Source organism: Halomonas sp. AOP7-E1-9, assembly GCF_052376035.1.
Classification (GTDB): Bacteria; Pseudomonadota; Gammaproteobacteria; order Pseudomonadales; family Halomonadaceae; genus Vreelandella; species Vreelandella citrativorans.
In genome coordinates, this window is the sequence record NZ_JBQSVC010000001.1 from 287,027 (window position 1) to 368,405 (window position 81,379).

At 52.9% G+C, this 81,379-nt stretch carries 60 protein-coding genes and 1 tRNA gene (1 of these 61 only partly in view); 20 read left to right on the forward strand and 41 right to left on the reverse strand.

All coding sequences use genetic code 11. The features are described from left to right. The 3 genes in view from ACT3R4_RS01365 to ACT3R4_RS01375 are tightly spaced (at most 30 nt apart) and all read right to left on the reverse strand, a layout consistent with a single transcriptional unit that may run on beyond the window. Nucleotides 1–989: the 5' portion of a Zn-dependent oxidoreductase gene (locus tag ACT3R4_RS01365; RefSeq protein WP_193053860.1), read on the reverse strand. 34 nt of this gene lie to the left of the window's left edge; the window shows 989 of its 1,023 coding nt (coding positions 1–989); it begins with the start codon at nucleotides 987–989; the stop codon falls past the left edge of the window. Nucleotides 990–1,019: 30 nt separating this feature from the next. Beyond that, entirely contained in the window at nucleotides 1,020–2,231 is a 1,212-nt protein-coding gene (manD, locus tag ACT3R4_RS01370) for a D-mannonate dehydratase ManD (protein WP_192526269.1), read from the reverse strand. Continuing rightward, nucleotides 2,228–2,974: a GntR family transcriptional regulator gene (locus ACT3R4_RS01375; RefSeq protein ID WP_193056258.1), complete on the reverse strand. Its 747-nt coding sequence runs from the start codon at nucleotides 2,972–2,974 to the stop codon at nucleotides 2,228–2,230. The genes manD and ACT3R4_RS01375 overlap by 4 nt, the downstream gene beginning before the upstream one ends. Nucleotides 2,975–3,088: 114 nt before the next feature. Here ACT3R4_RS01375 and ACT3R4_RS01380 point away from each other — a divergent pair, with 114 nt between their 5' ends. From ACT3R4_RS01380 to ACT3R4_RS01395, 4 genes are all read left to right on the forward strand, one after another. Continuing rightward, complete coding sequence (locus ACT3R4_RS01380; protein WP_193056257.1) at nucleotides 3,089–4,264, forward strand: alpha-hydroxy acid oxidase; 1,176 nt, start codon at nucleotides 3,089–3,091, stop codon at nucleotides 4,262–4,264. Nucleotides 4,265–4,637: 373 nt separating this feature from the next. After that, on the forward strand, nucleotides 4,638–4,967 hold the full coding sequence (locus tag ACT3R4_RS01385) for a four-helix bundle copper-binding protein (RefSeq protein ID WP_192528543.1): 330 nt from the start codon (nucleotides 4,638–4,640) through the stop codon (nucleotides 4,965–4,967). A 267-nt stretch (nucleotides 4,968–5,234) separates the two neighbouring features. Then, on the forward strand, nucleotides 5,235–5,849 hold the full coding sequence (locus ACT3R4_RS01390) for a transporter substrate-binding domain-containing protein (protein ID WP_226911978.1): 615 nt from the start codon (nucleotides 5,235–5,237) through the stop codon (nucleotides 5,847–5,849). After that, complete coding sequence (locus ACT3R4_RS01395) at nucleotides 5,846–6,823, forward strand: cation diffusion facilitator family transporter (RefSeq protein ID WP_193056255.1); 978 nt, start codon at nucleotides 5,846–5,848, stop codon at nucleotides 6,821–6,823. The genes ACT3R4_RS01390 and ACT3R4_RS01395 overlap by 4 nt, the downstream gene beginning before the upstream one ends. A gap of 148 nt (nucleotides 6,824–6,971) precedes the next feature. Here the strand turns inward: ACT3R4_RS01395 and hmpA are convergent, their stop codons facing one another. From hmpA to ACT3R4_RS01430, 7 genes are all read right to left on the reverse strand, one after another. Continuing rightward, a complete protein-coding gene (gene hmpA, locus ACT3R4_RS01400) occupies nucleotides 6,972–8,141 on the reverse strand; it encodes an NO-inducible flavohemoprotein (RefSeq protein WP_193056254.1) in 1,170 nt (389 codons plus the stop codon). 207 nt (nucleotides 8,142–8,348) lie between these two features. Then, nucleotides 8,349–8,840 carry a CreA family protein gene (locus ACT3R4_RS01405; protein ID WP_193056253.1) on the reverse strand — a complete coding sequence of 164 codons (492 nt, stop codon included), beginning with the start codon at nucleotides 8,838–8,840 and terminating at the stop codon, nucleotides 8,349–8,351. Between the two features lie 129 nt (nucleotides 8,841–8,969). Then, on the reverse strand, nucleotides 8,970–9,209 hold the full coding sequence (locus tag ACT3R4_RS01410; RefSeq protein ID WP_193056252.1) for a DUF333 domain-containing protein: 240 nt from the start codon (nucleotides 9,207–9,209) through the stop codon (nucleotides 8,970–8,972). Between the two features lie 121 nt (nucleotides 9,210–9,330). After that, complete coding sequence (locus tag ACT3R4_RS01415) at nucleotides 9,331–10,236, reverse strand: hydroxymethylglutaryl-CoA lyase (protein ID WP_193056251.1); 906 nt, start codon at nucleotides 10,234–10,236, stop codon at nucleotides 9,331–9,333. A 9-nt stretch (nucleotides 10,237–10,245) separates the two neighbouring features. Next, nucleotides 10,246–11,505, reverse strand: a complete 1,260-nt coding sequence (locus ACT3R4_RS01420; RefSeq protein ID WP_193056250.1) for a hydroxymethylglutaryl-CoA reductase, degradative — start codon at nucleotides 11,503–11,505, stop codon at nucleotides 10,246–10,248. Between the two features lie 99 nt (nucleotides 11,506–11,604). After that, nucleotides 11,605–12,957, reverse strand: coding sequence for a tripartite tricarboxylate transporter permease (locus tag ACT3R4_RS01425; protein WP_192528551.1), 1,353 nt, complete (start codon nucleotides 12,955–12,957; stop codon nucleotides 11,605–11,607). A 2-nt stretch (nucleotides 12,958–12,959) separates the two neighbouring features. Then, the gene (locus tag ACT3R4_RS01430) at nucleotides 12,960–13,193 is read right to left on the reverse strand and encodes a hypothetical protein (RefSeq protein ID WP_172116214.1); all 234 of its coding nucleotides are present in this window, start codon (nucleotides 13,191–13,193) and stop codon (nucleotides 12,960–12,962) included. Nucleotides 13,194–13,371: 178 nt separating this feature from the next. Between ACT3R4_RS01430 and ACT3R4_RS01435 the strand changes: the two genes are divergently transcribed. Continuing rightward, complete coding sequence (locus ACT3R4_RS01435) at nucleotides 13,372–14,736, forward strand: aminotransferase-like domain-containing protein (protein ID WP_193053871.1); 1,365 nt, start codon at nucleotides 13,372–13,374, stop codon at nucleotides 14,734–14,736. A 4-nt stretch (nucleotides 14,737–14,740) separates the two neighbouring features. On the opposite strand, the gene ACT3R4_RS01440 is transcribed toward ACT3R4_RS01435, so the two are convergent. Both ACT3R4_RS01440 and ACT3R4_RS01445 read right to left on the reverse strand, forming a co-directional pair. Continuing rightward, nucleotides 14,741–14,817, reverse strand: a tRNA-Arg gene (locus ACT3R4_RS01440). Nucleotides 14,818–14,884: 67 nt separating this feature from the next. Beyond that, nucleotides 14,885–15,832 (reverse strand): AEC family transporter, encoded by a 948-nt coding sequence (locus tag ACT3R4_RS01445; RefSeq protein WP_172116200.1) that lies wholly within the window; start codon nucleotides 15,830–15,832, stop codon nucleotides 14,885–14,887. Nucleotides 15,833–16,442: 610 nt separating this feature from the next. On the opposite strand from ACT3R4_RS01445, the gene ACT3R4_RS01450 reads away from it, so the two are divergent. The 15 genes from ACT3R4_RS01450 to ACT3R4_RS01520 all read left to right on the forward strand — a co-directional run bounded on the left by ACT3R4_RS01450 (nucleotide 16,443) and on the right by ACT3R4_RS01520 (nucleotide 37,749). Next, complete coding sequence (locus ACT3R4_RS01450) at nucleotides 16,443–18,446, forward strand: capsule polysaccharide biogenesis protein (protein WP_441676986.1); 2,004 nt, start codon at nucleotides 16,443–16,445, stop codon at nucleotides 18,444–18,446. 1 nt (nucleotide 18,447) lies between these two features. Continuing rightward, a complete protein-coding gene (locus ACT3R4_RS01455) occupies nucleotides 18,448–19,683 on the forward strand; it encodes a capsule polysaccharide biogenesis protein (protein ID WP_441676985.1) in 1,236 nt (411 codons plus the stop codon). After that, complete coding sequence (locus tag ACT3R4_RS01460; RefSeq protein WP_441676984.1) at nucleotides 19,680–20,489, forward strand: SDR family NAD(P)-dependent oxidoreductase; 810 nt, start codon at nucleotides 19,680–19,682, stop codon at nucleotides 20,487–20,489. Before ACT3R4_RS01455 ends, ACT3R4_RS01460 begins: the two co-directional genes overlap by 4 nt. A 1-nt stretch (nucleotide 20,490) precedes the next feature. Beyond that, nucleotides 20,491–22,122, forward strand: coding sequence for an LTA synthase family protein (locus ACT3R4_RS01465; protein ID WP_441676983.1), 1,632 nt, complete (start codon nucleotides 20,491–20,493; stop codon nucleotides 22,120–22,122). Then, nucleotides 22,119–29,486 (forward strand): type I polyketide synthase, encoded by a 7,368-nt coding sequence (locus ACT3R4_RS01470; protein WP_441676982.1) that lies wholly within the window; start codon nucleotides 22,119–22,121, stop codon nucleotides 29,484–29,486. The genes ACT3R4_RS01465 and ACT3R4_RS01470 overlap by 4 nt, the downstream gene beginning before the upstream one ends. Beyond that, entirely contained in the window at nucleotides 29,483–30,835 is a 1,353-nt protein-coding gene (locus tag ACT3R4_RS01475) for an aminotransferase class I/II-fold pyridoxal phosphate-dependent enzyme (RefSeq protein WP_441676981.1), read from the forward strand. Before ACT3R4_RS01470 ends, ACT3R4_RS01475 begins: the two co-directional genes overlap by 4 nt. Before the next feature lie 3 nt (nucleotides 30,836–30,838). After that, nucleotides 30,839–31,384, forward strand: a complete 546-nt coding sequence (rfaH, locus tag ACT3R4_RS01480) for a transcription/translation regulatory transformer protein RfaH (protein WP_441676980.1) — start codon at nucleotides 30,839–30,841, stop codon at nucleotides 31,382–31,384. 140 nt (nucleotides 31,385–31,524) lie between these two features. Beyond that, nucleotides 31,525–33,132 (forward strand): gamma-glutamyltransferase family protein, encoded by a 1,608-nt coding sequence (locus tag ACT3R4_RS01485; RefSeq protein WP_441676979.1) that lies wholly within the window; start codon nucleotides 31,525–31,527, stop codon nucleotides 33,130–33,132. A 129-nt stretch (nucleotides 33,133–33,261) separates the two neighbouring features. Then, a complete protein-coding gene (locus ACT3R4_RS01490; protein ID WP_496201192.1) occupies nucleotides 33,262–33,489 on the forward strand; it encodes a hypothetical protein in 228 nt (75 codons plus the stop codon). A gap of 87 nt (nucleotides 33,490–33,576) precedes the next feature. Next, complete coding sequence (locus ACT3R4_RS01495) at nucleotides 33,577–33,849, forward strand: hypothetical protein (RefSeq protein WP_441676978.1); 273 nt, start codon at nucleotides 33,577–33,579, stop codon at nucleotides 33,847–33,849. Between the two features lie 171 nt (nucleotides 33,850–34,020). Next, on the forward strand, nucleotides 34,021–34,386 hold the full coding sequence (locus ACT3R4_RS01500) for a hypothetical protein (protein ID WP_444621968.1): 366 nt from the start codon (nucleotides 34,021–34,023) through the stop codon (nucleotides 34,384–34,386). 43 nt (nucleotides 34,387–34,429) lie between these two features. Further along, a complete protein-coding gene (locus ACT3R4_RS01505) occupies nucleotides 34,430–34,822 on the forward strand; it encodes a hypothetical protein (protein ID WP_444665589.1) in 393 nt (130 codons plus the stop codon). 320 nt (nucleotides 34,823–35,142) lie between these two features. Further along, entirely contained in the window at nucleotides 35,143–36,495 is a 1,353-nt protein-coding gene (gdhA, locus tag ACT3R4_RS01510; protein WP_193056240.1) for an NADP-specific glutamate dehydrogenase, read from the forward strand. Between the two features lie 151 nt (nucleotides 36,496–36,646). After that, nucleotides 36,647–37,060: a nucleoside diphosphate kinase regulator gene (gene rnk / locus ACT3R4_RS01515; protein ID WP_193053109.1), complete on the forward strand. Its 414-nt coding sequence runs from the start codon at nucleotides 36,647–36,649 to the stop codon at nucleotides 37,058–37,060. A gap of 179 nt (nucleotides 37,061–37,239) precedes the next feature. Beyond that, nucleotides 37,240–37,749, forward strand: a complete 510-nt coding sequence (locus tag ACT3R4_RS01520; protein ID WP_441680232.1) for an REP-associated tyrosine transposase — start codon at nucleotides 37,240–37,242, stop codon at nucleotides 37,747–37,749. A 452-nt stretch (nucleotides 37,750–38,201) separates the two neighbouring features. Here the strand turns inward: ACT3R4_RS01520 and cysQ are convergent, their stop codons facing one another. The 29 genes from cysQ to ACT3R4_RS01665 form a co-directional block, all read right to left on the reverse strand. Beyond that, nucleotides 38,202–38,963: a 3'(2'),5'-bisphosphate nucleotidase CysQ gene (gene cysQ / locus ACT3R4_RS01525; RefSeq protein ID WP_193054196.1), complete on the reverse strand. Its 762-nt coding sequence runs from the start codon at nucleotides 38,961–38,963 to the stop codon at nucleotides 38,202–38,204. Between the two features lie 240 nt (nucleotides 38,964–39,203). Beyond that, complete coding sequence (locus ACT3R4_RS01530) at nucleotides 39,204–40,058, reverse strand: UTP--glucose-1-phosphate uridylyltransferase (protein WP_193054197.1); 855 nt, start codon at nucleotides 40,056–40,058, stop codon at nucleotides 39,204–39,206. Nucleotides 40,059–40,113: 55 nt separating this feature from the next. After that, nucleotides 40,114–41,685 (reverse strand): phosphoglucomutase (alpha-D-glucose-1,6-bisphosphate-dependent), encoded by a 1,572-nt coding sequence (gene pgm / locus ACT3R4_RS01535; RefSeq protein WP_441680234.1) that lies wholly within the window; start codon nucleotides 41,683–41,685, stop codon nucleotides 40,114–40,116. 606 nt (nucleotides 41,686–42,291) lie between these two features. Continuing rightward, on the reverse strand, nucleotides 42,292–43,458 hold the full coding sequence (locus tag ACT3R4_RS01540; RefSeq protein WP_441679569.1) for a nucleotide sugar dehydrogenase: 1,167 nt from the start codon (nucleotides 43,456–43,458) through the stop codon (nucleotides 42,292–42,294). Nucleotides 43,459–43,550: 92 nt separating this feature from the next. Then, on the reverse strand, nucleotides 43,551–44,609 hold the full coding sequence (locus ACT3R4_RS01545) for a glycosyltransferase (RefSeq protein WP_441679571.1): 1,059 nt from the start codon (nucleotides 44,607–44,609) through the stop codon (nucleotides 43,551–43,553). A 505-nt stretch (nucleotides 44,610–45,114) separates the two neighbouring features. After that, entirely contained in the window at nucleotides 45,115–47,370 is a 2,256-nt protein-coding gene (locus ACT3R4_RS01550) for a glycosyltransferase family 2 protein (RefSeq protein ID WP_441679573.1), read from the reverse strand. Between the two features lie 78 nt (nucleotides 47,371–47,448). Further along, a complete protein-coding gene (locus tag ACT3R4_RS01555; protein WP_441679575.1) occupies nucleotides 47,449–48,846 on the reverse strand; it encodes an alginate O-acetyltransferase AlgX-related protein in 1,398 nt (465 codons plus the stop codon). A gap of 17 nt (nucleotides 48,847–48,863) precedes the next feature. Beyond that, nucleotides 48,864–51,878 carry a glycosyltransferase gene (locus ACT3R4_RS01560; protein WP_441679577.1) on the reverse strand — a complete coding sequence of 1,005 codons (3,015 nt, stop codon included), beginning with the start codon at nucleotides 51,876–51,878 and terminating at the stop codon, nucleotides 48,864–48,866. Nucleotides 51,879–51,979: 101 nt separating this feature from the next. Further along, nucleotides 51,980–53,146 (reverse strand): nucleotide sugar dehydrogenase, encoded by a 1,167-nt coding sequence (locus tag ACT3R4_RS01565; protein ID WP_441679578.1) that lies wholly within the window; start codon nucleotides 53,144–53,146, stop codon nucleotides 51,980–51,982. Nucleotides 53,147–53,199: 53 nt separating this feature from the next. After that, the gene (locus tag ACT3R4_RS01570) at nucleotides 53,200–54,414 is read right to left on the reverse strand and encodes a glycosyltransferase (RefSeq protein WP_441679579.1); all 1,215 of its coding nucleotides are present in this window, start codon (nucleotides 54,412–54,414) and stop codon (nucleotides 53,200–53,202) included. A 9-nt stretch (nucleotides 54,415–54,423) separates the two neighbouring features. Then, nucleotides 54,424–56,502, reverse strand: a complete 2,079-nt coding sequence (locus ACT3R4_RS01575) for a glycosyltransferase (protein WP_441679581.1) — start codon at nucleotides 56,500–56,502, stop codon at nucleotides 54,424–54,426. Nucleotides 56,503–56,536: 34 nt separating this feature from the next. Next, nucleotides 56,537–57,982, reverse strand: a complete 1,446-nt coding sequence (locus ACT3R4_RS01580) for a hypothetical protein (protein WP_441679583.1) — start codon at nucleotides 57,980–57,982, stop codon at nucleotides 56,537–56,539. 57 nt (nucleotides 57,983–58,039) lie between these two features. Next, nucleotides 58,040–59,053: an NAD-dependent epimerase gene (locus tag ACT3R4_RS01585; RefSeq protein WP_441679585.1), complete on the reverse strand. Its 1,014-nt coding sequence runs from the start codon at nucleotides 59,051–59,053 to the stop codon at nucleotides 58,040–58,042. An 8-nt stretch (nucleotides 59,054–59,061) separates the two neighbouring features. Next, on the reverse strand, nucleotides 59,062–60,102 hold the full coding sequence (locus ACT3R4_RS01590; protein ID WP_441679587.1) for an alpha/beta fold hydrolase: 1,041 nt from the start codon (nucleotides 60,100–60,102) through the stop codon (nucleotides 59,062–59,064). 27 nt (nucleotides 60,103–60,129) lie between these two features. After that, complete coding sequence (locus ACT3R4_RS01595) at nucleotides 60,130–63,993, reverse strand: glycosyltransferase (RefSeq protein WP_441679589.1); 3,864 nt, start codon at nucleotides 63,991–63,993, stop codon at nucleotides 60,130–60,132. Nucleotides 63,994–64,004: 11 nt separating this feature from the next. Continuing rightward, nucleotides 64,005–65,087, reverse strand: coding sequence for an FkbM family methyltransferase (locus tag ACT3R4_RS01600; RefSeq protein ID WP_441679591.1), 1,083 nt, complete (start codon nucleotides 65,085–65,087; stop codon nucleotides 64,005–64,007). Nucleotides 65,088–65,109: 22 nt separating this feature from the next. After that, complete coding sequence (gene rfbC, locus ACT3R4_RS01605) at nucleotides 65,110–65,661, reverse strand: dTDP-4-dehydrorhamnose 3,5-epimerase (RefSeq protein WP_441679615.1); 552 nt, start codon at nucleotides 65,659–65,661, stop codon at nucleotides 65,110–65,112. 144 nt (nucleotides 65,662–65,805) lie between these two features. Beyond that, nucleotides 65,806–66,690 carry a glucose-1-phosphate thymidylyltransferase RfbA gene (gene rfbA, locus ACT3R4_RS01610; protein WP_441679593.1) on the reverse strand — a complete coding sequence of 295 codons (885 nt, stop codon included), beginning with the start codon at nucleotides 66,688–66,690 and terminating at the stop codon, nucleotides 65,806–65,808. A 30-nt stretch (nucleotides 66,691–66,720) separates the two neighbouring features. After that, a complete protein-coding gene (locus tag ACT3R4_RS01615) occupies nucleotides 66,721–67,626 on the reverse strand; it encodes a hypothetical protein (RefSeq protein ID WP_441679595.1) in 906 nt (301 codons plus the stop codon). Next, on the reverse strand, nucleotides 67,623–69,119 hold the full coding sequence (locus ACT3R4_RS01620) for a hypothetical protein (protein WP_441679596.1): 1,497 nt from the start codon (nucleotides 69,117–69,119) through the stop codon (nucleotides 67,623–67,625). Before ACT3R4_RS01620 ends, ACT3R4_RS01615 begins: the two co-directional genes overlap by 4 nt. 139 nt (nucleotides 69,120–69,258) lie before the next feature. Further along, the gene (gene rfbD / locus ACT3R4_RS01625; protein ID WP_441679598.1) at nucleotides 69,259–70,152 is read right to left on the reverse strand and encodes a dTDP-4-dehydrorhamnose reductase; all 894 of its coding nucleotides are present in this window, start codon (nucleotides 70,150–70,152) and stop codon (nucleotides 69,259–69,261) included. Nucleotides 70,153–70,494: 342 nt separating this feature from the next. Then, the gene (gene rfbB / locus ACT3R4_RS01630; RefSeq protein ID WP_441679600.1) at nucleotides 70,495–71,562 is read right to left on the reverse strand and encodes a dTDP-glucose 4,6-dehydratase; all 1,068 of its coding nucleotides are present in this window, start codon (nucleotides 71,560–71,562) and stop codon (nucleotides 70,495–70,497) included. 39 nt (nucleotides 71,563–71,601) lie between these two features. Next, complete coding sequence (locus ACT3R4_RS01635; protein WP_441679602.1) at nucleotides 71,602–72,441, reverse strand: ABC transporter ATP-binding protein; 840 nt, start codon at nucleotides 72,439–72,441, stop codon at nucleotides 71,602–71,604. A 259-nt stretch (nucleotides 72,442–72,700) separates the two neighbouring features. Beyond that, entirely contained in the window at nucleotides 72,701–74,086 is a 1,386-nt protein-coding gene (locus ACT3R4_RS01640; RefSeq protein WP_441679604.1) for an MBL fold metallo-hydrolase RNA specificity domain-containing protein, read from the reverse strand. Nucleotides 74,087–74,798: 712 nt separating this feature from the next. Continuing rightward, on the reverse strand, nucleotides 74,799–75,173 hold the full coding sequence (locus ACT3R4_RS01645) for a hypothetical protein (RefSeq protein WP_441679606.1): 375 nt from the start codon (nucleotides 75,171–75,173) through the stop codon (nucleotides 74,799–74,801). A 972-nt stretch (nucleotides 75,174–76,145) separates the two neighbouring features. Beyond that, on the reverse strand, nucleotides 76,146–77,246 hold the full coding sequence (locus ACT3R4_RS01650; protein WP_441679607.1) for a KpsE/RkpR family capsule polysaccharide export protein: 1,101 nt from the start codon (nucleotides 77,244–77,246) through the stop codon (nucleotides 76,146–76,148). A gap of 3 nt (nucleotides 77,247–77,249) precedes the next feature. Continuing rightward, nucleotides 77,250–78,059 (reverse strand): ABC transporter permease, encoded by an 810-nt coding sequence (locus ACT3R4_RS01655; protein WP_441679609.1) that lies wholly within the window; start codon nucleotides 78,057–78,059, stop codon nucleotides 77,250–77,252. 174 nt (nucleotides 78,060–78,233) lie between these two features. After that, a complete protein-coding gene (locus ACT3R4_RS01660) occupies nucleotides 78,234–79,979 on the reverse strand; it encodes a polysaccharide biosynthesis/export family protein (protein WP_441679611.1) in 1,746 nt (581 codons plus the stop codon). Next, nucleotides 79,979–80,389, reverse strand: coding sequence for an RT0821/Lpp0805 family surface protein (locus ACT3R4_RS01665; protein ID WP_441679613.1), 411 nt, complete (start codon nucleotides 80,387–80,389; stop codon nucleotides 79,979–79,981). The genes ACT3R4_RS01660 and ACT3R4_RS01665 overlap by 1 nt, the downstream gene beginning before the upstream one ends. Nucleotides 80,390–81,379 lie beyond the last annotated feature (990 nt).

The following is an 81,379-nucleotide window of genomic DNA, read 5'->3' on the forward strand; positions in this document are numbered from 1 at the left end:
TCTTCAGGACGGTGATCAAGCATATCGATAGCACCCGGCATATCGCTTAGCGGTAACCGATGGCTAACCAGCGCCAACGGGTCCAGCTTGCCACTTGCCATTAACGCTAGCACCTCCGGAAACTTACGATTATTAAGCCGTGAGCCGACCAGCGTCAGCTCTTTTTTGATCACTTCAAGCTGCACCAGATCGCTTGGCTGAACGCTGAACCCGAGCAGACCAATACGGCCCGCGGGCGATGCCAGCCGCAGCATCTGGGGAAGCAACGCCGGCACACATGCAGCGTCGGCAATCAGCGGTACGCCTTCACCCTGGGTTAGAGCCAGCACCTCTTTTTCGACATCCTGCTCACGGCTGTTGAGAACGTGCGTGGCGCCCAGCGCTTTAGCGGCCTCCAAGCGCTCATTGATAACATCGGTGACGATGATCTCTTCAATGCCCAAGGCCCGGGCCATCTGCAGGATCGTCATGCCGATCACGCCTGCGCCCAAAATCAGCAGCCGATCACCGGGGTGCGGCTGCATGCGGTCCAGCACGTTGGCGGCAATGGTGTAGGGCTCTACCAGGGCAGCGGCGTCCAGGCTGATATGCTCCGGCAGCTTGTGAACATTCGCTGCGGGCACCGCCACGAACTCTTCAAAACCGCCGTTACGGTGTACACCAATGACTTCAAGGGCGCCGCACACGTTGGGGCGGCCAATACGGCAGGGGTAGCAGGTGCCGCAACTAATAACCGGGTCAACGCAAACGCGATCACCCACCGAAACATCAGCTACGCCTTCGCCAACCGCGTCAATAACGCCCGCAAATTCGTGGCCCGTGATACGCGGAAAGCGCACAAAGGCGTTATCGCCGTGGATAATATGCATGTCCGAACCGCAGATACCGGCAAACGCTACGCGCACCCGTACTTCGCCTGCGGCGGCGGTGGGTACTTCAACATCGGCGACCTGGTAGTCATGGGGCGCCTTGACCTGAAATGCTTTCATGGATGCAAAACTCCTTACCCGTTCGTTAGGTCACCAATGCCAAAGAGTGCCGTCTTCCAACCGGTTAACCGGCAGGCTGGCACGCTTATAGGGATATTGCTTGGCAAGCTCTTCGTCGATATCCACGCCATGCCCAGGCGTTTCGCCCACGATAAAGTGGCCATCCTCAAAACGGTAATCGTGAGGAAACACCTCGTCAGTCGCGCTGGTATGCGGCATGTACTCCTGAATACCAAAGTTAGGCACCCAGGTATCAAAGTGAATAGCTGACCCCAAGCACACCGGAGAAAGATCGGTCGGCCCGTGGAAACCGGTACGCACGTGGTAAAGACCCGCTAAATCAGCAATACGGCGCACGTGAGTGATGCCACCAGCGTGAGTCAGCGTGGCACGAATATAGTCGATCCACTGGTTTTCGATCAGCGCTTTGGCATCATGAATACTATTGAATACCTCACCTACCGCTAGCGGTGTGGTGGTGTGCTGACGTATAAGACCAAACGCCTCCTGGTTTTCAGCCGGTACGCAGTCCTCAAGCCAGAAAAGATGATAAGGCTCAACTTCCTTGCCCAAGCGGGCTGCTTCAATGGGCGTTAGGCGGTGGTGAACATCGTGCAGAATATGCAGATCATCACCAAAGCGCTCGCGTACGGCAGCAAACAGTTTGGGCACATGGTTCAAGTACTTGCTGGTACTCCATACGTGCTCGGCGGGTAAATCGGCATCCGCAGGCTCGTAGGGTTCGCCGTCTTTTTTGGCAACGCCATAAATACTTGCGATGCCTGGCACACCAGCCTGCACGCGCACGGCTTTATAGCCTTCGTCTACATGGCGGGCGACCTCTTCAAGGCACGAATCGATATCGCGCCCGGTGGCGTGGCCATACACCATCACGCGGTCGCGGCTCTTGCCGCCCAGCAGTTGGTAAAGCGGCATACCCGCGAGTTTCGCTTTGATATCCCAAAGGGCCATGTCGACAGCGGCAATCGCGCTCATGGTAACCGGGCCACGGCGCCAGTAAGCACCACGATACAAGTAGTGCCAAATGTCTTCGATGCGCTGAGGATCACGGCCAATCAAGGCCGGGATTACATGCTCATCCAAATAGGCGACCACGGCCATTTCCCGACCGTTTAGCGTGGCATCTCCGATACCGTAGGTCCCCTGGTCGGTAACGATTTTCAAGGTAACGAAATTGCGCCCCGGCGAGGTGACAATGGTATAGGCGTGTTCGATTTTCATGGGGTTGCCTCCTCAATGAGGGATACCGTTTCCTGAGTATCGAACATCTCGGGAAACCGCTGTACTAAATCGGGAAGTGAAACAAAAATTTCACGCAAATGGCGCCGCATGGATTGCTCGGCAAGCGCTACGTCGCGGGCTTCAATCGCCGCCATAATATCGGCGTGCTGTTCAATCAAACGGGCAATCGGTGTGGTGTCAGGAACACTTAAGTAGCGTACACGGTCCAGTTGCGCCCTCACCTCTTTGATAACCTTCCAGGCGGCCTGTTGGCCAACGCCCAGCGACAGCGTTTTGTGAAAATGCTCATCAAGACGGTAGAAACGAATGGTGTCGTGCGGCTCAATACAGCGGCGCTGGCGCTCCAGCAAGTCGTGTAACTCGGTGAGCACTTCGTCGGGAAGCCCTTTGACCGTTGCCTGACGCACTACCGCTACCTCAACCGCCTCACGTACAAAGCGCGCTTCAAGCACTGCTCGCTGAGATATTCTGACCACATAAGTACCACGCTGTGGCCGGACTTCGACGAGCCCTGTTTCAGAAAGACGGATAAAGGCCTCGCGCACCGGCTGACGGCTGACCGAAAAAGCGTCCGCCACTTCTTTTTCAGATAGCGCTCGGCCAGGTTCCAACACCATTTGAATAATCGACTGGCGCAGTACCTGGTAAAGACGCTGACGCACCGACTCGGTCTCCGACGTCTCCTGCCATAGCGCTTGTAGCGTAGTGTTTGTATCACTCATCTGCCGCCGCCTGGGTAAAGGGGCATGACGCCCTTATCTGATACAACTAGTATGGTAGTATGGCGAGACAAACAAAAGCCTAAACGCCCTATACTTTGGTTGAAGGTAACGCACATGAAACGCCAGCTTTACACGGGTTCAAACTATAAGAAATCAATAAATATCAACGATCTTGAACGCATCGCCAAAAAAAGACTGCCGAACTTCGTGTTTGAATATGTGTATGGCGGAAGCGATGATGAACATACGCTGCATCATAATCGCACTGTGTTTGATCAATACCTGTTTGAACCCAGAACAATGACAAAGGTGGGTACGCGGGATTTAAGCACCACACTGTTTGACCGTTCTTACCAAATGCCAGTAGCGATTGGTCCAACAGGATTTAACGGCATGCTGACGCGTGATGGCGACCGAAAACTTGCCTGTGCCGCCCGCGATGCGAATATCCCGTTTGTGCTGAGCAATGTCTCTACCACCGCCATGGAAGATATCCAGGCCATTGAAGGCTTGACGGCGTGGATGCAGCTGTACTTCTATCGTGACCGAGCCTTCGTAAAATCGCTTATTAAGCGCTGCCAGGACGCCCGTTTTGAAGCCATTGTGATCACTACGGATAGCGCCATTTACGGCAACCGTGAGTGGGACGTGCGCAATTTCCGGCGGCCCATGAACCCCACCTTCGCCAACCTGGCACACATGATGACCAAGCCTCGCTGGATGCTGGATGTGTTGCTGCCCGGCCTACCTACCTTTAAAAACCTGGATGAGCTTCTGCCACCGGGAAAGCGTGGCGCCCAAGGCGCATCGCAAATTATCGGCTCGCAGTTGGACCCGTCGCTTAACTGGGAAGACATTGCCTGGTTACGTGAGACGTGGCCAGGCAAGATAATTCTCAAAGGAATTCTGGCGCCGGAAGAAGCCGAGCAGGCCGTAAAACTTGGCGTTGACGGTATCGTGCTTTCCAACCACGGTGGAAGGCAGCTCAATCACTCGCTCTCGCCCATGGATACCCTGGCCGACGTAAAAGCCTGCGTAGGGGAACGCTGCCATGTGTTTGTGGATAGCGGGTTTCGGCGCGGCACCGATATTATAAAAGCACTGGCATTAGGCGCAGACGCCGTTTGGCTTGGAAGAGCGACGCTTTACGGGCTTGCGGCGGGTGGCCAAGCGGGTGCAGCGCATGCTTTAAACCTGCTGAGAGGAGAAGTAGACAGAACGTTAGGCTTGTTGGGCCACACCAATATTGAGGATTTAACCTCAGCGTGCCTGGTCAAGCGACCACGTTGAATTACTTATGAAACCTCTGATTACCTATAACGCAATTGCGTATGCTCAGCGCTTGCAATTGCGTTTAAAAAACCAGGTTACTGACACAACAACATTAACGATCCATACATAAAAACCCTCTCTATTACGCTATTGCTTATCTTCTTTCATGCTGCATAAACCAAGCCAGAAACATTAAAAGAAAAAGAGCAACCTGTGCCACAGGGTTTAAAAAATATTAAAGATTCTCTTCTCCTACGCAAAATACCCACTTAGATCCTACTATCAAACAATGGCTAGCATCATCAACTACTTATTAAGCGTAAACGCCTTTTCCAGCTATTCTTCAAACTAAATTAGTGTAAAGGCGCATCTTCATAAAGGAGGTAATAACGTGAGTATACCGAAGTTTAAAGAGTGCATCGAAGCCTGTAATATATGTGCGGTCTATTGCGATAACTGCGCGGCCTCCTGCCTTCAAGAACCCAACATTGAGCACATGGCTGAATGTATTCGGTTAGATATTCAGTGTGCACAAATTTGCCGGTTGGCCGTCTCCTTTATGGCCCAGAATAGCGAATATGCTCAGGATGTCTGCCAGCTGTGTGCGGATATCTGTCAAAAGTGCGGTGATGAATGCGACCAACATGACGCAGAGCACTGCCAAGAGTGCGCCCAAGCATGTCATCTGTGCGCCAGCCTATGTGCATCAATGGTGGCATAAAAAGGCAGCGCTGCTAAACCCAGCCCTTCATTTGGAAAATAGCTGATTACGCCTAATGTATAAAGTGAGCAAGGCTTGAGCAACCCTATGCTCACTTTTTTGTAAACCTTATTAATGAGCGGTTATCTACATCCCCTTAACGGGAGCGGCTATACGATGCAAAGCAAGGATAGCTTTATATCATGCGTTTTTTGGACCCACATGCTGCTCATTTGTGCAGTTTTCGCTTTGGCAGGTTGCCGTTATCCAGCCAATATTGAACGCCCCATGACAGAGATGCAGGGCGGGGAGCTGAACGTTGGCCTGTCCGAGAACCCGCCTTGGGTCATACATACTGACCAAGGCCCGGCAGGGCTGGAAGTCGACATCATTCGTGCGCTTGCAGAAGATATGGATGCCACCGTTAACTGGCACTGGGATAGCGAAGGAAACCTGTTAGCGGCGCTCTCCCAATACCAGCTTGACCTGGTGGCCGGTGGGCTTACTCAGGATTCAAATGTGAGCGCCCTCGCCACCCCCACCAAGGCCTACTATGAGAGCCGCTATTCAGTCGGGGTACCCAGAAGCACTTCCTTACCCCGCCATCTTGAAGGTGTTGAGGTCGCCCTTCCTGCCGTTAATCATATCGCCCATGCGCTTAAGAAAGAGGGCGCGATTCCCCGCCCCACTTCCAATCTTGATGCACTAAACCAAGCGGTTGCCAACCCCTCCTGGTGGCTTCATGCGCATAACTATCAGGTTGGAGAGTGGGAAATCGCCACCGACCAGCATGTTATGGCGCTACCCAAAGGAGAAAATGCCTGGATGCTGGTCGTACAGCGCCATTTAAATAGCTACCCCGGTATTGAACAACGCCTTCAACAGCTGGAGGCTGAACAATGAAAATACGCAAGCTTTATCACCTGCCTCCGGAGAAACAGCAGGATCTCGACTACCTGATCCGCCTTGAATGGTGGAATTTAGCGTTTCGTCTTTCCATTGTAGCGGTACTGGGTTCGGTATTGGGCAACAGCCAGGCAATGAAAGTCGCATGGCTGGAAGACATGCTGTCGCTCATTCCGCCTATCGCTTTCTTGCTGGCCGTCCGGTTTCGCAATCGCCCGCCTAATAAGACCTACCCTTATGGGTATCAACGTGCCACGATCATTGCCTTTTTATGCACCGCCACTGCACTAAGCGCGATGGGCCTGTTTTTACTAGGAGACTCGTTGCTAAAGCTTGCCCACCAGGAGCACCCCAGTATCGGCGCCATCACGCTGTTTGGTGAGACGATATGGATGGGCTGGGTGATGGTTGGCGTGCTTATCTACAGTGTCATTCCACCGGTTATTATCGGGCGCTTACAGACCAAAGCCGCCGCCAAAGTGCATGAGAAAACCGTCTTTGCGGATGGCAAAATGAGTAAAGCTGACTGGATGACCGGGATGGCTGCCATTGTAGGCGTGCTGGGCGTAGGGGCCGGTTTTTGGTGGGCAGACGCAGTTGCTGCGGCCATTATTGCCTTGGATGTTACCAAGGATGGCATTACCAATTTAAAGGAGGCCGTAGGCGACCTGCTTGATCGCCGCCCTCATTTTACGTCTCGCGAAAAGCCGGAGCACATGGAAGAAGCACTTGAGGCCGAACTTTGCGCCATGCCTTGGGTAGCCGCCGCCTCGGTACGCTTACGTGAAGAAGGCCCCATCTTCAGCGGCGAGGCCTTTGTCACCCCGCATAGTAATGATGATTTGGCGCAGCATCTGAAAGAAGCCTCTCAGCACCTTAATAATTACGACTGGCGCATTTATGAAGTTGTCGTTACCGCATGGCCCAATGAAGAGCACATACCTTCCCCCGCCAATGCCACTCCTTCATAACTGCTTTTTCATGACCTTTTTTCATAATCCTGTTTTCATAACCCCTGTTCCTGAACCGCTTTGGCCTAGCGGATTAACGATGTTCTAAACTCAAGGCCGCCTCTTTCGCATTCACCCACGGCGAAGGAGGCGGTTCGATACTATTCGACTAAGCGATGTCTAACGCCTTCGCCGGGCCGAAGTGCTCGAAGTGGCGGTGTGACTCGGGCACACCCAAGCGAGTCAGGCTTTCATCCACCGCACTCATAAAGCCATGAGGCCCGACAAAGTAACAGCGCTCGCCGGACACGATATGTTTCGCCAAAAGCTCATCACTGATACGCCCCTGGTAGTCACCGCTGTCATCCTGCTCAAATACGGTGACGACGCTTAACTGCTCAGGATACGCGTGTGCCAACTCCTGTAGCGTGGTCGCAAAGGCACGGTGCTCAGCGTCTATCGCGGCATGCAGATAAGCAACCTTACGGCCTTGTTGCAGCGCCTCTTGAGCAATCGGCAGTAAGGGCGTTTGACCGATGCCGCCACTCACCAACAACAGGGGCTCATCGCCCGGTACGAGTGTCATTTCACCCGCTGGCGGCAGCAGCTCAATCGTATCGCCTACGTTTAGTTGGTCATGAAAATAGCGGCTGGCAAGCCCGTGAGGTTCACGCTTGATAGACAAGCGGTAAGAACGCCCATCCGGCATACCTGACAAGCTGTAATGCCGATGTACCGGCTCGCCATCAATCATAAGCTTCACGCCGATATACTGGCCGGGCGTATAGTTTGCGACTGGGCCGCCATCTTCAGGCACCAGGATGAACGAGCGAATAACGCTACTCTCCTGCTGTATTTTTTCAATACGAAAGCGCCGCGTGCTGCGCCAGCCGCCAAGGCGCTGCTCGAACTCCTGATAGCGCTGCTCTTCAAGCTCGATCAACAAAGCGGCAAGCTCTTGGTACAACGCCCCCCAGGCATCCGCCACTTCAGGCGTCACCGCATCGCCCAGCACCTCACCGATAGCCTCCATCAGGCATTCCCCAACAATCGGGTACTGGTGCGGCTGAATATCCAGCGAGATATGCTTATTAACCACGGTTTCCATAATGTGGCGCGCCGTTTCAGGATTCTGGCGAACCTGCACATACGCCAGAATGGAACCTGCCAGCGCTCGTGGCTGCCCGCCATTTTGCTGATGCGTTTGGTTGAAAAGTGACTTCACCTCAGGATAGCGCTCAAACATTAACGGATAAAAGCGCTGGGTAATCGTATCGAGATGCTCAGCCACAACGGGGGCTGTAGCAGCAATGATCTGTTCTTGTGCCGGTGTGAGCATGGCGGCCTCTTCCCTATAGCTTAAAGATTCATTTTAAATGCACCTTTAAAATATCAGATTTCAGCAAGCCATGGCATGAGCTGCGTCAATAAATCGCTCCTCATGGGGAAAAGAAAAATGCCAATGACCCTGACACCACCTATTGAACACAGAGTTTAGGCAATGCGCGCCCAGCGCCTTCCCTGCTATTAACAGAGCTACTTTTTATCAGCGCGTACCCGGCGTTAGATCGCCATAATGCACAGCGGTAACCGCATTTTTTGGCGAGCCATCCACCAGCTTTGTGCTATAGGTCAGATACACAAAGGTTTGTGTTTCAGTATCATGCATGCGCACTACGCGCATATTCTTGAAGAGCACCGAGCGGCGCTGGGTGAACACCACCTCTTGCGGATCTATCTCATCGGGATTAAAAACAATCGCGCCTGTTTGCCTGCAGGCCACGCTTGCTTCGCTAGCTTCTTCAGCAAGCCCAATCGCGCCTGAAATCCCACCAATCTGGGAGTAGGAAATATAACAGGAGATACCCTGCACTTTCGGGTCATCGAACCGCTCGACTTCAATGGTATTGTTGGGCCCCAGCATTCTGAACTCGGTGCGCACGCTACCAATATGCGCCTCCTGAGCCAATAACGAGGCAGGAAGCAGAGCAAGTAAACCCGCCAACGATGCACTGGCGATACGGTTAGACGACAACATGGGCAGTGTCCTTGAAGAAGCGACGAGGTAATAAGTAGGCGACGAGCATACCTGAGTGCGCCTATTCAGAGGAGCCGCATTAATCCTAATGCCGAAATGGGCCAACAAAGAGAACGCCCGCCTTGTGTATCAATCGTTTCTCAACCCTTCGGTTCGATACAGCATATTCACTTCAACAACGCGGCCTTCAACTAAATGGCAGTAATCACGTTGAGTACCACCAGATTCACGACTGCGCACTTCCCCACCCTCACGTTCGCAGTACTCAACGGCATAGCGGTGTGCTTCTTGTGCACCATCCGCCGTACCTTGCGTTGAACACCCAGCCAGTGCAATGGCTATCAAAGCCAACAGGCCATAACGAGCCATTCGCGCCTCCCTTTGCGTCAATGTGTTGAACAGCGTTCATTGGCGTCCAAGAACGCCTGCGCCTGGTTCACTATAGTCAATATTCTGGCTTTCCCGGGCCAAAGGAGAACAGCCAAGGCCGTTATACCGCTGCTGCCATCAAGGCGCTGCCCGCGCGTGACCGGTTAGGGGCGTTGATCGCTTGCGTGATCCAATCCCCTGTTCTTGCTAGCGCGTTTAAATTGATGCCTGACGCGATACCCAAACCTTCAAGCATATACACCACATCTTCGCTGGCCACATTGCCAGAAGCCCCTTTGGCATAGGGGCAGCCACCCAAACCGGCGACGGAGCTATCAATAACGCTTACGCCCTCTTCCAGCACCGCATAGAGATTAGCAAGTGCTTGACCGTAGGTATCATGAAAGTGAGCGGCCAGATTATTCACCGGGACTTGGGCGGCAACAGCCGCCAGCATACGCTTGGCTTTGGATGGCGTGCCGGTGCCAATCGTATCGCCCAGCGATACCTCATAACAGCCCATCTGGTATAGCGCCTTGGCCACCCGCGCCACCTGTAAAGGTTCGACTTCTCCCTCATAAGGGCAGCCAAGCACGCAGGAAACATACCCCCGCACGCGCAGCCCGGCCTGACGCGCACGGGCGACCACCGGCTCAAAGCGTTCGAGCGACTCGGCAATAGAGCAGTTTATGTTCTTGTGCGAGAAGGCTTCGCTCGCCGCACCAAATACAGCGACCTCTTCAACACCACACTCAATCGCCGCCTCCAGGCCTTTCAGGTTAGGCGTCAAGGCTGAATAGACGACGCCGGGGCGCCGCTCAACACCCTGCATTACCTCCCGGTGATCAGCCATCTGAGGCACCCAGCGAGGCGACACGAAGCTCGCCGCCTCGACATTAGTACAGCCCGCTTCTACCAGGCGCTGGATGAACGCAAGTTTCAGATGAGTCGGCACGCGCGCCTGTTCATTTTGCAAACCGTCGCGCGGGCCGACCTCGACCAGACGCACAGAGGATGGCAGGGTCATGTCTTCTCCTTATCCGTGACGCAACTGTTCAAGAAGCTGTTGGGCGATATCCACACGCACCTTACCGCCATCCACAAGCAGCGCCGCGATCCGGTCAACTTCCTCATTTTCGGCCCCGGCCATCACTGCGATATTCTTGGCGTGCAGCGCCATATGGCCTTTCTGAATACCTGTGGTTGCCAGCGCCTTCATGGCGGCAAAATTTTGCGCCAACCCTACTGCGACGATAATACGCGCCAAGCGATCCGCTGTTTTTACACCCAAAATATCCAGGCAATGCCGAGCACTGGGATGCGAGCGAGTAGCGCCGCCCACCAGGCCTACCGGCATGGGCATTTCCAGCGTACCGGTCAGGTTCCCTTCGCTATCAGCCTCCCAATGTGTCAAGGAACGGTAGCGCCCGGTACGCGCGGCGTAGGCATGCGCGCCCGCTTCCACCGCACGGGTATCGTTACCGGTTGCCAGCACGACAGCGCTTACCCCGTTCATGATGCCTTTGTTGTGGGTGGCTGCCCGGTAAGGGTCCTGATCAGCAAAGCGATACGCATTAAGCATGCCGTCACGTACCGACTCGCCACCAAGATCTTCGAGCTTCCAGGTAGCACGCGCTCGCGCAATGCGCCGATCTGCAAGGTTGGAAAGAATACGCAGGCAGCTGCGGCCACCACTCCACTCTGCCAGAGAAGGTGCGACGGCTTCCGCCATCGAGTTGACGGCATTAGCGCCCATGGCGTCACGCACATCCACCAGCAGATGCACGATCAGCATGTTGTCGAGCACGCGCACTTCCAGCTCGCGAAAACCGCCCCCGTGCTGCAGCAACACCGGGTCGGTAGCATCACAAATGCTTTTTACCTGCTCAAACTCGGAAAGTAGCCGGAGGCGCGCAAACTCAGGATTGGGCACATCCAGCAACTGCACCTGTGCAATCATGATGGGTTCTGACGTATCGGTATAAAACCCGCCCGAGGCGCGACACTGCCTGGCCGCATTACAGACGGCGGCGACCACGGAGGACTCCTCGGTCGCCATGGGCACCAGCTGTTCCTCGCCATCAATGACCAGATTGGTAGCAACCCCGATGGGTAGGTTCAGCGTACCGATGACATTCTCGATCATGGCATCGGCAGTGGCTGACGAAATATTGCCCGTATCGGAAAAATGCGCGCGAACCTCGCTGCCAAGTCCGGCTATTTCAATGACTTTATCAAGCCGCTCGCTGGGGGGAAGCTGATAAAAACCGGGAATGCGTGATGTGCTGTGTGCCATTGATAATGCCTCTGATCAATTGAGATTGAATAAGTAAATGTGCCTGAAGCAGGCGGTTTACCAGGACGCTGCATATGCTTCAGGCATGGACCAAACGTATTAAGCAAGCAGCCCTAAAATCCACGGTGCGGCATATAGCGTCATGAACTGCACACCGTAGTTGACGCCCCATCGGTTGAGCAGGCCCGCCATCAGTGCCAACACCATCACGCCCAAAATGCCCATTACGCCAGCATCCATATAGGCGAGCAGCATGACCAGCGAGAAGAACATCGCCAGAAACGCTTCGTGGGGAATGTGCTTGAAGACAAAGATGCAGATACGCCGCGCGTACCGAACCGCAATCGGGTAAGTAATCAGCAAAGCGACACCGGCGCCCAAAATGCTGGCGATGGTAATTTCAGAAAAACTCATCAAGTGGTGAGCGTTCTGCTCAAGCGTCAGCACCGGCGGTGCGTTGAAGAAGGCATTACCCGGACCAATCGCCATGGGGCTCATGGGAATGCCCAGCGCCGCCAGGGGAATCAAGATGCCCGCGATGTAAGAAGCATTGGTGACCGCATCCATTGAAGAGAGCGCTCGGCTGGCCTTATTGACCGTGCCCTTCACCCAGCTCGACATTACCTCGCCCAGAAAAATCGTGATGCCCACTGGGCTCATGAAGAACGTAACCGAGCCCAGTACGGAGCTTGCCGCGGCCGAGGCGGTTTCCTGGCGCGTCAGAATACGAAACGGATTAGGTAGCTGCCCTTTCTCGTCGTCACCGTAGATCTGGATCTGCTTGGGCTCAGACTCCACCATTTTATGGCGCTCACTGTTGACCGTAAGCTGCGCCAGATTAAACATCATCGGACCAATGGTGATGCCCAAAAAGAACGAAATGAAGACCGTCTGTCCTTCTGGAATGACGCCCATTCCCCAATACAGGTGCCGTAACCCCTGGATCAGAGCCGCCAACAGCACAATACTGATCAGACTGATGACTTTCTCCTTGCTCATCAGCGCCAGAAATACGGCACCGCCAAAGAAAATCTGGCTGGCGTACTGGCCAAGCACATCGGCTAGCGGCGTTAACAGAAAGGCGAGGAACAGGCTGATGGGTATCGCGACGAGTGTACCTATGACCGAACCGGAGGCCATTTTACGAATCGCCAGGGTGGCGTGCCCTTCCCGCTTTAGAATCAGCGCGTGCTCGACCATAGGGGCCGACATCACCCCGCCCGGTATACCGGCTACCGAAACGGGGATAGAGTCGGTCAGCTTCTTGGCAACGATTGCCGCCATAAAGAAAGCCAGCACCACGGGAAGCGGTATACCTGCGACCACCAGCGCCAAGATTACGGGAGCCAGTACGGCGGTTTCATCAGTACCCGGCGCAACGCCAATGGCGGTATAAACGACGACAGCAATAATAGCGGCCGCCAGCATTTGAAGTAATAAGACGGGATCCATTACTACGTCTCCTCACCGGTTTGCAGCTGCCGCTTAGGGCGAAACAGCAGCGCATTGATGAAGAACCCCAGAATAGCGCCGCTTAGCCCCAGAATAAGCGGAAGCGGAGGCTGCGCCGGGGCAAGCAGATAGCCGCCTAGTGTTAACGGCGTAGAAATACACAGTGACAGCAGGAGGTCTCTCCCACTCACCGTGTCATCCCACACATTGAGAAACCGGTTCTTTCGCTCAGCCATAGCGTGTCTCCTTGAATTTATTATGGATGTTTCTTTTTTAATGCCGCTCATGATGGGTAAACTTGCGGATTACTGACAGGTACAGTTAGCGAGATTGTACGAGGTACTGTACCTATCAAAAGAGAGGTACACTGATTTCACCGGGTTGGGTTTAGCCCGCTTTCGGGAGACACCTACCATGTCGAAATCCAGACACGTGGCTGACACCATCCTCAAGGCTATCGAAGAAGGCCGCCTGGCACCGGGTGCCAGGCTCGCCTCTATACGCGAAGCCGCCCGCCAGCATGGGGTTTCGAAAAACACGATTGTTGATGCCTATGATCAGCTGATTGCACTGGGCAGGTTGCGCGCCCGGCAAGGAGCCGGCTTTTTTGTTACGCAGCCACCCGCGCTTGAAGCGCTGGAAAAGACCCACGAGCTAAATGAAGCCGTTGATAGCGTCTCGCTTTTGAGAGAGCAGTTAGTAGGTAATTTTCAGGTGCGGGTAGGCGACGGCCGAGCACCCGCTAGCTGGATGGGCGGCGCGGCGCTTGCACGTCAGGCCAAGCGGCTAACGTCCATCGGCAACGATGATATCGAGTACGGTGCCCCACAAGGGTATCTCCCTCTGCGTGAAACGATTGCCAGGGTATTGGCCGGGCGCTCTATTCATGCTTCCCATGAACAGGTACTGCTGACCTTCGGCGCCAATCACGCTTTCGATCTTATTATTCGCCACCTGATCGCCCCAGGCGACCGAGTTCTGGTGGAAACGCCCGGCTATTACCCGTTATTTGGCAAGCTGCGCCTGGCCAAGGCGAAGCTGATTGGCGTTTCGCGTAGCCACGAAGGGTTGGACCTTGATGACCTTGAGCGCAAAATTATTCAATACCGCCCCAATGTTTTCTTTCTACAGCCCAATGCTCACAACCCGACGGGCTCTACCCTTTCACTCAACCAGCTGTACCGGCTACTGACACTCGCAGAGCGCTACAACCTGATACTGGTAGAAGACGACGCCTTTGCCGACCTGCTCCACCGAGGAAGCGCCCACTTGGCGGCACTGGATGACCTGAGTCGCGTGATTTACGTAGGCACGTTTTCCAAGACGCTTTCCACCGGCATTCGCTCGGGCTATTTAGCGGCAAACCCTGCGCTGGTTAATGCACTTACCGATATCAAAATGGTCACCGTCGTTAACAGCTCTACCTTCAGCGAGCGCCTAATTCACGACATGATTAACCACGGGCGTTACCGCCGCCACCTGGTACAGCTTCGCGAACGCATTACCAAGGCCAGCGCCAGTACCATTACCGCGTTGAAAGAGGTGGGGCTTGAGAATATAGAGGGGCCAGGGGAAGGTTATTACTTATGGGCGCGCCTGCCGAACAACATTGACGCAATGCAGCTAGCCAAAAAAGCCTCGGACGAAGGTATTTTCATCGCCCCTGGCAGCATCTTTTCACTACGCCCCAATGGGCCGGATGCATCGTCCATGCGTATGCATATTGCCTACGCTAATGATCATCGGTTTTTGGGGTTTCTTGAGCGTTGTTTGGGGTAGGATTTGGCGTCCCTGGCAGGAGTCGAACCTGCGACCTGCCGCTTAGGAGGCGGCTGCTCTATCCTACTGAGCTACAGAGACTTTGCTTGCAGAAGGGCCGCACAGTATAACGTGTTACAGATAACACTCCAACCCGCCTCTGCCCTTCTTACACCCATCCCAACAAACGCAGCGCAAAAATGCCCAGCGTTACCGAAATACTGGCCATTAAGGTGGTGATCGCAATGATGTTGGCGGCCAAGCCTGCGTTGCCGCCCATGGCTTTTACCATGACAAAGCTGGCGGCGGCGGTGGGGCTGGCAAAAAAGAGGAACAACAACCCCAACTGTTCGCCTTCAAAGCCTAACAGCCAGGCAGCTACGGTAGAGAGCACAGGCAAGATGGCCATCTTCATAATGCTGGAGCTCACCGCAATGTCGCTTTTATCTCGAATGCTGGACATCGAGAGCGTTGCGCCAATACAGATCAACGCCAACGGTAGCGTGAGCGACGCAAAATAATCCCCAGAGGTCATCACCCAACTGGGGAGCGAAATGGAAAAAGCGGTAAATGGCAAGGCCACGATCACTGAAATAATCAGCGGATTCGTCGCAATATGCTTGAGAATGCTGCGCCAGTTAGCGGCTTGTTCCGTTTGATACGCGGTCAGCACCACTACCGATAGCGCGTTGTACATAATAATGACCACTCCAACCAACAGGCTGCCCGTTGACAGCCCATAGTTGCCGTACATGCCCGCTGCCAGCGCCAGCCCAACGACACCGCAATTACCGCGAAAAGCTCCTTGAACATAAATCCCACGCTCGGCATAAGGAACGCGAAAGTGTGCCCATAGCCAACTCAACACAAACTGCCCAAGTGTGGCGACGGCAAAAAACACCATTAACGAGATATCCAGCGCAACGCTAATATCAGCTTTAATCAAACTTAAAAAGATCAAGGTGGGCAGCGTGGCTTTAAATACCAACGCAGACGCGGTGGTGACAAAAGTGCGATCAATCCATCCCAAGCGCTTTAGGCCAATCCCCAGAAAAACCATGGCAAACACGGGTAAGGTGATATCAAGTGTTTGAGTAAACAATTCAAGTAGGTTCACAGTGTTGCCTCAGCCAATTCAGCGTGCCCTTTCAGTTTGCGGTGGCGGGTAGTTTATCGAATGCATATCAAGAAAGGCAGACGCCGGACAGCGTAGCGTCGTGACATAATAACGTAATCAAAGAGTTCCTGAAGGGCTTGGTCGGTCGCTGCGTTACCACCACGCTGTTGCACCCTTTGCCTGAGTGGATAACCGACACCTGGCTGCCTGGCACAGTGCCGCAATGGTTTACGCTTGCCCCAGTGTACAGCTTGGCAGTAACACGCCAAATTCATCGCCCCCTTGGCGGGCAACGTGGTCGCTACACCGTACTTCCCACGCCACTAGTAAGGTAAATAACGTCCAATTACCCAATTGGCAAGCCAAACTTGAGCATACGTCTGGAGTATACTGCACGGCCCTAATATCTTGTTTCTATTACGCCACCCTATCAAAACAGCAGATTTTCTCACGCCGCATTAAATTACATTTAAACGATTATTCAGCTTCGTGACTATAAACACAAATTTCTTTAGTCCTGTAAGTACTTGCTGCGGCTAATTGATAAGCGGGCCTGTTTCACGTATGTTCGCTCGCCTAACTTTTTGTTCCGTTACGAATGACAATACCCATGGCAAATAAAACGGCAGGCTTTACCTCATCAGGTATCGGAAAAATTAGCGCACTGCCTGCCTTGCTGCCTGAATTTAGCCACTTTTCTTACTTACGGCCACTGCAAAAAAAACCTGACGTCGTTATTGGCTGGGGATTAAAGCCATCAAGCTTTCAGGCAAGGCGGTATGCCAAGCGCCACCAGCTGCCCTATATTGCCTTGGAAGACGGCTTTTTGCGCTCGCTTGGGCTGGGAGTAGCGGGCTATCAAGGGCATAGCCTGGTCGTTGATCACACCGGTATTTATTACGATGCTTCACGGCCTTCCGATTTAGAAAACTGGCTTAACAACGCTACTTTTACTACCGACGAAATCAACCAGGCAGAGCGGTGTGTTAAGCAGCTTGCTCGCTATCGTCTATCAAAGTACAACCACGCGCCAGATCCTGCTTCAAGCGGCTCGCCCCAAGAGAGAGTGCTAGTTGTTGATCAAACCGCAGGCGATGCCTCTATTGAGTTTGGGGGAGCGAATGCGGATAGTTTCGAGCAGATGCTGGCCGCAGCGCTTACCGACCACCCTACGGCTGAGATTCTGGTCAAGATTCACCCGGATGTTATCGCAGGCAAAAAACAGGGCCACCTGCTCAGCGCGCAAAACCACCCCCGCTGCCGCGTGATCAGTAAAGACATTAACCCTTGGGCATTATTTGATCAGGTTGAAACCGTGTATGTCGTGACCAGCCAGCTCGGTTTTGAAGCGTTGCTGGCTGGCAAGCGCGTTCACTGCTTTGGCCTACCCTTTTATGCAGGCTGGGGACTCACCGAAGACCGGCTAGCCTGCTCGCGACGACATACAAAACGCACGCTCTATGAAGTATTCGCGGCGGCTTATCTGCGTTATACACGCTATGCCAATCCGTATACGCTAAAACCTGCCACGCTAGAGGAGACAATTGCGCTGATTGCCGACCAAAAGCGCCAGCAGGAACGGCTACGCGGCAAGTGGGTAGCCTGTGGCTTCTCCTCTTGGAAGCGACGCTTTATTCATGACTTTTTAGGCGGTGCCGCACAGCTCAGGTACCAGAAAACGCTGCCTGAGGCGCCACCTTCGCAAAAGCTTTTAGTGTGGTCTAGCCGTATTGATCAAACCTTCGAGCAGCAGCACACCGCGCTGATGCCTCATGTGTGGCGGATTGAAGATGGTTTTATCCGTTCCGTAGGCCTGGGGGTTGATCTTACTCAACCGCTTTCACTGGTAATTGATGCTCAAGGGATTTATTACGATCCGAGCCGCCCCAGTGACCTAGAGTCGCTGCTTGAGCATGCCGATTTTAGCGATGATCTACTAGAGCGTGCCGGCCAACTACGAGAGCGTTTAGTGGCATTAAAGCTCTCCAAATATAACGTGCGCGGGCACGATACTCTTGAGCTGCCCAATAATCGACTGATAATACTCGTACCTGGCCAAGTTGAGAGTGATGCATCCATTGCCACTGGCTCGCCGCATATTCGTACCAACAGCGCGCTTTTACGTGAGGTGCGCCGTACTCACCCCCATGCGTTTATTATTTATAAGGCACATCCAGACGTGGTCAGCGGTGCTCGCATCGGAGCACTCGAACCCGATACTAAACACCTGTATGATCTGGATGCCAGCCATGTGGAAATCACCACACTACTTGAGCGCGTCGATGCGGTTCACACCATGAGTTCGCTGACAGGCTTTGAGGCGCTATTACGTCACCGCAAAGTACATACGTATGGTATGCCGTTTTACGCAGGCTGGGGATTAACACAGGATGCTATGCGCTGCCCGCGCCGCTCTCGCACCTTAACGCTGGAAGCATTGGTGGCAGGCACGCTAATTCTGTATCCATGCTACGTAGCTCCCTCGAGCCGTCAGCTTTGCAATGCGGAAACCGCCATTAGCCTTTTAGAGCAGGCACGCACACAGCAACCGACGCTGACATGGAAGCAGCGCCTCTACCGGCTTTACCGTAATTTATTGATTGGAAGACACTGAGTTGAAGTCAAAGCGCGCATTCTTATTCTTACAAGGGGTCTGCTCGCCCTTTTATCAACGTTTAGCACGTCGATTGACAGAGGACGGGCACCGCGTCGTAAAGGTTAACTTCAACGCTGGCGATATTGCTTACTGGCAACGTACCCACAGTGAAAACTACCTGTTTCGTGAATCATTAAGTGAACTGCCTGACTACATAGCATCGCTCTGGCAGCGCCATGCGATTACCGACCAGATCATGTTCGGCGACCGCCGCCCTATCCATCGGCCTGCGATAGAAAATGCCCCAGCGGCAGGGGTGCGTACCCACGTGTTTGAAGAGGGCTACTTTCGCCCATTTTGGGTAACGCTTGAGCGCGACGGGGTAAATGGTCACTCGCTCTTACCCCGCGACCCCACCTGGTTTTATGAAACGGGTAAGGCACTCCCCCAATTACCCCCACCGGTGCGTTTTAGATCATCATTCAAGATCCGCGCCATGCACGATGTCAGTTATCACTTGGCTGGGTTAGCCAACCCTTTGGTGGCACCGCACTACCGAAACCATGCCCCGATTACTGCGCCGATTGAATACGCAGGCTATATCAAACGCTTTGCTCTATTAAGGAAGTGGAAAAAGCAGGATGCCCAGCGCATAAAAACCTTGATTGAAAGCGCCAAGCCCTACTTTATGTTGCCGCTTCAGCTCAATACCGATGCCCAAATCCGTGATCACTCACCCTATGCCAATATGCAGGAAGTGATGGATCATGTGATGGGATCGTTTGCCGAGCATGCACCAAGCGATGCCCTTCTCTGTATCAAGAATCACCCGCTGGATATGGGGCTGGTCAATTACGTCAGAGTTATTGAACAGCTTGCCCAGTTTTACGGTTTGCAGGGGCGTATCGTCTACCTGGAGTCCGGCAACCTGGAGTTGCTGATTAAACATGCAGTGGGCACCGTGACGGTTAACAGTACTGTCGGCTTTGTTTCTTTGGAAAAACAGTGCCCTACGTTTGCGCTAAGCGACCCAATTTACAATCTTGCCGGACTTACCTATGAAGGTAACCTCGACGAGTTTTGGAATCGGCCGCCTCCACCAAGCCAAGCGCTTTTCACCTATTTTCGTAATACGGTGATGCATAGCGTCCAAGTAAACGGCGGTTTTTACTGCCAGCCAAGCATTGACCTTGCCGTTAACAATGCAGCGCACATACTGGAAGCCTGCCCATCGCCGTTGGAGAAACTACTTTGAGTGCCGCCCCAGACCTCACCACACCTGAGCGCTGCGTGCTGATCACGGGAGCAACCGGTGCCATAGGTGGTGCCTTGGCACGCGCCTATGCCGCTCCACGCACTCACCTGGTGCTCCACGGCAGGCAGCAAGACGTACTATCCAACCTGGCGGATACTTGCCGGGCGCTAGGCGCTCAGGTGACAACCAGCTCGGTTAACCTGGTCGATGAAGAAGCACTCAAGCAGTGGCTTCATACACTGCGTAAAGAACACCTGCCTGATATTGTGATCGCCACCGCTGGCAAGAACACCCATCCCCAAACAAACGGGGCATTAGAGCCTTGGGATGATGTTCAAGCGCTTCTGGATATCAATCTGAAAACCCCCATCGCCATGGCCCAGCATTTGGTACCCGCCATGCAAAAACGAGGTAGCGGGCAGTTAGTGTTGATTAGCTCGCTCGCCGCTTGGCACGGCCTGCCTACTACGCCCACGTACAGCGCCAGCAAAGCAGGGATTAAGGCTTATGGGGAAGGGTTACGCGGGCTACTGGCGCCTCATGGTGTGGGGGTAACGGTCGTAATGCCGGGCTATGTAACCTCGCCCATGTGCAATGCCATGCCAGGCCCCAAGCCTTTTGAATGGCCACCAGAGCGGGCTGCCAACGTGATTAAGCGGGGCATTGATGCGAACCGGGCTCGTATCAGCTTTCCGTTCCCACTCAATTTTGGTACCTGGTGGCTGGCTGTACTTCCGGCCGCTATTTCACAATGGTTAATCAAAAGCCTGGGCTTTAATCATACTGACCATTCGGGGAGCGATTGATATGACGACTTCGCTGCCCTTTGCGCTTTTTTGGCCATTGCTGGTTGGAGGAATGGGGACGATCATCTTCGAAGCCCTCCTTAACCCACGCCCTAAGCCACTTTGGCGGCGCGGCCTGGCGGCCAACAGCGTACATTTAGGCAGCTGGCTATTGCTGTTTGGCGCGTTTATTCTGGTGCTTCAGCGGCCCTGGTTTACGGTGGTTTTTATTCTGGCGCTTCAGCTGGTGCTCGTTCAATCCAGTAATACAAAATCTCGCACACTATGTGAGCCGTTCATCTGCCACGATTTTGAGTACTTTTGGGATGCCATCCTCCACCCCCGCCTTTATGTGCCCTTTTTTGGGACCGGCCTTGCCATAGCCGCCATTGGCGCGGGAGCCGCAGCCATCGGAGCGTTTCTGTACTGGGAACCTTCGCTCGTATCTCAGTGGGGCGGGCAACGCTTTATCACGCTCTGCGGCTTACTCATCGCAATAGGTGCGCCGCTTATCGCCTTGGGCTGGCGGGCACTCACTCCCACCACATTGAACCCGGTAGATGACATAAATCGTTTGGGATTATTTGCAAGCCTATGGGCCTATGGCATCGCCCTAATGCGCTCATCTCCTCCCGCGCCTGAACAATCCCCGTTTTATCTGTTAACCCAAAAGATTGAAGCCAGTCGCCTCACCGCAACCTCGAACGTACGTCCTAATGTCGTACTGGTGCAAAGCGAATCCTTTTTCGACCCACGCCCCTGGTACCCTGACATTAGTGACAGCTTATTAAAGAATTTTGATGCTACGCGCTTACAAGCGCAGCTGCATGGCGAGCTGAAGGTGCCCGCATGGGGTGCTAATACCGTGCGTACCGAATGTGCAGTACTTACCGGACTTTCACCGGCCGCGTGGGGCCCGCGCCAATTTAACCCCTATCGCACGCTGTCGCGCCACCCACTGCCAAGCCTGGCCAGTGCGTTTAAGGCAGCGGGGTACCGTACGGTATGCGTTCACCCCTACCCCGCCAGCTTTTATATGCGCCATAAAGTGATCCCCCCGTTAGGGTTCGACCAGTTTATCGATCTCACTGGTTTTGAGAGTAGCGACAAGCAAGGCCAGTACATCGGCGACCTGGCCGTTGCACGAAAGGTTGGACGCCTGCTTGAAGATAGCGATAATGGGCCTCTTTTTATATTTGTGATTACCATGGAAAACCATGGGCCGTTGCACCTGGAAGCACCTCACCAGGAAAGCCTTGCGGCTGCACTGCCCACAGCGCCTTGGCCGCTACCTGCACATTTACACGATTTAGCCGTGTACTTGCGCCATCTAGGCGAGGCCGACAAAATGTTGGCTAGCGTTAAAAGCACGCTGGATGAACATAAGCGGCCAGGATTGCTGGGCTGGTATGGTGATCATGTACCTATATTGCCCGAAGCGTATGAGCACTTCTCGTTACCGGCTGGCACGACGCCGTACATGATATGGTCGACGCAGACTAAAGAGTGGTCGAACGATTTTATGCCCGAACAGCATGACACGTGCGCGTTAACCGCCAGTGAACTTGGCGTCCAGCTATTTAAACAAGCGTTTGGACACGATATAAGTAGCGATGTGATCAAGGCAGAACCAGAACCTCAGGAGCAAGAATGACTAGACGCGTTGCCATTATCGGCGCCGCCCATCGTTTCCCCGGCACCACCCCTGAAACGTTCTGGCAGGACCTGCAAGCCGAAAAAGATCTGGTCACCCAAGTGGCCTCTGACCGCTGGAGCCATGAGGCTTTCTTGCACCCCGACAAGCGCCACCCTGGCACCAGCGTTACCTTTGCGGCAGGAAGCCTTGGCGACATCAGCGGGTTTGATGCCGAGTTTTTTGGTATTTCGCCCCGCGAAGCGGCCAATATGGACCCACAGCAGCGCATGCTGCTGGAGCTCGCGTGGGAAACCATCGAAAGCGCCGGCATCGTCCCCAGCAGCTTACGCGGCAGCCAGTGCGGCGTGTTCCTGGGGGTCGCCAGCCTTGACTACTCGTATCGCATGGCGGATGACATGGCGGCCATTGATGCGTCAACCGCGACGGGTAACACGTCAAGCATTGCTTCCAACCGTCTCTCTTACGTGTTTGACCTGCATGGCCCAAGCATGTCGCTGGATACCGCCTGTTCGTCATCCATGGTGGCGTTTCATCAAGCCTGCCAATCCATTCGCAGCGGTGAAACGACCATGGCGCTGGCGGGGGGTATCAGCCTTCACCTGCACCCTTATGGGTTCATTATATTCTCCAAGGCGAGCATGCTCTCGCCAACGGGCCGCTGCCAGGTGTTTGATGACTCAGGCGATGGCTACGTGCGCTCTGAAGGCGCGGGGCTTTTCCTGCTCAAGGATTACGACCAGGCGATTGCTGACGGCGACAATATTCTCGCGGTGGTCGCTGGCTCGGCGGTGAATACCGATGGCCATAAATCAGGTATTACGGTACCTAACCCCAGCGCACAGATTGACCTGATGCGCCGTGCCTATGAACAGGCAGGTATCAGCCCCGACGAAATCGACTATCTGGAAGCCCACGGCACGGGTACCGCCGTTGGCGACCCAATAGAAACCCGCGCCATAGGTGAAGCCTTGGGCAAGTATCGCCAGGCCCCCCTGCCGATTGGCTCTATAAAAAGTAACGTCGGCCACCTGGAAACGGCGTCAGGGGTCGCGGGGATTGCCAAAGCGCTTTATAGCCTGCAACACCGTGAAGTGCCTGCTACCATCGGCATTCGCAAGCTTAATTCACGCATCAAATTTGATGAATGGAACCTGCATGTCGTTACCAAAGCGCAGCCTCTTAAAAAAGAGGGCCGCTTGGTCATCGGGATTAACTCGTTTGGCTTTGGCGGCGCCAATGCCCACGTTATTTTAGAAAGTGCACCGGAAAAACCGGCAGCAGCTGGCCACACCTCCGCTCATGCATTGCCCATCCGGCTAAGTGCTAAAAGCCAGGACGCACTGACGGATAGCGCTCACTTATTAGCAGAGCATCTCATGGAAGGCAGTGACGCCTTCTACAATGTTGCCCATACACTGTTTAACCACCGTGAACAGCACACCTTTGGCGCACTTTGCTTTGCACAAACGCCAGAAGAAGCCGCAGCGGCGCTGAGCCAATTTGCCAAGGGCGAAGACACCCCGCATGTGATCACGCTGGAACGACTGCCCAATGCACGTGGCCCGGTATTTGTTTATGACGGCAATGGCTGCCAGTGGGAAACCATGGGCCGTGAACTGCTCAATACAGCCCCCGTGTTTGCCGACGCTATTGACCGCGTGGACAGCCTGTTTCAGCAGCACGGCGATTTCTCGCTACGTACTGAGCTTGAGGGGCAGAACGGAGAGAACCGCTTCGAGCTTACCGAAATCGCTCAGCCAGCCCTGTTTGCTCTACAGGTCGCGCTAACAGAATGGCTAAAAGCGCAGGGCATCATGCCTACCGCTGTGTTTGGGCATAGTGTCGGGGAAGTCGCTGCGGCTTGGGCTGCAGGCGCACTCAGTCTTGAAGACGCCGTCAAGGTCATTTATTTCCGCAGTTTTTATCAAGGAAAAACCCGTGGCAAGGGCGAAATGAGCGCCGTCGCCATGAGTGCCGAAGACATAGCGCCATGGCTTGCCAAGCCAGAATTTGACCAGGTTTGCCTCGCGGGTATTAACAGTCCTAAAGGCATCACGCTGGCAGGTAACCGTGATCAATTGGCCGAGCTTGAAGCCGCGTTAAGTGAACAAGGCACTTTCGCCAAACGCCTACCGCTGGACTACGCCTTCCATAGCCCTGCCATGGATAGCATCCAGCAGGGGGTTATTGATGCCCTGGCCGACATTACCCCTTGTAAAACACAGCTGCCCTACTACTCAACGGTTACCGGTGAACTTAGCCTGGGCACTGAGCTTGACGCCACGTATTGGTGGAAAAACATCCGCGAACCGGTCCTGTTTGATAACGCAGCCACCGCACTGATACAACAGGGTTATAACGTATTTGTAGAAGTTGGCGCGCATCCCATTTTGCGCCGCTACCTCAATGAAACACTACGCCAGCAAGAGCGTAAAGGGCTGGCAATTGGCACCATTGAGCGGCACAAGCCTGGTCTTGAACAACTGCTGCAAAGCGTTGGCCAGTTACTGTTGAGCGGGCTCTCATTTGATATGCGTCATGTGTTCCCCGTGGAAGGCCAACGCACCTTACTGCCCCGCTACCCATGGCAACGCACGCGGCACTGGGTCAACAGCACACAAGACAGCCAAGGACTACTGTCACGCTATTACCAGTCTCCTCTACTGGGCTACCCGCTGGCGCAGCAAGAGCACACCTGGGAAAGCCAGTTGGACATTAAACGTCAGCCTTGGCTTGCCGATCACGTGGTGGGTGAAGGCGCGGTGTTCCCCGGTGCCGGGTTTGTTGAGCTAACCCTGGCCGCCGCATTACAGCAAAAAGATACCCCACTTTTGGATATCGAAGAGCTGGAAATTCGTGCCCCCCTCCTGCTGGATGGACCTAATGGTCGTGCTCTGCGCTTAGCGCTCAATTCGGAAGATGGCCGCATCGCCATTCACTCCCGTGAACCAGCCAATGGTCACGAATGGCAGTTAAACGCGGTAGCGCGCAATATGCACGAAAGCCGTGGCTTTCTGCTCAACCGTCGGGCACCTAAACTGCCTTCGCGCGCACCGGACTACACGCTAACGGAACACCTGCAAATGGCCGAGCGCATCGGCCTGCACTATGGGCCTGCCTTCCAGGCAATTAGCCACGGATGGATCGAAGATAACGCCGTCATCGGCGCCATCGATTTATCCAGTAACGTGCAGGCACAGCTAGCGACGCTTCACCTTCATCCCGGCATTCTGGATAGCGCCTTCCAGATGTTTATCCCCTTGCTAGCGCAGCACAGTGAATTTGCCGCACAGCTTGCGTTTGTGCCCGTTCGGGTTGGTCGTATACAGGTCAACCTCGAAGCGGGTGTGCCGGTACTGGCTCGCGCCGTGATGGGCAAACGCGCGCCCCACTCGTTTACCGCAGATTTTGAACTGTACGATGCGAATGGAAACGCCGTGGCCGTGCTGAGCCAAACACGCTTCAAGGCGATTCGTTTGAACCGCGCGCATCATCAATCGTTTAGCTATCTGGATGTTGAGCTTACCCCAGCGCCGCTTGACGCCAAGCCACTGCCCTTGGCGGCCGACGCCCTAAACCGTTTGGCACAACTAAGCAGCCACTACGCGTCATATACCGGTCAACGCTACGCCCAGGAAGTCGCTCCGTTACTCGATAGCCTAAGCGAAGCATTTACCCAGCATGGCTATGCCATTGAAGGCGACGAGGAAGCACTGGCGCCCGAGGCTATCTGGCAACTGCTGGTGCAGGATTACCCCGACTATTTTGCACCGATTCATCTGGTGGGCCGCTTGGGCTTGCACCGTGATGCACTACTCAACGGCACGACATCGCTTGAGACACTGGGCATTACCACTGAGCTAATGGCAAGGCTAAACCGTGTACTGATCGGCGAATGCGGTTGGCAAGCGCTTGCCACTGAGCTTGGCAGCCTGATCGAAGCCTCACTTTCCCTATTGGGCCAAGACGAGCGCCTGCAGCTGCTTGAAGCGGGCCCCTGCGCGCCTGCGCTGGGCCAGCGTCTGCTGGAACAGCTAGCCAATGCAGGCCAGGCAGGCAAGCACCACTACCGAGTAATTACCACGCATGACAGCGCACGCCACCAGGCAGAACAGCTGCAAGAGCGCTATCCGCTTATTGATGTGCAGTCGTTGGATGATGCGCCACATACGTTAGCAAACGCAGAAAAAGCCCAGCTCGCCTTCATCAGCAGCGATGCCACCCAACCTGCTCGCACGCGCCAGCTGATTGAAGCTTTGCCTGCCCAGCTGGCCCCTGGCGCCCACCTTATGGTGATGGGCATAGCCCCCAGCCAGTGGCTAGACGACGTGCTGGCAACGCCAGGCATCGACCAAACGGCACTGGAACACAGCACACTAAGCGATTGGCTAAGTGCCCAAGGCTTTATGGTTTCAGCCCCCATCGAGCTTGAAGAGAGCTCGGCGGGCGCTTACCTGCTGCATGCCCAGCTGCCACTGGTATCCGTCACTTCTCAAGCGGATGAAAGCCTTGCCGACACGCCTTGCCAGTTAATCATCACCGACCCGACCAACGAGGCGCTTGCGGCGCGCTTGGCTAAAGCACTTACCGCACACCAGGCCAAGGTCCGGGTTGAGCAAAGCAACGACGCACCCGATACGCTATTGCAAAATGCACTCGGCGAATGGGGCGATGCTGCTCAAACGTTGAATGTGATTGACCTACGCGACTTGGGCGGTAGCGACACCAGCGTGCAAACCTTGCGTTGCTATCGTGCCCAGCAGTGGAGCCTGGCGCTGGAAGCGGCCAAACTCACCTCGGCAACGCTATGGCTTACCACTCAAGGTGTTAGCCTGCTTTGGCACACTCAACAAACACAGCAAACACAGCAAACACACGACAACGTACCCGATGATGCGGCACTTTGGGGCTTTGGCCGCTCGCTTGCCAATGAAGCCGTGGGGCATACGGCCAGCCTGCTGGATATCCCCCATGAGGTTAGTGATGCAGCGTTAAGTACATGGGCTGCATCGCTGACTATCGCGGACAACGAAAACGAAGTCGTCATCCATGCAGGCGGTGAACGCTTTGCCACCCGCTTGCGTACCTTGCCCGCACCAGCACCTCAACAAACCGTTAGCAAGCCTGCCCATCAAGCAATGACCCTCGGCTTTGCGCTACCCGGGCAGTTGCGCCAGCTACAGTGGCGCCCACGAGCGTTACCTGCGCTTAAGGCCGATGAGGTTGAGGTCAAGGTAAAAGCTACCGGGCTTAACTTCCGTGACGTGATGTACACGCTCGGCCTGCTTTCTGACGAAGCGATCGAGAACGGCTTTGCGGGGCCAACCTTGGGGCTTGAATTCTCTGGTGAAGTTATTGCCGTGGGCGACAACGTTACTCACGTAGCCCCAGGGCAAGCCATCGTCGGCTTTGGGCCAGCCAGTTTTAGTGACCGGTTGATTGCCAGTCAGCACGCGATAGCGCCTCTTCCAGAAGGCGTGAGTTACGCTGCCGCTGCCACCATCCCGACCACATTTTTTACCGTGTACTACGCGCTTAAACACTTGGCACGCCTGGAGCCAGGCGAAAAAGTCTTGATTCATGGTGCAGCCGGTGGTGTCGGTATTGCCGCGCTGCAAATTGCCCAATGGCTTGGCGCGGAAATTTACGCCACGGTGGGTTCGGAAGAGAAACGCGACTTTTTACGGCTAATGGGCGTGGAGCACCTTTATGATTCTCGCTCACTCACCTTTGCTGAAGAAATTCTTGAAGACACTCAGGGCGAAGGTGTCGATATCGTACTGAACTCACTTGCCGGGGAAGCCATCAACCAAAACCTGCGCGCTCTGCGTCCCTTTGGTCGATTCCTGGAGCTGGGTAAACGCGATTTCTACGAGAATACCCACATTGGCCTGCGCCCTTTCCGCAATAACTTAAGCTATTTCGGTATCGACTCCGATCAGCTAATGAAAGTGCAGCCTGCGCTGACTCAGCGGCTGTTCGGGGAAATGATGGCGCTGTTTAACGACGGCACCCTCAGCCCGCTACCGTTTACCGCGTTCAGCCACAGCCAGGTCATCGATGCTTTCCGCTATATGCAGCAAGCGCGCCAGATCGGCAAAGTCGTCGTTACCTATGAGCAGCCTATTGCGCCGCCCAGGAACGAAGCGCTAGGCCGTGAAACGCTGAGCCTATCAAACGATGGCAGCTACCTGGTGACCGGCGGCTTGGGCGGGTTCGGCCTTAAAACCGCCCAATGGCTGGTAAGCAAAGGCGCTCGCCAACTGATTCTGCTTAGCCGCAGCGGCCCGGCCAGCGAAGAAGCACAAGCTGCGCTTGCGGATTTTAATGCTCAGGGCGTACAGGTAATGGCCGCAGCCTGCGACATTACCAACCACGACGCACTGGCCAGCGTGTTAGCTCGCGCCAAGGATGAGCTGGGCCCGCTGCGCGGTATCGTGCATGCCGCCACGGTGATAGATGACAGCTTGATCCGTAACCTGGACGCCGAGCGCATTCAAAAGGTGCTAGCGCCCAAAATAGAGGGTGCTCGCCACCTGGATGCGCTAACGCGTAATGAGCAATTGGACTTCTTCATCCTCTACTCGTCAGCGACCACGCTATTTGGCAACCCAGGTCAGGCCAATTACGTGGCCGCCAACCATTGGCTCGAAGCGTTTGCCGCTAATCGCCGTGCCGCCGGTCTTCCTGCAACCTGTGTACGCTGGGGCGCCATTGAAGATGTCGGTTTCCTGGCGCGTAACACGCGCACGCGTGATGCGCTGCAAGAGCGTTTAGGCGGTTCTGCCCTTCGTTCAGATGATGCGCTGAACGTGCTTGAACAGATGCTGGTAACACCAGGGCCTAGCCTTGGCGTACTGGAGCTAGAGTGGGGGGCGCTCGCCCGCTTCTTGCCGACCGCCAATGCGCCGCGCTTTAACGAGATCGCCCGTGCCAGCGATGACGACAGCAGCAACGATGCCGATGACGATATCAGCGCTCTGCTTGCCGACCTTTCCCCGGAAGAGCTGCATAGTACGGTCACAGAGCTGCTTAGGGCAGAGCTTGCCAGCATCCTGTTAATTGAAGAGGAAAAAATTGATATTAATCGCTCGGTCTACGACATGGGCTTTGACTCGCTGATGGGGGTCGAGCTGATGACAGCAATCGAGAACCGCTTGGGTGTTCAGGTGCCGGTAATGATACTCAGCGAAGCCTCAACACTTAACAAGCTGGCGGGTGTGCTGATTCAAAAGCTCCATCAGCATGACGACGATGTTGAAGAAGCACCGCAAGATGCGTTAGCCTCTCTGGCCGCTCGCCACGGGGCAGGCGGGTTCACCGAGCCAGCATCAACATCATCGACAACCGAGACACCATGACCGCCAAGCGCTCTGATTTAAAACGGCAGCTGTTGGAACAAGCACGTAAACGTACTACGCCACGTACGACGCCACACGCAATGGCCAACGCTGCCAGCTCCTCACCGGGCAACGACTCAACCACCAGCCCGGTGCCCGAGCGCTTTACGCGGTTTGATGCCCACCCAGGCTACCAGCAGCTTGCCATGCTGCGTCAGGGTGCTGAACAGTTGGGGTTAAAAGACCCCTTCTTTAAGGTGCATGAAGGCATTGCCGGAGCAACCAGCATTATTCAGGGGCAACCGTGCATCAACTTCGCCAGCTACAACTACCTTGGCTATTCGGGTGACCCGCGCGTTAACCAAGCCGCTTGCGAGGCGGTGACGCGTTACGGCAGCTCCGTATCGGCCAGCCGAGTAGTTTCTGGTGAGCGCCCTATTCATCGGGAGCTGGAACACGCCATTGCCAAGGCGTATCAGGTCGATGATGCGGTCGCGTTTGTGAGCGGGCATGCCACTAACGTATCAACGCTTGGCTATCTGCTTGGGCCTAAAGACCTCGTGCTACATGACGAGTATATTCACAACAGCTCACTGGTTGGCGCGCAGCTTTCCGGCGCCAAACGCATGCCGTTTTCCCATAACGACCCCGATGCCCTGGATGCCTTGCTTAGCCGCCACCGTCACCAATTTGAACGTGTAATTGTCGTCATCGAAGGGCTTTACAGCATGGATGGCGACATTCCTGATCTGCCTCGCTTTATCGAGCTCAAAAAGCGGCACCAGGTATGGCTAATGGTTGATGAAGCACACTCCTTCGGCGTCATGGGTGATAACGGCTTAGGGCTTCATGAGTACTTTGCCATCGACCCACGTGACGTGGATATCTGGATGGGCACGATGAGCAAAACGCTCTCCGGCTGTGGCGGGTACATTGCGGGCACTAAAGCGCTGGTTGAAACGCTGCGCTACTTTGCGCCCGGTTTCTTGTACAGTGTGGGAATGCCTGCCCAGGTCGCCGCCCCCTCTCTCAAAGTGCTAGCGCTTATGCAGCAAGAGCCTGAACGGGTGGAAAAACTTCACTCGATCTCACGCTACTTCCTGCAGCAAGCCAAAAAACACGGCATGGATACCGGGCACAGCATCGGCGCAGCCGTTGTTCCCATCATTGTGGGCAGTTCACCGTTGGCAGCACACCTCTCCCACACGCTGCTTGAACATTACCACATCAATGTTCAGCCGATTCTTTACCCAGCAGTACCGGAAAAGAGCGCCCGGCTACGCTTTTTCCTTGCCTATGATCATACCCAGGCGCATATCGACCAAACCTTAGAAGCGCTCGCTAAACTGCTCGCCCAAGCACAGAGCTAACGTATGGAACCCAATGACGTAGAGCCAGCCTCTTCCGAGACCAGCATTGAAGAGCGCGCCCTGTCCAACTGGTACGTTATTCAGTGCAAAGGCAGCGAATCATTCCGCGCGGCCGAACACCTCACTAACCAGGGTTATGAGGTGTTTCATCCGGTACTGAACATACAACGCAGGCGCCAGGGCAAGCTTGCCACGGTGAGCGAACCGCTGTTTCCCTATTACCTGTTTATTCGTTTAGACCAGGTTGTCAGCAATTGGCGCCCCATTCGCTCTACCCGTGGTGTATTACGCCTGCTTACGTTTGGCAATACACCCATTAGCGTGCCCAATACACTGGTGGAGACGCTTCGCGCCCAACCTCACCGCTCAGAAGGGAGCCATACCTATTTCTGCGCGGGCGAAAAAGTCACCATTACTGACGGCCCCTTTAAAGACCTTGACGCTATATTCGAGCGCTGCAAGGGCGAAGAGCGCGCCATTGTGTTGCTGAATGTACTCCAGCGCCCGCAACACCTTAACGTGCCAATTGAACTGTTGCGTAAGCCATGAAAGGTGAGCACCCCCAACGGTTCGCTGCGGCCTGCTTCTCCTAATACGTAATCAAGGCTATCAGAAGACGTTCATAAGATTATCCTGCTAATGTTGAGCCCTACAGTGGCCTGCCTGGCATATCGCATAAGGATAATCCAATGAACCTCGACCCTCATTACTACCCGGCCGCCTCCCGACGCATGGTGACGTTGGGTAAGCGCGGCATGGTCGCCACCTCCCAAACGCTTGCCGCCCAAGTGGGTACCGATATTCTGCGTAATGGCGGCAACGCGATTGACGCGGCTATTGCGACAGCCGCCGCACTTACCGTGGTTGAGCCCACCTCCAACGGCATTGGCAGCGATGCATTTGCTCTGGTGTGGGTGAAGGATACATTACACGGTCTTAATGCCAGCGGCAGAGCCCCAGTGGGGATTAGCATTGACGCCGTGCGAGAGCTTGGCCTGGATGCGATGCCCGCCCACGGACTAACCCCAGTGACCGTACCCGGCGCCCCCGCTGCCTGGGCCACGCTTTCTGAGCGCTTTGGCACGCTTCCCCTTGCGACACTGCTGGCCCCGGCGATTACCCTGGCCGAAGAGGGCTTTGCAGTTTCTCCCGTGGTGAGCCAGCTATGGCAAAAAGCCTTCACCCGTTACAAGCAGTACAACCGCCCAGAGTTTGCCCCCTGGTTTGAACACTTTGCACCACACGGCCATGCCCCAAAAGCGGGCGACATTTGGCATTCACCCGACATGGCCAACACGCTACGCGCGATAGCTGAAAGCGGCGCCAAAGCGTTCTACGAAGGCGAGCTAGCCGATGCCATGGATAACTTTTCGCGCCAGCATGGTGGCTTTCTTCGCAAGGAAGACCTCGCGGCCTTTAGGCCTGAATGGGTCGACCCTATTAGCATTCGCTATCGCGGTCATGATATCTGGGAAATCCCGCCCAACGGCAGCGGTTTAATCGCGCTACAGGCACTCGGCATGCTGGAAGCACTGGGCGATGAGCCACGCGATGCGGTTGAAGCGCTGCATCGCCGCATCGAAGCGACCAAGCTGGGTTATGTGGATGGGCTGCGTTATATCACCGAGCGAGAAGACATGGTACCAAGCGTCGAACAGATGCTCTCACCGGCCTACTTGGCGCAGCGTAGCAAGCTGATCGGAAACGAAGCCATTGACCCCGTACACGGCAATCCACTTCTGGGCGGCACGGTATACCTCGCCACTGCGGATGACGAAGGCAATATGGTCTCGTTTATCCAAAGCAACTTTGAAGGCTTCGGTTCAGGTATTGTCGTGCCAGGCACCGGTATCAGCCTGCAAAACCGGGGCTGGTCATTCTCGCTTAACGAAGAAGACGCCAACGTATTGCACCCCGGCAAGCGCACCTACCACACCATTATCCCCGGCTTTATCACCAAGGATAATCAAGCGGTCGGCCCCTTCGGCGTTATGGGCGGTTACATGCAGCCTCAAGGCCACGTACAGGTAGTTACCAGCCTACTGGAAGACAGGCTCAACCCACAGGCAGCGCTGGATCTACCGCGCTGGAAATGGGTCGCAGGCAAAACCGTTGAGGTGGAACCCGGTTTCCCTGACCACCTCGCTCAAGCGCTAGAGCGACGCGGGCATCACATTGTCAGGACGAACGATGCGCTGACCTTTGGCCGCGGGCAAATTATCCTACGCAACGCCGCCACCGGCACATTCCAGGGCGGCACCGAACCCCGTACAGACGGCGCCGTCCTGCCCGTATAGCGCCGGTAAACGCCATTACCGCGCCCGATGGTTAAGGCCACGCCTCACCAACATGGCAATTGTAGCGCGTGGTAACGCAGGCGAGGAACGAGCCTACGGCACCCGCGAAAGGCGGCGCCAGCCGCCCGGATGTGCCGCCTTGGCCTGGAACCACACCCAACCCTAACCCCGGCAGCGCAGGGCGCTGCTTTGCGCCGGGCCGCCGCTGCGGGTGCGCTTCGCTTACACCGCACTACGGTTGCAGCACTCTGCATCGATATGCGCAGAATTGTAGCGCGCGGTAACGCGGGCGAGGAACGAGCCTGCGGCACCCGCGAAAGGCGGCGCCAGCCGCCCGGATGTGCCGCCTTGGCCTAGAGCCGCACCCAACCCTAACCCCGGCAGCGCAGGGCGCTGCTTTTGCGGGTGCGCTTCGCTTACACCGCACTACGGTTGAGCCTCACCATGAACCACCACCGCGATAACAAATGCCGCGCCCGATGGTTGAATCACGCCACATCAGCATGGCAAATCGTAGCGCGCGGTAACGCAGGCGAGGAACGAGCCTGCGGCACCCGCGAAAGGCGGCGCCAGCCGCCCTGGTGTGCCGCCCTGGCCTGGAACCGCACCCAACCCCGGCAGCGCAGGGCGCTGCTTTTGCGCCGGGCCGCCGCTGCGGGTGCGCTTCGCTTACACCGCACTACGGTTGAGCCTCACCATGAACCACCACCGCGATAACAAATGCCGCGCCCGATGGTTGAATCACGCCACAACAGCATGGCAATTGTAGCGCGCGGTAACGCAGGCGAGGAACGAGCCTACGGCACCCGCGAAAGGCGGCGCCAGCCGCCCGGGTGCGCCGCCCAGGCTTGAAAACCGCACCCAACCCCGGCAGCGCAGGGCGCTGCTTTGCGCCGGGCCGCCGCTGCGGGTGCGCTTCGCTTACACCGCACTACGGTTACAGCATTCCGCACTGATATGCGCAGAATTGTAGCGCGCGGTAACGCAGGCGAGGAACGAGCCTACGGCACCCGCGAAAGGCGGCGCCAGCCGCCCGGATGTGCCGCCCTGGCCTGGAACCGCACCCACCCCCCGGCAGCGCAGGGCGCTGCTTTGCGCCGGGCCGCCGCTGCGGGTGCGCTTCGCTTACACCGCACTACGGTTACAGCACTCTGCATTGATATACGCAGAATTGTAGCGCGCGGTAACGCAGGCGAGGAACGAGCCTACGGCACCCGCGAAAGGCGGCGCCAGCCGCCCGGATGTGCCGCCTAGGCTTGAAAACCACACCCTAACCCCGGCAGCGCGGTGCGCTGCTTTGCGCCGGGCCGCCGCTGCGGGTGCGCTTCGCTTACCGCGCACTACGGTTGAAGCACTCCGCATTGATATGCGCAGAATTGTAGCGCGCGGTAACGCAGGCGAGGAACGAGCCTGCGGCACCCGCGAAAGGCGGCGCCAGCCGCCCGGATGCGCCGCCTTGGCCCGGAGCCGCACCCAACACCAACCCCGGCAGCGCGGTGCGCTGCTTTTGCGCCGGGCCGCCGCTGCGGGTGCGCTTCGCTTACCGCGCCCGATGGTTGAATCACGCCACAACAGCATGGCAATTGTAGCGCGCGGTAACGCAGGCGAGGAACGAGCCTACGGCACCCGCGAAAGGCGGCGCCAGCCGCCCGGATGCGCCGCCTTGGCCTGGAGCCGCACCCAACCCTAACCCCGGCAGCGCGGAGCGCTGCTTTGCGCCGGGCCGCCGCTGCGGGTGCGCTTCGCTTACACCGCACTACGATTGAGCCTCACCAACATGGCGATGATGGCTGGCGATATGCACCGCATTACGTTTAAATACCGTTTAACTGACTTTGTTAACATTCTGCTTTTCTAAGCAAAACACTGCGACTTTGGTCTAAATTCCACTATTTTTTTACTCATTCCGAAACGACATAGGGTATGCAAGAAAGCGCATCCCTCGTTTAATGTCCCTCAAATAGCTGACCAGCTAACAACGTCTTTAGTAATTACACATGGTATTTTTTCATGCCCTACGTTCACGATACGCTGTCCCGTTTAAAGCTTAGCAGCCCTGCTCAGGTTGAATTTTATCAAGCGGCAGAAGAAGTATTAGAGTGTTTGCGCCCTCTGTTTGAGCGTCAGCCGCACTACCTGCAGCACAGCATTATTGAGCGTATGGTCGAACCAGAGCGCCAAATCATGTTCCGCGTTTGCTGGTTAGATGATGCTGGCTGCGTACAGGTCAACAAAGGCTATCGTATTCAGTTCAACTCAGCCCTTGGGCCCTACAAAGGCGGCTTACGCTTTCACCCAAGCGTTACGGCAGGCACCATCAAGTTTTTAGGGTTTGAGCAAATTTTCAAAAACGCCTTAACCGGGCTGCCTATCGGCGGCGGCAAAGGTGGCTCTGACTTCGACCCCAAGGGTAAGTCAGACAACGAAATCATGCGTTTTTGCCAAGCCTTCATGTCAGAGCTTTACCGCCACATCGGCCCTACCCGCGATGTACCGGCTGGCGACATTGGCGTTGGCGCGCGTGAAATTGGCTATATGTATGGGCAGTACAAACGTCTGACAGGTCGCTATGAAGGCGTATTAACCGGCAAAGGCCTAAACTGGGGCGGCTCGCTTGGTCGTAAAGAAGCCACCGGATACGGCGCTGTTTACTTCGCGCAAAACATGCTGGCGGCCCGCGGCGAGACCCTGGAAGGCAAAACCTGCCTGGTATCCGGCGCGGGGAACGTGTCCATTTATACCATTGAAAAACTGTATGAGCTGGGCGCCACCCCCATCACCTGTAGCGACTCACGCGGCACAGTCCACGATCCAAAGGGTATCGACCTTGGGCTTCTTAAGCAGCTTAAAGAAGTCAAACGGGTATCGCTTGAAGAGTACCTAAGCGAGCACCCTGACGCGCACTACATTAGCGCACGGGATTATCCGCAAGGTGGGCATGCGGTTTGGCACATTCAGGCAGACGCCGCTTTCCCCTGTGCCACCCAAAACGAGCTAACCGAGCTTGATGCCAAAACGCTTCTCGCCAATCAGGTTACCTGTGTGAGCGAAGGCGCCAACATGCCTTCGACCACCGAGGCTGTTGACTGCTTCCTGGCCGCTAAAATTGCCTATGGCCCAGGTAAAGCCGCTAATGCCGGCGGCGTGGCGACAAGCCAGCTGGAGATGGCGCAGAACAGCAGCATGGAGCAGTGGCCCTTGGAAAAAGTTGACCAAAAACTCAAAGAGATAATGGCCAATATTTTCCAACAGTGCGCCACCACGGCGGAAGAGTTTGGCGACCCCACCAACCTGGTACTGGGCGCTAATATTGCCGGGTTCAGAAAGGTGGCGGATGCCATGATTGAGCAAGGAGTAATGTAATCGCCTTCCTCTGCTAGATCGCTTACACTGGTCATGGCAAACAGTCCTCCCTTTTCAGGGAGGACTGTTTTTATTGACAGCTATAAAATCGTTTATTTACTGTTAAATAAAAGTATCCGATTGATTTCAATGCTTTCCAAGGAGAGTGACCATGGGACAACGTCCTCCCATTACTATTAACCGTCTTGATGCAGAGCGCTTGCAGCGCTTGATTGATAACGCTACGGATAAAGAGCTTGCCGTGGCCACACTGCTTGAGGAAGAGCTATCCCGCGGGGAAGTGATTGATCCCCAGGAAATCCCCGACAACGTGGTCAGCATGAACAGCCAAATCCGCTTCACTGACTTAACCCGTGGGCGCCAAATGGTGCGTACACTGGTTTACCCCCATGCACTCAGCACGGTTGAGGACGGCATTTCGGTAATGGCACCCATTGGCGCGGGCCTTATCGGCCTTAAAGTAGGCGATATTATTGATTGGCCTTTACCCAATAACTCCGAAGTCCGCCTGCGTATCGACGCCATCTTGTGGCAGCCCGAACGCGAACAGCAGCACCATCGTTAAACGCTCTTACCGCCTTTTGGCACCATCGCGGGCGCGCCAAAGCCCTGCCGCGCACTACATTCAAACCTTGTAATGTGGCGTTAGCGCACCCGCGAGCAAAATGCCCTCAAGATGACATACACCTCATAAGCCATTAACCTTACCTCGTAATATTTATAATATTTTAAAGGAAGGCAGTAATGGCAATTTATCGGCGAGCCTACGTGCCCGGAGGCAGCTATTTCTTTACGGTCGTGACCCATTCACGCCAGCCGCTACTCGCCGATCAACTCAATATTAATGCGCTTGGGAGAGCTTTTCGTCGAGTACGCGAGGAGCAACCTTTTGTGATGGAGGCGTTTGTACTTCTCCCTGATCACCTCCACTGCCTTTGGACCCTCCCGGAAGATGATTCTGATTACTCTTCTCGTTGGAGAGATATCAAAAAGTATGCATCGAAAGATTTCCTCCTTCCCTCTGGAAACCCAAACGCTTGGCAACGAGGTTTTTGGGAGCACGTTATTCGGGACGAAAACGACTGGCAGCAGCATATCGATTACATTCACTATAACCCGGTGAAACACGGCTGGAGCAGAGCACCTCGCGATTGGAAGTGGTCAAGCTTCCATCAATACGTAAAAAAAGGGTGGTACGAAAGCGACTGGGGTTCAGAACGCATTCCCGACGTTTCCAAAATGGACTGGGAATAACAGCCTGTAAGTAGTATCTATTGCAAGGGGTGGTGCCAGCCGCCCGGATGTGCCGCACCCAATCCCGGCAGCGCGGTGCGCTGCTTTTGCGGGTGCGCTTCGCTTACACCGCACTACATGAACCTCTCCGTACCAATATAGCAAATCGTAGCGCGTGGTAACGCAGGCGAGGAACGAGCCTGCGGCACCCGCGAAAGGCGGCGCCAGCCGCCCGGGCGTGCCTCCTTGGCCTACCCCGGCAGCGCGGTGCGCTGCTTTTGCGGGTGCGCTTCGCTTACCGCGCACTACATGAACCTCTCCGTATCAATATAGCAAACCGTAGCGCGCGGTAACGCAGGCGAGGAACGAGCCTGCGGCACCCGCGAAAGGCGGCGTCAGCCGCCCGGATGTGCCACCTTGGTCTGGAGCCGCACTGCCTATGCATCATTTACGTGGTGGCGGCGCTTTTCTCGCTAATGCCCCCAAACAACAAAATCCGGGTTGAGGGTTTCGTTGGGGTTGGCATAACAAAGCGGGGTGCCGTCCAGGGTTACTACTCGTCCACCCGCTTGTTCGACGACCGCTTGCGCGGCGGCGGTGTCCCATAGGCTGGTGGGGCCGAGGCGTGGATATACATCGGCACTGCCTTCGGCGATGATGCCAAATTTCAACGAGCTGCCCATGGGCCTTGTCTCGTGGGGGCCTAGCTGTTTTAACCAATCTTCCAAATAGGGGCTGGCATGGGAACGGCTCCCCATTACGCGCCACGGGGTACCTTCTTTTGGCCTACCGGAAACATGAATAGCGACTCGCTGCCCGTACTTATCAATCTTAAACGCCCCCACGCCGCTAGCTGCGATATACGCCACGTTAAATACCGGTGCCAGCACAACGCCCAATACAGGCTTGCCGTTCTCGATGAGGGCGATATTCACCGTGAACTCATCATTACGCTTTACAAACTCTTTCGTGCCATCCAACGGGTCCACCAGCCAGTAGCGCCCGCTGGCATCCGGCCCGGTGAACGTCTCGCCCCCTTCTTCGGAAAGAATGGGGATCCCCTCTGGAAGCGCTTTCAGCTTGTCTAAAATAATCTGGTTTGCCGCGTTATCGGCGGCGGTAACGGGGCTGTTATCCGCTTTAATCGCTACATCGAACGGTTGAGCGTAAACACGTAAAATAGCATCGCCCGCCTCACGAGCAATCGCACATACTTCTGTTAACAATTCATTCATACCGCCCCCTTGTCTGCTACATCGTTTTAACCCGCACCCTTGGCTTTGTACGAAAACTGCTTGCGCTCGACCATACGGCGTTAAAAATCAGCTCAAAATACTCATTTACCCATGTAAACTCCGTTTTTTCTCTGATTTTTGCCTGGTCTGGCCTTCGCTCAGCGACTTTTCGTACAAACCCTAAAACGTAAAAGCCGCCAAAAATGGCGGCTTACGATGCAAACATATATACGTGCTAACTTACAGGTTATAGCCCGCTTCACGGGCAAGCGTGTTATTCGCTTGCAGCCAGCCTTCAATATGGCCGCAATCGAAGGTGCGCCCTTTCATTCGGAACGCCTGGACCTGCTGACCTTCCTGCATTAAGCGATCAATGGCGTCAGTCAACTGAATTTCATTACCAGCGCCAGGCGGCTGGTCGCGTAAAAGCTCCATAACCCGATACGGCAGAATATACCGGCCAATGACCGACAACCGTGAAGGCGCGTCTTCGGGCTTGGGTTTCTCGACCACGCCGCGCATATCCGCGCTTTCACCGGCGCTGGGCTCATCACAGTCAACAATACCATAACGATAAACATCTTCCTGAGGCACGGCTTCCACCATAATTTGCGCGGCGCTGCTGGCGTCCCAAAGCGCCACCATACGCCCCAAATCACAGGTATTACTGCTTGGCTGGGGCTTTACCAACACATCCGGAAGGATAACCGCAAACGGCTCATCGTTACCCAGTAAATGCGCAGCACAAAAAACTGCATGCCCCAAGCCCTTAGCATTTGCCTGGCGCACGCTGGTAATTTTAAGCTCTGGCGGGGCAATGGCTGCAAGCGTTGCCAGCAATGCATCTTTCCCCTTACTGGCCAGTGCGTCCTCAAGCTCAACATGGGCATCAAAGTGGTCTTCAATCGCCGATTTACCTGAACGTGTCACCAGGATAATTTCATTAATACCAGCTGCCAATGCTTCCTCTATAACGTGCTGAATTAAGGGGCGATCCACAACAGGCACCATTTCCTTGGGGATGGCCTTACTAATGGGCAACAACCGCGTACCAAAACCGGCGACGGGAATAATCGCTTTGCGCACCTGGGTCATTACTGATTTCCTTGTTTCATTTCGTAACGGGCGCCACCTGCTGGCGGGTAACGCGCTATAAAATAGCCGAAAGCAACGCCCTGGCGCTTTCAATCAACTCATCCAAATGCTCAGGGCCTTTGAAGCTTTCAGCATATACCTTGTAGAGCGATTCTGTGCCGCTGGGGCGTGCAGCGAACCAGCCATTTTCGGTGGTCACCTTGATACCTCCAATGCTCGCCCCATTACCGGGCGCTGTCACCAGCACAGCGGTAATCGCCTCTCCTGCCAGTGTTTGTGCCGTCACACTGTCACTGTTCAGCTTTTTGAAAGCCGCTTTTTCTTCAGGCGTACAAGCGGTATCGACTCGCTTATAGCAAGGCTCGCCAAAGCGCTGAGTCAACTCGCGATAATAGGCACTAGGGGTTTTACCAGTGACAGCTAAGATCTCTGCTGCCAGCAAGCACAGCGCGATACCGTCTTTATCGGTTGACCACGCTGCCCCATCGCGGGTTAACAGGCTGGCGCCAGCACTTTCTTCGCCACCAAAGGCCAACCACCCTTTATGCAGGCCTTCGACAAACCACTTAAACCCAACCGGCACTTCATAAAGCTCGCGGTTATGAGACGCTACCACCCTATCGATCATGGAAGATGATACCAGCGTCTTACCAATTTTTAGCGACGCCGCCCACTCAGGCCGATGCGTCATCAGGTAATCAATACACACCGCTAAAAAGTGGTTAGGGTTCATCAAGCCATTGGCATCCACAATACCGTGGCGGTCGGCGTCCGGGTCGTTGCCAAAGGCGATATCGAAGCGGTCTTTCACCGTTAACAGATTCGCCATCGCCGCCGAGCTTGAACAATCCATACGGGTTTTACCGTCGTGGTCGGGCGGCATAAACGCAAAGGACGCATCCACCTGAGTATTGACTACCTCCAGTGTCAGCGCATAGTGCTTTGCAACCGCCTGCCATACGGGCAGCGCAGTGCCGCCCATCGGGTCGGCTCCCAAGCGCAGGCCTGCCCGCTGAATGGCCTTCATGTCGATAACGCTGTTCAGGCTTGCCACATAATGAGCGGTAAAATCGTACTCTTGCGCATGGGCAAGTGCTTCTTCTAGAGAAACAAGCGGCACATCGTCCAGTTCGCGCAGCAAGTACGCGTTGGCACGTAACTCAATCCACGATGTCACGTCGGTATCGGCCGGACCACCGTGGGCGGGGTTGTACTTAATACCACCATCTTCAGGCGGATTATGCGACGGCGTAATAATCAAACCGTCGGCCAACGCTGCGTTGGACGCGTTGTGTTGCAAAATGGCGTGGCTAACCAACGGCGTCGCGGTATAGCCGTGGCCTTTTTCAACCAATACCGGTACGTCGTTAGCCACCAATACCTGCAGTGCACACTCCCAGGCTGGCCTGGAAAGCGCGTGGGTATCGAAGCCTAGAAACAGCGGGCCCTGGTAGCCTGCCTCACGCCGAAAATCCACCACGGCTTGAGTAATAGCAACAATATGAGCAGCGTTAAAGGTACGCTCACCTGCGCGGCCACGGTGGCCAGAAGTACCAAAGGCGACGCGTTCTTTGGCAACATTGGCATCGGGCATTTCGTCAAAAAATGCATTTATAATCGCTTCCATACAAACATCTTCCTAATCAGCTTAATCGTTGCTCTGCCGAGCCTGCCAAACGTGACGGCCTGTTGCTGGTCACTGATATATTGTGAGGCGCTAGCCTGCGGCACCCGCGAGAGGCGGTGCCAGAGCCGCCCGTGCATGGGCACCCAACGTCAACCCCGGCAGCGCTGTGCGCTGCTTTTGCGCCGGGCCGCCGCTGCGGGTGCGCTTCGCTTACCGCGCACTACATGAACCACTCCGCACCGATATAGCAAATCGTAGCGCGTGGTAACGCGGGCGAGGAACGAGCCTGCGGCACCCGCGAGAGGCGGTGCCAGCCGCCTAGGCATGGCAACCAACTCCAACCCCGGGCAGCGCGGTGCGCTGCTTTTGCGGGTGCGCTTCGCTTACCGCGCACTACACTACTCCGCATCGATATAGCAAATCGTAGCGCGTGGTAACGCGGGCGAGGAACGAGCCTGCGGCACCCGCGAGAGGCGGCGCCAGCCGCCCGGATGTGCCACCTTGGCCTACCCCGGCAGCGCGGTGCGCTGCTTTGCGCCGGGCCGCCGCTACGGGTGCGCTTCGCTTACCGCACACTACGGTTGAACCACTCCGCATGATATACGCTTAATCGCTGCCAAACAGGTCGCGGGTATATACCTTGGCTTCAACATCCTGAAGCTCTGGCACCATACGATTTGCTAAAATAATATCGCACTTCTCTTTAAATGCCGCTAAATCACGCATAACGGTTGAACCGAAGAACTTATCTTCTTCTAATACCGGTTCATAAACGACTACTTCTATACCTTTCGCCTTAATACGCTTCATCACGCCCTGCATGGCACTGGCGCGGAAGTTATCCGACCCTGTTTTCATAATCAGACGATACACGCCAACCACAGAAGGGTTACGACGCAGTACCGACTCTGCAATAAAATCCTTGCGCGTACGGTTGGCATCTACAATGGCCTGAACCATGTTACTCGGCACATCGGCGTAGTTCGCTAGCAGTTGCTTGGTATCCTTGGGCAGGCAGTAACCGCCGTAGCCAAAGCTTGGGTTGTTGTAATGGCTACCTATACGCGGGTCCAAGCCAACGCCCTGAATAATCTGCTTGGTATTCAGCCCCTGGGATTCTGCGTAGCTGTCCAACTCATTAAAGTACGCTACCCGCATGGCGAGGTAAGTATTGGCAAACAACTTGATTGCTTCGGCTTCCGTGCTATTAGTCAGTAATACTTCAATATGTTCGGCCGCCGCCCCTTGCTTTAAAAGCGCAGCAAAGGTTTCACCACGCTCGGAACACTCGCCCACTATAATGCGGGAAGGATACAAGTTGTCATAAAGCGCCTTGCCTTCACGCAAAAACTCCGGGGAAAAAATAAGGTTTTGGGTATTAAAGCGCGCCGAGGCCCCCTTGGTGTAGCCCACGGGCACCGTGGACTTAATCACCATAACCGCCTGGGGGTTAATACGCATCACCTGCTCAATCACCGCTTCAACACTTTGCGTATTAAAATAATGGGTTTGCGGGTCGTAATCGGTAGGGGTAGCGATAATGACAAATTGCGCATCCGCATAGGCCTGCTCGGCATCCAGCGTGGCTGAAAAACGCAGATCGTCACGCTGCAAAAACGCCGTTATTTCAGCGTCTTCAATCGGAGAGTGGCGATTATTCAGCAACTCAACCTTTTCAGGCACAATATCCACCGCGACCACGTCGTGGTGTTGTGCCAACAGCATAGCGTTGGAAAGCCCCACATACCCCGTACCGGCAACGGCAATTTTCATTTTTAGTTACTTCCTAAAGCTGAATAAAAAACGCACGAGTTAGTTTATCAAAACCATTGGTCCTTTCCCCGGCAAGCAAGGACTAAACTCCGTCAGCTCAAACGCCCTTGTCGTAACCGCCAAAATGCTGCCGCTATTTGCGAATCACCCATAGCGAATGCATCCCGCGCTGCTTGAGCCGCCATCCTGGCGGTTTCTTCGGGATTATCAAGCAGCTGTATTAAACCTGCCTGCCACGCCTTAGGCGCGTCGTCCACCAGCAAACCATTCTCTCCATGGCGGACGATCTCAGTATAGGGATAGCGGTTTGAGTAAATACCCACGCCCCCCATCGCGGCAATATCCAAAAACTTGATGAACGACTTACCCTGGTTAAACGGTGTTTCCAAAAGAGGTGCTACGCCAATATGTAACCGACAGCTTGCCTGGTAGGACCGAAACGCCTGCCAGGGCAATGGGTCGGGTGTTTTAACGCGTGGCAAACCCGCCAGTTGGGCGGGCGTGTGTTTACCCAGCATTATTTCAAGTTGAGTATCTGACCTGCCCTGTTGAACCGCCGTTAATGCAGGCGCTAGATACAGCAGATCCGTAAGATGGGCACGCGTACCGTGAAAACCAATCTTCCACGGCATCGGTGCTGAAGGAGGTAGCCTAAAATGCTCAAGGTTCGGCAATGACGCAATCAATGGCGGTGTTAATACCGAAACGTGGCCATGCTGGGCAACAAAACGCTGCGCGAGCTGTTCGCTGCAAGCCACCACTTCATCGCTTAACATCAACAAACGTGGCTGAAGGTGAACAATGCGCGCCATACGCTGGCGATAAGCAGCAGGTAGCGTTGGGTCGTTGGCAGCAGCGGCAATATCGTCATCAATCAAATAGGCGATATAGCCAAAAGAATTGCGATGACGTTCCAACCAGCGTAACCAGCCAGGCGATAATGAGCGGCAAAGTAGCAGGTTCGCACCCGCGTAGCGCTTTAAAAACGTTCGCCCATGGACAAGTGCAGCGCCCAATGAGCGCGAAGCCGTTATCCGATTAACCGTTGCCCCTTGTTGGCGTAAAGCAGGCGCGGCTGATTCCAGAAAATAGATATCTTCCGTAGGTCTACCGCCATCGCTAAGCACCACCCAGCGTGCCTCACTGTTCACTGTTACGCCTCTTTTTCTCACCCTAATGGCTGTTGGGAGGTTTAGCTCCGGCAGCGCGGTTGCGCTACTTTGCGCCGGGCCGCCGCTGCGGGTGCGCTTCGCTTACGCACGATATGAACCACTTCACATCGATACAGCAAATCGTAGCGCGTGGTAACGCAAGCGAGGAACGAGCCTGCGGCACCCGCGAAAGGCGGCGCCAGCCGCCTATGCATTGGCAACCAATCCCGGCAGCGCGGTGCGTGCGCTACTTTGCGCCGGGCCGCCGCTGCGGGTGCGCTTCGCTTACGCACTATATGAACCACTTCACATCGATACAGCAAATCGTAGCGCGTGGTAACGCAGGCGAGGAACGAGCCTGCGGCACCCGCGAAAGGCGGCGCCAGCCGCCTATGCATTGGCAACCAACCCTGGCCGCGCGGTGCGCTGCTTTGCGCCGGGCCGTCGATGTACGCTGAACCCAGGCTAATTGTTCATCGCCTACTATTTCTCACTTACGATCTTGTTAACGTAACGAGAAATCTTCGTGGACTAGCGTTAGGTTAGGGTTATAGGCAGGGTCGCTGTCGAGCAGTTCGCCCCACGCGTTGCGCATATAGGCATACTCACTTAGCCATCTTGCGCGTTTCTCAGGCGTATCATCTGCACCGCGTGAGACCGACTCGTGATGATAGAGCGCCGCGTAGGGGGTCCAAAGATTGCGGTAACCCGCTTCTCGTACCTTAATGCATAAGTCAACGTCGTTGTAAGCCACAGCCAAGTCAGTCTCGTTCAGGCCATTCACTTCATCAAAGACTGACTTACGCACCAACAAACAGGCAGCGGTAACGGCTGAAAGATTTTGAGTTACCTTGAGCCGCCCCATATAACCGTCTTCGTCGCGCTGGAAGAAACGGTGCGCATGGCCAGCCAAGCCCCCTAACCCCAAAATTACCCCACCGTGCTGAACCGTATCATTAGGATAATAAAGTTTGGCGCCGACACAGCCAATTTCAGGGCGTGACACCTGTTCGACCATTTCGGTTAACCAGGTGCCTTCAATGGGTTCGATATCGTTGTTGATTAATCCAATGATGCTGCCTTTCGCGTTAGCAGCACCAAAGTTATTAATGGCCGAATAGTTAAACGAATGGTTCCAATGCAGCACCTTAACCCGTGAATCCCGAGCTTCCACATCTTTCAGGTAGGACAGCGTCTCAGCACAGCTACTCTGGTTATCAAGAATCAGGAGTTCAAAATGGGAATAGTCGGTACGCTCTAATATCGCGTTGACACAGGGGCGAAGAATATTCACACCATCGCGAGTGGGCACCAATAGAGTCACTAAAGGCTTGGGCTCAGGCATTGGCCAGCGTACTCGCTGAGTGCCGGGTAACAACCCTTCACTTACCTTGGCCCCCGCGCCCAACTGGTCAAGATGCTGCTGAACCAGCGAAACATAGGAGGCGCTAGCCGTTTCGGGCACTCCGTGATAGGCAACATGGGGAATATGCGCCAGCATGGCGTGCGTAAAATCGGCGCGGCGCATAACGCTTAGAACTTGCGAGTAGTCCAACCAATCTGCGTTAGCCGCGCCCCCTGCATCACTTTGTACGGTAAGCCTTGGCAAAAACGCACGCTTGTAACATACCGCCCGCCCTACATATGGCATGGAAAGCAGCATATCCGAATTGAACGCTGGCTTGAACTGCGGCGAATGACGTACGCCGTCCTCGTCCAAGCTGTCTTCATCGGCCACCAGCATCTGCGCTTGGGGGTTATCGTGGGCAATGCTGGCGGCATGGAACAGAGCATTATCTGCCAAACGGTCGCCAGGGCGTAGAAACCACACCCAAGGGTGCTCGCAATAGGTCAGTGCTTCCAAGCGCTGTGCTGCCACGCTTTGCGCTTCGCTCTCCTTTACTTCCAGAAAGGGAAGCTCGCGCATCCATTCCGCCAGCCAGCTATGCAATTGTTGATGAACAGCGGGGGTTATTAGCAGTAGCGCCTGACGGGGGAAAAGCGACTGTTCCGCCAAACTCGCCAAACTATGACTCAAGGCTTTCTTGAAGGCTTTAACATCGTTTGCCAAGGGGCTGACGCTTACCAGCAGCACGCTGCAGGCAAATTGGCGCCGCTCCTTGGCATCTTGCTCGTTTGGCCCACGGCGGCGCTCAACCTGGCGGATCCACTGCTGGTAATGGCGCCTTGTCGACATACTGATAAAGGTACTATCGTAATCTTCAAGGGCGATAGTCTGCCATTTTCGACTCTGTTTGCGCGCCTGCTGCTGCAAGCTCTGCTTTACTTCGGCCAATGGCAAGTCGCGGTAGTGCTGGTGCATGTTGGTCAACCGCTGAAACAAGCGGTTATAGGCAAACATGGGTGTCAACCACACAAACCTGAAATGGCTATAGGAAAAAATGCACTCCGTGCTGACCGGCGCCAGCGTCATGCGCCCAAGCCCAAACGGCACGTAAACCAACCGCTTGGTGATCTTGCCCATGCGTAGCGGGAAATCCACCGTGATGGATTGCCGCGCCGTTTCAAGCGTCAAGGTGGCAACGATGCCGCTCTTGTCACACTCACAGGCAATTTCAAGCATGTTCCAGCCAGCCACCGGCAATTGCCCACGCAACTGAAAAAGAGGCTGCGAGCCAAGTGACTGCCATTCACCGGGGCGAGCAGCGACCGATAGCTGCTGCAACGGAATAAATTGCTGGGGAGCACGATGATGAAGGCGCCACTTACTGGGCGCCTCATAGGGTTGGATTCTCTTCATTGTGTCAGCGGCGTACCCAGCTTTAAAAAAGCGGGTATCTTAACAGCCAGCAGCGTTTGCAACATCCCGGAAGACACCTTATGTAACCACCCAAGGAGAAAGACCCAGTGAGGAAATGACAGGGTTATGCGTTTCTACACCTATACGACGCTTGGCCACCATCATGACCTCCTCCTCAGAAAGACACGCTTTTTTTTCAGCGATCAACGCCTGCAACGAACAACTAGCACTGGGCACCTGCACCACAAAACGCGCATTCGTTTGAGCGACCAAAAATTCAGGCTGTACAGCCTTGACCACTTCAGGGTCAAGATTACCAGCACTATGCACAAACACTACACGCTTAAACAGCCGACTCACGTAGTTAAACATCGAATAGCTGGATGAAGAACCAAATATCAAGCAAGTACCCGGCATCAACGCCTTTCCATTGGCAAGCACTACCAGGCGTCCAAAGTTGGGCAGGCCATTATCAAAACAGCGGTATTGATGATAATTAAACGTGTGCAGCGAGCTGATACGGCAGGTTCGTTCGGGTTTTAGCTTACTGCCCAAATCACCGGTCAAGGAAAGTTCACCATACTCATCATCGACAAAGGTGTTCTCCACCGCCCGTTCATCAAGCCCAAGCGCCGCTGCCAGCACCTTGGACGCCGCCATGGCGCCCCGCTGCGTCCAATGCGTGTCGGTCTGAATAAATGCGTCATCACCTAGTGCCATTAATGCCTGCACGGGATAAACCAGCACCTGAGCTTCCGGCAACGCTAACAGTTGTTGAATGGGCCCACCTGCGCCTTCCGCGTAAGGGTGGTACCCAGGCCCCATCACGCTCTCCTTGGAAGGCGCCACCAGCACCGCCGACGCCGCTTTCTGCTTTTCAGCAAGCGCGTAAAAGGCACTTAGGTAACGCTGCCAGCCACTCAGCCCGCGTGGAGTGAGGCGTAATCGGCCGCGATACTGGTCCACACTTGCATTGGTATCGTTATTCAGAAATAGCCAACCTGCCTTGCCTTCCAGGACTTTCAGGGTTTCTGGCGCCTGAAGGGCTTCGGGTGGATTGATTTCAACTACCTGAAGCAGCCAACGCTGGTCTTCACACGCCAACCATAACGTAAACCGGGTAAGGCTTGGCGGTACCGTAAACCGAAAACCGCAGTAACGTTGCAGATGGTCTTCATCAGAAGCGCCCAGCACACGCTCGATTACATCCGCCCGCTCTATTTCAAGCGGGTGGCAAAGCTCATAAGCAGGCTCCCAAGCGGCCACGATGGTCAGCTTTTGCTGCCATTCGGCATGCTCGGTGTTCAGCAGTACCCAGCCTTGTACGACACGGCCAGATTCAGAAAACTGCGCGCTGCGCATATCTGAAGGATAATCCAACTCCCAGCGATGAACGGGCGCCACTTCCCTGGTAACAGCAGGGCGATCAAGCAGATACTGCTTCAACCATTTCTTCAATTCACGCTTAGTACCCAAAAGGTTCCTTCCTGGCCCTACAAGGGGCTCTTGAAAACAGCATTCACAACGTAGCTCTGCTCTAGTGCTGCCTTCAGCCCCTCGGCTCCAAATTCTGTGATGGCGCGCTGCCTGCCAGCAAGACCCATCTGCTGGCATAACGCAGGCGATTCGCTTAACTGCGCCAATCGCTCGGCGACCAGCGAAGGCGACGCAAAAGGCACCAGATAACCCGTTTCGCCCTCCTTGATGAGTTCAGGCAAGGCCCCCCACTCATAAGCAACCACCGGGCGAGCCGCGGCCATGGCTTCTAACACCGTGCGGCCAAAAGACTCCTGAAAGTGGGACAGGTTCACCACGGCATCCACTTCAGCCAGCGCCTGCTCAACGTGTTCAACGTAACCGGCATAGTGCAGATTGATAGGTGGTTTCTCGCCTACCTGGCGCGCCAGTAAGCGCTCAATGGCATCATTGTTTGGGCCAAAAAGGTAAAGCTGCACCGAAGGCGCCAACGGTTTCAGCGCAGCCGCTACCTGCTCGATATCGTCCAGCCCTTTCTTGGGCAGGTTACTGCTCAGCATACCTACCTTGAACTCACCACTTGGCAAACGCGCCGCTAGTGCCTGCAAAGGCGCCATATCAATGGTATTGGGCACAATATGAATGGGCGCTGCGTCATCGGTTTCCGGGCTGACGGTAAAGGCATCCGCTGCTGCTTGAGAATTGACAATGATCACATCGGCACAGCGGTGCGTGCGCGTAACGATCTCTTCCGGAGTCGCGCCCAGAGTTTCACATAGCGCCGGGTCGTGTGCGGGCAGCTCTCGGACATGAACAATAACGGGCATGCTTGCAAGCCTGGCGGCGTGCAAGGGTTCATCCAGAACCAGAGTATTGGCATGCACGGCCTGAATGGAAAACCGATCAATGACCCGGCTGATATGCTCAACCGTTGCCGTCACGGGCTCTCTACGATTTACCCACCAGCCATAAGGCACTACTGCCACGGCCTGGCTCTGCTCCAGCAAACGGGCTTCATAATCGGCGTTACCAGCCTCCGGCAGCAGAACCACCACGTTCCACCTGAGCGCTCCCATGGCACTGAGCACATCCAGCAGGCTGCGTTCAGCGCCAAACAGGGTTTCGCCTACCTGGTGAGCGCAAAGCAAGACACAAGGCCGCCCCGGAAACACCCGTTCGCCTGGCCAGATAGGCAAGGCATCACTGGTTGGGGCGTTTTCACTGGTGAGTTGAAGCAGGTAATGCTCCCACGGTTCAAGCCTTTGCTCAGCCAATGCCACTTGATTGACCCGCCGGTAACCCGAGGTTGAAAAGCCGGGGCCGGGGTCGCGCCCTTCTTTCGAACCGGTACTGCAAAAATGCGCGAACGGCTCGATCATGGCTGATTGAAGGTCGGCGTAACGCTGTAGATACCAGCCAGGGTCGAAAAGTGCAGAGGCGCGCAGGCGGTCCTCAACGGTGTTGATCACGGGCGCCTGGTCGCGCAGCATTTCGCGGGGGGCATAAAAAGGCCGCACGGCCGCCGCTCTGGGTAGATAAAGCGCTTCTGGCGTAGAGGCCTGGGCATGCCAGTGCCTTGCGGCCGCCATGTAGTGATAACGCATACCGCTGAACTGTGAGCTTAAATGTGAGGCCGTATGCTGGCTCAGTGATTCTGCGCGGGAGCGTCCAAAAGATAACGGTATATTTGGCAGTACTTCACTAACGCTTTCAGGCCCGTAAGCCGCCACAATGCGCTCACGGAACTCAGTGTCCGAATTCACCTTTACCTCATCCCAGAAGCCAAGCGTCTCGATAATCGCATGGCGCATCATAAGCGATGAGATATTTGGGTACACCCAGCCGTGTTCATCAAGCCGCCAGCGATGAAACAGCAACCCCGGCGTGGTGCGTGCCCAATAGGAAAGGGTTGCCTTCAGTGCGCTATTTGCGCGTAACGCTTCTACCTGATGATAGAGCTTTTCCGGGTGCGACCAATCATCACTATCGTGAACGGTGACGAACTCACCCGAGGCCTCTGCGGCACCGGTATTACGCGCCGCATAAGCGCCTTGATTGGTTGCATGCTGCACAAGCCTTAGCGATACATGCGCCGGGCAGCGCTCGCTATATTGCTGAACGACCGCTACCGAGTTATCGGTGCTGGCATCATCCACGGCCAGTATTTCAAGGCGTACCCCTTGCTGCGCGAACAAGCTCATCAAGGCCGTGCCTACCGTGGTTTCAGCGTTATAAACCGGCACAATGACAGATACCAGCGGTACGCTTTTCTGGGCACTGCTAGTTCCTTCCTGAACGGCCTGAATGGCGGCGCCAGTAGCGCTCAGGTTATCCAGAGTGAACGGCTGCTCGTCTGACTGCCTGGTTAGCGTCGCCAAGCCTTTTTGCGCGTAGATACGATTAATACGAGCAAACGGATTTGGCGCTCTGAACAGGAAAGACGTTTTAACCGACGCGGCATTGGCATGGGCCAGCGCCGCATCCACCGTGTCTGAATACTCGCGATCAAGGTAACGCAGTGCATCACTCAACAGTTGATTGAGGTATTGGCTATCAGGCTCTTCCGTTAAGGAGAAGCAGCACGCCTCTACCATCAACAAGGCGAGATTGGGGGTATTCAGCGGCTTCCCGCTTACCAGCATCTTGTTGGGAGCCAACTCAACGCGGACGCTCAACCAATCCTCTTGCCAACGAAACCAGCGCGCTAACGCCAACCGCCCGGCTACCCGCTCCTCTTCCGTAGCCTCGGCCTCTGCTACCAGCCAGTGCAACTTGGCTAACATGACCATGCTAGCGCCGCGCCAAAGCGCATGCTCCCATTCCAGGGCACGGTTTTGCCGCGGCAGGCGGTTCTCGAAACGGCCGTGCTGGCGATAATGCGTCCAAGGGTCCATTCCCTGCTGCGCTACGTCAGGGTACGCCGCCAGATACCACTCGGGGTCAAAGTTCGAAAGATCCGGATGCTGCTTACCATCCTTAGAAGGTCTGCTTACACCCAGCCCGCGCAAGAGCCGATTCACTAACGCCCACATAAACGTTCCAAGCTACTTGTACCAATTAAATCAGACATGAAAACCCATGAAGTACGTTACTTAGCGCTTGCAGCCGTTATTTCCATGGCGCCAAGAAATGCTCAATCACTACCGAACAGGTCGCGGGTGTATACCTTATCCACCACATCCTTTAGCTCATCGACCATGCGGTTGGTCAGAATGACATCGGCCTTGTGTTTGAAATGGGCCAGCTCACGCACTACCTCAGAGCGGTAAAAGGAGTCCGTTTCCAGCGCTGGTTCGTAAACGATCACTTCAACGCCTTTCGCTTTCAGGCGTTTCATCACCCCCTGCATGGCGCTGGCTCGAAAGTTGTCCGAGCCTGACTTCATGATCAAGCGGTATATACCCACCACATCAGGATTGCGCTTCAACACCGACTCAGCGATAAAATCCTTGCGGGTGCGGTTGGCGTCAACAATCGCCTGAATCATGTTGTTGGGTACATCTTCGTAATTGGCCAGCAGTTGCTTGGTATCCTTGGGCAGGCAGTAGCCACCGTAACCGAAGCTTGGGTTGTTGTAATGCTTGCCAATGCGCGGGTCCAACCCAACGCCTTCAATAATCTGCTTGGCATCCAACCCGTGGCTTTCTGCGTAAGTATCCAGCTCGTTGAAATAGGCGACCCGCATGGCCAGATAGGTATTGGCGAAAAGCTTGATCGCTTCAGCTTCGGTGCTATTGGTTAGCAGTACATCAATATCCTGTTTTAGCGCGCCCTGCTTTAACAACTCGGCAAACTGCGCTGCACGCTCTGAGCGCTCACCAACAATAATACGTGAGGGATAAAGATTATCATGCAAGGCTTTACCTTCGCGCAGAAACTCTGGCGAGAAGATCAGGTTACCGGTTTTAAAGCGCGCGGCGGCTTCCTGGGTGTAACCCACTGGCACGGTTGATTTAATGACCATCACCGCATCAGGGTTGATTTCCATTACTTTCTGAATAACGGCTTCGACACTGCGCGTATTGAAATAGTTAGTGTCGGGGTCGTAATCGGTAGGAGTAGCGATCACCACAAACTGCGCATCGCGGTACGCCGCTTCGGCATCCAGCGTGGCCGTGAAGTGGAGGTCTTCACGCGCTAAAAAAGTCGTGATCTCTGTATCTTCAATAGGTGAAACGCGCTTATTCAGCATTTCCACCTTTTCGGACACGATATCAACCGCGACCACTTCATGGTGCTGGGCCAGCAGCATGGCATTTGAAAGGCCCACATAACCGGTCCCGGCTACTGCAATTTTCATTCTTTTCTCTCCATTGAAAAGTATCTCATAAACCATTAACGCAATTTTAAAGCTTAGCTAACGCGAAAAATCTCCCATGCCCGGCAATAGGGAGAAAGGACTACCTTGCCATTTCTGAGCGGGGTCAAGAATACACCTGAGCCCGCGGGGGATATAGAAAAACCTTGGTGCTGATCCAGCAGGTTTAATGGTGCACGGCCATCACACAAGATGACTTCACCTGAAGCGTTCATATCAACAACTTTGCTTAACTTATCTATCACAAGCTGATTACTGGAAGGGTCATACCGGAGCCAATGCAATTGCGCATCCTTTTGAGGCTGACTGGCGTCAACATGCAAAAGGCAATTATCTCTGGCGGAGTAACAAAGCGCCGAACCATGAAAGGTGACCACGTATCCATTGTGCTTTTCGGCGTTCGCCAACCGCTCACCAACCGGCCCTGAGAAGCAAAGCGAATCATTTTGTCTGAAAAAATGAAATCTATCTTTTATTGCTTCCAGGTTTTCTTCATTAGCCAGTTTATTTTTCTTCTGCCCCTCCTTTTGATACATGTCGCTTTCTTCATGTATGGTTCTTACAAACATGGGGACATGGGATTTCATTATGACGGGAAAACGCTCATCAATGGTTCTATGATTACCCAGGGAGTAAGCAGATACCTTGAAAGGCTCTTTTCCCTGTTGATAAAACACATTGATGTAGGATAGACCCAACGCAATCATGGGGTACTTGATGCTTTTGAAGGCAACATACTTACCCTCTTCATAATAAGCATTAAACCCAACCGGGAACGATACCGCATGCTGGTCAAATTCTGGCGCTACGTAACGTAGCAGCTCGTCTTCAAACGTATCTGCCAGGGCGTCATCATCATCTAGCCTGACCGTGGCATAACATACGTCGCCATCAAAGCCTTTAAGCACCTTGATAAGCTCTGAATTCATTTTATGAATAACCGCTTCATCTCTTGAAACGGTCAGTATCTTAACGTTTTGCTTATTGCCCACTAACCGTTCAAGCTTGTTCCTGTTTTCATCAGGCAATTCATCCGATGTAAACACTAATACCGTTGTGCTAGCTTCGCTCATTTGACACAGCGATGGGAAAGTTACCTTCTCAAAGAGTTCTTCATGCAACTTTAATCGGCTGCTGGAAAAAAGGGTTTGCCTGTACTCTTCAAACTCCTGATCCTTTCCTATGATCCACGCGCTCTTGCTCTTGGTAAGAACACTATAGCGAATCATCACAAATATATGTTTATGCATAAGTAAAGCCTAAAAGTCAGCCCACTGCTTGAACCCAGCCATAACGGGCAAGTCATCAAGAGGATATTCGAGTAAATTCGTATCCGTTATTATATGCTGCTTGGCTTGTACTGTCTGACCCATCACGACAGGTTCTACTCTGCCCTGCTCCAACATTTCAAAGTAACGATTGCATAAAGGCGCTATCGCATTTTCAACGTTGGACCAGTGAAGCAAGGCTACGGTTTCATGGGCATTTTGCTCAATGAACCGCGCTACTTTTTCGCAGTCCGCCATGCGCGAAAAGTCACCGGCAATAACCGTATCAAAATGCAGCGTTGTCTCTGAGCTTTCAAACATGCTGCGCGGTGCCGTAAAAGGCCGCTTGCGATCGGCGCCTGACACATTGAGCTGGCCGCAAGACGACGTATGCCACCAGCGTGAGATTTCACGGTAGATGTGGCGTAAGCCATGGTAGACAGTACGAACATGTGTCGCTTTGCTACGCGTTAGCGAGGACTCTTCATCCAGGGCAAAGGCAAGGGGTGTGTCCGGGTGTATTTTCGCCAGCGACTTATTTCCATAATGCGCCTGCATTCGCCAGATAAACTCGGTATCGCCACCAATGCGAACGTGATCCCAGCCACCCAAGGTTTCCCACACTTCACGGCGGAACATGAAGGAGGATTGGCTCCAGTGAATCAAGCGCTTCATTGGCCGCCAATTTTGCGTAAAGGATAAATCCTGTTGTGCGCGGATCCAGTGCGCAGCGCAGCCCATTACTTCCGGGTGCGTTTCCAGGTAATGAACCTGAGTGGCAATTTTTTGAGGATGGGACCAATCATCGCTATCGTTCGTGGTAATCAGGCTGCCGGTCACAAAACCAAGGCCAAAATTACGCGCAGCATAAGCCCCGCCATTCTGAGGTGGCTGCACCGCTTTGATACGGCTATCTTCTTGCGCTAATGCTTGGAGCACTTCAAACGTGTTGTCTGGCGAGCAGTCATCGACTGCAATGATTTCGATATTTTCATAGGTTTGAGCCAGTAGTGACTCAATGGCAATGCGCACCTGCTCACCGGCATTGTAGATAGGCATCACCACCGACACCTTATGGGCCCCTTTAATATTAGTGCCAGGCAAGCCTTCTACATTGCCCATTGAAAGCGGCTTGGCCGGGTCTTTCAAACGGATGCCGGTAAAACCGTGCAGCGCAAACGCATGGTTAATCTTCTCGACCCGCTGGGCATCATTTTCCATTGCGTTGGCGATAGCAAAATACGCATCGGCATCATCAGGATTCGCCGCTAAATACTGTTCCAGGGTTTCGTGCGCTTGCTGCTTTTTGCCCAGGGCAAAGAGGCAAAAAGACTTGAGATACACCGTCTCTTTGCGCAGTTCACTCATCGAGGAGACTTGCTCCATACGAAGAACGCGGCTCAGCGCCTGCTCAAAATCACCACAAAAGAACTCCCACCGCGCAATATGCCAGAGTGCCGACCATCGCTGTGATTCGTTGGTCAACTCGTCTTCACACATGCGTATTAGTGCTTCCAGCGCCGTTTTGGAGTGCCCACTCCAAAGCTGAGTAGCCAAATCATTTGCACCTGCGTCCGTATTGGCACTCGCTTGAGGCTTTTGATATTGGCCTTTATACACATGATGCAGCAGCGGAGCCTCGTTCGGCTTCAACCCTGCTTGATGGTTCCGCTTATAAATATCGGTATTGAACCGCCGACACGGGTTCAAGCCAAGCCGCCAACCTACCGTCAAGTAGTGCAAAATTGCATCGGTGCCTTCGGGTACCCACTGCTGGTACTCCACCACATACCATTTCGCGTTAACCAGCCTTGAGCGCTTGGCCGCCTGATAATTCTTTTGGGTGATCACCCGTTTACCCTGAATGCTGATCCGGCGTAGCACTTTATCCACCGCACTACCGGTTTTCTGGCTACTCATCAGCGCTTCAGAAAGGTTTGCGTAGTAATGAACAAACGTGGGGTTGTTATCAATGGCGGTAAGGTAGGCATCAATCGCGCCGTTTGCATCGTTTTCACGAAGCAGCGCATTACCCTGGGCAAAAGAAGATGGTGGCGTTCGATTGTTCATGGCGGTTACTTAGGTAAGAAAAAAGAGTGAACGGCTAAGCGAGCAAAGCACATAGCTTGCCTTCTAACAGCCCTTGAAGCCGCCCCTGCCAATGCATTGCCTTCATCTGTGCACGAGGCATGGCTAGGCGTTGCGTAAGCATAGGCTGAACGGCACCAATACTTAAATGTTGTTCAAAGTAATGGCGGTTGAACCGGCGCTGGGGCGTTTCATCGCGCACTTCCAACTGCTGCTGCAGGGTAGCCGGAAAGTTTTCCAATGACACGGGAATCACCACGCCCGCATCCGCCAGCCACTGGGTGGCGGGCGTTACCCTGGCCAGCACGATCAACCCCATGGCCAATGCATCCATCAATTTGGCAGGTAATTGAAATTGCGCCACCATGGAATCAACTTCTTGCAGCAATACGCAGTAATCACCCATGGCTACAACATCAGGCAAGGTACTAAATGGCTGGTCTTCCAACCAGCGCATGTGAACGCCCTGCACAGCTTCAAGCGAGGCCTTTAACCGCTGGCTTGCCTTGGTGTTCGGGAAGCTACCTGCAATGACAAACCACACATCTTCCCGCCCCAGGCTGGCAAGGCCTTGGGCCGTTTCCAGAAGGCCCTTGTGCTCACGCGGGGTGCCCATGAACAGCACCACGCGGGCATGCTGTGGAATACCAAAGCGGGACCTTGCTGCCTGGCGTTTAGCGGGGTCAGGCACAAAGTGCTGTTCGTTACGTACATGGGGCAGCAATTCACCGCCATAACGCTGCTGAAGCGCCGGGTTGGAAACACTGGCCACGGGGAAGCGGCCTACCTCACCCACGCTTAGCTGGGTCCAGAACGGCTTGTGAAGAGACTCATCAATGGGCAGCAATGGCCGCAGTTCAAGCGCGGTAGGCAGGGTAATGGGTTCGGCGCCGCCGGCAAAAGCAAGCTCTTCATCGTCAATATCCCAGATAACCTCGGCCCCCCACACCAACTGGTAAAGCAACCCAAACACCAGATTGGGAAAGCGCGGTTTGCAAAGGTGCACAATATCAAACGGGTGCTGGGCAACAAAGTGCAGCGCCAGGCGCACAAAGTCAGCATCATTTTCTACACGTAATACATGGCACGGGATATCCCATTTCGCCATTGGCCCCCAAACCGCTTCACCACAGCGTGGGAACAGCGCCCCTACCACCTCTAACCCTGCCAATTGCCCACATGCTAATCTAGGCCGATAAGCATCCGCCATTGCCATTACACGCCCAGCGGGGTTATGCGACATGGACCAGCCACACACCGCCAAACGAGGAGCCATCCCTTTACGCTGTTGGCGGTAAGCAAGGCGGGCACGATCAAGATTGCCCTCAAATTGGCCATGCAGGTTATTCAGCTGTAAGGCACCGCCTAAATATTGATTGATAGCGGCTGCAGGCTGTTTATCAAACAGGGCTTGGTTGCCGGTCGCAAAATAAGCGGTATGCAGAGTATTTGTGGAGGACATATATTCCTTTATGAATTCTATATTCCTTAAGTAGCCGTTGCTGCAAGGCTATTTACATTATGGTGTTACATTATAAAATTCTTTATACCACTGCACAAAGTTAGCTACTCCCTCTTCAACCGGGGTAGCGGGCTGATAATCGAACTGCTCTATTAGTTCATCAACGTTCGCATAAGTGTCTGGCACATCGCCTGGCTGCATGGGTAGCAACTCTTTTTCTGCTTCTTTGCCCATTGCTTTTTCAATCGCGGCAATATAATCCATCAACTCTACAGGCTGATGGTTGCCAATATTGTAAACACGCCAAGGCGCACGGCTACTGGCAGCATCAGGTTCCTGGCCGCTCCAATCAGGGTTTGCTGTGGCGGGTTTATCCAAAACGCGAATAACGCCTTCCACAATATCATCAATATAGGTGAAATCACGGCGGTGTTTACCGTAATTGAACACCTTGATGGGCTCGTCAGCGGCAATGGCTTTGGTGAATTTAAACAAAGCCATATCAGGCCGCCCCCAAGGGCCATATACGGTGAAAAAGCGCAACCCTGTAGTGGGCAAACCATACAGATGGCTATAGGTATGAGCCATTAACTCATTCGATTTTTTACTGGCCGCATACAAACTCAAAGGATGATCAACATTATCATGCACTGAAAAAGGCATGTGCTCATTAGCACCATACACACTAGAGCTACTCGCATACACCAAATGCTCTACTTGATGATGGCGGCACCCTTCAAGAATATGCGCAAACCCCACAATATTACTGTCAATATAAGCCAGAGGATTCTCAATCGAATAGCGAACCCCTGCTTGCGCCGCTAAATTCACAACGCGTTGAGGCTCATATTCAGAGAACACACGCTCGATGCCCTCACGGTCCGCGAGATCCATGCGAATATGCGTGTAGTTCGGGTGATCAAGGTGCCTTGCCAAGCGGGCTTCTTTAAGAGCGGGGTCGTAATAGTCGTTATGATTATCTAGGCCTATTACAGTATCGCCACGTTCAAGTAGTCGCAAACATAATGCAGAGCCAATAAAACCTGCGGAACCAGTAATTAGAAAAGTCATACACTCACCTATTTCATTTGACCCTTTAAAATCTTATCAAGCATTCTATAATTTTCACTACTTGGGTCATACTCAATAGCTTTATCGATAATAGCTTTAGCCTCAACGTACAACCTCAAATTAAAATACACATATGAAAGTTGTCTAAACACTCTAGAAACAGGATGCTTATATAAACATTGATGACATATATGAAGAGCCTTATAGAATTCTTTTTCTCGAACAAGAAGCTTTGACGCTTTGACTGCCATATTGGGTTCCAATGCACCAACTTTAAACGCATACTCCTTAAGATACGCAGAAAATAAAAGATTGGATTTTCTTCTAGAAAGAATCTTAATCAAGTTAGTATAATATAGCTTAGAATTAGCCACTAGTTGCTTTCTGTTCTCATTGAAAACTCTTAAATCAAAATCACCTTTGATTATATTTAATATTGACTCTGACAAAAGACGTTTATCAAAATCACCAACAACATGGCCTGAAAAAGGAATACTTATTTTTGTCACATTACTTAAGTCACGCTCAGAGGCTATTTTATTAACATGCTGCCTATCAACAATATGAGAGTGATCATAAAAAATATAATAACTTACATTTTTTCGCAGTTCTAAGATAGGTGATCTATACGAATCGATTGCAACAATATCATTGGTCCACCTTGTGTCGAATGTTGCCCAACTCGGATCAACCGTAAACTGTGGGGATAATGCAATACAGACATCACATGAGTAATATCTAGAATATTCAAGAGCTGCATATGCCCCCATGCTTGCTCCATAAACTATAACTCTTTGGAAATTTTCAGACTCAGCTTGTATATGCTTACACATCTGATCAAAATCTTCATACTGATACCACTCATTAGATTTGCATGCTACTGCCAAGCAGCTGTAACCATATTTATTAAGAAAAGCGTCTCCAAAAAATCGTGCTTTATCTTGGTCTTTATTCCTACCGACAAAAGTAATAACAAGAGTTTGGTAAAGAGTTTCACCAATCTCAAGTTTAGCTAGCAAGCTATCGGACTCATATATAATTTTAGTCATAAAACACTCGGGATCAAAATCAATTCTTCAAGACAAAGCACACAGACTTCTGACACTTTCTTCCCAAGCTTTTAAAACCTTAACCGACTCGTAGTTAGACATAATTTTGCGGGAGTTTTCACCAAACATTTTCCGCATTTCCTCATCACTCATCATTTTTTTTAACTTGACTGAAAGAGAGCTAACTTGATCGCTTCGACTGCCTTTTGATGAAGCTAAAAAACCATTAACATCATCAACTATTAACTCATTTACTCCAGGACATCCATCAAACCCAATTGCAGGCAAACCCAATGCCATAGCTTCGGCTAGCGAATTTGGAAATCCCTCAAACATTGAAGGCAACACGAAAATAGAAGACTTTTTAAATTTCTCAGAAATATTTGAAACTGCCGGACTAATTAGGACTTTATTTTCGACACCAAGTTTTTTAGACATTTCAATGAGAGTTTTAAAATCATTACCGTAACCATGCCCATAAAATTCAAGCTTCCAATCAGGAAAATCTTTACTGCATTTTGCAAATGCCTCTAATAGTAAGTCTTGTTTTTTCTGCTCAAACCATATTCTAGCCGCGCAAATAATAGTCCTTTGATTGTAATGATCAGGAGCTGGATTGTCATGGCCTATTTCAATAGGATTAGGGAGAACCATTAACTTTGAAGAACCAATGTTTCTAAAAAAGCTTTTAAAGCTGGGAAATTGTACTGAAATACTGCTGGCACTATCATAAACTTTTAAATAATCAGATTTTTTATAGTCTTTCCAATATATTTCTAAAGAATGCGCTGGACTAGCTCTTTCTGACAGCATAAAGGGAACAGAAGATCTCTTAAAAGCTGCTGCAATATTAATCAGCACTGATCCTGACGCAAGGACTAATCCACAGTTTGGTCGATAAGAATCAATAATCTTAGTGAAATTATCAATATTTCTCACGTCTACATTTCTAACTATTACTGTGGGGTGTAAATAATATAAGGGCACGTTGCTCGATTGAGGGTTTCCAGAAGTTAACATAAGAACATCGTATCCATTCTCAATCAAGTGATTAGCAACTCTAGATGCAATTCGTTCTGCCCCACCCCTTATTCGTGTGATAGCCGGACAATATATTATGACTCTATGCTTTTCTATTTTTTCTACAGGGAATTGATAGTATGGATCAGGCAAAGCTTTTTTGATGCTTTTTTGACCCAAGCTTCGAGCTTTTTCAGTTGAGACAGAGTCCTCATGACTAAATGAAGTGACTATTGATGCTAAATCACTATTCTCCATCCAATTCTCAAGTGGATACGAGGCGTATTTACCTTCTAACTCTAAAAAGATAATGTCTTTTGAGTAAATATTAGCAGAATTTATCATGTAATCCAATGCAGCTTTTTGCGCCAATAGAATAGACTCAAACATGTTTACGCTGCTATCTCCTTTACTTGTTTCGCGTATAGGCTTGTTATTTTCGTCAAAACCAATAAATGAGCCTTTCTTTTCTGATAACAGCGCCTCATACAAAACTGTATCTATATTTCTACCCCGAACTATGCATTCGGAAAAACCCAAATAGGATTTAAACTTATTACCAGCATTTTTCTTAATGTCATCAGAATTTATTATGTAAAAACCGAACAGTTCATTATTTGTAATCTCACTTAATATTCTTTGAAAAGTGCCCTTACGCCCCACATCAAAGATTGCGGATCTAGTATTTTCCTGTATTGCCCCTTTATAGAAACTCTCAATGGAATCTGAATCTTTTTTTGTAATCTTTTGAATTTGAGGGTATAGCTCTCTTAGCTTATTTAAAACGTAACTCTCATAATCATACATATACCCATTTAATATATCTGCATCGTGATCACATAAAGAGTCACAAAATATATTTAGCACTTTATAACCAAATCTATTTTTAATAAAACTTTGCACTTTTAAATCAGAAGCATACTTAATGAAAAAGACGTCCTCAAAGCCAGGCTTAGTTTGCAACATATATGGAAAAAGTGCTTTTCTAGAAATAGGCAAATACTCAGTTTCAAACTTAATATCAATATGCTCTCTTAAAGCTTCAATACCTTTATCTATTAAATATCCATCTCTAGCAAGCAAATAAATTTTTTCAAAGCCTTTCTCATTTGCTGTTCTAATTATCCATAACGCTAAGGAAAGTAAAAAAGGGCCTAATGCCAAATAACCAAAGTCTTTAGAGTTAACAATAGCTCTAGAAGATACAATTGAATCTTTGAATAAATAACGCTGCATTAAAGAATAATTAAATCTAACAGCAACATTTTTAATATTTGAAATAGAGGATATTGCTGGCATCAAACCATTAAAAACCTCCTTCTCTTCTAACATAATTTTATTATAGTCATGTACGCGAATTGCTTTTAGACCATTTTCTTTAGATTTTTGTATGTCAGACTTTTGGTTATCACCAATTTGAAGAATACTCTCTGGACTCAACTTAAAGTCATTGATAAGCTTTGGATAAATTGTGCCATGTTTTTTAGTCAAACCAATTTCACATGATAAATACAATTTATCATAATTTGACACCCCACATTTTTTTAACATTTTTTCAATTGTATCACGTGGTAGATACATATCTGAGCAAAGCACGACTTTTTTACCACTCAAAATTGCAAAATCTAGCAATTCAATAATTTTACTTTTAGGATGGCAAAATTTAACTTCATACTCATTTTCTATTTGCTTCAACTTCTGTGCATATATGTTATCTATACCAACAATTTCAGACAACTCTGAGTAAATTTGTTCAAGAGTAGGATCTATATGCTGCCCTGAATTTTCAATTTTTTTTCTGGCTTGCTTTTCAGCTAATACTCTGTAACTTTCAAAATCATTTGTTAATGCTAGCCTTTTTACTTCTTCATTCTTTCCCATTAACCAAAAAATATCTTTTGGTATTAAAACATTCCTAGAAATCAAAGTGTCAAATATATCGAAAGACACTAGTTTCACACTCTTCCGACGAATTAACTCTTTAATCTTCTCATATTTTGAGTCAACATATGAATTTTCTTTAGAATAAGATTCATACTTATGTTTATAAAAATTCACATATGGATTTTTGCGAAACTGCTCACCTATTGAAATTGCATTCGGTGTTATGCTACATATATGCAACGCGTACATAAACACAAATTGATCACGTTCAGTACCTTCTTGATATTCATACCACCATGTATTATTTAGTTTTTCAATATCTTTATTGTTTCGTCTGACAATTAAAGCATTTTCAAACAAACCATTATTTTTTGGATAGCTGATTTGTTCGTATTTTTTCTTTTGCATTAAACATTGTGACTTATTACTTACAAACCTATCAGTTGAATTCATAACAAATTCAATTTCGTCATAAACACAATTGCGTTTATAATGTTTATAAAGTGCTATTGGATAGCCATTCAAACAATCCAAAGCCATTTTTTTTACATTGCTTTCTTTTATTTCAAGGCTTGAATCAATATAAATACTTATATCATGAGGAGGCAAATATTTATGAGCAAGTATTTTTGGAAGCCTAGAAGTTCGTCGAGAATCCCCGGCAGCCTCTTTTAGCACTACCACTTTCCAAACTTTACTTTTCAAAAGCTCATTATCAGTAAATAAAATATACTCAACACTTTTATCTATATTGACGGGTTCTTTCACTGACTCGTAATTTCCAAAATTACATGTGTATACAATAATTTTTTCATTTTTCAAAGAATTAACTTTACGGAATCTTTCTTTTGCTAATTCTACATTTAGAAGCAAATGATTACTTAGTGTTTTATTTTCCTGGATTACCTTATTATAAAGTGCTAATGCAATCTCAAAATCACCGTTACTAAAAGCTTCATTTGCTCTTTCCAAAATAGTAGACTTCACTTAATAAATCCTTAGTGCAAAACTTTATTAAAAAAAAGTTCTATTGTTTCACGCCGTTTAATTGCTGCTGAGTCACGCATATGAACAGCGAATTCCTGGGCGTCCCATTCATCTTTATCTAATATACTGATCTTATCTATTAATTCTTCATGGACTATTTTTGAAAGCCCAATTTTATTCCAATGGAATTCAGCATATAATTTTTTCAACAAAACTAAAGTGCCATCGGCTACCATTTTTTGCAGTATCGCATACTCAGCACCTTCAACATCTAATTTCATTTCAATGTGTTCGTATTCTTTTGAGAGCTCTTTAACAAATAAAGATAAATCCATACATTCTACTTGTAATTTTGGGCATTCTTCGTTACTTACTATGCGTCTAAAATCTATATTCTTCTCTTTTATTATTGAGCTCCCATCAGCATCAATTGGGTCAACTGTAAATTCGATAAACCCATAGTAGTCATACACAGCTTTTTTAATTAGGATATTTGGAAGTTTTTCATGATAATGCCAAAGCTCTGGATTAGCTTCAAAAGTAATGACGTCGTAATCTGGGTTTAAAAGTAAAAACTTAATGACCGAACAGCCATCATAGCCACCACAATCTATGAATAGCTTTTTAAATTTTCTTTTTTTGTTACAAGGCGCACCTCTTTGCCATAACTGTATTTTATCTATCTGAGAATATTGTTCACATGATCTAGCTTTTTCAACTGCGGGATATATTTCTTTTTCGCCATTCATACTTATTGAGTTAAAAAAATGCTCGGCTGCTTGTTTACGCATGTTTTGCAAGGCCCGAGCCTTGCCTAAACTATTATGGACGCCAGATATTAAATAACTATAAATTAATTCATGCCTATCAATTTGGCTTAATATTTCTCTTGCCTGCGTATATTCACCTAACTGTAAATGGGCAACAGCTAGAATTGCCTTTAATTCATCACTATCTGTTTCATTCAATAATGAATCTGGACTAATCTCACATAAAGAAGCCCAATCCCCTAACAGCCATTTATTTATAATTTCAACATATGAATCAATATCGGATTTAACGTAATGATTTGGATTGGTATCTAGGTGGCTCATTCATTTCCTCTTATTATCAAATCTAGAATTTAGGGCAATGCTGCCACGAAAACGCACACTCCTTATCATCCTTGACAGATAGTTGTGGTAACTTACCATTTACCAGCGGCCATTCTATATTCAGTGCCTCATCACTCCAAAGCAGTGAGAACTCACTGCCAGGGTGATAATAGTCAGTGCACTTATACTGAAACTCCGCTTCTTCACTCATAACATAAAACCCATGAGCAAAACCGGGTGGAACCCACAGCATTTTTTTATTGCAAGAATTAAGATATTCACCTATCCACTGGCCAAAAGTAGGGCTTTGCTCACGTAAATCAACTGCAACATCAAAAACTTCACCTTGGGTCACCCGTACTAGCTTGCCTTGTGGTTTAGCATGCTGGTAGTGCAGGCCACGTAAAATGCCTTGTTTCGATTTACTGTGGTTGTCCTGCACGAACTGGTAGTTACCACAGTGCTGTTCAAAATCACTTTGATGGAAGGTTTCCATAAAAAAACCCCGCTCATCGCCAAACACTTGGGGGGTTATTAGTACCACATCGGGTATTGCGAGTTTTTCGTATTTCATTGAAGAGCCGTGAATGGTGAATGGTGAATGGTGAATGGTGAATGGTGAGTGATGAGTGATGAGTGATGAGTGATGAGTGATGAGTGATGAGTGATGAGCGATACTGCTACTCCCATTCACCATATACTACTCACTATTTACTGCTCACTTCTTACCTTTTATCTTTAAAAGGCGCTGAAGGTACTGGCCGTACTGTGTTTTAGAGAGGGGCTTGGCGAGTTTGGTCAGCTTCTCGTTACTGATCCACCCCTGCTGCCAAGCAATCTCTTCCAGGCAGGCGATTTTGAGGCCTTGGCGGTGCTCGATGGTTTGTACGTACTGGCTGGCTTCCAGCAGGCTGTCGTGGGTGCCGGTATCCAGCCAGGCAAAGCCGCGGCCCAGGCGCTCTACACGCAGGTCCCCACGCTCCAAATACGCGTTATTGATGCTGGTAATTTCCAGCTCGCCGCGCTCAGAAGGTCGCACGTTTTTGGCAATTTCCACTACATCGTTATCGTAGAAGTAGAGCCCGGTGACGGCATGGCTAGACTTGGGCTTCTTGGGCTTCTCTTCAATGGAAAGCGCCCTACCGTTTTCGTCGAACTCCACCACGCCAAAGCGCTCTGGGTCTTTTACCAGATAGCCAAACACGGTAGCGCCGCTTGGCTGCTGGCCAGCGCGTTTCAACTGGTCGGAGAAGTGCTGGCCGTGGAAGATGTTATCGCCCAGCACTAAACAGACTGGATCCTGGCCAATAAACTCCTCACCGATAATGAATGCCTGGGCAAGGCCATCTGGGCTTGGTTGCACCGCGTATTCAAACCGAACGCCAAAGCCTTCACCACTACCCAACAGGTTCTGGTATTGGGGCAGATCTTCAGGGGTGGAGATAATCAGAATTTCACGAATACCCGCCAGCATAAGTACTGAAACGGGATAGTAAATCATGGGCTTGTCGTAAATGGGTAACAACTGCTTGGACACCCCACGGGTAATGGGATGCAAACGAGTGCCCGAGCCACCGGCTAGAATAATTCCTTTTCGTGCCATCTTACTCTCCTTTTCCAATCCTACGTGCGGCTAGCTACCGGCTTGACTGCTTAACAGCTTGTCTTTCAATAACAGCTCTTTAATCAGTTCAAGCTGGGCTTCGGCACGCTCCAGCTCTATTTCCAACTGGTGCTGCTTTTTCTGGGTTTCGCTCGATTCATTTGATAACTGTTGATTATGCTGTTTTAACTCTTGCACTTGCTTGCGTAGCGCTTCGCGCTCTTCTTGGGCTCCGCTAGCTTCTTTTTGGGTGGCCGCTAAGGTATTGCTTAATTCATCACGCTCAGCGGTTAATGCCTCAATTTTCTTCTTGAATGCGCTATTTTGCTGTTGGGCTTCGTTCAGTGCGCTATGCAAGCGGTTGCGCTTGAAAGCTTGCAGGCAAAATTCGGGGTCTTCAGCCTCTTCTTCTACTGGCTCGAACCCCTGTTCTTCGCACCACTCTATCAGGGTTTGTTGCACGGGCATTTCGGTATAAAGGCGTACTGGGCTGGTGCGTACCCACAGGTGGTTCACGGTGGCTAATGCCCCCTGCTCTTGCAAGGTTTCCAGCAGTGCCTTGGCCTGGTCGGCCTGCTCAATAACCAGCGCAGTGATGGGGGTGTTTTTCGCCCCTTGCTCATCGATTATGTCAGCAAGTGCCTGGGTTTCCACCGGTTGGCACTCTTGAAGGCTAACGCCTGGGTAAAGCTGCGTTAGGCCAGTGGCTTCTGCCAGGCTGTTGAAGTCTGCCAGGCTGTAGCGGTAGCACGAACGCTCGCTGCCATTAGGGGTAACCCAAGCGGTTGTAGAGCGCACATTGGCGGGCATGCCGGTGGGTACTTTGCTATGGGGCGGGTAAACCACTAGCGCGGGTGTGGTGTGCTGCTGTAAAAGGCGCTGGCTTTCTTCACGTAGCGGGCCAATGTGCAGCGTTATGGGTGCTTGTTCACTCATGCCAGGCGCTCCTTAGCATTTACCTGTTGCGGTACTGGCGCAGGCAGTTGGCGCTGGGGTGCCTGGGTTTCACGCTGTTCAGCCTTGCCGTTACGAATGTAGTGCAATAGCGGGTGCTGGCCGGAGGCTGCTACATCCTGATAGCAGTTCAAGTAATATTCTGTATCAAAACTCGCGCTGGGGTTACGGCCTTCCAATGCTCCAAATTTAACGAAGTGCTCTGCGGGTTTAATGCCGGCTTTGGCAACGTCGGGATACTGTTCGCAGTACCATTGGGCGTCAAAAAAGCCGCTTTCTTCAATCTGGCTTATTTGCCTTGGTAGTGCCTTTTTATAGGCCCGGCTGTAACGGTAAGCCGCCGAGGCATGCCGGTAAGCACTAACGCGCAGCCACTGCACCAGGGTTTGCAGGTGGTGTATGCGCTGCTCGCTTTCGCTACGCAGTACGTTTAGATTGCGCTGGCGTGATTCCGAGCGTTTTTCCAGGCGCTGCTGGTCAGTATGCAGTTTTTCCAGTTCTTCTTGAACGCTATGCAGTTGAGCTTGACGCTGCTTTAATTCTTTCTGCACGCCTTTTAACTGGGTTTGGCGCTGGTCCTGGTCAATAAGTGCTTGTTCTAGGGCTTCCTGTACTCGGTGCAGCTCTTTGATCACCAGTTCGTTTTCTTCTTCTACTTCCTTAATTTGCTTGGTTTGTTGCTCTTTCTCTTTCAGCGCTTTCTCCAACGCTTCTTGAGATTTATGCAACTCAGCCGTAATTTGGCTATGTTCTTCTTTCGACTGGCTTAGTGCTTGCTCTGTGTACTTGGCTTGTTCCGCTGCTTTACTGCTTTCTTCCAGCTCGTGTAGCTGTTGCTCCAGGGTTTGCTGGGCCTGGTCTAACTGCTGGGCATACTGCTGGTTTTCCAGCTCGGCATCTTGCAGCTTTTGTTGCTGTGCCAGCGCCTCGGCAATATCGGTTACGGGGTCTTGCTGCCATTCGCTGGTGGCTTGGCTACTGGCTTTAAGGTAGCCATGTGCTTGCTGTAGCTCGGTATCTTCCTTGAGTAGATACCCAGCGGCTAAGCGATGCAGCGGTAAAACATCCAGTGCTGGCAGTTTGGCAAGTGCGCTGCTGGCGTGGCTTGGTGCCTGCCCCGGCGTATAGCCGTACAGCGTTATTTGCCTACGGTGTTTACGAAACAGCGCTACTATTCGCTGTGCTTGGGCTTTCCAGCTCTGCTGAACATCGTGCGGCTGTGCGCCCTGGGCGGTGCGTGCGGCAATATAAGGCACCGGCTGCGGCCAACATAGCTCAATGCACTGTTCGGCATTCTTGGCTAGCCATTGGTTGAGCTGCTGGCTGGCAGATTCTGTCATTTCATCCAGTAATACAGTGCCTTGCTGCGCCGTTTCTTGAAGCGCTTGTAACGGCAGAGGCACTTGGCCCGGTGGCAGCAGTAGGTGGGGCTGATGCGTAAACGCGTTCAGGCCTAGATATATTACCAGCGACATGTGGGTGGGGCTCCTTCGGTGTTCATTGATTAGCCACGGCCATCAAGCGAAAGCACTGATAAGATAAAAGCATACATTCACGCTTTTGGTAGTGCTTTGCGCTTCTTCCGTAGCCAACGTTTAGCATGGTTATGGCGGTTTAGGTTGCCAAGTGTTCTTTAAGCGTTAGCGCCAGTTGGTCTTGCCAAGCCGGTAATGTGACACCCAACGCGGCTTCAAGCTTAGTCAGACGCATTCTTGAGTTAAGCGGGCGCTGGGCAGGTGTTGGGTAATCGGCAGTGGGAATGCCTTGGGTGGCTTCTGGCGTGATGGCTAGCGCCTCGCCTGCCTTGAGGGCTTGGCTGAAAATTTCACACGCGAAACCGTGCCAGCTGGTTTCTCCCCTTGGGGCTAGATGGTAGATGCCTTTGGATATATGGGGTATGAGGTGTGAGGGGTGAGGTGTAAACGCAAGTGCTGTGACTTGGGCGATTAGGCGGGCGGGGGTGGGCGCGCCTATTTGGTCGTTGACGATACTTAATGCTTCACGCTCGCGGCCCAGGCGTAGCATGGTTTTCATGAAGTTGTTGCCGCGTGCGGCATACACCCAGCTGGTGCGGAAGATGAGGTGGTTGGCGCCGCTTTCAGCGATGGCGTTGTCCCCTTCCAGCTTGGTTTGGCCGTAAACGCTTAATGGGCCAGTGGGGCTATCTTCTTGCCAGGGCTCGGTGCCGTTGCCGGGGTACACGTAATCGCTTGAGTAGTGCACCAGCGTAATACCGTGCTGGGCAGCGTATTGGGCCAGCTGCGCCGGTAGCCCTGCGTTCAGGCGCTTGGCTTGCTCGGGTTCGCTTTCAGCTTTGTCAACGGCGGTGTAGGCGGCGGCGTTGAGGATTAATGCGGGCTTGTGCTCGGAAAGAAACGTATCAACGGCTTGGGCATTGGTTAAATCGAGTTCCTGGCGCGTGGGAGCCAGGATGTTGCCGAAAATGGCAAATTGGCGTTGGAGTTCAAAGCCGACCTGGCCGTTGCCGCCGGTGACCAGAATATTCATGGAAAATCCTTTTCGGTTTTGGTGCCTTGATTGTTGCCGTGGTGGCCTTCGGCACCGCTGCGCGGTGTTTCCGCGCCGGGCCGCCGCTGCGGGTGCGCTGCGCTTACCACGCGCTACAAGAATTCCCTAACAGATGGCTGCACACATTGTAGCGCGTGGTAACGCGCCGTGAGGAACGAACGGCAAGGCACCCGCGAATGGCGGCGTCAAGCCGCCCCGGATGCGCCACCGCATTCAACCCCGGCACCGCTGCGCGGTGCTCCCGCGGGTGCGCTGCGCTTACCACGCGCTACAAAATACCGCTACCATGCCTTTATCAACGTATTACAAAACATACTGTTATCATGCCTTGCCTAGGCGCTGGCCTTGGTAGCTGCCGTCTTGTACGCGTTTCCACCAGGTTTCGTTGGCGAGGTACCATTCAACGGTTTTGCGCAGGCCGCTTTCAAAGGTTTCTTCCGGCACCCAGCCTAGCTCGCGTTCGATCTTGCTGGCGTCAATGGCGTAGCGTACATCGTGGCCTGGCCGGTCGGTGACGAAGGTGATTAACTCACGATAGGAAGCGTCCTTCGGCACCAGCTCTTGCAGCAAGTCGCAAAGCGTTTCCACTACGGTGAGGTTAGCTTTTTCATTGTGCCCGCCAATATTGTAGGTTTCCCCTACCTGCCCTTCAGTGGCTACTTTGATAAGTGCGCGGGCGTGATCTTCTACATAAAGCCAGTCGCGGATCTGCTGGCCATTGCCATATACCGGTAGTGACTTACCCGCCAGGGCGTTGAGGATCATCAACGGAATCAGCTTTTCCGGGAAGTGGTACGGCCCGTAGTTATTGGAGCAGTTGGTGATCAACGTGGGCAGGCCGTAAGTGCGCTGCCAGGCGCGCACCAGGTGGTCGGAGCTGGCTTTGCTGGCAGAGTAAGGCGAGCTGGGCGCGTAAGGCGTATGTTCGGTAAACAGGTCTTCCGTGCCTTCTAAATCACCATACACTTCATCGGTGCTGATGTGGTGAAAGCGAAAAGCGTCACGGCGTTCACCTTGCAGGCTATTCCAGTAGCTGCGAGCGGCTTCCAAAAGCACCGCGGTGCCTACTACGTTGGTTTGGATGAACTCGGCGGGGCCATCTATGGAGCGGTCCACGTGGCTTTCGGCTGCCAAGTGCATGACAACATCGGGCTGGTGCTGCGTAAATAGCTGCTGCATGGCGCTGGCATCGCAGATATCCGCTTGCACGAAGGTGTAGCGGTCGTGGCCTTCTATGCTGCCAATCGATTCCAGATTGCCAGCATAGGTGAGCTTATCAACATTGATGACCTGGTGTGTCGTATTTTGAATCAGTTCACGCACAACAGCAGAGCCGATAAAGCCTGCGCCGCCGGTGATTAAAAACGTTTTAATCTTCGTGGGTTTCATTTACCTGGCACTTTTGATCAGAGATAGTGAAGTTAGCACTTATGAAGAACGCTTTTTGGTTTGCCCCTGCGTTTCTATAAGTGCTTCTAGATGCAGCCGGGCTTCTTTGGCTACGGCCCCTGCCGTATTAACGTCTTGGCTGGCGGCCTTGATTTGTTCGGCAGGTGCACTCTCTTCTTGCAGCTCTTTTAGTGTTTCTTGCGCGCCTTTTAAAATTTGATGGCACTCTGCCAGGTAGTGCCTTGCGCCAATCACATCGTTAGGTAATGCGCTTTCGCCCGCTTTTTTCTTGGCATCAGCGTCGGCGTGGTATACGGCAATCGCTTCGTTGATATCTTCGTACCAGTAGGCGCTGCCATTTTTAAGGTATAGGCCTGCCTGGCACAGGTCTTTCAGGATGCCTTCGGAGTGGGACACCATAATGAGTGAGGCTTGGCCCACTTTCGATTGAAAGAGCTTTTTGGCTTTGTCTTTAAAAGCGCGGTCGCCAACGGCGGTGGCTTCATCGGAAATATATACATCAAAATCGAACGCAAATGATAACCCAAACGAGATGCGGGATTTCATGCCGGACGAGTAGGTGCGGATCGGTTCATCGAACGCAGGGCCAATCTCGGCAAAGTCTTCGACAAACTGAATAACGCGCTGTACTTCTTTTGGACTGCTGCCCTGCACTCGGGCTACAAACTTGGCGTTTTGGCGGCCTGTCATATTATTTTGCATTCCGCCTGAAAGCCCAACCGGCCAGGAAACACGGCTGCTGCGAATGACCTCTCCTCGCTCTGGCGTATCCATACCAGCAATCAAGCGCAGCAGCGTGGATTTACCAGCACCGTTACGGCCGATAAGACCAATGCTGACCCCGGTAGGAATTGTCAAGTTTATATCTTTTAATACCCAGTCGCTGCCGTGGTGGTTGTGGTAGCGCTTGTAGACGTTTTTGATTTCAATCATTTAGGGTTGATAACCGATGGTAATTCAAAACAGAGTGCAATGATTGTGCTGGGGGCGAAGACATTCGAAGAGCATCTGAAGTAGTGCTGAAGGTGAGCACGATGGCGAGATCAGGGCGTCGTACCGACGCCTTCCGCGGGTGCCTCATTCGCTCGTTCCTCGCGAGATTCGTTACCACGCGCTACTAAGAACTGGTAACTCTTACTTCTTTACCTTTTCGCGCATACATTGCTTCTAGCTTGCTTTTCAGCACTGCGCGGGCGTTTTGGTCGCCGTGTACCAAGCGGATGGTGTGGGGCCAGCGGCGCATGCGCTTTACGAAGTTTAGCAGGTCGTTTTGGTCGGCGTGGGCGGAGTAGCCGCTGATGGAGGTAACGCCTGCGTTAATGTCGATACGCTGGCCGTCGATTTCTACCCAGCCGCCCTGGCCGTATTGCTGTATCGCGCGGCCTGGGGTGCCTGCGCCCTGGTAGCCTACAAACAGCACTTGGTGGCGGGCATCGCCCAGCATGGCTTTTAGGTAGTTCATAATGCGCCCACCTGCGCACATGCCGCTGGCGGCTATCACCACGGCGGGTCTGCCGGTTTTGGCTAAATACTCAACCGTTTGCTCGTGTTCGGTGTGGCTTTCTACGGTGTAGAGACTGGCAAAGTTGAGCGGGTGTCGGCCCCCTTTTAGCCGCTTTTGGGCTTCATCATCCCAGTAGGGTTTTAGCTCGCGGTATACCTTGGTGAAGCGGGCGGCCAGCGGTGAATCGACAATGATTTCAAGCGTGCTCCACTGGCTGTTTTTGGCTTCATGAATAATGCCTTCCAGTTCGTAAAGCAGTTCTTGCGTGCGACCTATGCTGAAGGCGGGCACCATGACCGTGCCGCCGTTGGTGAGCGCTTGCTCTATCGCTTTTCTTAAAACAGCGCGGCGCTGGCGGCGGTCCGGGTGGGTGCGGTTACCGTAGGTACTTTCCAGCACTAACTGATCGCAGCCGTGGGGCGATGTAGGTGCGGGCAACAGCGGCGCGTGGGGAGCGCCTAAGTCACCAGAGAAGACAATACGCTCTTTATCGCCATTGGCCGCCTGGTGCGCTACTTCAACGTAGCAGGAGCCTAATATGTGCCCTGCCCGTTTGAGCTTGATACGGGTGGAGCCGCTTTCATCTTCGACGATGCGGTGCCATGTTTTGTAAGGCACGCTAACAATTTGCTTTTCCAGCTGTTCCTGAAAGCGCTGGATCAGTTGTGTGTTGCGGGTAAAGCCAATTTTTAGCGCGTCTTCAATGACCAGGGGCAGTAGCTTGGCAGAAGGCTCTGAACAGATGATGGGGCCTTTGAATCCGGCTGCCAGCAGGTACGGTAGCCGCCCTACGTGGTCAATATGGACATGGGTAATGACAAGCGCCTGTACGGTGCTGATATCAAATTCGATTTGTAGCTGTTCGAAGCTGTCTTCTTCCGCGTCTTCGCCTTGAAAGAGGCCGCAGTCGATGAGTAGTGAGTGTTCGCTATTCAATATGAGCTGATGACAGCTGCCAGTAACGCCTGTTGCACCGCCGTGATGAATAATATCGAGCATGAAGCGCCTTTTTTGGTGTTGTCAGGGGCTTCACCGAAGCCAGGTAGTGATTGGTGGCGCATCCGGGGCGTCGTTCCGCCGCCTTTTGCGGGTGCCTTTTGCTCGTGCCTCGCAAAGCGTTACCGCGCGCTACATTTGAATAATCAAAGCGTTAGATAACGTGTAGCGCGTGGTAAGCACAGCGCACCCGCAGCGGCGGCCCGGCGCGAGAGCAACGCGAAGCGGTGCCGGGGTTGAGCATTGGTGCCACATTCGGGGCGTCGTTCCGCCGCCTTTCGCGGGTGCCTTTTGCTCGTTCCTCGCAAGCGTTACCGCGCGCTACGTTTGAACAATCAAAGCGTTAGATAACGTGTAGCGCGTGGTAAGCGCAGCGCACCCGCGGGAGCACCGCGAAGCGGTGCCGGGGTTCGGAATTGGTGGCGCATCCGGGGCGTCGTTCCGCCGCCTTTCGCGGGTGCCTTTTTGCTCGTTCCTCGCAAACGTTACCGCGCGCTACACAACCAGCAGGTTAGATATTTCGTAGCGCGTGGTAAGCGAAGCGCACCCGCGGGAGCGCCGCGAAGCGGTGCCGGGGTTGGGCATTGGGGCGCATCCGGGGCGTCGTTCCACCGCCTTTCGCGGGTGCCTTTTGCTCGTGCCTCGCAAACGTTACCGCGCGCTACTCGAAGGTGTGCCTAACATCTACTAGCGCGCTTAGCGCCCACTAGCGACCCTAGCTTGAATAATTTTTTGATAATAACCGCTTAGTTGTTTCTTTTTCTGCCTTAACGCATCGATTTCGGATCTCGTCAGCGGTTCTAAAGCCGACGAGATAACTTGCTTCGTTGGCGGTGAGGGCTGAGGTTTGTATTCCGAAGATATTTTTGATTTCATCACCAAAGCGCTCCTCCAATAATTGGATATGCTTTTTTACTGCGCGAAAATTTGTTGATCGACCAGCATTTACCAGCAGTATAGACCCAATTGCGTTTCCGCCGTTCATTGAAGAGTACTGCTCAAGGACGTGCATTTTTATGTCGCGAGAGCGCCGCGAAGCGGTGCCGGGGTTGGGCCTTGAGGCGCATCCGGGGCGTCGTTCCGCCGCCATTCGCGGGTGCCTTTTGCTCGTGCCTCGCAAAGCGTTACCGCGCGCTACACAACCAGCAGGGTTGGTATTTTGTAGCGCGTGGTAAGCGAAGCGCACCCGCGAGAGCGCCGCGAAGCGGTGCCGGGGTTGGGCCTTGGGGCGCATCCGGGGCGTCGTTCCGCCGCCTTTCGCGGGTGCCTTTTTGCTCGTTCCTCGCAAAGCGTTACCGCGCGCTACACAACCAGCAGGGTTGGTATTTCGTAGCGTGTGGTAAGCGAAGCGCACCCGCGGGAGCGCCGCGAAGCGGTGCCGGGGTTAGGCATTGGGGCGCATTCGGGGCGTCGTTCCGCCGCCATTCGCGGGTGCCTTTTTGCTCGTGCCTCGCAAAGCGTTACCGCGCGCTACGTTTGAATAATCAAAGCGTTAGATAACTTGTAGCGCGTGGTTAGCACAGCGCACCCGCGAGAGCGAAGCGGTGCCGGGGTTGGGCATTGGTGGCGCATCCGGGGCGTCGTTCCGCCGCCTTTCGCGGGTGCCTTTTGCTCGTTCCTCGCAAAGCGTTACCGCGCGCTACACAACCGGGTAGATATTTCGTAGCGCGTGGTAAGCGAAGCGCACCCGCGAGAGCGCCGCGAAGCGGTGCCGGGGTTGGGCATGGAGGCGCATTCGGGGCGTCGTTCCGCCGCCTTTCGCGGGTGCCTTTTGCTCGTTCCTCGCAAGCGTTACCGCGCGCTACGTTTGAATAATCAAAGCGTTAGATAACGTGTAGCGCGTGGTAAGCGAAGCGCACCCGCGGGAGCACCGCGAAGCGGTGCCGGGGTTCGGCATTGGTGGCGCATCCGGGCGTCGTTCCGCCGCCTTTCGCGGGTGCCTTTTTGCTCGTGCCTCGCAAAGCGTTACCGCGCGCTACAGGGTTGGTTTTTACCCTTCACCATTCACCATTCACCATTCACCATTCACCATTCACCATTCACCATTCACCATTCACCGTCATCAGTCTCGGTGATCTTTTACGATCATGAGGATCATGCTGAGGATGAAGGCGAGGAAAATGGTGATGATGGCGAATACGGTGCTGTTGTATAGCCGCCTGGGTTCGGTTGGGTACTCGGGGTATAGCGGGCTTTGCAGTACGCTTACCTGTTTGAGCTGGCGGGCGGCTTCCAAGCGGGTGTTTTCCAGGGCGGCTAGCGCGCTTGAGTAGGTTTCCTGGGCAAACTGGGCCTGGAGTTCGAGTGTTTCGTACTCGGCGGAAACGCGGTTGAGTGCGCCGCCTGCGGCTTGGGCCAAGCGTTCGCTCTGTTCGCTGATCTGGTCTCTTAGTGCCGTAATATTGCGCTCTACCTGGCGTAGTTCAGCAGATTGCGAGCTTTGGAAGCTGGCCAGGGCATCGCGCTGGGCTTGTAGGCGGGCAAGGTCGCCTTCCAGCGTGGCGACGACCTGGTTCAGGCCTTCAACGGTGGCTGTGGGTGAAACGAGGCCATACTCGTTTTGAAAGTCCAGTAGCTCCGCGCGGGTTGCTCGAAAACGCTCTTCCAAGCGAACCAGTTGCTGCTCCAGAAACAATACCTGCTCGTCTGCCAAGCGGTGCCCCATGGCGTTCATATGGTCTTCACCCGCTTTTAGAAGCAGTTCGGTCATATCGTGCGCAAATTCGGGGGTAAATGCTTGTGAGCTGATATTGAGCACACCTGCGTATTCATCAAGTTCAACATTGACACGGCGCAGGTAATACTTGTGTAGCTCTTCAATGGGCGCATCGGGGTCGCGTAACCGGGCAAAAACATCCCCGTGTTCGCTGTAGTGTTCACGAAAGCCTAGCGCTGTGTCCATCTGACGCAACATATCGGTTGAAAGCAGGTATTCGCGCAATAGCAGTAGGTCGTGCGTATTACCACCACCTCCACCGCCCATTAACGAGGCAAAGCTTATCTCAGGCGCTGCTACTTGGGGGCTTTCAAGCACCACGGTTGCATTGGATACATAGCGGGCTTGTGCCCAAATAAACCAGTAGAAGGAGACCAAAACTATTGCGATGAGGGCGATAGCCCACTGGGGGTATTGCGTGCCAAAGCGACGAAGAGACGATTGCATGAATTAGCTTGCCTTTAAACGGTCAATAAAGCGCAGGTGCATAAGAAGCCCTAGCGCAATAAGCGAAAACGTAAATAGCCAGAAATAGAGCATGCTGGTGCCAGGCACCACATGGTAGTGCTCAAAAAAGCCCAATCGCAGTGTCTCTAACCCGTGAGGTATAGGATTTAGCATCAGGTATTCAAGCAGCCAATGCGGCAAGCTATTCAGCGGTAGAATGACGCCGGAAATAATCAGCAGCGGCAAAGACATCATGGTAATGACGCGCCCTACCTCAGGCACCAGGGTTGCGGAAACAGAGGTGACTAGCCCCAAGCCCAAGCCTAAACACCAGAGCGAGAACCAGGCGGCCATCGCGCGAATAGCATTATCCGGGTACATTTCCTGGTCGAGCATTAGCCCGCCTACAATAAAAATCAGGAAGATAAAAGTGCGCAGCATCCCTTCAAGAAAGTTGCGCGTCAGTACCGGGTCTACGGGCTGCACTTGGCGATAGGCAAAAAGTGCCTTGTTTGCATTAATGGCCCCCATGCCTCGAATCATGCCTTCTCGCACTAAAAAGAACCCCATCATTCCCGTAATCATCCAGGGAACAAACGGCGCGTTCGAGAGCAACTGGTCACCACTAATAAAGCTACGGATGGCGACCATAATAGCGACCAAGGCAAACGGTTCAAAGATCATCCAGAACCAGCCCATACGGTCGGACATGGTGCGTGAAATCGCTTCGCGCATGAACATGGCGTACCACACGCTGCGGGTCACTTGCCAAGGCGTGCGGGCGCCCCGGCGCGTTGCTTGTGTATCAGCCATGACGGGTTGCCGCCTTAACGTTCGTGTTGTTTGTCATATTTTGGCTTTTTACGGGATAGGTAGTGGTGTTCTGTGGCGGTGCCTTCGCGGGTGCCTCGCTGCGCTCGTTACCGCGCGCTACAAGGGCACCCGAGAATCTTTCTACTTACTCTTCACCACTCACTATTCACCTAGCTACAGGTCCAGCGCGACGCGCGTGGTCACGGCGATCTGGAAGAGGATCTGCGTAAGCGTAGAAGCCAGCTGCAAGTTGTGTACCGGCGCCTTGGGCATTACGAGGATTTCATCACCCGGGCGCAGCGGTGAATTACGCGCGTGTTCCACAGCACCGTTTTGGCGCACCAGTAGAATCTGGCTCTCATCGGCACGCTCGGTAAAGCCACCGGCGCCGTTGACGTAGTCGATCACGCTTAGGCCGGGGCGGTACACCACGGCTTGGGGCACCACGATTTCACCGCTGATCAGAACCGAATCGCTGATTTCAGGAATGGTAATGACATCGCCGTCTTGCAGGCGGATATCTGAAATCTTGCCGCCTTGCGCGACTACCAGGCGACCACTGGGCTCAAGTTCACCTGCGCGTTCAATAAAGCGTTCAATCAGCTCGGCTTCACGCAGGCGAATTTGGGCTTCTTCGTCGGTGCGTGAGGTGGCGCCCAGGTAGGTGGTTTCCAGGCGGCGTAGGCTGTCTTCCAGCGCTTGCTCCTGCTGCTCCTTGACGCTTTCACGGCGCAGGGAAACGCTTTCAACGGCGGTCAGCCCTTGTGGCACGGCAATGGCATCAAGCAGTTCACTTAGGCGAGCATTGCGCGGCAAGGCGTAGAGTGAAGGCCCGAAGTAGCTGCCTTCTATTTCAACCACGATGGTTTCACTGCGCTGGTCGGCGGTGAAGGTGACTTCATCGCCACTGCGAACGGTTTGGCCAGCAAACAGGGCGACGGGGAAATAGTGGGCGATAGGACCATCGGTACGATGCCCACGCAGCAGTACGTTGGAGACACCGCTTCGCAATCGCGCCAGGTTTAAAAGCTCGGCGCCGCTAAGCGTGTTACTGGTTAGCTCGTAGCGCATCTCGCGGTGCACGTCTCCAGTAACCGCAATCGCCGGGCCGCGCTCTTCCACTACGATGGTGTCACCGTCCTGGAATTGCGGGCGTGCAATGGTCCCGTTAAGCAAAAAGTCGTAGAGGTCCACCGTGGCAACCAGGCGATCGTTGCGCATTACGCGCACTTGGCGATAGCTGCCCAGGTCTTGTTCGATCCCGCCTGCCTGGTCAAGAAAGTAGAGCAGCGAGTCATCGGGCGTACCGGCATAGCGTCCGGGGTTTTGCACATAACCTGTTACATAAACAGCAACGGGTTGGACGCCTTGCAGGTTGGTGTAAACCTCAACGTTGTCAGGGTATACCGAGGTAATCGCTTGGCGAACGCTGTTATCGACCTGCTGGCTACTCTGACCTTCTACATTTAAGGGGCCGGAACCGGGGATGAAGATGTTGCCCTGGGCGTCAACCGGCAGCACGCGGTCTAACTCGAACGCACCCCAGGCGCGCACGGTGACCTGGTCGCCTGGCTTAATGCGGTAATCAGCGTTCAGGCCATCGCCCATGGCGCCGCGAAAACCACCGGTGAAGAGGTTATATCCAAAGGGGGGCAGTGCATCCGGGTCGCGGGGCGGTGTAGCAATGGGGCCATAGGTGCCACTGCGCCAGTCGGCGCGGGGCATGTCGTCGACCTGGCCTTGCTGCTGACCTTGAGACGATGACGCCTGATTGCTGCTGCGTTGGCCTGAAAGAGTGTCGTCCGGCAGGCTGAGAATCTGGGCGGAGGCAGGCGCACTGAACATGACCAAACAGGCGAGAGAGACGGTAGTCAGCGCTTTCGATAGGCAAGCGCGCGTGCATGCTTCAAAGAGATTCATTAAAGGCGCCCTTCTGCCGTTTGCGTTATGACTCGCTGGTTTACCCACTCTTCTGACGATGCTTTGCACACCAGTGCGCGGCGAGCTTCGCCACTCATGCCAATCACTTGTAGGCGACGGCATTCACGCCCACTGGCTGCCAGGTAGGGTTCGTCGGCCACAATTTCAACATTGTCGCCCCACGGGCTGTTAGCCACGCTGATAACGCCACCAGCCGGCGTTTGGTCCAGAAAGCCGTTCACACTTTCATCAAGAATGGGTTTTGCGGAGTCATCATTAAGGACATAGCGCGGTTGCTCAGAAGCGCTACCGGAAGGATAGCTTGTGGCGCACCCACTGATGACGACCATACTTAACGCGGCCAGCAGCATGCGAGCCGGTCGCGCTATTAAAAATGAGGTATTTGGCATAATAGTTTCCAAAAAAGGCACGCTACCGCCCAGGGATTGTAACGGGCGCATTCCCTTGCCCAACGCTGTGCGGATAAAATTTGATCATCTGTGCTATCTAAATGCTCAGGCATTGTAAGGGATTAGTGGGTTTGTCTCTACACTTGAGAGTATTTGCTAGCTGGGCATTTTATGCTGGCCCGCCAACATCAGGGTTCATCAACTTCAGTCAGGGTTTGTACGAAAAGCTGCTGAACGAAGGCCAGACAAGGCAAAAATCACCGAAAGAACGGACCGAACTCGCACACGAGCTGATCCTTAACGCCGCATGGTCGAGCATAAGCAGTTTTTCGTACAAAGCCTAGCAAACAACACCCAGGCGTTAAATGAGTATAAATAAAGCGATCCACAGACCTGCCAAGTAATAAGCAACATAAGCATTCAAGCGGTGCCTGAAAAGTGCCTGCGTTCGGCAATAGACCGTTAAACTTGACCTGCGCACAAGCCCGTTCATAGTACTTATTTACTCTCTGCAAGCCGCTTTTATCGCACACTTTGTATAGTCGCAAGAATATACCACAGTTGCCTGACGGGCCGTTGTGTTTGATTAGAAGCTACCCTAAAGCACGGCTAACAGCATACTTAAATTACCGAGCTGAATAACGTACGCAAATTATTGCGTTCATTTAACAACCTCGCTCAGCCCTCTAAAAACGACGCCCTAATCGCTTTCTTTTAAAAAAACTTCCAGACTTGGCGCCAACCCACAATAATAAAATCAAACGCTTACGAACAATATTTATACTTAGAAAGCTTTTCAGCATCAAACCAAAAGCAGTGATCGCACAACGTTCTTAACACTACTTTTCTTTTTCAGATTGCATGTATGAACCAAAAAAATCGACGACTGTGCTTTCGCCTTATGAATGATCTTTCAACTACCAACCGGCTAAAGCTCATAATATAAATATTGCTAGATGACTGCTTTTTTACAATAACGTTTTTTAGAAG

Excerpts from the sequence above, each read along its gene's own strand:
- ACT3R4_RS01570 (WP_441679579.1), bottom strand. The coding sequence starts at position 54,414 with ATGCATAAACATATATTTGTGATGATTCGCTATAGTGTTCTTACCAAG.
- ACT3R4_RS01665 (WP_441679613.1), bottom strand. The coding sequence starts at position 80,389 with ATGCCAAATACCTCATTTTTAATAGCGCGACCGGCTCGCATGCTGCTG.
- rfaH (WP_441676980.1), top strand. The coding sequence starts at position 30,839 with ATGGAACCCAATGACGTAGAGCCAGCCTCTTCCGAGACCAGCATTGAA.
- ACT3R4_RS01575 (WP_441679581.1), bottom strand. The coding sequence starts at position 56,502 with ATGAACAATCGAACGCCACCATCTTCTTTTGCCCAGGGTAATGCGCTG.
- ACT3R4_RS01640 (WP_441679604.1), bottom strand. The coding sequence starts at position 74,086 with ATGCTCGATATTATTCATCACGGCGGTGCAACAGGCGTTACTGGCAGC.
- ACT3R4_RS01490 (WP_496201192.1), top strand. The coding sequence starts at position 33,262 with ATGTGCCGCCTTGGCCTGGAACCACACCCAACCCTAACCCCGGCAGCG.
- ACT3R4_RS01560 (WP_441679577.1), bottom strand. The coding sequence starts at position 51,878 with ATGTGGGCGTTAGTGAATCGGCTCTTGCGCGGGCTGGGTGTAAGCAGA.
- ACT3R4_RS01585 (WP_441679585.1), bottom strand. The coding sequence starts at position 59,053 with ATGACTTTTCTAATTACTGGTTCCGCAGGTTTTATTGGCTCTGCATTA.
- ACT3R4_RS01380 (WP_193056257.1), top strand. The coding sequence starts at position 3,089 with ATGAAACGCCAGCTTTACACGGGTTCAAACTATAAGAAATCAATAAAT.
- ACT3R4_RS01600 (WP_441679591.1), bottom strand. The coding sequence starts at position 65,087 with ATGAGCCACCTAGATACCAATCCAAATCATTACGTTAAATCCGATATT.
- ACT3R4_RS01590 (WP_441679587.1), bottom strand. The coding sequence starts at position 60,102 with ATGACTAAAATTATATATGAGTCCGATAGCTTGCTAGCTAAACTTGAG.
- manD (WP_192526269.1), bottom strand. The coding sequence starts at position 2,231 with ATGAAAATCGAACACGCCTATACCATTGTCACCTCGCCGGGGCGCAAT.
- ACT3R4_RS01420 (WP_193056250.1), bottom strand. The coding sequence starts at position 11,505 with ATGGCACACAGCACATCACGCATTCCCGGTTTTTATCAGCTTCCCCCC.
- ACT3R4_RS01470 (WP_441676982.1), top strand. The coding sequence starts at position 22,119 with ATGACTAGACGCGTTGCCATTATCGGCGCCGCCCATCGTTTCCCCGGC.
- ACT3R4_RS01395 (WP_193056255.1), top strand. The coding sequence starts at position 5,846 with ATGAAAATACGCAAGCTTTATCACCTGCCTCCGGAGAAACAGCAGGAT.
- ACT3R4_RS01425 (WP_192528551.1), bottom strand. The coding sequence starts at position 12,957 with ATGGATCCCGTCTTATTACTTCAAATGCTGGCGGCCGCTATTATTGCT.
- gdhA (WP_193056240.1), top strand. The coding sequence starts at position 35,143 with ATGCCCTACGTTCACGATACGCTGTCCCGTTTAAAGCTTAGCAGCCCT.
- ACT3R4_RS01565 (WP_441679578.1), bottom strand. The coding sequence starts at position 53,146 with ATGAAAATTGCAGTAGCCGGGACCGGTTATGTGGGCCTTTCAAATGCC.
- hmpA (WP_193056254.1), bottom strand. The coding sequence starts at position 8,141 with ATGCTCACACCGGCACAAGAACAGATCATTGCTGCTACAGCCCCCGTT.
- ACT3R4_RS01655 (WP_441679609.1), bottom strand. The coding sequence starts at position 78,059 with ATGGCTGATACACAAGCAACGCGCCGGGGCGCCCGCACGCCTTGGCAA.
- ACT3R4_RS01430 (WP_172116214.1), bottom strand. The coding sequence starts at position 13,193 with ATGGCTGAGCGAAAGAACCGGTTTCTCAATGTGTGGGATGACACGGTG.
- ACT3R4_RS01660 (WP_441679611.1), bottom strand. The coding sequence starts at position 79,979 with ATGAATCTCTTTGAAGCATGCACGCGCGCTTGCCTATCGAAAGCGCTG.
- ACT3R4_RS01465 (WP_441676983.1), top strand. The coding sequence starts at position 20,491 with ATGACGACTTCGCTGCCCTTTGCGCTTTTTTGGCCATTGCTGGTTGGA.
- ACT3R4_RS01415 (WP_193056251.1), bottom strand. The coding sequence starts at position 10,236 with ATGACCCTGCCATCCTCTGTGCGTCTGGTCGAGGTCGGCCCGCGCGAC.
- cysQ (WP_193054196.1), bottom strand. The coding sequence starts at position 38,963 with ATGAATGAATTGTTAACAGAAGTATGTGCGATTGCTCGTGAGGCGGGC.
- ACT3R4_RS01615 (WP_441679595.1), bottom strand. The coding sequence starts at position 67,626 with ATGAGTGAACAAGCACCCATAACGCTGCACATTGGCCCGCTACGTGAA.
- ACT3R4_RS01450 (WP_441676986.1), top strand. The coding sequence starts at position 16,443 with ATGGCAAATAAAACGGCAGGCTTTACCTCATCAGGTATCGGAAAAATT.
- rfbB (WP_441679600.1), bottom strand. The coding sequence starts at position 71,562 with ATGAAACCCACGAAGATTAAAACGTTTTTAATCACCGGCGGCGCAGGC.
- ACT3R4_RS01405 (WP_193056253.1), bottom strand. The coding sequence starts at position 8,840 with ATGTTGTCGTCTAACCGTATCGCCAGTGCATCGTTGGCGGGTTTACTT.
- ACT3R4_RS01435 (WP_193053871.1), top strand. The coding sequence starts at position 13,372 with ATGTCGAAATCCAGACACGTGGCTGACACCATCCTCAAGGCTATCGAA.
- ACT3R4_RS01645 (WP_441679606.1), bottom strand. The coding sequence starts at position 75,173 with ATGGCGGCGGAACGACGCCCCGGATGCGCCTCAAGGCCCAACCCCGGC.
- rnk (WP_193053109.1), top strand. The coding sequence starts at position 36,647 with ATGGGACAACGTCCTCCCATTACTATTAACCGTCTTGATGCAGAGCGC.
- ACT3R4_RS01390 (WP_226911978.1), top strand. The coding sequence starts at position 5,235 with ATGACAGAGATGCAGGGCGGGGAGCTGAACGTTGGCCTGTCCGAGAAC.
- ACT3R4_RS01485 (WP_441676979.1), top strand. The coding sequence starts at position 31,525 with ATGAACCTCGACCCTCATTACTACCCGGCCGCCTCCCGACGCATGGTG.
- ACT3R4_RS01530 (WP_193054197.1), bottom strand. The coding sequence starts at position 40,058 with ATGACCCAGGTGCGCAAAGCGATTATTCCCGTCGCCGGTTTTGGTACG.
- ACT3R4_RS01650 (WP_441679607.1), bottom strand. The coding sequence starts at position 77,246 with ATGCAATCGTCTCTTCGTCGCTTTGGCACGCAATACCCCCAGTGGGCT.
- rfbC (WP_441679615.1), bottom strand. The coding sequence starts at position 65,661 with ATGAAATACGAAAAACTCGCAATACCCGATGTGGTACTAATAACCCCC.
- rfbD (WP_441679598.1), bottom strand. The coding sequence starts at position 70,152 with ATGAATATTCTGGTCACCGGCGGCAACGGCCAGGTCGGCTTTGAACTC.
- ACT3R4_RS01550 (WP_441679573.1), bottom strand. The coding sequence starts at position 47,370 with ATGAAGAGAATCCAACCCTATGAGGCGCCCAGTAAGTGGCGCCTTCAT.
- pgm (WP_441680234.1), bottom strand. The coding sequence starts at position 41,685 with ATGGAAGCGATTATAAATGCATTTTTTGACGAAATGCCCGATGCCAAT.
- rfbA (WP_441679593.1), bottom strand. The coding sequence starts at position 66,690 with ATGGCACGAAAAGGAATTATTCTAGCCGGTGGCTCGGGCACTCGTTTG.
- ACT3R4_RS01375 (WP_193056258.1), bottom strand. The coding sequence starts at position 2,974 with ATGAGTGATACAAACACTACGCTACAAGCGCTATGGCAGGAGACGTCG.
- ACT3R4_RS01620 (WP_441679596.1), bottom strand. The coding sequence starts at position 69,119 with ATGTCGCTGGTAATATATCTAGGCCTGAACGCGTTTACGCATCAGCCC.
- ACT3R4_RS01475 (WP_441676981.1), top strand. The coding sequence starts at position 29,483 with ATGACCGCCAAGCGCTCTGATTTAAAACGGCAGCTGTTGGAACAAGCA.
- ACT3R4_RS01520 (WP_441680232.1), top strand. The coding sequence starts at position 37,240 with ATGGCAATTTATCGGCGAGCCTACGTGCCCGGAGGCAGCTATTTCTTT.
- ACT3R4_RS01580 (WP_441679583.1), bottom strand. The coding sequence starts at position 57,982 with ATGTCCTCCACAAATACTCTGCATACCGCTTATTTTGCGACCGGCAAC.
- ACT3R4_RS01540 (WP_441679569.1), bottom strand. The coding sequence starts at position 43,458 with ATGAAAATTGCCGTTGCCGGTACGGGGTATGTGGGGCTTTCCAACGCT.
- ACT3R4_RS01495 (WP_441676978.1), top strand. The coding sequence starts at position 33,577 with ATGAACCACCACCGCGATAACAAATGCCGCGCCCGATGGTTGAATCAC.
- ACT3R4_RS01410 (WP_193056252.1), bottom strand. The coding sequence starts at position 9,209 with ATGGCTCGTTATGGCCTGTTGGCTTTGATAGCCATTGCACTGGCTGGG.